The sequence below is a fragment of the Acidisoma sp. genome, from assembly GCF_965199065.1.
In the GTDB taxonomy this organism is placed as follows: Bacteria; Pseudomonadota; Alphaproteobacteria; order Acetobacterales; family Acetobacteraceae; genus Acidisoma.
In genome coordinates, this window is the sequence record NZ_CBDAQN010000001.1 from 742,305 (window position 1) to 854,697 (window position 112,393).

The following is a 112,393-nucleotide window of genomic DNA, read 5'->3' on the forward strand; positions in this document are numbered from 1 at the left end:
AGTTGGCGGGGATGTCACTGTCTTGCGGCGCCGCGCGTCCGGCTTCCAGCACCAGAACGCGCCGCCGGGGATCGGCGGAGAGGCGGTTCGCGAGCACGCAGCCCGCGCTGCCTCCGCCAACGATGATCGTGTCATAGGTCACGGCAAGCTCCTCCCAGGCGCATTCAGCCTGCGGCGAAGGCGCCGCGACGTTCATCGTCCCAATAGGCGGCGAGCAGGCTGGCAACGATAAAAAGGCCGAGCGCCCCGTAATAGACGATCGAGCACGGCAGGCCGAAGACGATGGGCGTGGGGCGGCCGAGCGCCCAATAGATGGGCGGGAAGAGCGCCAGAATGGCGTCGAGCGCGAACCAGATCGAAATGAAGGTCGACCGGGGACGGCTTGCGGGCAGCGGGGCGAGGGACATGATGCGGACTTTCCTCTGCTGATCAGGCGCGGCGCGGCTTCAGTGCGAGGGCGCCGATGGCGCTCGCGCTCGGCATGCGGCTGCTGGTCAGCGCGAAGAGGCCGCGGACCCTCTCCTGCTCCTGGGCGCCGCTCGGCAGCAGCACGGCGCAGGCGGCGTAGATGCCGGCATTGACGATCAGCGCGATGACGCCGGAGGTCAGGCCCCAGGCCCAGCCGATGCTGAGCGGGTAGATCGCCTGCAGGATGATGGCGAGGGCGAAGCCTGCCACCATGCCGAGGATGGCGCCGGTGGCGTTCCCGCGCCGCCAGAAGATGCCGAGATATTGCGGCACCGCGAGCTGGATGATGCCCTGGTAGGACAGGATCGCCAGCATGAAGAGATGGGGAATGCTGCGCGTGGCGAGTGCCGCCGAGATGACCGTGACGACCACCATGCCGATCTTGGCGACGATGACCGAGTTCCTGTGGTTCATGGGCCGATAGGCGCCGACGAGGTCGTTAGCGACCTGCGCCCCCGTCGCCTGCACGTTGCCGTCGACATTGCCCATCGTCGCCGCCAGCACGACGACGCCGGCGAGGCCGAGCAGCACCGGGCCGCCGGCCAGGCGGCAGACGGTGAACCACATCGCGTCCGGCGCTTTGGCGACCTCGGGCAGACCGGCGGCGAGGAGACCGAGAATGACGAGGGCGACGGACCAGACCAGTGAGAGCGGGGCGCCAAAGGCGCCGGCACGCTGCACGCTACGCACGCCGTTCGCGGTGTAGAGACGGATGAAGATGGCGGGCCAGCACCAGCCGCCGATGGCGCCCGAGAAGATGATGGCGAAGAGGTAAAGAGGCCCGATCCCGGCGCCGAGGCCGGGCACCGCGAGCTTGGCGGCAGGCAGGTGGCCGAGGCCCAGGCCACGGCCCCAGATGAGCCAGGCGATCAGGCCAAGGATGATGAAGACGCCACCGATGTAAGCGACGATGCCCTGCAGCATGTCCGAGATTATCACGCCGCGCATGCCCATGCGGATCGTCCAGAACTGGCGCACCACCATGATGAGGACGGCGATGAGAACCGCCGTGGTGGCACTCAGGGCGCCGTAGGACAGGGCCTGGAACATGTCGCCGAGACCCTTGAAGCCCAGGATAAGCCAGGGGATGCCCGAGACGATGCCGATGATCGCGCCGACCACCGAGACGCCGCGCGAGTTGTAGCGCAGTGCGAACAGGTCCGGCTGGGTCTTGAGATCGAAGAGCTTGCCCCAGACCCAGACACGCTCGGCCATCACGTACATGAGCACGACCGTGAGGAGGCTGTAGATCACCATGTAGAAGCCGATGACGCCGGAGCCTGCGGCAAGGCCGGTGAGGGCGAGGAAGATGCCGCCGGGCCACCAGGTGTTGAGGAAGGACATCGCCTGATACGTCCAGCCGAAGGACCGGTCGGCGACGGCATAATCGGTGAACGACTTGTCGGTCACATGGGCCCGTTGCAGCACCACGATCACGGCAATGCAGAAGAGCAGGATCAGGCCAAAGGTGATGATCACAGGCAGGCACTCCTGAACGGGGTGGCGGTCAGCGGGCTGATCTCAAAGGGCGGATGTCATCGGCTCAGCGGCTCCAGGCCGCACCAGTCGGCAATGGCGAGCGTCAGCGTGCGGGTCACGCGATGCAGGGAGGCGAGGCCGACGCTTTCGTCGATGCCATGGGCAAGGTCGCCATCCGGCCCGTAGCAGGTCACCTGCGTCTTGCCATGCAGCGCGTAGAAGCGCGCATCGGTGAGGGCGGTCGCGGTGTAGTGCGCAACGGGCTCGCCGACGAGTTGCCGATGCACCTCCTGGACGAGGCGCGCGATCGGCTGCTCCGGCGGCATCAGGCAGGCATCCGCCATGAAGCCGCGGAAGGCGACATCGAGCGTGATGCCGCCGAGGCGCGGATCGGCGGCCGCCTCCGTGACGATTGCGCGGATATCCTGCTCGACCTCGCGGCAGGAGCGCCCGAGCATGACGCCGACACGCATGCCGATGCGGGCGCGCGTCGGCACGGAGCTGTTCCATTCGCCGCCTTCGATGGTGCCGAAATTGACGTTGACCGGATGCGTCTCGTCGGCGAAGGCCGGATGCATCGCCGCCGGCTCGTTCATCCTTGCCTCGTAGCGACGGAAATGCTCGACGACGACGTATGCCGCGTCGATCGCGTTGATGCCGCTACTCATCTGCCGGACGTGCACAGGGCGCCCGGTGACGGTCACCCAGGCCCAGACGACGCCGACTTCCGCAACCCACAGGGCCTCGCGGCCGGGGCCGGGTTCAGGGATGATGACGCCCTCGGGCATCGGCAGCGCCTGCATGACGGCAAGCGCGCCGTTGCCCGTGCATTCCTCCTCGATCACCGCCGCCAACTGGAGTTCGGCGGCCGGCTGAACGCCCGCGAGCTTGAGGGCGGCCATCGCCGCCAGGACGGCTGCGTGACCGGCCTTCATGTCTCCCGAACCGCGGCCATAGAGCCGTCCGTCACGGATCGCGGGTTCAAAGGGAGGCGTGGTCCACAAGTCGGCTGCGCCCTCATGCACGACGTCCAGATGGCCCTGGAGCAGCAGGCTTTTTCCCCGGACCTCGCGCGGCCGATGCACCGCCGCGACGTTGCTGCGGCCAGCGTAGGAGATGAGCGGCGGCGAGAAGCCCGGATGGTCCCGAAGCGCCGCCTCATCGATGGCGATGAAGCGCGGCGCGAGCCCGAGCGTCTCGTACATCGCCGCCATTTCCTCGATGCAGGACTGTTCCTGTCCTAGCACGCTGCGGTGGCGGACGAGGCGAGAGGCAAGCTCGATGGCATGGTCTTTCAGACTGTCTGCCGCCTCAAGAAGCGCATGCGCCAGGCCGGGATCGTCAGTCGCGTATTCAGCCAATAGAGCGAGCCTTTGAAGGAGTGGTTACCGATTGTGCTAAAACGCTATAGGATCCGCGCCGGTAAGCAACTCCATTTTATTGAGCCCGTTTTTTGGGCACATGACTAAGGAACGCGCCGCTCCATCTGTTTCAACCGCGACAGCCTGAGGCATGACTTGGCGACCGGTGACGCGGCACCATATCCCTGACGACCGGCGCGACATTCATGATGCCACGCGTTCGCGATCCGGAGCGAGGAGATACGAGCGATGAGCGCGTCCTCTAATGCCCCCGCCGATCCGTCGAAGCAGCCGGTTCGAAGCGCCGAGCAAGACCAACCCCTGTCCGATTCCGTGGCTTACGGCAACGGACCGCAGGATTCCGTTGCCAACGCGACGGAAGCCGCGGCAGTGACCCGGCATCGGATCGAGCTTGGCGGCCGCGAGATTGCCTACACAGCGCGCGCCGGTCATCTCGTCACGGTCGATGCGAGCAGTTCCAAGCCTGACGCTACGTTCTTTTACGTGTCCTTCACCGCGGACACGTCCGACGTCATGAACCGCCCGGTGACCTTCTTCTACAATGGCGGCCCGGGCTCTTCGTCCGTCTATGTTCTGCTGGGATCCTTTGCCCCCATGCGGCTGAAGACGTCCCTCCCCAATTTCACGCCTCCGGCGCCCTATGAGATCGAGACGAACACCGACAGTCTCATCGACATCAGTGATCTGGTCTTCGTCAATCCCGTCGGCACCGGTTACTCGGCCGCCATCGCGCCGAAGGTCAACAAGGATTTCTGGGGGACCGACCAGGATGCGGCGTCGCTGAAGCAGTTCATCAAGCGCTACCTGACAGTCTATGACCGATGGAACTCGCCCAAGTTCCTCTATGGCGAATCCTACGGCACGGCGCGGACATGTGTCCTCGCCTACATGTTGCACGAGGACGGCGTCGACTTGAACGGCCTGACCATCCAGTCGTCGATTCTCGATTACGCGCAGGCGGGGAACCCGGTCGGACTGATGCCCACCTGGGCCGCCGACGCGTGGTATCACCACAAGACGACGGTGCAGCCAACGCCTCCCACGTTGCCGCCGTTTGCGGAACAGGCGATGGCGTTCGCCGGGACCCGGTATGCGGCGGCGTTGAAGCAGATGCCGCATCCCGATCCCGCAACGCTACAGCAGTTATCCGCAGACATCGGCATCGACACCGAGACGCTGCTGACCTGGAACCTGAATGTCGCCACCGCCAATCAGCAGGGCACATCGGAGTTCCTCGTCACGCTGCTGAAGGATCAAGGCCTGGCGCTCGGTTCCTACGACGGACGGGCGACCGGCATCGACACGGGCATCGCGGCGACCATCGATCCCATGTCGGGCAGCAACGATCCGACGATGACCGCGGTCAACGGCGCCTACACCGTGATGTGGAACAGTTACCTGAACGACGAGCTGAAATATACCTCGGTGTCCTCCTTCACCGATCTCAATGACCAGGCCTTTGCGAACTGGGATTTCCATCACACGGACCCGACGGATGCACAGAAGGGGATCGACGCCCAGGGCAACGTGATCCTCTACACGGCCGGCGACCTTGCCGCGACGATGAGCCTCAACGTCGATCTCAAGGTTCTCTCGGCCAACGGCTACTACGACTCTGTCACCCCTTTCTATCAGACGACGCGCGACCTCCAGGCAATGCCTCTGGATAATGCCGCGGTTCGGCAAAACCTCACGATCCGGTATTACCCGTCCGGGCATATGATCTACCTGGACGGCGGGTCCCGGACGGCCATCAAGGCGGACCTCGTGACGCTCTACAGAAGCGCTACATCCGACGCCCACGCGATGAGCCGCATCCGCATGCTCCAGCAGTCGACGCTGCAGGCCAAACCACAGGTCTAAATCCCCATACGACGTTGCTCGAACAACGCAACGGAACGGATGGCTCGAAGGGAATTCCATGATCCGACATCATCTGCAGGCCTTGGCGCCGAGCTTCGCGATGGAGCCGTCAGCCGAACGCGTGAGCGACATCACGGGCGCGGAGCCAATCAGGTTGACGATCGTTCTGAAGCCGCATCGCCATCTCGATCCGTTTGGAGCTCGTCTCAGCCGCGCGGAATTCGGCCGCCGCCATGGCACGCTGCAATCCGTCATCGACCGCGTGGCGCAATATGCGGGCGGCCACGGTCTGACCGTGACCCATGCGAGCGCATCCGAACATTGCGTTCGTCTCTCCGGAACCTACGCGCAGGCCCAAAGCGCCTTCGAGCCGGAGCAGATCGGCCGCTATCGCTGGGGGGTCCACGACCACATCTGCCGCTCCGGACATCTTCACGTGCCGCCCGATCTCGCGGAACATGTCGTGGCGGTCATGGGATTTGACCAGCGGCCGATTGCGCGGCCGCATTTCCGCATCCGCCCGCTGTCGACGCAGGCAGTCGTGTCCTATGACCCGACGCAGGTGGCGCAGAAATATGGCTTTCCGACCGATGTCACCGGCGCGAACGAGACGATTGCACTGATCGAGTTGGGCGGCGGCTACGACGCTTCGCAGATGTCCAGCTATTTCGCCGAGCACAACGTGCATCGGACCGGCACGCTCGAGGCCATCCAGATCGATGATGCGGTCACCGCGCCATCAGGCCAGCCGAACGGTCCCGATGGCGAGGTCCAGCTTGACATCGAAGTGGCGGGTGCCGTGGCGTCCGCTGCCAACATCGCTGTCTACATAGGCGGAAACACCAGCCGAGCCTTTTTGGACACTGTATCCGCGGCCGTGCACGATACGCAGCGCTCTCCGGGTATTCTGTCCATCAGCTGGGGCGGACCCGAGACCGGCTGGGCCGCGCAGGACCTCGATGCGATGGACCAGCTTTTCCAGACGGCGGCGTCGCTCGGCATCACGGTCTGCGCGGCGTCGGGGGATAGCGGCGCGACGGACGGCAGCCCGGATGGCAGCTTGACCGTCGATTTTCCTGCCTCAAGCCCGCATGTGCTCGGTTGCGGCGGCACCCGCCTGCCGCCTGAGGGTAGCGAGACCGCCTGGAACGACGGCGCGCAGGGTGGCGCCAGCGGCGGCGGCTATAGCAGCCATTTCCCGCGCCCGGACTGGCAGACCATCGGCTCGCAGACAGGCAGCGGCCAGACCGGTCGTGGCGTTCCGGACGTGGCGGGCGATGCCGATCCCGCGACCGGCTACACCGTCGCGATCGACGGCCAAACGACAACGGTTGGCGGCACAAGTGCGGTGGCTCCTCTCTGGGCCGCGCTCATTGCCTTGGCCAATCAATCGCTTCGGGCGAAGGTCGGGTTCGTCAATGCCGCTCTCTACGCGGCGCCCACGGCGTTCAACGACGTGACCAGCGGCAACAACAACGGCTACAGCGCCGGTCCTGGCTGGGACCCGGTGACCGGCCTCGGCACGCCGAAAGGCGAGGCAGTGCTGACGGCACTGAAGAGCCTCGCGGCGAGCGCCAGCGCCACATCCTGAGGCGCGTCCGCGCCGTTCGGTTCATGGCTCCATCAAACGCCGATGCTCAGCTTCGGTGAGGTCGTCGGCAGGATACATGCATTCGACGCGGATTTCCTGCGCCGTGATTGTTTGCGGCGTGCCGACTGTGGTGATCATCGAGAAGTAGTTGAGTGCCCGGCCGTTCCTGACGAAGCCGATGGGCGTCATCGGCAGGAGGGGGGTTGCGAACGGCATGGTTGGGCCTTTTTCTCCCCTGCCGTCGGGATAGCTGAGCAGCGCGTTGATGAGTTCCATCGTCTTTTCGTCGACGACCGACCCGACAGCCTCGCGATAGACTCGCGCCAGAAGGCTCTCCGAGACAGCCCTCCAGTCGGAGATAAAGGGCCGCATCCCGTCGGGATCGAACATCAGGTGCAGGAGATTTCGTGGGCTTGCCCGCGACGCCATGTCGATAAACTTGCCGAAGAACACCGGCGCCGCTTCATTCGTCATGATGACGTTCCAGTAGCGATCCATGACCACAGCGGGGAACGGTTCATGCTGGCGCAAGAGACGCGTCAGCACCTTCACGATGCTGGCCATTTCCGGCGCATCCAGGGGAACCTCCCCGTGGACCGGCGCGTATCCAGCGGCGATCAGCAAGGTGTTGCGTTCTCGCAGAGGAACGTTGAGCCCGTCTGCGATGTCCATCAGTTTCTCCCGGCTGGGGGTGCTGCGCCCACTTTCGATGAAACTGATGTGCCTTTGAGAGACGCCGGTTTCGAGAGCGAGATCGAGTTGGCTTTTGCCGCGTGTCTCGCGCCATTGGCGCAGAAGCTTCCCGAGCCCGCTTTCCGGTCGCGCAGGATGGCGTTTGTCCAATGGCATCGTGCAGTTCCTCGGAATGATCTTGGGACCATCCTTTACTCCAGTCGCGCGCCAAGCCGATTACCTTGGAGGTAATTGAGGCTATTCCCGCGACTGCCTAAAGCGGTGATCGAACGAGGAAGCACCGGGCAACCGCCCTCGTCCCATTCGGCCACCTCTGCAGAAAGGCAGTGACATGACAACGTTTCCCGTTAACACGATCGACACCGCGCCGGACCGCTCGAAAGCCCCGCTGAAGCAGTTGCAGGCGAGCTTCGGCATGATCCCGAACATCCTGGGATCCATGTCGACATCTCCGGTTCTCATCAACAGCCTCGTTGGTCTGTTCCAGAATGTGCATGGCGGCAGTTTCTCCGAGGCCCAGATCCAGACGCTGCTTCTCACCAATGCCGTGACGAACGAGTGTTCCTGGGCCGTCGCATTTCACACAGCTTTGGGGCTGCAGGCGGGGCTCGATCCGGCGGATGTGCAAGCCATCCGCGAGCGGCGCCTGCCGAAGGACGAGAAGCTGGCCGCCCTGTCGGCGCTTGCGAGGTCGCTGATACAGAAGCGCGGCCACCTCCACGACGCGGATATCGACGCCTTCATCAACGCCGGGTTCGATCAGGAGCTTGCCCTTGAGGTGATTGCCGTGGTCGCGGCGTCCACGATCACAAACTACACGGGCAGCATGACGAAAACGCCGCTGGAGGAGACGTTTCGGAACCACGCCTGGAAGCCGTAGAGGCAGAACAGGCCTCACGGTCGCGCGAGGCCCGGCGTCGCCTTCGCAACTGCAGCACAGACCCGGCCCGCCGCTGCTTGTTCGTCTCCGCGCGGCGCGCCAAACTGACCTCAACAGCGGAGAGCACCCATGACGAAGCAGCTTCATCTTGGCGCCTTCATGCGCCCCGTCGGCATCCACACGGCCTGGTGGCGCTATCCGGGCGCCTTCCCAGACGCCAACTTCAACCTCAAGCACATCACCCGTTTCATCCAGACACTGGAGCGCGGCCGCTTCGACGCCTTCTTCATGGCCGACCACCTCGCCGTGCTCAACATGTCGATGGCGGCCCTCCGCCGGAGCGCGACGGTCACCTCGTTCGAGCCGCTGACCCTGCTCTCGGCGCTCGCCATGGTCACGGAGCGGATCGGCCTCGTCGCCACCGCCTCCACCACCTTCGACGAGCCGTATCATATTGCCCGCCGATTTGCGTCGCTCGACCATATCAGCGGCGGGCGGGCGGGCTGGAACATCGTCACCACGTCGAACCCCGATTCCGCGCTCAACTTCGGCCTGACCGAGATGGTGGACCACGACGAACGCTACCGCCGGGCGCGGGAGTTCTTCTCGGTCGTCACCGGCCTCTGGGACAGCTGGGCGGACGATGCCTGGCTACGCGACCAGGAATCGGGGATCTTCTTCGATCCCGCGAAGCTGCACGTGCTGGATCACAAGGGCGAGCACCTCTCCGTGCGCGGCCCGCTCAACATCGCCCGGCCCGTTCAGGGTTGGCCGGTCATCGTCCAGGCCGGCGCCTCCGAGGCCGGTCGCCAGCTCGCCGCCGAAACCGCCGAAGTGATCTTCGGCAGCAGCCGCACCATGGAGGACGCGCAGCGCTTCTATGCGGATGTGAAGGGGCGGTTGAAGGCAATCGGCCGCTCGCCCGACAGCCTCAAAATCCTGCCCGGCGTGCTCGTGGTGGTCGGGCGCACGCAGGCGGAGGCGCGGGATAGGATCGCGCTGCTCGACAGCCTCGTCCATCCCGACAGCGGCGTGCCCAACCTCTCCATGCGTCTCGGCGTCGATGCCTCGGCTTTCGATCTGGACGGCCCGCTGCCCGAGATCCCCCAAAGCAACGCAAGCCAGAGCGGGCGCGACGCCCTGGTGGCGCTGGCGCGGCGGGACAATCTCACGGTGCGGCAGCTTGCCCAGATCTGCGGCGGCTACGGCGGGCTCCAGTTCGTCGGCACGCCGGGTGAGATCGCGGACAAGATGCAGGCCTGGCTGGAAGGTGATGCCTGTGACGGCTTCAACGTCATGTTCCACACCGTGCCTGAGGGGCTCGATGATTTTGTCGATCTTGTCGTGCCGGAGTTGCAGCGGCGCGGCATCTTCCGCCGCGAGTATGAGGGAACGACGTTGCGCGACCACCTTGGTCTGGCGCGGCCGCCAAACCGTTTCTTCCAGGAGCAGGCGCGGGACGCGGCGGAGTAGGGAGAACGCGGTTCTTTTTGAGAAAAAGAACCAAAAACTTTTGGCCGTTTAAGGAGCGGGGCTGGTGTGGATCTGGTGGATGGCGTTGATGCGCGCCTCGATCTCCGGCGTGATCCGGACCTCTTCCGAAGCCAGTGCCACCTCAAGTTGCGGGATGCTCGTGGCGCCGATGATGTTGGAGGTCACGAACGGCCGCGTCGTCACGAAGGCCAGCGCCAGCGTCGCCGGGTCCATGTCCAGCTCCCGCGCGAGGGCGAGGTATTTGTCGATCGCCTCCGCGACACCCGGCTTCTCGTAGCGCTGTCCGCGCTCGAAAAGCGTTGTGCGAGCACCGGCGGGTCTCGCCCCTCCCTGGTACTTGCCGGTGAGATAGCCCTGGCCGAGCGGCGAGTAGGCCAGCAGTCCGACCTGCTCGCGCATCGCGATTTCCGCGAGCCCGGTCTCGAATGTCCGGCTGATCAGGTTGTAGACGTTCTGGATCGAGACGACGCGCGGCCCCCGGCCGGCCTCGGCCGCCTGAACGAAGCGCATCGTGCCCCAGGCGGTCTCGTTCGAGAGGCCCACGTGACGGATCTTGCCGGCGGTCACGAGGTCCTGCAGCGCGCCGAGCGTCTCCTCGATCGGCACCTCGTCGGCCGGTTCATGGGCGCGGTAGACCGTCCCTCCGGAGCCGAACAGGTCCATCGGACGGTCCGGCCAGTGGAGCTGATAGAGGTCGATGTAGTCGGTCTGCAGCCGCTTCAGCGACTGCTCGATGGCATAGTTGATGTTGGCGCGGTCGAGGCGGCTGCCGCGGCCGTCGGGCCGGATCCAGGCGGAGGTGCCGCGTCCTGACACCTTCGAGGCAAGAATGACACGGTCCCGCGTGCCGCGCGATTTGAACCAGCTGCCGATGATGCGTTCGGTCGAGCCTTGGGTCTCGGCTTTTGGCGGGATCGAATACATCTCGGCCGTGTCGAAAAAGTTGATGCCGCGATCGAGCGCCATGTCCATCTGGGCATGGCCTTCGGCCTCTGTGTTCTGCTGGCCCCAGGTCATCGTGCCGAGGCAGATGGCGGAGACGCGGATGTCGGTTCGTCCAAGCGGGCGGTATTCGGCCAAGAGCGATATCCTCGGGAAGGGAAGGTGAGATAAGGGAAACGTGGGGCAGGAGATTGACGCCACCTTCTGCCATCAAAAGCCGCTTGCGTGAAGCTCACCTCCCCGGATGCCATGCCGGACGCGCATGACACAGGGGGGAAGGGCGAGAGCTTCACTGTTGATTAGGCTTCAGCCGCTATTCTCTCCGACGACGTTGCGCGCCCTGCGTGCGCCAGATCAGAACGTCCGTCGGAGTTCGAGAATGCGCTTCTTTGACAATTTGCGAATTCGCAACAAGACGATCGTGAGTTTCGCGGTTGTGCTCGTATTGGCGGTGGGGCTTGGCCTCTACGCGATTTACCGGCTGCAGTTCCTTGGCGCTCAGGTCCACAACGTCGAACAGAACGTTCTCTCTTTCCCGGATCTCGCTGAGATGAACGGCGACCTCAGCCGCCTGCAATCCCTGGCCCTGAAGAACATCGCGCTGGGGCCGGACAGCGCGTCCCAGATCACCGCCGAGCAGACTGCGGTCCGGAACTCATACGAGATCCACTGGAACAAGTATCGTCCGACGATGGACCCCGGCGTTGAAACCGCAGACGGCAACCAGTTCAATGCTGCCTTCGCCCAGATGGGCGTCGATGCCGGCCGCATCGTGCAGGACGTCTCCGCCAACAACGACGCCGACGCTAAAACCATCGTCGCCGGCGACATGGCCGCGCAGTACGGCCTGTTCCACACCGGCATCAGCGCGGATCTCGACTACCAGCTGCAACAGGCGAAGCAATTCGCCGACGCCGCGAATGACGCCGAGAAATCGAGCTGGCGCGGCATTCTCGTCGTCCTTGGCGTCATGCTCGCGGTGATCGTTGTCATCATCTGGCTGATGGTCAAGGCGATCGCCGAGCCGGTCGCCAGCATGACCGAGGCAATGCGCCGGCTTGCCGGGCGGGACACGGATGTTCAAATCCCGGGCGTGGGGCGGCGCGATGAAGTCGGCGCCATGGCGGGCACCGTGCAGGTGTTCAAGGACAATGCGATCGAGCGCGTGCGGCTGGAAGCCGAGGCTGCCGAGTTCCAGAAGAACCTCGATCGCAGGCTGAAGGAGATGGAGGCTGCTTTCGAGGCCGCCGGGAAAGCTCAGAAGGACGTGGTCGACGGGCTCAAATCCGGCCTCTCGGAGCTTGCCGCCGGTGATCTGACGGCGCGGCTCTCGCTGCCTGTCGCGCAGGAGTACGAGTCCCTCAAGACGGACTTCAACTCGGCGATGAGTTCGCTGCAGGCGACCATGGAGGGGATTGCGAGCAACACCCAAGCCGTCAAAGCCGGTGCCTCCGAGATCACCAAGGCTTCCGACGATCTCGCCCGCCGCACCGAGCAGCAGGCTGCGAGCCTGGAGCAGACGGCGGCCGCGCTGGAAGAGATCACCGCCACCGTCAACAAGACGGCGGAAGGCGCCAAGAACGCCCGCGATGTTGTCAGTGTCGCGCGTCAGGATGCCGAGGCCTCGGGCAGGGTCGTCAGCGAGACGGTGAAGGCGATGGGCGGGATCGAGACCTCGTCCCGCGAAATCGGCAACATCATCGGCGTCATCGACGAGATCGCATTCCAGACCAACTTGCTGGCCTTGAACGCCGGTGTCGAGGCGGCGCGCGCGGGAGAGGCCGGCCGCGGCTTTGCCGTGGTGGCGACGGAGGTCCGCGCTCTGGCGCAACGCTCCGCCGATGCGGCTAAGGAGATCAAGATGCTGATTTCCGGCTCCAGCACCCAGGTCGAGACGGGGGTGAAGCTGGTGGCCGATACCGGCGAGGCCCTGTCGCGCATCGTCGAGCAGGTTGGGCGCCTGAACACGCTGGTCATGGACATCGCCGCCTCCGCGCAGGAGCAGGCGACGGCGCTCGGCCAGGTGAACAGCGCAGTCAGCGCGATGGACCAGACCACGCAACAGAACGCCGCCATGGTCGAGGAGAGTACGGCTGCGAGCCATGGGTTGGCAGCCGAGGCGGAAGAACTCTCCCGTCTCGTGGGGCAATTCTCCATCGGTCATGGGCGTCAGGCGGCGCCGGCTGGCGGCTACGCCTCGGCGCGCAGGCCCGCGGACCAGGATCGCCCGTCCGGCCGGGGCGCGAGCCTTCGGCCTGCGCATGCGTTGACCGCCTGACGAAGGGGATCGCGAGTGAACTAGGCGCCCCAGACCGGAGGCGTTACAGCCGCCGTCTGCTCGACGATCCGCGCATACGCCTCCGGCCGGCGATGCTCGGCGAAGTTGAAGATCGTCGTGCGCCCCAGCCTGCACATGTCGAGGTCGCAATCGGCGGTGACCAGCTCGTCGTCCCAGCTTGTCGCCATCGCCATGATCTCCCCCTGCGGATTGACGATGATCGAGTGTCCGAACAACTCGTGCCCGTCCTCCACGCCCGCCTTGGCGGTCGCGACGGCGAAGGTCGCGTTCTGGTAGCAGCCCGCCTGGATCGACAGATGGCTGTGGAATACCCGCAGGTGATGCGCCTCGAACCCCGACTTCTCCTGGTTCAGGCTCGGAGTGTTGTAGCCGAGCATGACGAGTTCCACGCTCTGCAATCCGAGCACGCGCCACGCCTCGGGCCAGCGGCGGTCGTTGCAGATCATCATGCCCATGTTCAGCCCGTCCAACGCCCCCATCGGCGCGCGGATGACCGGGAAACCGAGATTGCCCACCTCGAAATACAGCTTTTCGAGATGCTGCACGTTCCGCTCGGGCTTGAAGTCGGCATGCCCCGGCAAATGCACCTTCCGGTATTTCAGCAGAATCTCGCCCGAAGGCGCCACCAGGATCGCCGTGTTGAAATGCCGCCGGCGCACGGTCCCGGTTTCGTCCGGCTCGTGGGCGATCTCGGCGTAGCCCAGGTGAAAACCGATCCCGTAGCGGCGAGCGGCCTCGAACAGCGGGGCCGTTTCGTTCGAAGGCATCGCCGCCTCGAACCAATGATCCGCCTCATCCCGATTTTCATGGAAGTGGCGCGGAAAGAAGGTTGTGAGCGCAAGCTCCGGAAACACCACGAGCTGCACGCCGCGCTGATGGGCGCGCTCCATCAGGCGGACCATGCGCGCGACCGCCACGTCGCGGCCCTCGGCCTTCTGGATCGGTCCGAGCTGTGCCGCGGCCACCGTCAACAGACGTGTCATGCTCTGTCTCCCGCATTGTGCCGGCTGCGCATCAGCGGCTGGATGCGCGTGCCGAAGTTCTCCATCCCCTCGACGAAGTCGTCGAAGGTCATCATCACGCCCTGCACGCCGGGCACAGTCGCCATCTCGTCCAGCATTGCCGCGACATGGGCGAAGGAGCCGATGAGCACGCCCTGGTTCGTCGGCAGCTGCTCGAGCCCCATGGTGCGCCGCTTGTTCGGCTGGGCGAAGGGGTCGGTACTCGGATCGTCGCTCGCCTGCGCATCGCGCCATGCCAGGGCCTCCATGTCGGTGCCGGCCTTGTAGTGCTCCCACTTGGCCATCGCCGCCTCGTCCGTCTCGTCGGCAATGATCATGGTCAGGATGAGCGCGCCGCACGAACGTCCGGCTTCGCGCGCGGCCTCCACCAGCCGCGCCACGGATGGGCCGACCGCCGTCGGCTGGTTGACACCGAAACTGGAGCAGAAATTGTAGTCGGCGTGTTGCGCGGCATACCGGGTGCCGGCGTCGCTTTGACCGGCGCAGATGATCTCGATGGGCTTCGTCGGCAGCGGGCTGCAGCGGCAGTCATCCATCTGGAAGAAGTCGCCCTTGAAGTCGGAGTGACCCGTCGCCCACAGCTCCTTCATGATGGTGACGTATTCGGTGCAGTATTCGTAGCGCCGCTTGTAGTGCTCGCTTCCCGGCCACAATCCCATCTGTGCATACTCCGCGCGCTGCCAGCCCGAGACGATGTTGATGCCGAACCGCCCGTGGGAGATGCTGTCGATCGTCACCGCCATGCGCGCCGCGATCGGTGGCGGCAGCGTCAGCACCGCGCAGGTCGCGAACAGCTTGATCCGCGTCGTGACCGCAGCGAGCCCCGCCATGAGCGTGAAGGATTCGAGGTTGTGGTCCCAGTACTCGGAGGGGCCACCGAAGCCGTGCAGCTTGATCATGGACAGGGCGAAGTCGAACCCGAACCGCTCCGCCTTCTCGACGATCGTGCGGTTCAGGTCGAAGCTCGGCATGTATTGCGGCGACGTGGTCGAGATCAGCCAGCCGTTGTTGCCGATGGGAATGAAGACGCCAAGCTGCATGATCCGCCTCTCGAAGCTTTAACACGAGCGGTGACCATGCAATCGGCGCGCCGCGTCAGACGGCTTCGGAGAGACCTTCCGCCCGCAGCTCCAGCGTCATGGCCTCGAGCGCGCGGGTGACGCCGTCGAGCACGAGGTCGATCTCCTCGGTGGTGATGATGAGCGGCGGGCTGAAGGCGAGGCCATCGCCCGGCAGAGGCCGCCCGATGATGCCGAAACTCTCCATCATCTTCGCCGTGCGCGCCGCGATCTTCCGCCCAAAATCGAAATTGCGGTGGGTTGTGCGGTCCTCTACGAGTTCGAGCGCGGCGATCAGCCCGGTGCCGCGCACTTCGCCGACCAGCGGATGATCCGTGAAGCGCCGCCGCAGCTCGCTCTGCAGATGCGCGCCGACCTCATGCACATGGCCGAGCATATCGGTCTCGTCGTAGATCTTGAGCGTCTCGACGGCGACGGCGGCCGCGACCGGGTGGCCGGAATAGGTGAAGCCGTGGCCGAAGGTGCCGATGGCGTGGGTCTCGTCGGCGATGACCTCGAACACCTTTGCGTTCACCATCACGGCGCTGATCGGCAGGTAGGCGGCCGAGAGCGCCTTGGCGCAGGTCAGGATGTCGGGGCGGACCTCCATCGTCTGGCTGCCCCAGTAGTTGCCGGTACGGCCGAAGCCGCAGATGACCTCGTCCGCCACCAGCAGGATGTCGTAGCGGTCGAGCACCGCCTGGATCTTGGGGAAGTAGCCCGAGGGCGGGATGATGACGCCGCCCGCACCCATGATGGGCTCGGCGAACATGGCGGCGATGGTCTCGGGTCCCTCGGCGAGGATGAGGCGCTCCAACTCATCGGCGCAGCGGGTTGCGAACTCCTCCTCCGTCTCGCCCGGCAGGGCGCCATGGTAAAAATGCGGCGTCATCGTATGCAGGAAGCCCGGCAGCGGCAGATCGAAGGATTTGTGGTTGTAGGGCAGGCCGGTCAGCGATGCCGAGGCAATCGTGATCCCGTGATAGCCCTTGATGCGCCCGATCATCTTCTTCTTGGCGTGCAGGCCGCGGGCGTTGTTGTAGTACCAGATCATCTTGATCGCGCTGTCGTTCGCCTCCGACCCGGAGTTGGCGAAGAACACCTTGCTCATCGGCACCGGCGCGCGCTCCAGCAGCATCTCGGCAAGCGTAATCATCGGCTCATGCGATTTGGAAGCGAAGGCGTGATAGAACGGCAGCGCCCGCATCTGCGTCTCGGCGGCCTTCACGAGGCGCTCGTTGCTGAAGCCCAGCGAGGCGCACCAGAGCCCGGCCACGACATCGATATAGGTGTTCCCGGCATCGTCGGTGACACGCACGCCATTGCCCCGGCTGATCACCACGGGGCCGTTCTCAGCATGGGCGCGCTGGTCGGTGTAGGGGTGGAAGACGCTCGCGATGTCGCGGGCGGCGGCTGAGTTCAGTCGAGCAGGCGGGGTCATGATCGGTGATCTCCAGGAAATATGTCCCATGATGAGCGTCTGCTTGAGTGGGGGGAAGAGGGGGTGCAGTCTCGTCTTCCATGGACACCCAATTAAACGACCCCTTCTCCAGCGGCCGGCCGAACCTTTTCCCCAACCGTGACATCGCGCCCAGGCTGTTCGCGGCGCTGCACGCCATGAGCTTCGACGGCATCGGCATCACCCGCGCCGCCTATGGCCCGAAGGAGAGCGAGGCCCATGCCCTCGTCCGCGCGGAGGCAGAGCGGCTTGGGCTCGCGGTCGAGACCGACCACGCGGGCAACCTGTCGATGACGCTGAAGGGCGCTGACCCTGAGTTGCCGCGGCTCATGCTCGGCAGCCACCTGGACAGTGTGCGCTCGGGCGGGAACTACGACGGCGCGGCAGGTGTGCTGGCGGGGCTTTCGGTCGTGGCCGGGTTGGTGCAGGCGGGCTTCCGCCCGGCGCGGGACATCACGGTCATCGCCGTTCGCGCGGAAGAGACGGGAAGCTGGTTCCCGGTGAGCTACGCGGGCAGCCGGGCGGCGCTGGGCCGCCTGCCGCCCGAGGCGCTCGACGTGCCGCGCATGGACGACGGGCGGACGCTCGCCGAGCACATGCGCGAGGAGGGCTTCGACCCCGACGCCGTCCGCGCCGGCCGGGCTGGCATCGACCCCGCAACCGTCGCCGCCTTCGTCGAGTTGCATATCGAGCAGGGGCCGGTGCTCGATGAGCAGGCGGTGCCGCTCGGCATCGTCACCGGCATTCCGGGCTCGCGGCGGTATCGGGCGGCGCGGGTGTTCGGTGAATACAACCATTCCGGCGCGACCCCCCGGCGGCTGCGGCGCGATGCCGGGCTGGCGGCGGCGGAACTCGCCTACCGGCTCGACGCCGAATGGGCGCGGCTGGAGGCCGAGGGTCACACGCTCGTCTGCACCTTCTGTGTGCTGGCGACGGCCCCCGAGGCCGGCTTCACGATGATCCCGGGCGAGGCGCGGTTCGAACTCGACATGCGAAGCGAGAACCGCGCGAGCGTCGATCTGCTGCATGAGGCGCTGATGCGGCTGGTGGCGGAGATCGAGGCAAGCCGTGGCGTCCGCTTCGACCTCGGCGCAGAGAGCGGCAGCCTGTCGAGCCGGATGGACGAGAGGCTGCAGGCGGAGATGGCGACGGCGGCCGAGGCGGCGGGCGTGCCGCACCTCGCGATGCTGTCAGGGGGCGGGCATGATGCGGCGGCGTTCGCCCAGGCGGGCATTCCGGCATCGCTGCTGTTCGTCCGCAACCAGTTCGGCAGCCACAATCCGCGTGAGGCGATGCGGATGGAGGATTTCGACGCTGCCTGCGCCGTCATCAGCCGCTGGGTCGTGGCACGGGCCGGCAATGATGGTGCTTAGGCCGCGCCGGCGCTACCGCCCTTAACGAAAGCGTGGTTTCCCCCCACATGTGCGGGAACGGGAGACAGGCGATGAGAACACCGAACGCTTTCTGGTCCAGTACGTCATCCAAGGCCGGCTCGGAGGCCATCAGCGGCGAGGTGCTGCCGGCAAGCGCGCCTGCCGACTTGGGGGCCGACCTTGGCAATGCCTGCGCCGGTCTCGCTCCGGCGGACCTCGAGAAGATGCGCGAGGCCGCTCATATTCTGGTGGCCGAGCGGGGGTTGGCGTTCCGGCTGGGCAGCTTCGTCGGCGACCAGACCGAGGGGTTCGTCAACGGCGCTGGCCGGTTCCTCATGAACAACAGCGCCTTCAGTGCCCGCAAGCTCGTCGAGATGAGCCTGTCGGCGCTCTATGAGGCGGCGACGCGCGGGATGGACACGGTGGCGCTCGCCGAGGAGGTGGCCGCGACGTCCGCCGGCCGCCGGCACAAGCTGATCAGCACCCTCAGCGGGGCCGCGACCGGCTTCATGGGCGCGCCGGGCATGATCGTCGACATTCCCCTCACCACGGGGCTGATGCTGCGCTCGATCGCGGGCATCGCGCGGAGCTACGGCGAGGACCCGACGACGCCGGAAGGCCGCCGCGCCTGCCTCGAGGTATTCGCGCTCAGCGAGCACCGCGACGGGCCGGACGGTCAGGCCGGGTATTGGGCAGCGCGCGCGGCGCTCAGCCGCCTGGCCATCGACGGCTTCGTGCGCCGCGTCGCGACGATCCTGGGCGTCGCGTTTTCGCAGAAGCTTATGGCGCGTGCGATCCCGGTTGTGGGGGCGGTCGCCGGCGGATCGCTGAACTACGCGTTCATGGACTACTACCAGCAGATGGCGCGGGTGCACTTCACCTTGCGCGAGGTCGAGCGGCGCTATGACCCCGAGCAGGTGCGTGCCTGCATGGACCGGCTGACCGAGCAGGCGCGAGCGGCATCCAAACGCCGCCCGCGCAACGCCCCTGCCGATCCGCTTCGTCTCCCGTCGTTCCCGAGCGAGGCGATCTAGCAACCGCCCGGAGCCTTCGCGTCTTTTCACAGACGCGAGCAGACGCGCCGACTCAGCTTCCAGTCGTGAGGTGGCAGAGCGATTGCATCACCTCGCGCGGTGAATCTCTCAACGGAAAGTCGCGGCGCATGGATCTCGGTTTGGCGGGTCGTAAGGTTCTGGTCACCGGCGGCACGAAAGGCATCGGACGTGCCATCGCGGACCTGTTCGTGGCGGAGGGCGCGGCGGTCGCCATCTGCGCCCGCAACACCGCCGAGGTGGCGCAAACCGTGGAGGCGCTTGGCCAAGGCTGCTTCGGCCAGGCTCTGGACGTGGCCGACCCGCAGGCGGTGACCGCCTGGGTGGCCGCCTCAGCCGAGGCGCTCGGCGGCATCGACATCGTCGTCCCCAATGTCAGCGCCCTCGCCGTGCAGCGGGATGCCGCCGCCTGGAAGGCCGGGTTCGAAACCGACATCATGGGCACCGTCAACGTCGTCGACGCGGCCATGCCGTGGCTCGAGCGGTCAGACGCTGCCTCCATCGTCATCATCTCCAGCGTCTCGGGGCGGGAGATCGATTTTGCCTCAGGCCCCTACGGCGCTTTCAAGGCGGCGCTCATCCATTACGCGCAGGGTCTCGCCTTCCATAACGCCGGCCGCGGCATCCGGGCGAACAGCGTCTCGCCCGGCAATACCTATTTCCCCGGCGGCGTCTGGGAAAACGTGGAGAAGAATCTGCCCGACCTGTTCGCCCAGGCGATGGCGCTCAACCCGACCGGGCGGATGGGCAAGCCCGAGGAGATGGCCCGCGCCGTCGTCTTCCTCGCCAGCCCCGCGGCAAGCTTCATCACCGGCACCAACCTCGTGGTCGATGGCGCGCTGACGCGGGGCGTTCAGTTCTAACCCCAGCGTTCAGGTCCCGCTGTCGGACGGCAGCACGCGCACCGTCCACTGCAGCTCCCGCTGGGTGCCCGGCGGCAGCAGCATCATGCCGGGCTTCTCCATCAGGTCGCCGGCATAGCCTTCCGGGCTCGCATAGCCATGCCAGGGCTCGATGCACAGGAAGTCGCCGCCCGTGGGCTTGGACCACACGCCGAGCTGCTCGAAGCCTTCCCACGACACCTCGATCACCGGCGTGTCCTGGCCCGAGAACCGCGCCGACCGGCTCGACAGCGTGGTGAAGACCAGCGCGTCCTCCGCAAACAGCTCCGGCGTCAGTTGGAGCACCCGGTCCACCACCGGCGACGTATGTACGGCCGCCGTCAGCAACCCGCCGGAGACGCCATGGATCGGCGCGGTCTCGCTGCGGGCAAAGCGCAACTCGTGGTCGTGTTTTTCGACGCCGGGCAGGATCGGCCAGACAAAGCCAGGATGCGCGCCGAGCGAGGCGGGCAGCACGCCCTCGCCTGGGTTCGACACGGTGTAGCGGACCGTCAGACCGTCCGGTTCCAGCTGATAGGCGATTTCGAGCCGGAACGGGTAGGGGTAGCTGGTGTGGGTCTGGGGGTCGTCCTCCAGCCGCAGGACGCAGGAGGTTTCGGTCCGCGCGACCCAGGTGAAGCGGCGGTCGCGGGCGAAGCCATGCTGGCTGAGGCGGTAGGTCTGGCCCTCATGGGTGTAGCTGTCGTTGCTCAGGCGGCCGACGATGGGAAACAGCACCGGGGAATGGCGCGGCCATTCCGGGCCCGCCTGCCACAGGAACTCATGGCCATCCTCGCCCTGGAGCGAGCACAGCTCCGCGCCTTGGGCGAGCACCACCGCGGTGATCCACGTGTTCGTCATGGTGTGGCGGTCGCCGCCCGCGCTTGCCTGGATGTCGCTCATGCTGCTCTCCTGCTTTCGGTGTAGGATCGCCTGTGCTGCTCTTCCGGGCAACGTGCGACCGCCATTTGTATCCGGACTTTCCCCGTTCGTGCCAGAAAGCGGCCAGCCACAATGGCGAAAGGAGACCTGATGATCGATCTGCGCGAATGGTTCGCGGAGCACCACGTGACGGAGGTGGAGTGCCTGGTGCCCGATATCACCGGCATTCCTCGCGGCAAGATCACTCCGGCGCAGAAATTCCTCGATGGCGGAGCGCTGCGCCTGCCTGAGGCGATCTTCATCCAGTCCGTGACCGGCGAATATCCGCCGGACGAGGAGGATCGGCTGACCGACCCCGCCATCATCGACATCACGCTCAAGGCCGACGCGAGTACAGTCCGGCTGGTTCCCTGGGCGCGGGAGCCGACGGCGCAGATCATCCACGACTGCCACTACAAGAACGGCACGCCGGTGCCGATGGCGCCGCGCCAGGTGCTCCAGAAGGTGCTTGCCCTCTACGCCGAAAAAGGCTGGGAGCCGATCCTCGCCCCCGAACTCGAATTCTACCTCGTCGGACGCAACACCGACCCCGACTATCCGCTGTCGCCGCCTGTCGGGCGCTCGGGGCGTCAGGAGACCGGGCGGCAATCATACTCCGTCGACGCCGTCAACGAGTTCGATCCGCTCTTCGAGGAGATGTATGACTTCTGCGAGGTGCAGGAACTCGACCTCGACACCCTCATCCACGAGGAGGGCGCCGGTCAGGTGGAGATCAACTTCCTGCATGGCGAGCCGCTCAGCCGCGCCGATCAGGTGTTCCTGTTCAAGCGCACGGTGCGGGAGGTCGCGTTGCGGCACGACATCTACGCCACCTTCATGGCCAAGCCGATGAGCCGCGAGCCCGGCAGCGCCATGCACGTCCACCAGAGCATCGTCGACCCGGAGACCAAGCAGAACCTGTTCGCGGGCGAGGACGGCCGCGCGAGCAAGCTCTTCCGCAACTATCTTGGCGGCCTGCAGAAATACACGCCGGCGGTGATGCCGATCCTGGCGCCGAACGTGAATTCGTACCGCCGGCTGTCGCGCCACTCGAACGCGCCCATCAACCTCGAATGGGGCTACGACAATCGCACCTGCGGCCTTCGGGTGCCCTACGGCGCGCCCGCCGCGATGCGGGTCGAGAACCGCGTGCCCGGCGCCGACGCCAACCCCTACCTCGCCTTCGCCGCGACGCTCGCCTGCGGCTATCTCGGCATGGTGGAGGAGCTGGAGCCGACGATCCCCTTCGAGGGCTCGGCCTATTCCATGCCCTATGCGCTGCCGCGGGAGATCAGCCACGCGCTCGATGTCATGGAGCAGTGCGAACCCATGAAGGAGATTTTGGGGCCGAAGATGATCGAGGTCCTCGTGGCGGTGAAGAAGCTCGAATACGAGACCTACCTCCACGTCATCAGCTCCTGGGAACGCGAGCACCTCCTGCTGAACGTATGAACGGGCCGGTCAGAAGCGGGGCGGCACCCAGCTACTACGAGGCGACCCGCGCCGTCTCCCTCGCCACCACGCCGCTCGACGGGGACATCGTGGTCGATGTCGCGATCATCGGCGGCGGCATCACGGGATGCTCGGCGGCGCTCGATCTCGCGGGATCGGGCCTTCGGGTCGCGTTGCTCGAAGCGCAGGACATCGGCTGGGGCGCTTCCGGTCGCAACGGCGGGCAGGTATTGCCCGGCTACGCCATCGCCCAGACCAGTCTCAAGCGGCTGGTCGGGCCTGAGGATGCGCGGCAGCTCTGGGACATGTCGATGGAGGCGGTGGCGCTGGTCGAGCAGCGCGTCACCGACTACGCCATCCCGGCCGACTACCACAAAGGCTACCTCTACGCCGCCATCCGCCCGCGTCACGAGCGTGCGCTCGAGGAAGAAGCGGCGGAACTGACGAGCCTCGGTCTGGCTGGCGCCGAAGTGCTGCGCGGGGCGGCGATCCAGGCGCATGTCGCGAGCCCGCGCTACCGGGCGATCATGACCGAGCCTTTCTCGGCGCATCTGCATCCGCTGAACTACACGCTGGGGCTCGCGCGCGCGGCGCAGGCGGCGGGCGCGCATCTCTTTTCCAAGACGCCGGTGACGGCGATCGAGCAGGGGACGGTGCTCCGGTTGAAGACCCCGCGCGGCACCGTCTCCGCCGGCACTCTGCTGCTGTCCGGCGGCGCCTATCTGGGCAGGCTCTGGCCCGAGGTTGCAGGCTACGTGATGCCGGTCGGCACCTACATCGTCGCGACCGAGCCGCGCCCCGACATCCCGGCGCTGCTGCCGCTCAACGAGGCGGCGTCCGACCTGAACTTCGTCCTCGACTACTACCGGCGGTCGGCCGACGACCGGCTGCTGTTCGGCGGCCGGGTTTCCTACTCCTCGGTGCCGCCGCCGCGGCTGGCGCAGGCGATGTTGGCGCGGGCCCGCGCCGTCTTCCCGCAACTGGCGAATGCGCGGGCAGACTTCACCTGGGGCGGCCTCGTCGACATCACCCGCCACCGCGCGCCGCAGTTCGGGCGGTTGGCGCCGAACATCCTCATGGCCCAGGGCTTCTCGGGACACGGCGTGGCCCTCGCAGGTCTTGCCGGGCGGGTTCTGGCCGAAGCGGCGCGCGGGCAGGCCGGGCGGTTCGACGTTTTCGCCCGCATCCCCCAGGCGCGCTTCCCGGGAGGACGCGCCTTCCGCGTGCCGGCGCTGCTGCTGGCGACAAGCTATTTCCGCCTGCGCGACTTGCTCTGACGCCGGTTCGGCATGAGCTTTGCAGTGTCATGTGGCTGTAGCAATCGGCGCGCGGAGCGGGAGCGATCATGAAATACATCGGACTGCTGGCCATCATCCCCTTCATCGGCATGTTCATCGGTCCAATTTTCAACAACAGCTCCACGCCCTTCATCCTGGGGATGCCTTTCATCCTCGGCTGGATCGTCGTCTGGATGCTGATTGCCTCCGGCACCATGGCGCTGATCTACTGGCTCGATCCCGTCCGGCTCTCGGGCGATCCGGACGGAGACGGCCGATGAGCATCGCCCTCATCCTCATCGCGCTCTCCGCCGTTCTGGCGCTCGTCCTCGGGATGTCCGCGCGGCGCGGGCACGCGATGAAGCTGGAGGAATGGACCGTCGGCGGCCGCGGCTTCGGTGCTGTCCTCGTCTTTCTGCTGCTGGCGGGCGAGATCTACACGACCTTCACCTTCCTCGGCGCGTCCGGCTACGCCTACGGTCTCGGCGCACCCGCCTACTACATTCTCGCCTACGGCACGCTCGCCTACATGATCTCCTATTTCATGTTGCCGCCGATCTGGTCTTACGCGCGCCGGCTGCACCTCGTCACCCAGCCGGATTACTTCGCTGCGAAATTCGCGAGCCCCGCACTGGGCGTTTTGGTGGCGCTGGTGGGCGTCGTCGCGCTCATCCCCTACCTCGTTCTGCAATTCACCGGCCTCGGCATCATCGTGCAGGTCGCGAGCTATGGGGCGATCCCGAAGAGCATCTCGGTCGTTCTCGGAGCAGCGGTCGTTTCGTTGTATGTCATCGTCTCGGGCATACGCGGCTCCGCCTGGACCGCCGTCGTCAAGGACGTTCTCATCATCCTCGTCGCGGTTTTCCTCGGGCTCTATCTGCCGCTGCACTACCAGGGCGGCATCACCGCGATGTTCAAGGCGCTTGACCACGCAAAACCGGGTTTTCTCGCCTTCGCCTCGACCGGCAAAAGCCTCTCCTGGTTCGTCTCCACTGTGCTACTGACCGCGCTCGGTTTCTTCATGTGGCCGCAATCCTTTGCCGCCGCCTATACCGCGCGCCATGCCGACGTGTTCCGCAAGAATGCAATCGTGCTGCCGCTGTATCAGCTCGTGCTGCTGTTCATCTTCTTCGTGGGCTTCTCGGCGGTGCTCGTCGTGCCCGGGCTGAAGGGCTCAGCCAGCAACATGGCGCTGCTGAAGGTCTCCGTCGCCGCGTTTCCGCCCATCGTCGTCGGCATCATCGGCGCGACCGGCGTGCTGACGGCGCTCGTGCCCGGTTCGCTCATCATGATGACGGCATCGACGCTCTTCGCGCGCAACCTCGTGGCCGTGATGCGGCCCGGCCAGAGTGACGACACAACCGCGCTGATCGCGAAGATTCTCGTGCCGGTCGTCGGCGTCATCGGCGCGTATTTCGCGATTTCCGGCAGCTCGACGATCGTCGCTCTGCTGCTGATGGGCTACAGCTTCGTGACCCAGCTTTTCCCGTCGCTCATCTGCAGCCTGTTGCCGCGCAACCCAGCGACCAAGGAGGGTGCGATCGCCGGCATTCTCGTCGGTGTCGGCACCGTCATCTACTTCACGCTGACAAACGCGACGATCGGCAAGCTGCTGCCGGGCGCGCCGGAGGTCGTGCGGGATCTGAATGTCGGCACGGCGGCGCTGGTGCTGAACATAATAGCACTGATTATCGTGAGTGCGGTCACCAGCTCGCGGCGTGCCGCCGTCGCCGCCGAGTGACGGGCTCGCGCGCGTTTACCCGCCGTATTGGCTGAGCGTCGCCCGCAGCGGATTGGCGCCGGGGTTGTTGGCCATCATCTGCACCACGATCTGCGGGCCGTTGAAGGGCTGGCCATAGTAGGCAACGTCCGAATCCGTGTCGGGCGAGAGCACCGATCCTTCGATCGAAACGCCCGCATAGAGCCCCCGGGTGCGCGAGAAGGTCACGATATCCGCCCGCAGCGCCGTGGTGGTGGCACCGCCCACTCCGGCGCCGACGGTCGCGAATGCCAGGCTGGCGTCGCCGCCGATCTTGAAGTGATTCCGCATGACGGCGTTCAGCGCATGGTCGTTCATGATCATGATCAGGACCTCGGCGTCCTGGATGCCGGCCTGGGCTCCGATGCTGCCGCTGCCGATCGTCATGAAGGCGGGATCGGACCAGGAGCCCGCCGCCGCCCGCGCCATGAGCACGCAGTTGCCGCCCGAGCCGCCGAGGATAAATCCGGCCTTGAAGACCTGCGGGCAGATGATGACCGCCCGCGAACTCCGCAGGGTGTCGACCACGTCCTTCGATTGCGTGCTGTTGAGGATTTCCTGCAACGCGAGGGTCGACCGGTCGACCACATCCTGCTGTGCGCCTGAGCCGGGACCGCCCATCGTGCAGCCACTGGCGAGCGGCGCCAGCGCCACAAGACAGGCCGCCAGGACGGTGTTCTTGAACGTCATGAGGCAATCCTTCTCGAGACTCGCAGACGCTTGGTCGTCTGTCTGCCTAGCCCGGAGCCATGTCAAAACCAAGACCGTCGAAAGACGCCTCTCAGAAAGCGGGCACGCCCTCGACCGTCTCATTCGCCGAGACGACGCGCCATGATGCGCCGCGGCGCTCGATGCGCGTCAGCGAGATGTTGCCGACGGTCAGCCGCAGAGCCTGCTCCCCACCCAGCTGGAGCACGTGAGCCACGGCCGCGCGAATGACCCCGCCATGGCAGACGACGACGACATCCTCACCCTCATACGTGTCCGAGAGCCGCTCCATGGCCGAGCCCACGCGCAGGATCACGTCGTCGAAGCTCTCCCCATCCTCGGGCCGCTCGGCATGCGAGGTGGGCCAGAAGTCATGCGCGGGCAATCTGAGCCTCTCCGCGAGCCGCGCGCCGGGCGTGCCTTGCAGGCTGCCGAAGGACTGCTCGATGAGGTCTGGCTCCACCGTCAGTGGTGCCTCCGGGTAGCCGGCGGCGAAGATCGCCTGCGCGGTCCGGAGCGTGCGGGAGAGGGGCGTCACCAGCCACACCGCCGGGCGCGGCAGCCTCCGGCCAAGGGCCGCATAGGCGTCCGTCTGGGCCGCCATCGTGTCCTCGCAGATGCCGACATCCTGCGTGCCGTACAGGAACTTGCGGGCCTCCGGGTCGACGAGGGCGTGACGGATCAGCCAGAAGCGGGTGGTCTCGACGGGCATTGCAGGTCCTGACGATTATTCGCCGATGGTGATGAGGGCGCCGCGAACGCGGGCGGCGCGGAACTGGCTCGCGAACAGCAGCCCCGCGGCGGTCAGCCAGACGGCGTTCAGGCCGATCGCCCACAGCATCTCCCCCCAGGCGACATGCCCATGGAGGAGTGCCGCGCGCATGCCCTGGAACACATGCGTCGCCGGGATCGCGAGCGACACCGGCTGCAGCCAGCCCGGCAGCGCCGAGACCGGATAGAAGACGGCCGACAGCGGCGTGAGGCCGAACAGCAGCGACCAGGCGAGCGCCTCGGCCCCCGCGCCATGGCGGAGGATGAGCGAAACGACGCCCAGCGCCACCGCCCAGCCCATGATCATGAGGTTGGCGAAGAACAGCACGATCACCGGGCCGAGCACGAAGAGGTTGAACGCGTAAAGCAGGTAGGCGACGAGGATCGCCGGCAGGATGCCGGCCACCACCCTGAGCGTCGCCACGCCGATCAGCCCCAGGATGAGTTCCCAGGGCCGCAGCGGGCTGATGAAGACATGGGCGAGGTTGCGCGACCAGATCTCCTCGAGGAAGCTGATGGCGACGCCCATCTGGCTGCGGATGGCGACTTCCCACAGCAGCACCCCGGCGAGCAGCGCCGTCGCCGCCACCATGATGCCGACGGCATGCTGGCCGGCCACCGCGCGGCTGGTGATGAAGCTCGCGGTGAAGCCCCAGATGCACATCTGCAGGATCGGCCAGTAGGCAAGCTCCACCATGCGCGGCCAGGACCGTCGATAGAGGCAGAGGTGCCGGTAGATCAGCCCATAGATGCGGCGTGCCGATTGGGCGATCACTGCGTGGTCTCCGCCGGTTGCGGCGTCTCTGCCCCTTGCCCGCGGCCTCGGGCGATGTCGAGGAAGACATCCTCCATCGTGTCGCGGTCGTAGCGCGCGAGAAGCGCCTCGGGGCTGCCTTCATCCACGATCCGGCCGCGCCGGAGCATCAGGATATGGTCGCAGAGCCTTTCCACTTCGGCCATGTTGTGCGAGGCGAGCAGCATCGAGCATCCCGAAGAGACGCGATACCGCTCGAGCCAGCTGCGGACCATATCCCCGGTGTCCGGGTCGAGGCTCGCGGTCGGCTCGTCCAGCAGCAGCAGTTCGGGCCGGTTGATGAGGGACTTGGCCAGCGCGACGCGCGTCTTCTGCCCTGCCGAAAGCTCGCCCGCCGCTCGGTCGAGGAAGTCGCCGAGGCTCAGTTCCTCGGTCAGTTCGGCGATGCGGCGATCGGTGTTCCGCACATTGTAGAGGTGGCCATAGACGCGCAGGTTCTCGCGCACCGAGAGGCGCCCGGGCAGGGCGATGTAGGGCGAGGAGAAGTTCATCCGCGCCAGCGCCCGGTAGCGGTCGCGCGCCATGTCGTGGCCGAGGATCTCGATGCGGCCGGACGTCGGCACCAGGATGGCGAGCAGCATGGCGATGGTCGTGGACTTGCCGGCGCCGTTGCCGCCGAGCAGCCCGACGGTCTGTCCGGCGCGCACCTGGAAGCTGATGCCATCGACCGCCAGGGTGGTTCCATATCGCTTGGTCAGGGCTTCTACGCGGATCGCTTCCATGGCCGTTCCTCTGCCGCCGCGCGTCTCGCCTGTCGAGCCCCGTTCGATGATTGAAGCCTCGCGGATTTAGCGGCGGCGGGACCTTGGCGGACTAGTCGACTCGCCAAACATCCCTTAGGTGGACGGAATGACCGCTCTGCTACCGAGATGAGGCTGGCCTTCCAGCCTGCGCCTGGCTTCCTCCCGCCTGACCTCCGCATTTACGCGATCGGGGACGTCCACGGCTGCGTCGCCGCCCATGCCGCAATCCTCGACCAGATAGCGGAGGATTACGAGGCGCGGCCCGTGGCTGAGGCGGTGGTGATCCACCTGGGGGATCTGATTGATCGCGGCCCCGACAGCGCCGCCGTTCTCGCGCGTGTGGCGCTGGGTCCGCCTATCTCCGGCGAACTCATCAACCTGCGCGGCAATCACGAGGAGTTGTGTCTCGATGCGCTGCAGAAAGGCGGCGAGCCGAGCCGGATCTGGCGCCGCAATGGGGGCGAGACCTGCCTTGCTGACTGGGGCGTGCCGAAGAAGGCGCCTGCCTCGGAATGGTCCGATTTCGTGCCTCCGGCGCAGATGATGGTCCTGCAGGAGGAGCGGCTGAGCTACCGCAGGGGCGGGTACTTCTTTGCCCATGCGGGCATCCGTCCGGGCGTGCCGCTGGCGGATCAGGATGGGCATGACCTCGTCTGGATCCGGCAGCCGTTCCTATCCTGGCCCGATCGGCTGGAGGCCGTGGTCGTTCACGGGCACACGCCCAAGGACGAGGTCGCCGTGCGCGTCAACCGGATCGGGATCGATACCGGAGCGGTTTACGGCGGGCGGCTGACGGCAGTGGTTTTGGAGGAGGACCGGATGGCCTTCATCCAGGCGGCGGGGCCGAAGCGACCCCGGAAGTAGCCCGAGGGCCGCATCCTGCCGCTCATCAAAACGGCTCCATGCGGTCGCGGTTCTCGATCACCAGAACATCGTGGTTTCCGGCCCATCCGCGCTCATTGTAGCCAAGAACGCGAACACCCTCGACGCGGCCCGCCATCGCGATCACGGCCGACGCCTGGCACAGGGACACGCCGTAGTCGTCGGGGCCAGGGTAGCGGGCGTAGCCCCATCCCGTCGTGTAGTAGCCCTTGAGGATCTCCTGCCACTCGTCTTGCCCGATCATCGCGCCATACTTGCGTTGAACCTCCTTGCTCCAATTGCCGTGGACGGTCGCCACCAGCACACCGCGCGGCGACAGCCTCCGGCACAGATGGCGCAGCCAGGTTTCGGCACGCGCCTGATCCACATGCGTGAACAGCGATCCAATCCAGATCAGATCGTAATTGTCTCCAATCGCCACCTGCGACAAGTCCGGTTGCGAATAGATGGCCTCGCCGCGGAACTGCGCCGCGCAGAAGTCGGCGCCGTCGGTGTCGATGTCGGCGAACGCAATCTCCGCCCGGGGAAACGCCGCGCGGAGATGCCGGCCGACGCGCCCGTGACCGCAGGGAAGATCGAGGATGCGGGGCACCTCGTTGAGCGAGGACAGTGCGAGCGCCCTGAGAATGGCGCGGATGCCGTCAAGGCCGACGCTGTAGTACCAGTCCGGCCCCGTATTGTACATGTGGTCTTTCGGCGAAACGATCTTGTCGATCTCGGCCTTCATGTAGGCGTCTTCGATAGCGGCGACACGCGCGTATCTCATCCGACCGTCTCTCCTGAGCCGGGCCCAGCATAGGAAGATCCGGCCGATCCGTCACCAGAACGTTCTGGCCTACGGCAGACGTGCCAGCCGCTCCTCCAGCAGGGCATAGAATCCTGCGTCGTCGACGTCGCGGATGAACAGCGCGTTCGGCGCCCGCGTGGTCACGCGCCAGAAGTCCGCCACCGACATGCCCATGGTCAGCGGGCTCATCGTCTCGATCTCGACATTGATGTGCCGTCCGCTGAACAGTTCCGGGCGGATGAGGTAGGCCGTCACGCAGGGGTCGTGTAGCGGCGCGCCCTCGGAGCCGTATTTGGCGAGGTCGAACCGCTCTGAGAAGCTGAGCATGGCGACCACCGCGGCCGCCGCCCGGTTCGGGATCGCGCGCAGCCGGTCGAGCCGTTCGGGCGTCGTCAGCACGCGGTGCGTCACGTCCAGCGGCTTCATGACGATAGGCACGCCGCTGCGGAACACGATGTCGGCGGCATGAGGGTCGACATAGAAGTTGAACTCGGCGGTCGGCGTGATGTTTCCGCCCTCGAAATAGCCGCCGCCCATGAGCACGATCTCGCGGATGCGCGTCGCGATGTCCGGCGCCTTGATCAGGGCCATGCCGATGTTGGTGAGCGGCCCCAGGGCGCAGAGGGTGATCGTGCCCGCCGGTTCGGCGCGCAGTTTGTCGACGAGAAAGTCGACCCCGTGCTGTTCATACAGCGGCATCGTCGGTTCCGGCAGGGCCGGCCCGTTCAGGCCGGTGGCGCCGTGGACGTGTTCGGCCGTCACCAGGGGCCGCGCGGCCATCGGCCCAGGGCACCCGGCGTAGACCGGAATGTCGGGCCGCCCGGCTAGCTCGCAAATCTTGCGGGCGTTGGTGGCGGTCAGCGCCAGCGGCACGTTGCCGGCGACGGCCACGATGGCCTCGACAGTCACCTCCTCGGGCGAGGCGAGCGCCAGCAGGATGGCGATGGCGTCGTCCTGGCCGGGGTCGGTGTCGATGATGATGCGTCTGGTCATGATAAAGCGCCTGGTTGCCTAAGTTTCTATCCGTCTCTCATCTCGATCGAACTGAGCGGCACGCCGCCGCGCAGCCGAGCGCTGATCCATATGCCGAGGACGGTGGCGAGGTAAGGCAGCATGAGCACGAAGTCTCGCGGCGCTCGCTCCCCGAAGACCAGTTGCGCCTTGATGCCCATGTATTCGACGAGGGCGAAGAACAGGACGGCGAAGGTGGCGCCGACGGGGTGCGCCGCGCCGAAGATGACGGCGGCGAAGGCCATGAAGCCGCGCCCTGCCGTCATGCCCACGCTGAAGATCTGCAGGCCACCGAGCGACAGCTCAGCGCCTCCCAGCCCTGCCAGCACGCCGCCGAGCAGCAGTGCGATCAGGCGCATACGGGCGGGATTTGCGCCGACGCTGCGGGCGGCGAACGGATGCTCGCCGCAAGCCGATAGACGCAGCCCGAAGCGGGTTCGCCGCAGCAGCACCCAGAGCGCGCCCACGACGAAAGGCATCGCGACGATGAGCACGTCGAGCAGGCCGAACTTGCCGAAGGCCGGGCCGAGCGTGGGGATGCCGGCCGGGGCGGTGACGGCGCCTTCGCTGCCATAGATCGCCTGCACCGCGAGGTCCGTCCCGCCCAGCCCGAGTCCCGTGAGGCCGAGCCCGGCAATGATCGGGTTGGCGCGCAGTTTCTCGATGACCAGCCAGAGCAGCGCGGAGAGGATGACGGAGAATACCACGGCGCCCGCGAGCCCCGCCGCGACCGATCCGGTCTGCTCCGTCAGCACCACGCCCGCGCAGGCGCCGGTGATCATCAGCCCCTCGAGGCCGAGGTTCCAGATGCCGGCGCGCTGAGCCAGCACGCCCGCCATCGCGACATAGATCATCGGCGCCGCAGTTCGCAGGATCGCGACGATGAGGTCGATCATCGGCCCGCTCTACGCCAGGGCAGTCGTGTGGGCCATGCGCGGGAGGTGATGAACAGCGCGATGGCGGCGTTGACCATGTCGATGGCGGCCGAGGGCAGGCCGGCGATCACCGGCAGATAGAGGCTGGCCGACGCCAGACCGCCGAAGAACAAGGCGACAATCACGCTGCCGCTGACCGAGAGGTTGGCGACGAGGGCGACGAGCACGGCGGTGAAGCCATGCGCCGGGGAAAAGCCGCTGACGAGGCGGCCGTCTGGGCCCAGCACCTCCATGGCGCCAGCGAGCCCTGCCGTGCCGCCGCTCAGCATGAAGGCGCCGAGGCCGAGGCGCGAGAGGCGTGCCCCCTGCCACGTCACCATCACGGGATTGCGCCCGGCGAGGCCGCCGAGCACGCCAAAAGCGGTGCGGTTGACCAGCACCCAGACAAGCACGCCGACCGCCACCGTGAGGCCGAGGATGATGGGCGAGACGCCGGTGTCCGTGCTGATGCGGACGCCCATCGGCACGGGTCGGCTCGCGGAGACCTGACCGCTTCCTGATGGATCCTTGAGGGGTCCGCTCGTCACCCAGACCAGCAGCAATCCGGCGATGAAATTGCCCATGAGCGTCGTGATGACCTCGTCGGTGCCAGAGCGGATGCGGAGCCAGCCCGGCCAGAAGGCCCAGAGCGCGCCGAAAAGGATGCCCAGAATGATGGCCGCAACCATCACCAACACATCAGGAACGCCTCGTAAGGCCGCGACCGCCACCGCCGCGCCGATGCCGCCGAGGTAGAACTGTCCTTGGGTCCCGACGTTGAAGTAGCCGCAGCGGAAGGCGATGACGACGCCGGTCGCCGAGACGAATAGCGGGCAGGCCCAGCGCAGGTCATGAACCAGCGCGCCGTCTGAGAGGAACGCGCCGTCGATGATGGCGCTGAACATGTCGGGCGCGGAGAAGCCAGCGGCCTCGAAGATCGCGCCGCACAGCACGAGCGCCAGAGCCACGAAGGCAACTGCACGCCCGACGGTCAGCAGTCGCGCCCGCATCAGTGGGCACCGACCATCGCGGCGCCGACGCCAGCCAGGTCGTAGGGCGGCACGAATTGCCCGGAGACGCGGCCACCCTGCAGCACGATCACCCGGTCGCTGATGTCGAACAGTTCGTCGAGGTCGGACGAGATGAGGATGAGCCCGAGCCCCCGCGCGCGGGCCTCCCGCATCGCCTGCCAGACGAAGGCGGTCGCGCCGAGATCGAGCCCCCGCGTCGGCTGCGCCAGCACGATCAGCCGCGCCTCGGCGTCGATCTCCCGCGCGAGAATGACCTTCTGAGCGTTGCCGCCGGAAAGGGATCGCGCCGGGTTGTCGACGCTGCCGAAGCGCACGTCCCAGGTGTTGAAGGCCGCCTCCGCCTCGCGCCGCAGGGCGCGGGGATCGATCAGGCTCAGCGCCGGGCGGGCCAGCAGCGCGCGTGCGGCAAAGTTTTCCCAAAGCGGGCTCGACAGGCTCAGCCCCTCGGTATTGCGCTCGAAGGGGATGATGCGAAGGCCAAGCCGGCGTCGCTCGGCAAGCGACAGGCCGGTGATGTCGGCGCCGTCGAGGGTCACCGAGCCTTGCGCCAGCGGCACCAGACCGGCCAGGACCTCCACCATGGGTCTCTGCCCGTTGCCCTCGACGCCGGCGATGCCCACGATTTCACCGGCGCCCACTTCGACGTCGATGCCTGTGAGGCTCTGTCCGTCGATGCCGGGTCGCGTCGAAATCCCGCTGAGGCCAGCCACCGTCCGCGCGGTCGTGGCATGGGCGTGGCGCATCCCGTGAGGCATGGCCGTGCCTACAAGGGCGCCGAGATCCTCATCCTGCCGCGCGATCGCCGGTGCCGCGCCGATGATGGAGCGCGCCAGCCGGTCGGCGGTGACGCTCGCGGCCTCTTCGGGGCCCTCGACGAGCCGGCCGCCGCGCAGCACCGTGACCGTGTCGGCGACCGCCAGCACCTCGCGGATCTTGTGCAGGATGATGAGGATGGTGACGCCGCTGTCCCGCAGCCGCCGCAGACGCGCGAACAGCGCCTCGGCGGCCCCTGGCGCCAGCACCGCCGTCGGCTCGTCGAGGATGAGGATGCGCGCTTGTCCGGCGAGCGCCCGGGCGATCTCCACCGCCTGCTGCGTCTCGACCGGCAGATCCCGGATGCGGGCGGAGGGTTTCGCCTCCACGCCCAGCGCCTGGAGATGCGAGGCCCAGCGCTTCTGGAGCCCGCCGCGTGTGTAGAGCGCGCCCGCGCGCCCGGTGAGGCCGAACTCCATGGCCTCGGCGATGGTGAAGGACGGCGGCAGCGCGAAGCTCTGATGCACGAGTTCCACGCCCGCCGCCCGGGCCGCAGCGACATGGCCCCCCGCGAGGGCCGTGCCGCCGATGGTGATGCTGCCATCCGCAGGTGTGATGAGCCCGGCACAGGCGCGGGCGAAGCTCGTCTTGCCGGCGCCGTTCTGGCCGCAGACGGCGTGGATGCGCGATGCCTCGAGCGATAGCGTGACATCCGCAAGCGCGGTGAAGTCGCCGAAGCGGATCGTCAGGCCGTCGCAGGCGAGGGCCGCCGCCGCCACGCCCGCCTCAGAGCTGCGTGTTGAACGGGACCTTCAGCATTCCTTTGATGATTGCCTGTTTGGCAGCGTCCACGGAAGGCCAGGCGGCTTTGGCACGTGTCACGTAAGCCGGCGGCCCATCCGCCATGAACAGCGGCGAGGGGACGAAATCGATGATGCCGTCGGCCAGGGTGCTCACGTAATGACCGCCTGTGAAGTGGCCGGAGAGCGCGTTCGTGACCTGGTCCGAGAGCGACTGGCCGAAGTTCACCAGAACCGAGGAGGCGACTGTCTTCGGCCCCAGCTTGAACTGCGTGCGAAAGACCGCGCTGACCACGCGGTTGCTGCCTTCGCCTGCCGCGCGGATGACGCCCGCATCCGTCGCCGCGCCGTCCGTCTGGATGAAGTCGATGCCGGTGCCGAACAGCTGGTTGGCGATCTCGCGGCCCTTGGTGGGGTCCTGGAACGATCCCGCAAAGGCGCCCTTGACGGTGACCGATGAGGACACCGTGGCGGCGCCCGCCTTCATCGCATTGAGGTCGGCGTTGAGGCCCGGAAGGCTCATGCCGCCGACATAGCCGAGCCTCCGGCTCTGGGTGATCTTCGCGCCGAACAGCCCGGCCAGGAACATGCCGTAATGGGCCTGGTATTCTACGGTGCGGACGTTGGGCATCGGCGGCCTGAACGGGTCGGCGTAGAGCTGGATGAATTTCGTGTTCGGATACCCTGGCGCGACAGCCTTGATCGGGTCCGCCATCTCGTTGAACGTGGTGACGATGATCCCGGCCCCAGCCCCGGCGAGGGTGCTGAGGATCGACTGGTAGGTCGATGGATCGGCGGCATAGATGGTGCGGATCGGGAAATGATCCGCCTTCCCCAGCGCCTTGAGATGCACGATCATGTCGTCGATGGGGCCGTTGTCGCCCGCCGCCTGGGTGTGCACCAAGGCAACCAGCTTGCCCGCCGCCAAGGCCGATCCGCCGAGCACGGGAAGCGCCGCGGCTCCCGCTCCGAGCGCCAGCGCCCCTCTGCGCGTCAGGTGGCCTGGCAATGCGGCGGCCCGTCTGCGGTCGGTCATCGTCTGCTCCCGGAATCGTTAACCGAGCCTACGAGCGGGCCTCGGCGACCGTCAATGAGCCTGCAGCGCCGCCTGGTGTCCGGGTTTCAGCCATGGCTCCAGCTCTTGCGCGGTGAGCGGCCGCGAGAACAGGAATCCCTGCACGGAATCGCAGCCGCAGTCGGAGACGATGCCGAGTTCCTCGTGCGTCTCCACGCCCTCCGCGACAACCGGCAGTTTCAGGACATGCGCGAGCTGAACCATGGTCGCAAGCAGGCTGATGCCGGCCTCGCCCTCCTTCGCCTGATCGAGAAAGCTGCGGTCGAGCTTCACCGAGGTCAGGGGCAGCCGCGGCAGCTGGGTGAGCGACGAGTAGCCGACGCCGAAGTCATCCATCGCGATCTTGAAGCCCGCATCCCGCGCGAGCCGGAGAGACTGCAGCGCGCGATCGTCGGCAAAGCTGCCTTCTGTCACTTCCAGGCAGAAGTTGCTGCACTCCAGGCCATGGCGGCCGATCAGCGCGCCCAGGCTTCCCGCTACGTCCGACCGGGCGAGTTCGAGCGGCGAGACGTTGAGGTTGATCATCGGCGGCCGGCCGGGAGCGACGTCCCGCCAGCGAGCGGCCTGCATCACGGCCATTTCACGCAGCTTGCAGCCAAGGCCCAGGAACATGCCGGAGCTCTCCGCGATGCCGACGAAGCGCGCCGGGGGGACTATGTCGCCCCTCGGATGCCGCCAGCGCGCCAGCGCCTCCACGGCCACCAGCCGGCGGTCCCGCAGGCTGATGATCGGCTGATAGACCAGGAACAGCTCCGAGTTGCTGCTGAAGGCGCTGTGCAGATCCTGCTCCAGTCCGGCCCGTTCGATGCGAGCCTCGTGCATGGCGCTGACGAAAGGCACGGCCTGATTGCCGCCCTGGGTCTTGGCAATGTGCATGGCCTCGTCGGCTGCGTGCCGGAGGTCGCGGATGCCCTCGATGGGACCATGGGCCACGCCGACGCTGGCGGTGACGTGGATCTGGCGGCCATCTTCCATGGGGAAGGGCACCGCCATGATCTCGACCACCGCCTGGGCCATACGTTTCGCGGCCGCGAGCCCGATCCCCGTGCCGAAAACGGCGAAATCATCTCCGCCGGCACGTGCCACGCAATGCGGCTCGGCCAGATTGGCAAGCCGCTTGGCCGCCTGCACGAGCAGGCTGTCGCCCGCGGCCGTGCCGAGGGCATTGTTCACGGACCGGAAGCGGTCGATGTCGATCATGATGATGGCAGCATCGGCGGCTGAGTGCCCTTCGACTGCGAGCATCTCATCCACCTGACTGCGGGTCAGCAACCCCGTGAGGCTGTCTCTGGCGTGATCCGGTCGTGCGCCCTCGGCCGCTTTGCGTTCTCTGTCGAGAGTGTCGAAGCGCTGGGCGAGGACGAGGCCGACGGTCCAGATCCAAATGAGCATGAGGACCGCCTCGCCGATCATCAGAATGCCACCATGCGATCCGCCAAAGCGGGCGAGAAGCCCGCCGATGAGCAGGATGCCGAAGGTGGCGGCGCCCATGCCGTGGCGGATGAGCCTCTGGCTGAGGCGACGGGCAGGGCCTCGACCCCCGGCAGGCGAGCGGAGAAAGCCCGACCCGGCGGTCGTCGCCATCATGGACAGCGCGATCGCGGAGCCGGCCAGGCCGGTGAACAAGGCCATCGGGCGGTCGAACGGCGGCAGCATGGCCGCGTAACCGAGTAGCGTCACCAGGAAACCGGCGCTGGCTCCGGCAAGCAGAATTTGGCCCGTCCTGACCCACGGGTGTTGCAGGAGCCCTACGCCGGCCGCGAGCAGGAAAAGGCTGCCGACGGAAGCGACGCCGAAGACCGACGGCCCTGGGGCTGCCTGTGGCGGGAGCGCCGGCCGGGGGAAAGGCAGAAGGCTCTCGATGACGTGGGGCGCGAAGTGGGACGTGCCGAGCCGCGCCAGGAGGAGGAGGAACGCCAGTCCGATGGCAGACTGCCCGGCGAGACGCCAGGGGAGCCTCGATCCGGATGTCGCGAGGGCGGCGAGGCCCAGGAGAAGTATGCAGGCGGCCAACATGGGATCACTCCCCGCGGGGCTCTCCATGATGGCGTGCCTGCCGCGGATGCTTGCATCGCCGTAGTCGGCGAGCAGCGCGAGTCCAAGGACGATGCCCAAACCCGCGCCGAAGAAGTGCGTGTACTTTGCCGGACGCGGCAGGCCGATCGCGGAACCATTGGGGACGGTTCGGCCTCGGGGGCTCATATGTCCGTTTCTCCCTGGCAGGGAAGTATCGCGGCAGCAGGGGTTCGATACGGTTCGATAGGGTCTCCGGGCCCTTGGGCTTCGTGCAGGGCCCCAGGTTATCCTCACCTGTGCCGGAGGTGTCGTGCCCCATTTAGGGCTTGCGATTGTGGAACCTGGATCGTGCGCGGCACCATGACGATCAACCCGTTACCTTTCCTTGTTCTGCCGGGAAGGACGCTCCCCGGATATCGTCTCGATAACGTATGATTGATCGATCCTTCAGATCAGGCCCTCCTGGCGCAGGCTGACCCATCGCGCGTTGCCGATGATGATATGGTCGTGGAGCAGCACCGACAGCGGTTCGGCCGCGCTACGGATGGCGCGCGTCATCTGGATGTCCTGCTGCGAGGGCGTCGGGTCGCCGCTCGGGTGGTTGTGCACCAGAATGACGGCCGTCGCGTTCAGTTCCAGCGCCCGGCGCACCAGCTCCCGCGGGTAGACCGGCGTTGCGTTGACGGTTCCGCGGCCTTGCGCCTCGTCCGCGATCAGCCGGTTGCGCGTGTCGAGGTAGAGCACGCGGAAATGCTCGATCCGCTCGCGCGCCAGCACCGCGGTGAGATACTCCATGAGACGTTGCCACGTCGAAAGGATGGGCTGGTCGATCACCTCGGCTCGCATCAGCCGCAACGCCGCTGCCTGGATGGTCTTCAGCGCCGCGATGCCCGCTTCGCCGAGGCCTTCGATTTCCCGCAGTTCATGCGGTGTCGCCGCGATGCAACCGGCGAAGCTGCGAAAACGGGCGAGGAGCGCCCGCGCGATCGGTTTCGTATCCCGGCGGGGGAGCGCCAGGAACAACGTCATCTCAAGCACTTCGTGATCGGCAAGCGCGTCAGGCCCTGCCTTCAGCAGCCGGGCCCGCATACGGGAGCGATGGCCCTCGGCGCCGGGCACCGCGGGAGCGCCAGCTCCCTTCATCTCCGACATGGCAGGGGGCGCCGGATCGAAGAGCCCTTGCGCGTCGGCGAGGTGAGGGTGCTTTGCCACGGCGCCTAATCTCGCACGGGCCCGGTCCAGAGGGAACACCGTTGCGAAAAAGTATTGAAATTCAGGTCAGGCGGGATCGTCATCCTTCACGTAGGAGGCGAGGCCATTGCCCCTGATGGACGCCGCCGGCTACTCTGCGTCGGCTGCTACCTCCGCATCAGCCTTGCCGCCGCAGGGGCGAAGTAGGTCAGCACGCCGTTGCAGCCGGCGCGCTTGAAGGCCATCAGGCTCTCCATCATCGCGCGCTCTTCGTCGAGCCAGCCGTTGCGGGCCGCCGCCATGATCATCGCGTATTCGCCCGACACCTGATAGGCGAACAGCGGCACCTCGAAGCGCTCATGCACGCGGCGGATGATGTCGAGATACGGCATCCCCGGCTTGACCATGATCATGTCGGCGCCCTCGGCGATGTCCATGCCGACCTCGCGCAGCGCCTCGTCCGAGTTCGCCGGGTCCATCTGGTAGGTCTTCTTGTCGCCCTTCAGCGAGCCGGCGTTGCCGAGCGCATCCCGGAACGGCCCATAGAAGGCGCTCGCATACTTGGCGGCGTAGCTCATGATCTTGGTATGGATGAGCCCGGCGCTGTCGAGCGCCTCGCGGATCACGCCGACGCGCCCGTCCATCATGTCCGAGGGCGCGATCACGTCGATGCCGGCCTCCGCCTGCACCACCGCCTGCCGCGCCAGAACCTCCAGCGTCTCGTCGTTGGCGACGTAGCCCTGCCGGATGACGCCGTCATGGCCGTGGTCGGTATAGGGGTCGAGCGCCACGTCCCCGACCAGCCCGAGGTCGGGAAACTCGGCCTTCAGCAGGCGCGCCGCCGAGCAGACGAGGTTCTTCGGGTTGGTCGCCTCCGTGCCCTCGGCGTTCTTGCGCTCCTGGAGCGTCGCCGGGAAGAAGGCGACGGCGGGGATGCCGAGCCGGATGGCGGGTTCGACATGGGCGAGCAGCCCATCGAGCGTCACGCGCACGACGCCCGGCATGGAACTCACCTCGGTCGGCTCGCCCGAACCTTCCCGCAGGAAGATCGGCCAGATGAGATCGTCGACGGAGAGGGTGTTTTCGGCGACGAGCCGCCGGGTCCAGCCGTCGCGGCGGTTGCGGCGGAGACGGGTTTGGGGGAAGCGGCTGTCGGTCATGAGCAAGAACCTCTTGGAAGTCTGGCGTTGTCTTTAAGCGCTAATCCCCATCATGACAGGCAACCCAGCCTTGGGAAGGCAGACGTTCACCAGCGGATCAAGGCCATGTTAAGGGAGTCGCCAGGCCAATTCGCGCATCCTCCGACCGGACCATCCCGCGGCTGAGAGTTGTCCAACCAGGAACCGTGCCATGAACGAGCAGTCGCCCGCCGTCAGTCTTGAGCGCTTCTTCACGGCCTCCGTCGAGGAGACCGACCCGGAACTCGCCGCCGCCCTCAAGCGCGAACTGGGACGGCAGCAGGACGGCATCGAGCTTATCGCGAGCGAGAACATCGTCTCGCGCGCCGTGCTGGACGCCCAGGGGTCGGTCCTGACCAATAAATACGCCGAGGGTTATCCGGGTCGCCGCTACTATGGCGGTTGCGCCGCCGTCGACGTCGCGGAGCAGCTCGCGATCGACCGCGCCTGCAAGATCTTCGGCTGCACCTTCGCCAACGTGCAGCCCCATTCGGGCGCCCAGGCCAATCAGGGCGTCATGCTGGCGCTGTTGAAGCCCGGCGACACCTTCCTCGGCATGAGCCTCGCCGCCGGCGGCCATCTCAGCCACGGCGCCGCCCCGAACCTCTCCGGCAAGTGGTTCCGCGCCGTCCAGTACGGCGTTCGCCAGGATGACGGGTTGCTCGACTACGAGGAGCTGGAGGAGAAGGCGCGGGCCGAGCGCCCGAAGCTCATCATCGCGGGCGGTTCGGCCTATCCCCGCGTCATCGACTTCGCCCGCATCCGGAAGGTCGCGGACGAGGTCGGCGCGATCTTCATGGTCGACATGGCGCATTTCGCCGGGCTGGTGGCGGCGGGCGTCTATCCGAGCCCGCTGCCGCACGCTCATGTCGTGACGACCACGACCCACAAGACGCTGCGCGGGCCGCGCGGCGGGATGATCCTCAGCAACGACCCCGATCTCGGCAAGCGCATCAACTCGGCGATGTTTCCCGGCCTTCAGGGCGGCCCGCTGATGCATGTGATCGCCGCCAAGGCCGTCGCCTTCGGGGAGGCGCTGCGCCCCGAGTTCCGCACCTACCAGAAGCAGGTGGTCGCCAATGCGCGGGTGCTCGCCGAGACGCTCGTCGCGCGCGGCTTCGACATCGTGACGGGCGGCACGGACAGCCATCTGCTGCTGGTCGATCTGCGGCCGAAGCGCGTCACCGGCAAGCTGGCGGAGGCGAGCCTCGAGCGCGCCCACATGACGGCGAACAAGAACGCCATCCCCTTCGATCCCGAGAAGCCGGCGATCACCTCCGGCATCCGGCTCGGCACGCCGGCGGCGACCACGCGCGGCTTCGGCGAGGCGGAGTTCCGCGAAGTGGGCGAGATGATCGACGAGGTGCTGACGGGCCTGTCGGGCTCCAACGACGGCAGCAACGCGCTGGTCGAGGATGCGGTGGGCCGCCGCGTCCAGGCGCTTTGCGCGCGTTTCCCGATCTACCCGAACTGAGGGTTGCCGGCGGATGCGCTGCCCGTTCTGCGGCCACGACGACGCGCAGGTGAAGGATAGCCGGCCCAGCGAGGATGGGACGTCGATCCGCAGGCGTCGCTTCTGCGGCGCGTGCAGCCAGCGCTTCACGACGATCGAGCGCGTTCAGCTGCGCGAACTGGTGGTCGTGAAGTCCGACAACCGCCGCGTGCCGTTCGACCGCGACAAGCTGGCGCGCTCCATCCGCATCGCGCTCCGCAAGCGGCCGGTGCAGGAGGAGCGGATCGACCGCATCGTCAACAGCATCGTGCGGAAGCTGGAGTCCAGCGGCGAGAGCGACATCGTCAGCAAGCAGATCGGCGAGCTGGTGATGGAGACGCTGAAGGAAGTGGACGACGTGGCCTATGTCCGCTTCGCCAGCGTCTACCGCAACTTCCGCGAGGCGAAGGATTTCGAGCAGTTCCTCGGGCAGCTGGGCGAGCGCGTCGAGCCCGAACCCACTTAGGCAGAGAGAGTTTTCTGGTTCTCTCGAAAAGAACCGCTTTCCTGCTTCCTGAAAGGCCAAGCATGTTCACAGGCATCATCTCGGGCGTTGGCACCCTTTCCGAGGTCCGGCCGGTCGGCGAGGGCACCGACATGCGGCTACGCATCGCCGTGCCGCAGGACCGTGACGTTTGGGCTGGTTTGCCGGGCGTGATCCTCGGCGCCTCGATCTCCTGTTCCGGCTGTTGCCTCACCGTCGTCGAGATGGATGGCGCGTCCTTCGCGGTCGATGTCTCGGCGGAGACGCTGTCGAAGACGACGCTCGGCCGTTGGCAGCCCGGCCGCCGGATCAATCTGGAGCGTCCGCTGAAGATGGGCGACGAACTCGGGGGGCACATCGTTTCCGGCCACGTCGACGGGCTGGGCGAAGTGCTCACCTCGACGCCCGAAAACGGCTCCACCCGCTGGACCTTCCGGGTGCCGCCGGCGATCGCGCGTTTCATCGCCGCGAAGGGCAGCGTCGCCGTCGATGGAGTGTCCTTGACGGTGAACGAGGTTGAGGGCGATGTGTTCGGCGTGAACATCATTCCCCACACCTCCGAGGCGACGACGTTCGGCGCGCTGGCCGTGGGCGACCCGGTCAATCTGGAGATCGACATGCTGGCGCGTTATGTCGCACGGCTGACGGAGCGCGGCCTGTGACGATGATCAACACTCATTCCCTGAGCGAATACATCTCCCCCGCCTCGGAGATCATCGAGGAAGCGCGGGCGGGCCGGATGTTCATCCTCGTCGACGACGAGGACCGCGAGAACGAGGGCGACCTCGTCATCCCGGCGCAGTTCGCGACGACGGAGGCGATCAACTTCATGGCCCGCTATGCGCGCGGGCTGATCTGCCTCGCCATGACGCGGCAGCGGGTGGAGCAGCTCGGCCTGTCGCTGATGAGCGCCCACAACCGCTCGCGCCATTCGTCCGCCTTCACCGTCTCGATCGAGGCGCGGCACGGCATCAGCACGGGCATCTCGGCCGCCGACCGGGCGCGGACCGTGGCGGTCGCCATCAACTCCGAGAACCCGCGCGACGAGATCGCGACGCCGGGCCACGTCTTCCCGCTGGCGGCGCGTGACGGCGGATCGCTGGTGCGCGCCGGTCATACCGAGGCGGCGGTCGACATCTCGCGTCTCGCCGGGCTCAACCCCTCGGGCGTCATCTGCGAGGTCATGAACGAGGACGGGACGATGGCCCGTCTGCCGGAGCTGGCCGCCTTCTCCCAGCGGCACAATCTCAAGCTCGGCACGATCGCGGACCTCATCCAGCACCGCCGGCGGACGGAAAAGCTCGTGCGCCGGTCCTACGAGAGCTGGACGGGCGATCTGGAGGGCGGCGACTGGGCGGTGAAGGTGTTCGAGGATGCGCTGACCGGCACCGAGCATCTGGCCCTGGTGAAGGGCGATCTGACAGCCCCCGGCGCCAGCCTCGTCCGCGTCCACAGTGTCGATCCGGTCACCGATCTGCTGGGCAGCGGCCGGCAGGCCCTGGCCGCCTCGTCCCGCATCATCGCGGCCGCGGGGCGAGGGGTGATCGTGCTGTTGCGGGACACGCAGCCGGGCGCGGTTGCCCGCAAGCTCGGGCTGAGCGAGGCCGAGCGGGTGGAGGACCACGTGTTGCGTCATTACGGCATCGGTGCGCAGATCCTCATCGACCTAGGGGTGCGTGACATGATCCTACTCACCAACCATCCGCGCAGCCTCATCGCGCTGGAGGGCTTCGGCCTCAACATCGTCGATCAGCAGCCGTTCGAGGATAAGGCGCGCACGGACGTGGGGCCTGTGGCATGAGCACCGCCGACGCCGCCCCGATCGATGTGCCGAAGCTTAAAGGTGCGCCGCCCTCAGTTCTCATCATTACTGCGCCCTATTACCGGCAGGTGGTGGACGGCATGGTCAAGGGCGCCCGCGCGGTGCTGGACCGGGCCGCAGCCAAGTACGAGATCGTCCAGGTCGCCGGCGCCTATGAGTTGCCGCAAGCCTTGGGCATCGCCGCGGCCAGCAACCGGGCCTATGACGGCTTCGTCGTGATCGGCTGCGTCATCAAAGGCGAGACCGACCATTACGACTTCATCTGCAACTCGGCGATGAACGGCATCATGCGCGTGGCGCTGGACTACAAGCTGTGCCTGGGCACGGCGCTGCTGACGGTGGACACGCTCGGTCAGGCGGTCGACCGCGCCGGCGGCGAGCACAACAAGGGAGCCGAGGCGGCAGCCGCGATGCTCAAGCAGATCGTGCTTCTCCGCCATCTGGGACCTAGCTGATGGCGGCGCAGCCTTCCGTTCCGAAACCGATGAAACCGCAGACCCGTCCGCGTACGGGCGCGCGCGTGGCGGCGGTGCAGGCGCTGTTTCAAAGTGAGCAGGCCGACGACAGCGGCGAGACGGTCATCGACCAGTTCACCCGTCACCGCCTCGGCGCGGTGCCGGATGCGGGTGGCTTCGAGGAGGGGCGCGTGCCGGATGCGCATGTGCCGCTGTTCGCCAGCATCGTTCGCGCGGCCGTGCGGGACCAGGACCAGATCGACGCCCTGATCGCCGAGAGCCTGCCCGCGGACTGGCCCTTCGACCGGCTCGACCCGGTTCTCCGGGCGCTTCTGCGGGCGGGAGCGGCCGAGCTTCGCATGGAGAACGGGCCGCCGATCCGGGTGGTCATCAACGAATACCTCGACGTGGCGCACGGCTTCTTCACCGGCGACGAGCCGCGCATGGTCAATGGCATGCTGGACGCACTGGCCCGTCGGGCCCGGCCGGCTGAGTTCGGCGCCTCACCCGCGGAACATGTCTGAGCCTGCTGGGGCTGCGGAGTCCGCGCTGCCATCCGAATTCGGTCTGATCGGCCGCCATTTCCGGCCTCTTGCGGGACCGGGTGCCCTCGACCTCGAAGACGATGCGGCTGTCCTCGTTCCGCCTCCCGGCCGGGAGCTGGTCATGGCGGCGGATGCCATGGTCGCAGGGGTGCATTATCTGCCGGATGACCCCGCCGACGGGGTCGCCCGCAAGCTGCTGCGGGTGAACCTTTCGGACCTGGCGGCCATGGGTGCCACGCCCCTCGGCTATCTGCTGACGGTGTCAGCGCCCACGGACACGCCGGACGCATGGTTCGCGGCCTTTGCCAGAGGGCTCGCGGCGGATCAGGCGATCTTCGACGTGACGCTCCTCGGTGGGGATACGACAAGCACGCCCGGTCCTGTGACGCTGTCGCTCACCATCATCGGTCATGTGGCGCCCGGTGCCGCCGTCCGGCGTCGGGGCGCGAAGGCCGGCGACGAGGTCTGGGTCACCGGCACGATCGGCGACGGTGCGCTAGGCCTCGCCGCGTCGCTCGGCAAGCTGGATGACCCCAGCGGCTATCTCCGGGCCAGATACTGCGTGCCGAGCCCCCGGCTGGGACTGCCGCTGACGGGCCGCGCCTCGGCCGCCATCGACGTGTCCGATGGGCTGCTGCAGGACCTCGGGCACCTCTGCCGGCTGGCTGGCTGCGGCGCGGAGATCGAGGCCGGGCTGGTGCCGCTGTCGGACGCCGCCCGCGCCGCCGGCCCGGCATGGCTCGCGGATTGCCTCGGCGGCGGCGACGACTACGAGCTGTTGCTGGCGGTGCCGGAGGGCAGGGGCGAGGCTCTCGCGGCAGCCTGCGCGACGCTCGGCGTGCCGCTGACGCGCATCGGGCGGTTCACGGAGGGGCCGATGGCGGTGCGCGTGATCGATGCCGCGCACGAGACGGTCACTGTCGCGCGCCACGGCTGGAGCCACTTCTAGCTCCGCTGCCGTGCCGCGCCCGTCACGCAGAGCGCCGGCGTCCCAAGTGTCCTGGACGCAACGCTACAACCCTGGACCGCCCGCGCTCAAGCCGCCGCCGCCCTGATTGCCACCGGTATCGGAAGCGCCGCTGAACCGGCCGACATTGCCGAATAGCTGCTGCAGCACCGAAACCGAAGCGCCCGGCGTCGCTGTCGCGCCCGGCGCCATGCTGACGGCGCGGCCATCGGCCTTGTCGTACACCTTGACCGAGCGCAGCACGCCGGTGCCGTCGAAATTCAGCACCACGACACGTTGCCGCAGTACGCCCGGCAATCGCCCGACACGCGGCCGGGTGATCTGGCTGATATAGATCCAGCTATTGTCGTCGAAGGTTTCATGGGCCGTCGGTGATCCCAGCAAGGCGGAGGCGTCGGCCGTTGTGGTGACGCCGGGCGTCAGTTGCTTGAGGCTCTCGATGTCGATCGGGTCACCGCGGGTGGTGGATTGAGCCTGGAAGAAGCTGCACCCGGCCAGGGGCATCCCGCCCAGCAGAACGACGACGGCGACGGCATGCCGGAACCCGGTCCGGCGTTTCGGCCAGGCAGTCTTGAACATGCGGCTCATTCCTCCGTCACTCCTCCGCCAGCCTTCACCGCCAGCCTTCACCGCCAATCTTTACCGCCGTCACGTGGTAGCCAGGGCGAGTTGTCGTACGAGGGCGACAGGCGCGGAAGCCCCGGCGGCCCCGATCGGCCGTCAGGCGAGAGGGCGCTGGGTGTCATGCTCCCGATCCGGTGTCAACTCGCCGCGAGCGTCGCGCCGATGGCCCTGTTCCAGGTGAGCGGCGCGGTCGATGGCGGATTTCTGCCATCCGCCGCGTCCGCGCCCGTGTAATCGGGCGGCACGGCATGATATGCTCATAAACCATGCGAAATATCCCGTCCGTAGAGCCCAGCCGATGACCCCCGAATTTTCCCGCCTGCTTCCCGTCGCCCAGATCGGCATGACGGAAGCCTCCCGCAGCATAGAGGCGACGCCCGAGGAATGCGCCCTGGTGGCGGCGCGGCTGGGCCTGTCGGGCCTCACCGCCTTCACCGCCACGTTCCGCATCGCGCGGCAGGCGGGCGGCGACGAGTATCTCGCCCAGGGCCGCATCCACGCCCGCGCCCTGCGCACCTGCGTCGTCTCGCTTGAAGACTTCACCGAGCGGTCGGACCTCTCCTTCACGATCCGCTTCGTGACCGAGGAGGCCAGCGAGGACGAGGCTCTGGAAGCGCCCTACGATTATGAGGATGGCCCGGACGAGGTTCTGTACGATAACGATACGCTCGACCTGGGCGAGGCGGCGGTGCAGGAATATGCGCTGTCGTTGAACCCCTACCCGCGCAAGCCGGGTGCCAAAATGCCGGATTTGGGCCAGGAAGGCACCGGCGCCTTCGATGTCCTTCGTAACTTGACCCGGCGGAACTAACCCCGACCGGGCGCGGCACATGCAAGGGTTGTGATACGAGGAGGCCGGTCGGGCCTGCCGCCGCTTGCCGCTTGTGGGCCGCTCTGGTAAGTGCCGCGCCTCACGCCACCAGGATAAGCTGGCCCGATCATATCGATCGAGGGTCACGTAACGCGAAAGGGGTTCCGGCGATGGCCGTTCCCAAAAGAAAGACGTCGCCCTCCCGCCGGGGAATGCGCCGTAGCCACCATGCGATCCAGAGCGAAAGCTTTGCCGAGTGCGGCAACTGCGGGGAGCTGAAGCGCCCGCATCATGTCTGCAGCCACTGCGGTCACTATGACGGCCGCGAAGTGGTCGGCGCCGGCAAGGCGCTCAAGGGCGCGGTCCGGGCCTAAACGGCCCCACCGGCATCAGCAACCCCGCCAGAGATGACGGAAGCCGCCAGCTCGGCGCCATCTGGCTCGGCGCCCTTCGCCTTGGCTGTCGATGCCATGGGTGGGGACGATGCCCCGGCCATGGTCGTTGCCGGCCTCGCGCTCGCGGCTGAGCGCCATCCCGGCGCGCGCTTCTTGCTGGCCGGCGAGGAAGCGACGCTGAAGCCCTTGCTCGCGGCCTATCCGCGGGCGCGCGCCGTCTGCACCATCCGGCAGGCGAACGAAATCGTGTCGGGCGACATGAAGCCCACGGTCGCGCTGCGTCTGCGCTCGTCCTCCATGCGCGTCGCCGTCGACGCGGTGGCGAACGGGGAGGCAATGGGCCTCGTCTCCGCGGGCAACACGGGCGCCCTGATGGCGCTCGCCAAAATCGTCATCAAGACGTTGCCCGGCATCGACCGTCCGGCGATGGCTGCGACGGTGCCTTCGGCGCGCGGCGACGTGGTTATGCTCGACCTCGGCGCCAACGTCGTCTGCGACAGCCGCAACCTCGTCGAGTTCGCCGTGATGGGCGAGATGTTCGCCCGCACGGTGCTCGGCATCCCGGAACCGACCATCGGGCTGCTCAACGTCGGTTCGGAGGAGGGCAAGGGCGACGACCGTCTGCGCCGGGCCGCCGACGTGCTGCGCGCCAGCCATATCGGGGCGCGCTTCCAGGGGTTCGTCGAGGGGCATGACATTGCCGCCGGCACCACGGACGTGATCGTCACCGACGGCTTCACCGGCAATGTCGCGCTGAAAACCGGCGAGGGCGCGCTCAAGCTGATGGGCGGCCTGTTGCGCCAGGTCTTCACCAGCAGCCTTTCCGCCAAGATTGCCTATCTGCTGGCGCGGACCGGCCTGGATCGCTTGCGCGAGTGGCTCGATCCGCGGCGCTACAACGGTGCCGTGATGGTCGGGCTGAACAGCGTCGTCGTGAAATCCCACGGCGGGACGGACGCACTGGGCTTCGCTCATGCCGTTGATGTTGCGATGAACATGGTGACGCATGGCTTCACCGCCGGCATCGCCGAGGGCCTCGCGAAGCTCGCGGAGCATGAAAGTCTTGCGGCTCTTGCCGCGGCCGACGCCGTCGAGGCTGAGGCGCCCGCCGGCGATGCACCCGAGGCCAGCGTCCGCCTCGCGGCGGCCAAGTAAGCCGTGGCTCTCGCCCATCCTTCTGCCCCGAGGCGCTCGTTGATTGCCGGTGCCGGCGGCTATCTGCCCGGGCGTCTGGTGACCAATGCCGACCTTGCGGCGACACTCGACACATCCGATGCCTGGATCCGGGAGCGGACCGGCATCCGCCAGCGGTATCGCGTCGGTCCGGAAGACACCACCACCTCGATGGCGGTGGCCGCCTCCTGGCGGGCGCTCGCAATGGCCGGGGCGACACCCGCCGATGTCGATCTCATCATCGTCGGCACCAGTACGCCCGATCAGGCGTTTCCCTCGGTCGCCGTGCGGGTTCAGGGACTGCTCGGCATCGAGAGTGGTTTCGGCTTCGACGTGGGCGCCGCCTGCGCCGGTTTCGTCTACGCCCTGTCCCTCGCGGACGAACTCATCCGCGCCGGCCGGGCGAGGGGCGCGCTGGTCATCGGGTCTGAATCCTTCTCCCGCATTATCGACTACACGGATCGCGGCACCTGCGTGCTGTTCGGAGACGGCGCCGGAGCGGTCTTCCTGAAGGCCGCCGAAGGTGATGGCGGGCCGGCAGACGAGGGCGGCATCCTCTCGACGCACCTCCATGCTCAGGGCAGCCTCGGCGACATTCTGTTCGTCGACGGCGCCGTTGGCGTGTTGGACAGTGCCGGCAGTCCATTACCGGGCAAGCTGCGCATGAACGGGCGGGAGGTGTTCCGCCATGCCGTGCAGCGGCTGTCCGAGAGCGTGGACGAGGCGCTGGCCGCCAACGCCCTCAGCCGCGCCGATGTCGATTGGCTGGTGCCGCACCAGGCGAACATCCGCATCATCGACGCCATGGGGCGCAAGCTCGGCCTGCCCCCGGAGCGCGTGGTCATCACGGTCGACCGTCACGCCAACACTTCGGCGGCCTCGATCCCTCTGGCGCTCGCCGAGGCAATGGAGGATGGCCGGATCGGGCGCGGCCATCTGGTCCTCATGGAGGCGCTCGGCGGCGGCCTCGTCTGGGGTTCGGCGCTCGTCCGGATGTAACGGCCGCTCTCCGGCTTCCCGTCGCTTCGCCTCCAGGCACTTCGCCCCGTATCAAACGTCGCGCGGCCAATGCTTTGATGGTGAACGATTTCGTTGACTCGGCGGACAGTGATGCTACCGTTGCGCCATGAGTACAGTCACTCGTGCCCAGCTGGCTGAGACGATCTATGCACAGGTTGGCCTGTCGCGGAATGAGTCCGCCGACCTGCTCGAAGCCGTGCTGGAACGCGTCTCGGCAGCCTTGGAAGCAGGCGAATCCGTTAAAATCAGTGGGTTCGGAACCTTTTCTGTGAGACAGAAGGGCCGGCGGATCGGGCGCAACCCCAAGACGGGTGTTGAGGTGCCAATCCTGCCGAGGCGTGTTCTCGTCTTCCGGCCGAGCCAGGTTCTTAAAGGCACCGTGAACGGTGAAGTCGTCGATGATGACGGTGAGGACTCATGAGCGCGATACCGCTGCCTCGGGACGATGACGACCAGACGGCCAGGGTAAAGGCCAAGAAGGCGCCGACTGCCTTTCGTACGATCAGCGAGGTAGCGGACGATCTTCATATTCCGCAACATGTGCTGCGCTTCTGGGAGACGAAGTTCACCCAGGTGAAGCCGCTCAAGCGGGGCGGCGGGCGGCGCTATTACCGGCCTGACGACATCACGCTGCTGCGCCGGATTTCGCATCTCCTCTACACGCAGGGATACACCATCAAGGGCGTCCAAAGGCTGCTGCGCGAGGGTGGCGGACGGCTGGCGGATGACATTCCGCCACCGTTGGTCGATGAGCGTGACACGGAAGCCGAGCGTGAGGTCGAAAGCTTCAAGCTGGTCGAGAGAGAGCGGGCGCAGCCTGATCTGCCGGTGGAGCCACCGGTGGCGACGCGGCTGCCCCTCCGGTTCATTCCGCGCCCGACCGCCGTGCCGCCCGCGCCGAACCCTGCCGAGCTAGAGGCGGAGAACCTCCGGCAGGTGATGATGGAGATGCTGGCGCGGCTCGAGGAGTTGCGGGTGCTGGTCGCCAGCCGGATTTAAATCACCCGGCTGGTTCCCGTCACGCTATCCCGCCATCAACGCATCGACCTCCGCCCGTTTCGGCATCCCGGCGCCCGCACCAGCCCGCGTCACCTTCAGCCCGGCGACGGCGCAGGCAAAACCAATGGCGTCCTCCAGGGTTCTGCCCTCGGACAGGGCGACCGCGATGGCGCCGTTGAAGCTATCGCCGGCACCGGTCGTATCCACCACAGGCCCGGCTCGGACAGCCGCGACAGTCACGGTCCGTCCGTTCTGGCGCAGCAGTGCGCCCGCCGCACCCATCGTGACCACGACCGCCCCGGCGCCGCGCGCGATGAGGGCGTCGGCGGCGCGCTCTGCCTCCTCCGGCGTTCCCACCGGCAAGCCGGAGAGCATCGCGGCCTCGGTCTCGTTCGGCGTCAGGATGTCGACCAAGCCCAGCAACTCGTCGCTGAGCGGGAAAGCCGGTGCGGGGTTGAGGATGGTGGTGACGCCGCGCCGGCGCGCCTCGGTCAGGCCGTGGACGACCAGAGGCAGCGGCACCTCCAACTGGGTGAGGAACACCGCCGAACGCCCGATCGCGTCGCCCGCCAGGTCGATCTCGGCGAGGCTGAGCATGGCGGCGGCGCCCGGCACGACGATGATGGCGTTCTCGCCGATACGCTCGTCGATGAGGATGGCGGCGGCGCCCGTGGGGGCATCGGTGCTCTCGAACAGGAAGCCGGTGCCGACGCCTTCCATCTCGTAGATGCCGCGCGCCATGGCGCCGAACTCGTCCCGCCCGATCTTGGCGAGGAACTGCACGGGCGCCTCAAGGCGGGCGATGGCGATGGCCTGGTTCGAGCCCTTGCCGCCCGGCCCGATGCGGAAGCCGGTTCCGAGCACCGTCTCGGTCCAGGCCGGAAGTTTCGGCGTGAGGAAGGTGAGGTCGGCGGCAAAGATGCCCATGACGACGATCATCGGCCGCGCCTCAACCCAGCGCCTGGGCGGCCTTGAGGACCTCGGCGGCGTGCGCCGGGACCGACACCTTTCGCCAAACCTTTGCGATCTTGCCCGTCTTGTCGATGAGGAAGGTGGTGCGCTCGATCCCCATGTACTTCTTGCCGTACATGGATTTTTCCGCCCAGCAGCCGTAGCGCTCGGTCACGTCCGTCGTCTCGTCCGAGGCGAGCGGAAAGGTCAGGTTGTATTTCGCGGCAAACTTCTCGATCGGCTTCATCGGGTCCTTGGAGACGCCGATGACATCGAGGCCGAGATGGCCGAGCTGGGGCAGCGCCTCCTGGAAGGCGCAGGCCTCCTTGGTGCAGCCGGGTGTGTCGGCCTTGGGATAGAAGTAGAGCAGGAAGGGCTTGCCGGCGTAGTCCGCCAGCCGGACGGTGCGGCCGCCAGAGGCCGGCATCTCGAAATCCGGAGCCGGTTCACCCTCGTTCACGCTCATTGTGCTGCTCCTTTTTGCGGTCTCGGCTGCATCTCGGCTGCCGCCGGATCACCGATATGCCGGATGAAGATGCTGCGAACCAGTGCCGCCGTTCGGTCGATGCGTGCGCGGAGGCCGGCCATGGTCGCCTCTCCGGTGGCGGCGAGCACGATCCGGGCCGAGGCCTCCGCCGTGTCCGGGGCGATCGCCGGCCCCACGGTCAGCCGCTGCATGCTCTGGATCGTCCGCCACAGATGGTCGGCCTCGATCAGCGCCGCCCCATCCTCGGGCAGCAGCACACCGAGATCGACCAGATTGTGGAGCGCGATACGGGTCGTGGTGCTCCGGAGATCGGGCCGCTCGGCGCAGTGGATGAGTTGCAGGACCTGGGTGACGAACTCCACCTCCATCTGGCCGCCCGGCCGCAGCTTCACGTCCCACGGTCCGTGCGCGGGGAGGTCGCGCAGCAGACGGCGCCGCATCTCCAGCGCATCCTGTCGCATCACCTCCGGGACACGCCGCGGGCGCAGCGCCTCGCTCAGCGCCGCCTCCACCAGCGGGCGGAACTGATCGACGCCGGCCACGACGCGGGCGCGGGTCAGCGCCATCTGCTCCCAGGTCCAGGCGCGGTCGGCGTGGTAGGCACGGAAGGCGCCAAGGCTCACCGCCACCGGCCCCTGGTTGCCCGAGGGCCGCAGTCGCATGTCGACGCGGTAAAGTGGCCCTTCGACGCCCTGGGCCGTCAATGCGCCGGTAAAGGCAGTGACCAGGCGGCCGATCCACTGGCTCGGGGCGAGCGGCTTCGGTCCCTGGCTTTCCTCCGCCTCCTCCGGCCGGTCGTAGATCAGCATGAGATCGAGGTCCGAGCCGGGCATCATCTCCCGTCCGCCGCCCTTGCCGAGGAGCACGATGGCGAAGGCGATCCCCCTCAGCCAGCCGTAGCGGTCGGTGTGGCTGGCCACGACCGCGCCGAGGATCGTCGACAGCGCCGCATCGGCGAGGGCGGTGCGCGCGAGGCCGGCGGCGTCCACGTCCAGACGGCCTTCCAGCTGAGCCACGCCGATGCGGAAATGCTCCTCGCTGACGAAGTGGCGGGTCAGCGCGATGGTGTCCTCCAGCGTCATCGCATCGACCAGCTGGCGGCGCAGCATGCGGGCGGGGTCGGCCCGCACCTCCTCGGATCCCAGCAGCCCTTCGAGCGCGCCGGGATGTCCCGCGAGATGATCCGAAAGCCCGGGCGCCGCGCCGAGCAGCACGGCGATGCGGTCGATCAGCGCCGGATTGCGCTGGAACAGCGACAGCAGCTGGATGCCGGCGGGGAGACGCGCGATGAAATGGTCGAAGCGTGCAAAGGACTGGTCGGGCTGCGGCTGGCTGGCGATCGCCTCGAGGATGCGCGGCAGCAGCCCCTCGAGCAACGCCCTTGCCCGCTCGGATCGCAGCGCGCGCGGCCGGCCTGCCATCCAGCGCCGGATGATCTCGACGACACGAATGGGATCGGTGAAGCCGAGGTCGGCGAGACGGGTGACGGTCTTGTCCGGCGGCGGCGCGCCGAGGGTGCCGACCTCGAGATCGTCGAGATCGTTTCCGGCTTCGAAGAAGCTGTCATAGAGCGCCTGCACGGCGAGAAGGTGCGACAGCAGGGTGTCGGCGAAGGCGCGGGGGCTTTCATAACCCATGAAGGTCGCGAGCGCGGCAAAGCTCTCGGTGGTTGCCGGCAGGGCGTGGGTCTGACGGTCCGCCACCATCTGCACCCGGTGCTCGACCTGGCGCAGGAACCGGTAGGCGCGGGTGAGGGTGGCGGCGGTATCGCTCGACATATGGCCGAGCCGGGTCAGCAGCCGCAGCGCCGGCAAGGTGGCGCCGACGCGCAGGATAGGTTCCCGCCCACCCCAGACAAGTTGTTGCGACTGAGCAAGGAACTCGATCTCCCGGATGCCGCCGCGGCCGATCTTGAGGTCATGCGCGAGCAGCCGGATGACGGGGTCGGCGCCGCCGGGAATCGGCCCGCCGCGATGCGCGTCGATCCGGCGCTTCATGGCGTGGATGTCGGCGATAGCCGCGAAATCGAGGTGACGCCGCCAGACGAAGGGCCGCAGCGCGTCGAGCAGGCTCGCGCCAAGACCAAGGTCGCCCGCGACGGGCCGCGCCTTGATGAGCGCCAGACGCTCCCAGTTGCGGCCGACCGTTTCGTAGTAGGTCAGCGCCGTCTGCACGGAGACGGCGAGGGGCATCGCGGCCGGGTCGGGCCGCAGTCGGAGGTCGACGCGGAAGACGTAGCTGCCGCCCTCGCGGGCTTCCATCAGCTTGACCAGATCCCTGGCTAGCCGCGTGTAGATCGCGCCTATAGTCTCTGCCGGAAACGCAACGGCCGCCGGGTCATAGAAGACGATGAGGTCGATATCGCTCGAATAGTTCAGCTCCCGGCCGCCGAGCTTGCCGAGCGCCAGGATGATAAGTCCACTGCCCTGCACCGGGTCGCTATCCGGGTTCGACAGGGCGATGGCGCCGCGCGCATGGGCCGCCAGCAGCAGGTGGCGGAGGCCGAGTTGCAGTGTCATCTCGGCGAGGCGCGACAGCGCGCCGGTGACGCGGGAGAGCGGCAGGACGCCGCCGATGTCCCCGAGCGCGACCGCCAGCGCCACCTGGCGCTTCGCCTCGCGCATCGCGGCGCCGACCCGCGCGCCGGACGTGCGGGGATCGGTTTGCACAAGGCGCGCGAAGGCATGGTCGATGCCGGCGCCGGCGCCGTCCGTCGCGACACGGAGCAGCGTCTCCGGCTCGCGCAAGGCGAGGTCGGAGAGGTAGCCGCTATTGCCGCCGACGGCGCGCAGCATCGCCAGCGGGGCAGGCTGGAACGCACTGCCGAACGGCGCGGCCGCCACTTCGAACCGCTCCAGAAACCGGTCGGCCGCGTCCGCGTCCGCGGGCTCGGGCCAGCGGAAGGGCGGGGCCTGTGGATTGTCTGCATCCGTCATGCGGAACGAGGCTGGGCATGAGCGACCGCAACGGTCAAGGGTTGGGTCAGGAGTGGACCCGGGAGTGGGGTGAGGACCGGAAACGGGACCTCGAATATGATCGATCGTGGGAAGTGCGCCCGCAGCGGCGCGGCGGGCGCTGGTGGCGCTGGCCGGGCACGGCGCTCATCCTGCTCGTCGAGGCGATCCTGTTCATCGTGGTCATCGGCGGCACGGCGCTCGCCTGGCGGGCGGCGCAGGGGCCGGTCAACCTGTCGCTTTTGCTGCCCAAGATAGGGCGGGCGATCGCGCTGGCGGCACCCCAGCTCGACGTGTCGATCGGCCAGCTCGCCGTTGCCTGGAAGGGCTTCACCCAGGGGCCTGACCAACCGGTGCAGGTTACGGCGTCGGCTATCCGCGTGGACGAGCCGGGCGCCCAGCGAACAGTCGCCATAGCCCGGTTGAGCCTCGATCTTTCGGCCGCCTGGGCGGTGCGCGGGGTTCTGGCGCCGCGCAGCGTGACGCTGGTGGAGCCATCGCTCACGCAGCGGCGCTGGTCGGCACTGCCGCCGCAAGGCCCGCAGCCGCTGGTAGGGCGGCCGATCTCGGCGCACGACATGATCACGGTGCTCGAGCGGCCGCCTGAGACCGACCGCCATCTGGTGAAGGTAAGGCCGGCCTCGCTCTCCGAGCTGACGCGGGTCACGATCCTCGGCGGACAGATACTGGTGGAGCCCGCGGCCGCCACGCCGGACGGAAAATCACTCCACGGGTTCAACATCGCGGGCGTCGTCACCCGCGGAGCCGCGGGTGGGCTCTCCGGCCGAGTTTCGGGGAATGTCTCGGTGATCGCGAGCGGGCAGCCGGCGCCGACCGAGCCGCCGGCTGTGGCCGGCACTCCGGCGGTTTCGGCGACTGTGACGCTCGGCACCACCGGGATCGCCCGTGTTCTGGCGCAGGCCCGTGTCGATGACCCGGCGGCGCTGGTGGCCGCCATCGCGCCGCCCCAGAACGGCCCGAACGGCATACCCATCCCGTCGATGCCGTTGCGGCTGACGGCGGATGTCACCACCGCGCCCGACCTCACCGTCACCGCGCTGAAGGCGACCGTCACCGGAACCCAGGGCAACGTGCTCGTAGATGGCGCACGTATCCCGGTCAGCGGCCTCGTGCTCGGGGTGACCGGCGACCGAGATCATCTTGCGGTGGACCCCGGCTCTCATGTCGCGTTCGGCGCGGTCAGCGCGCAGCCGCCACCGACGCTGGCCCTCGGCGGCAGCGCCCAGCTCTCCAAAAGCGGCGTGACGGCTGAGGTCACCCTCGGCATCGATCACGTGGCGAGCGACGATCTGCCGGCCTACTGGCCGCCTGACGTGGCGCCCGGCGCCCGCAAGTGGATCAGCGCCCAGGTGCATGACGGGCTGCTGCATGACGGCGCCTTCCAGATCGGCCTCAGCAGCGGCCCGAATTTCGCGAACCTGGGCGTCGGTTCGGCGAGTGGCGCCGTGCAGGCGAACGGCCTCACCGTGATCTGGCTACCGCCGCTGCCGCCGATGACGGCGGTGCAGGGGTCGATCGCGCTGCTCGGGCCGGATGCCGTCGGCGTCACCGTGACCGGCGCGAGCCAGGGCGATCTTCGCGTCGGCCAGAGCACGATGGTGATCACCGGGCTCTCGGCGCCGGAGCAGATCGGCGCGATCACGGTCAATGTCGCAGGTCCGGTGGCGACGGTGCTCACCCTCCTCAACCAGCCGCGGCTGCATCTGCTGAAAAGCGTGCCGGTGCCGCTGAAGGCGACGAGCGGCACGATCGCCACCAACGTCGCGCTGACCCTGCCCCTCGATGCGAAGGTGACCCTCGCCCAGATCCAGGCGAAGGTTCACGCCGACATCGAGAACCTCGCTCTGCAGAACCTGGCGCTCGGCCGCAGCCTGACGGGCGGCCAGTTCACCATCGACGCCGACACCAATGCCCTAAAGCTGACGGGCGCCGCGGCTCTGGCGTCCATCCCTATGCAGCTGACGCTCGACGCGGATCTTACGGCCGGGCCGCCGACGCAGGTGATCGCCAATGTCGCGCTGACCGCGACCGCCGACCAGGTGGCGCTGGCCAAGGCCGGCATCCCGACCGCCGGCGTTTTGAAGGGCCCCGCTCAGTTTGCCCTCGCACTGAAAGCGACCCGGGGGGGACGAACCGATATCAACGCCAAGATCACGCTGCCGGAGGCCAATCTCCAGGTGGCGCCGATAAGCTGGTCCGGAGGCGCCGGCCAGGCGACCGCCACCGCTCATGTCGCCCTCCAGGGCTCGCAGATCGTGGCGCTCGACAGCATCAAGCTCCAGGCGCCGGACGCCGCGCTGAAGGTCCACAGTGTCTTCGCGGAGGGGCGGCTATCGACCTTGTTCGTCGACAGGCTTCTGCTCGGGCGCACCGATCTGCATGGTAGCCTGGGCTTCCCCGCGCATACGGGCGACCCTTACGTGGTCGATGTGGCGGGGCCGGCGCTCGATTTGTCGAAAGTCTGGGGTGGCGGCGTCAAACCGCAGCCGAGCGTGGCGCCGGCGAACCAAGCGCTCTCGACGATTTCCTCCAAGGCAGAGTTTCAGGCGCATCCGCCGTGGCGGGCACAGGTCGCGCTCGACCGCATCCTGTTCGGGACGCTGCCGAATGGCGGCTCCCGCGAACTCGACCATGTCAGCGGTCTCGTCGTGAACAACGGCGTGGTGGTGCAGAGCGCGCAGGTCGCCTTCATGGTCGAGCCTTCGCGCAGCCAGGCGCATCTCAGCATCGTGCCGGATGGGAATGGCAGCCGCAGCGTGACGCTGACGAGCGGTGACTTCGGTGGCCTGCTGAAGGCGACGAACGCCTATGACCTGGTAAGCGGCGGGGTATTGCGGATCGACGGCACCTATGACGACCGCGTGCCGAACCATCCGCTGAGCGGCACCTGCGAGATGGACAGCTTCACGCTTGGGGACGCGCCGACTGCCGCCCGCGTTCTGGCGGCGATGACGCTCTACGGCGTCGTGGATCTTCTACACGGCAAGGGGCTGTTCTTCCGCAAGCTGATCATGCCGTTCCACCTGGCGGATCAGCGGCTGCAGTTGACGCAGGCGCGGGCCTACAGCTCGTCCCTGGGTCTGACGGCACATGGCTCGATCGACCTGCCGCATAACCGCTTCGACATCCTGGGCACGATCGTCCCGGCCTATTTCTTCAATTCGCTGCTCGGGAACATCCCGCTGATCGGCAAATATTTCAGCCCGGAAAAGGGCGGCGGCGTGTTCGCGGCGAAATACGAGTTGGTCGGACCCATCGATAACCCGCAGGTCCACGTCTATCCGTCGTCGCTCATCACCCCGGGCTTCCTGCGCGGCGTGTTCGGACATTGAGCGCGCAGAACCATCGGGCACGCAGAACCATTGGGCGGCTTCCCCTAAGATTGCGCCTGCCAGGGCTGCGGTACACGGCGCGTCATGAGAAAGCCCGGCTCGACCTCGGAGAAGCCGTATCGGCGGTAGAACTCATGGGCGTCCCTGGTGGCGAGCACCCAGGTTCTGACGGCGGAGAAGCAGGGTTCGGCGAGCACCGTCTCGACCATCCAGCGGGCAAGATGGCGGCCGCGGAACGCTTCCAGCACGAAGACATCCAGAAGATAGCCGATCGCCACGTGATCGGTGAGGACGCGCATGTAGCCGATCTGCCTGAGCGGCTCGCCGTGCTCGGCAAGGTAGAGGCCGAAGGGATGCGAATGGCGGGCCGCGCTCTCCACCGTCTCGCGCGGAATGCCGGGCGCCCAGTAGGCGTTTTTCAGGAAACCGTGGATCACGTCGAAGTCGAGGCGCGCCCTGTCGTCCGATAGCTCATAGGCGTCGCGGCAGGCGAGCATGGTCAGGCCGGGTCCACCATCTCGCCGATGACGACGACCGGCGTCAGGTTCGTGAAATTCGGGACGTCTCCGAAGACAGGGCCGCCTTCGGCCGCCACGGCGTCGCGGAACTGCTGGGCCGTGTCGAATTCGAGGTTGGCGATGATGCCGAACTTCGCGTCGCCGCCGGACTGGTCACTGACGCCTCTCAAGACCCGCCAGCTGCGGAGCCCGAAAGGTTTGAACTTCTCCTCGACCAGCGGCATGTGCTTGGCCATGTAATAGGCGAGATCGAATGTCGAACCTGCCGTCGTCTCGTAGAGCACGGTGATGGTGGTCGCCATGTCAGCCTCCGGAATTACGTCCGAACAGAATGCAGAGCGGGCGCGAGGATGACAATGCCCGGCCGAACAGCGCGTCTTCGACGGCGGCCGTCCGCGCTTCTCGTCCTGGGCGGCATCATGTCAGTTCGACCAAGTCTGCGGTCGCTCGTTGCCGCACGGCGGGCCAGCCGTCATCATGGGCTCGTGAAAACATCTGATCAGCGAGACCCGGGTGCGATGCACGCCTTTCCCAACCTGACCGTCGTCGACCACCCTCTGGTGCAGCACAAGCTCACCCTGATGCGCAGGCGGGAGAAATCCACCAAGGAGTTCCGCCTCCTGCTGCGCGAAACCAGCCTGCTGCTCGGCTACGAGGTGATGCGCGACATGCCCCTGCAGATGGTGCCGATCGAGACGCCACTGGAACCCATGATGGCGCCCCTGCTTTCCGGCAAGAAGCTGTGTTTCGTCTCCGTGCTCCGCGCCGGCGGCGGGCTGCTGGAGGGTCTGTTGGACCTCGTGCCCTCGGCCCGTGTCGGCCATGTCGGCCTTTACCGGGACGCGATCAGCAAGCGGCCGGTGGAATATTTCACCAAGCTGCCGGAGGAGATGGAGGACCGGCTGGTGATCGTCGTCGATCCGATGCTCGCCACCGGCAACTCGGCGGTCGCGGCGGTCGACGTGGTCAAGCGGGCGGGCGCCAACCATGTCCGCTTCGTCTCGCTCCTCAGCGCGCCGGAAGGCGTGCAGGTCATGCTCGACGCCCATCCCGACGTGCCGATCTTCACCGGCGCCCTCGACCGGGAACTGGACGAACACGCGTATATCCGGCCCGGGTTGGGCGACGCCGGGGACCGGCTGTTCGGCACGAAATAGGGAACATTCCGCTGCCCTTGCCTTCCGGGACGCACGGTTTTACGCCCTCGTCAACGACATCCCCCGGAAGGAACCGTCATGTCCGCCATTGCCGATATCGTCGCCCGCCAGATCCTCGACAGCCGCGGCAACCCGACCGTGGAGGTGGATGTCTTCCTGGAAACCGGCGCCATGGGCCGCGCCGCCGTGCCGTCCGGCGCCTCCACCGGCGCCCATGAGGCGGTCGAGCTGCGCGACGGCGACCGCGCCCGCTTCGGCGGCAAAGGCGTGTTGCAGGCGGTCGCCAATATCGAGGGCGAGATCTTCGAGGCGATCGGCGGCATGGACGCCAGCGAGCAGGTCAAGATCGACAACCTCCTGATCGACCTCGACGGCACGCCGAACAAGCGCCGGCTCGGCGCCAACGCGACGCTCGCCGTGTCGCTCGCGATCGCCAAGGCGTCGGCCATCGACTACGACATGCCCCTGTACCGTTACCTCGGCGGCGTCGATGCCCGCACCCTGCCGGTGCCGATGATGAACATCATCAATGGTGGCCAGCATGCCGACAACCCGATCGACATCCAGGAATTCATGATCATGCCGGTCGGCGCGGCGAGCATTGCCGACGCCGTGCGCACCGGCTCCGAGATTTTCCAGACGCTGAAGAAGGCGCTGCACGACGCCGGCCACAACACCAACGTCGGCGACGAGGGCGGGTTCGCGCCCAATATCGGCTCGGCCGAGGCGGCGCTCGATTTCATCTCGATGGCCTGCGAGAAGGCCGGCTACCGCCCGGGCGAGGACGTGATGTTCGCGCTCGATGCCGCCTCCACGGAGTTCTACGCCGACGGCGTCTACAAGATGGAAGGCGAGGGCAAGACCTTCGATAGCGCCGGCATGGTCGGCTATCTCGAGGCGCTGGTCTCCCGCTATCCGATCCTCTCGATCGAGGATGGCCTCGCGGAGGACGACTGGGAAGGCTGGAAGCTGCTGACCGAGCGCCTTGGCTCGAAGGTTCAACTGGTCGGCGACGATCTGTTTGTGACCAACCCCGAGCGTCTGCGGCGCGGCATCGCCGAGAAGACCGGCAACTCCATCCTGGTGAAGGTCAACCAGATCGGCACGCTGACGGAGACGCTCGAGGCGGTCGAGATCGCTCATCGCGCCGGCTTCACCAGCGTCATCAGCCATCGTTCGGGCGAAACCGAGGACGCAACCATCGCCGACCTCGCGGTCGCCACCAATGCCGGGCAGATCAAGACCGGCAGCCTGGCGCGGACTGACCGGGTGGCGAAGTACAACCAGCTCATCCGCATCGAGGCGGCGCTGGGCTCGACGGCGCGCTACGCGGGCCGCACGATCCTGCGGGGGAGTTAATCAAGCGGTTCTTTTTGAGAAAAAGAACCAAAACTCTCGTCTCTACGAGGCGGCGCGGACAAGCGTCGCCGTCTTGCTGCCGAGACGCGCCCGCTGGTCGAAGAACAGCGCCTGACTGATGACCGACTTCACCACCTCGTGCTGGAATGGCTTGGTGATGAGGAAGGTCGGCTCCGGCCGCTCCCCGGTCAGCAGCCGCTGCGGATAGGCCGTGATGAAGACCACCGGGACTTCGGCGCCCGCGAGGATGTCGCTCACCGCGTCCAGGCCCGAACTGCCGTCGGCCAGCTGAATGTCGGCCATGATCAGCCCCGGCGTGGTCTTCCTGGAAAGCGCCATCGCCTCCGTCCGCGTCCGCGCGACGCCGACGACATGATGCCCCAGCTCCTCGACCAGCGCCTCCAGATCCATCGAGATGATGGTTTCGTCCTCGATGATGAGCACGTCGGCGTGCAACTGGGTCGCGATCTCGCGCTCGGCCTCGTCGATGAGATCGCGGACACTCGAGACCGGGCGGTCGACCAGCTTGGCGATCACGTCCGAGGAAAAGCCCTCAACGGTGTGCAGCAGGAAGCAGACGCGCGGCAGCGGCGTGATCTGCTCGATGTCGTGCTGGTCGGCAGGGGTAGCGTCGGCCAGAACCGGGTCGTGATGACGGCGATTGGCCGGAACCGACCCCCAGATCGTCAGCAGCACCTTGTACAGCGCGGCGTTGAGGTCGAGGTCGGTGGCGAGGGCGCCCGGCTCGACTGCGATCGCCTCGAGCGCGGCCGTCGCGTAGGTGTCTCCGGCAGTTTGGCTGCCTGTGAGCGCCCGCGCGAACCGACGGAGGTAGGGAAGGTGGGCAGCGATCTGGTTCGTGTTGTGCATCTGCTTCATCCGTAGAAGGCCGGTGATCGGGGCGAGCGGGTAAGCGCCCTCTGTCGACCGGAACCGAGAGGGGGAGTACCCGCCCCTGGCGGGATCATCAAGACGGTCGTGGCAGCATTTGGCGTCCTCGGGAACCAGTCCCTTCGCGGTTAAGTAAAGCCCAGGTGAACGACAACACCCTGGCAGTTTTAGTTCTACCGCACGATATCAGCATAATCGCTATCGGTCATGAGACCAGAATTAAGCGATGTCGCGAAAGGTCTTGTGAAACATGCATGTTACGCGATTGCTGGAGTAGACGAGGCAGTGAGCGGCAGGCAGCACCAGACCGAGATTAACCTCGACGACCGCGAAACGCTGGTGCGGGAGCTTCACCATCGGGTGAAGAACAACCTGCAAATTATCGTGAGCCTCATGAATGTTCAGAAGCGGATGCTGCCGCCGGAGCGTCGCAACGAGATCCGGTTTCTGGAAGAACATGTCCAGGCGATCGCTGCGGCCTATCGGGTCGTTTACGCCTCGGGCGAGATGATCAAGGTGTCCATCGACGAGCTGATCCGCGAGGTCGTCTCAGGCCTGGTGGAAGTTGCCGGCGGCAAGTCGGACGGCGTGGAGACCGCCGACTGCAAGGCGCACATGATGATCAACCTCGACCAGGCGATCACGCTGGGGCTCTACCTCGCGGTGACGTTGCCGCCGATGCTCGACGCGGCAAATGCGGCAGGTGGGCGGGTCCGGCTCTCCACCCGGCTGGAGGACTCTCACGTTTGTCTGGAAATCGCGGGAGCGGTACCCGTCGACGCACTTTTCGACGCGTTGCGCGAGCGCCTCATCGAAGGGCACCTCAGGCAACTGGGCGCGCAACGGCTCCTTAACGTGCCAGCTACTGAACTCCACATCAGTTTGCCCACGTTCGAGTTAGTCTGAAGCCCAGCGCGAACGGCGTCATCGAGCTCTTTAGTAGCGTCGATTTGCACGAAAGTGTGCCTGCCGTTAAACCGCAGCCTTAAGGCCGGGTTCTCGCTCCACCTTACTGATCCTTAGGAACGAGGCCGAAAGGGCAGATGGCACCCAAGCGCCTTTTTGGCGTTAACCATAATTTCTCTTAGGCCAAAGTATAAAATCATCTGGCGAAAAGAGTGCGAGTTCCCAGCGAGGGCGCTGTAACGAACGCAGTTTCGTTGCTAGAGACGTTTCGTGGCTAAGGCTTGGCCATCATTGAGCGAGCGCCGATGACGCGGTTTTTGTTATGAGCAATGCGACCAGCACGCTTGGGATTGTCGTCGGTTTATCGGCGGAGGCCCGGCTTCTCAACGACTCCGGTTGCGTCGTGGCGGTCGGGGGTGGAACACCTCTCGGTGCTCGCCGCATGGCCCAGAAGCTGGTGGCAGACGGTGTTACCGCACTGATCAGCTTCGGTTTCGCAGGTGGGTTGGATCCCGCCTGGTGCCCTGGAACATTGATCGTCCCTGACGCCGTGCTCTTCAACGGACGGCTGTTCGACTGCAATGAGCGTCTGCGCGCCCCGTTAACGGGAGAGCGCATCCGATGTCTGTTGGCCGGGGATGCCGTGGTCGCTCTTGCCGAGGAGAAGCAGCGGCTTTGGCGAACTACGGGCGCTGGAGCGGTCGACCTGGAAAGTGGGGAGGTGGCGGAGGTGGCGGAAACCGCTGGCATTCCATTCGCCGTGCTCCGCGCGGTTCTCGACCCCGCGGGGCGGGATCTGCCGAGCGCCGCAACTTCAGCCTTGGATCAATACGGACGTGTCGCGGTTCTGAAGATGGCTGGCATCCTCGCCCGGCATCCTGTCCAGATCATCGGCCTGATCGCATTGGCCCGGGACGCATCCCGGGCCCGGAAAGCGTTAGTCGGCAGTGCCGAAGGCCTCCGGCGACTTGCTGCGGGTGACGCGAACCTTCGGGGGCTCAGCCCTTAGGGTTTCCATCTTCTCCTCGACGTGCCGGCTGAACACGTATTCAGCCGGGCGCTGGTGATCGAGGGGGATCTCCGCCGCCATCGCGCCCTCCGTCTTCGGGCCAGTGATCGCGGTCTTGATCATCTTGATGGGGTGGCGAACCGCCTCCATCACCGCCGTCGCCTCATAACCGGAGTGGACCATGCAGTCCGCGCACTTCTCGTAGTTGCCGGTGCCGTATTTGTCCCAGTCCGTGCTCGACATGAGTTCCGCGAACGTCTTGGTGTAGCCTTCGCCCAGCAGGTAGCAGGGGCGCTGCCAGCCGAAGACGTTCCGCGTGGGCTTGCCCCAGGGCGTGCAATGAAACTGCTGGTTGCCGGCCAGGAAGTCGAGGAACAGCGCCGACTGATTGAACTTCCACTTGCGGCCCTTCCCGTACCGGAAGATGCCGCGGAAAAGCTCCTTGGTCTTCTGCCGGTTGAGGAAGTGCGCCTGATCGGGCGCCCGCTCGTAGGCATAGCCCGGCGAAATCATCACGCCGTCGATGCCGAGGCCCATCGCGTCGTCGATGAAGCGGCCGACACGCTCGGATTGCGCGCCGTCGAACAGTGTCGTGTTGATACAGAGCCGGAAGCCGCGGGCCTTGGCCTCCTTGATCGCCTTGGTAGCGACCTCATACGTGCCTTCCTGGCTCACCGCCTGGTCGTGCATTTCGCGATCGCCGTCGAGGTGGATGTCCCAGGCGAAGTTCTTGTGCGGCTTGTAGAGGTCCATCTTCTTCTCGAGCAGCAAAGCATTGGTGCAGAGGTAGATGAACTTGCCGCGCTTCAGCAGACCCTCGACGATCTGCGGCATCTCCTTGTGGAGCAGCGGCTCGCCGCCGGCGATCGCGACCACAGGCGCACCGCACTCGTCGGCGGCCTCCATGCATTCCTCGTAGGAGAGGCGCTGGTTGAGGATCGGCGCCGGGTAGTCGATCTTGCCGCAGCCGTTGCAGGCGAGATTGCAGCGAAACAACGGCTCGAGCATGAGCACGAGCGGGTAGCGCTTCCGCCCGATGAGGTGCTGCTTGACGACGTATGCGCCGACCCGGATCGCTTGGTTGAGTGGAACACCCATAATTTCGTCAGCCTCTCAGTTAGGCAGTATCCGCCACGTCGGGCGCCAGAGGTAGTTAGGCTACGTCCGCCACTTCGGGCGGAAGCCGGAAACGCACGTCCTCGGGAACCCCGGCCATCAGCCCGACCTCGACATCGCCGAAGCGGCGCAACCCGTCGAGCACGCCTTGTACCAGCACTTCCGGCGCTGAAGCCCCCGCGGTTACGCCGACGGTGCCGACGCCCGCAAACCACTCCGGCTGCAAACCCGCTTCGTCATCGATGAGGTAGGACGGGCAGCCAAGTTCCTCGCCGAGTTCACGCAGACGGTTCGAGTTCGAGCTGTTGCGCGACCCAACCACAAGCAGCACGTCGACCTGCTGTGCCAGATCCCGGACGGCCTGCTGCCTGTTCTGCGTCGCATAACAGATATCGCGCACATCCGGTCCCTGGATGGTCGGGAACCGTTCCTGCAGCGCCTGGATGATGCCGCGGGTGTCGTCCACCGAGAGCGTCGTCTGCGTCACGTAGGCAAGCTTGTCGCCATCCCGGACGGCAAGCGTCCCGACATCCTCGGCCGTCTGCACAAGATGCACCTTGGCCGGTATCTGGCCGATCGTGCCCTCGACCTCGGCGTGGCCAGCGTGGCCGATGAGAACGATCTCGCGGTCCTGCGAGGCGTAGCGGCGGCCCTCGGCATGCACCTTGGCGACGAGAGGGCAGGTGGCGTCGATGACCGGGAGCCCGAGGCTCACCGCCTCGTCCTGTACCTTCTTGGCGACGCCATGAGCGCTGAATACCGTGATCGCGCCCTCGGGCACCTCATCCAGTTCGTCGACGAACACGGCGCCGCGCTGGCGCAAATCCTCCACGACATGACGGTTGTGCACAATCTCATGCCGGACGTAGATCGGTGGGCCGTATTTGATGAGAGCCCGCTCGACGATGTCGATCGCGCGGACGACGCCGGCACAGAACCCGCGCGGCTGGGCCAGGAGGACTCGCATGATCTTTGGTCTTCTCCGTCTCTGCAGGCCAGCGACAGCCGGGCATCTACCACCCAGCATCTAATACCATGGCATAAGCAATTGACAAAACATGGGCAAGTTTTCGCTGCACTGCACGCGCAGGCATGGTTGCGGCAGGGTGGAGCCCCCATGGCAGACTTGTTTTCGGACGGCCCTGCGTTACAAACGCGACCTCGGTTGCGTCATACCGGTAGGCACGACGCCGTGAGGCGGGTGATTTCGTGCAGCTCAAGCCCCAAACTCCACAGAGTTCCGGCGGCCTCGGCAGGGTGGCATAGGCTGCGGGACGACGTGCGACTGGTACCTACGCGACAGGTTTGGGACGGCTTCGAGGCCGGAAGGTGCAGGATGAAGCTTTCGAGGCGCGTGCTTGTAGCGGCAATTGGGGCTGCATTCGTGATACCGCGCCTGGTTCATGTCGAGGTGGCCGAGGCTCAGGCCGCCTCCCCGACGGCGCCGATCGTCGCGCTCAACGATGCCTTGATCGCCATGATGAAGGCAGGCGACTCGACCCCGTTCGTCAAGCGGTACGATATGCTGGCGCCGGCGATCGACCAGGGCTTCGACCTGACCCGTATCATTGCGGTTTCAGTGGGGTCCTATTGGAGCAGCCTTCCGCTGGCTCAGCAGCAGAAGCTTCAGCAAGTGTTCCGCAGCTTCACCATTGCCAACTATGTTTCGAATTTTCGTAATTACGCGGGGGAGGTGGCGACTGTCGCGCCGTTGACCCGAGCGGTCGGCGCGCAGAGGGTTGTCACCAGCACGATCACGAAGCCTGCGGGCGACGCGGTGCGAATCGACTATGTCATGGAACGGACCGGGCGCGGCTGGCAGGTTCAGGACATCCTGCTGGACGGCACGATCAGCCGGGTTGCCGTGCAACGGTCGGACTTCAGCTCGCTGTTGTCGCAAGGCAACGCGACGCAGCTGATCGACAGCCTGGAGCAAAAAGTCTCGACTTTGTCCGGCGGCGCGATCAACACCTAATCCAGCCCAAGAAAGCGAGCAGCCGCGTTGACCCTCATAGCCGACGCGACAGCTTGTTTCGCAGGCGCCGGTCTCGTTCAGGCGGGTGTCGGCGTGCATGCGCTCAAGCGGTTCAACCGCCAGCCCCGGCCCCAACTGGTGGAGCGGCCACCCGTCAGCATCCTCAAGCCGCTGAAGGGCGACGAGCCGCTGCTGGAGGCGGCGCTTGCCTCTTTTTGTACGCAATCCTATCCGGACTACCAGTTGATCTTCGGCGTCCAGGATCGGAACGACCCGGCCATTGCGGTCGTGGAACGTCTTCGGTTGCTGTTTCCGCGTCTCGACATCGCCATGGTCATCGACGAAACGCGCCATGGCGGCAACGGCAAGGTGGCCAATCTCATCAACATGTGGCCGGCGGCCAAGCACGAAATCATCGTGCTCGCGGACTCGGATGTGCACGTGACCCCGCATTTCCTGGAACGCATCGTGGCGGCGCTGGAGGCCCCCGAAGTGGGAGCTGTCACCGCCCTTTATGCGGGATTCGCCGCTGGACAGAGCATCGCGGGGCGGTTCGGCGCGGCGCAGATCAATCACATCTTCCTGCCCGGCGTGCTGCTCGGGCGGATGCTGGGCCGGCAGGACTGCCTTGGCGCGGCCCTCGCGCTGCGACGGTCGACCCTTGTCCGTATCGGCGGATTGCCCGCGCTGCTGCCTCATCTGGCGGACGACGCGGCGCTCGGGCGATTGGTCCGGCGCCTCGGGCTGCGTGTGGCGCTGGCGCCGAGCCTGGTGGTGACGACTGTGTCGGAGGAGACGCTGCCTGCTCTCTTTGGGCATGAACTGCGCTGGGCGCGGACCATCCGCGCGCTGGAACCCCTGACCTACTCCACGTCGCTCCTTCAGTATCCGCTGTTCTGGGGATTGATGACGGTTCTGGGCGCGGACCACCGCCTTTGGGCGCTCGGTTTCTTTGCCGTCGTCTGGGCGGTGCGGGCGATCGAGGCACGGGCGATGGCGAAGCTACTGGAACGCGGTGCCTTTTCGGGTTGGCTGTTTCCCCTCCGCGAGCTGTTTTCGATCGTTGTTCTGCTGGCAAGCTACCTTGGCAACCGGGTCGTGTGGCGTGGCAGCAGCATGGCGGCCGTGACAACCGCGCGGGAGAGGCGGCCCTGGCTGCGGAGGCGCCTTGGCAAGACGATCAGTTTGAGCAAAAAGATCAACCTGGGCAAGAAGTTAAGCTTGGACAAGACGTCCGGCTAAGACACCGCGCTTTCGCAGGCGGGTGAGTGAAGCGGGCCGTCCTTCTCGGAGTATCAGTCAGTCATGATGAAGACACTTTTTCTGCAACCGCCCTCCTTCGACGGGTTCGACGGCGGCGCCGGCTCGCGCTACCAGGCGCGGCGCGAGATAAAGTCCTTCTGGTATCCGACATGGCTCGCCCAGCCTGCGGCGCTCGTCCCGGGTAGCCGGCTGATCGACGCGCCGCCCGCGCGCATGGGCATGGCGCCGATCCTGGAGGATGTGAAGAACCGCGATCTGGTGGTCATCCATACCTCGACGCCTTCCTTCGCCAATGACGTGCGCGTCGCGACCGAGCTTAAGGCGGCGAACCCGGCCGTGAAGATCGGCTTCGTCGGCGCGAAAGTGGCAGTGCAGCCGACCGAGAGCCTGAACGGCGGCCCGGCCATCGACTTCGTCGCCCGCAACGAGTTCGACTTCACGATCAAGGAGATCGCCGAGGGCCGGGATTGGGCCGATGTCGACGGCATCTCCTACCGCGACGCCAACGGCGTCATCGTCCACAACAAGGACCGCGCGGTGCTGGAGGACATGGACCAGTTGCCGTTCGTCACCGATGTCTACCGGCGCGACCTCCGCATCGAGGACTACTTCATCGGCTATCTGATGCACCCGTATATTTCGCTCTACACGGGCCGTGGCTGCAAATCCCGCTGTACCTTCTGCTTGTGGCCGCAGACGGTCGGAGGCCACCGCTACCGTGTGCGCAGCCCCGAGCACGTGGCGGAGGAAATCCGGCAGGCCAAGGCGGCTTTCCCGCAGGTCCGCGAGTTCTTTTTCGACGACGATACCTTCACCGACAACCTGCCCCGGGCCGAGGCGATCGCCCGGGAGCTGGGCAAGCTCGGCGTCACCTGGTCCTGCAACGCCAAGGCGAACGTGCCGCGCAAGACGCTCGAGGTCCTGAAGGCAAACGGCCTGCGGCTGTTGCTGGTGGGCTACGAGAGCGGCAACCAGCAGATCCTCCACAATATCAAGAAGGGAATGCTGGTTTCAGTCGCCGAGCAATTCACCAAGGATTGCCACGAGCTGGGCATCAAGATCCACGGGACGTTCATCCTCGGCCTGCCCGGCGAGACCCGCGAGACGATCCAGGAGACGATCAAGTTCGCCACCCGGATCAACCCGCATACCATCCAGGTCTCGCTCGCCGCGCCCTATCCCGGCACCGCGCTCTATAAGCAGGCGCTGGAGAACGGCTGGCTCGACATCAAGCATGCCGAACTCATCGACGAGAGCGGCATCCAGATCGCGCCGCTGAACTACGATCACCTCAGCCACACCGAGATTTTCGACAACGTCGAGACCTTCTACCGGGCGTTCTATTTCAGGGCGCCGAAGATCGCCTCGATCGTGGGCGAGATGCTGGGCAGCCGGCAGATGATGGTGCGGCGCCTGCGCGAAGGCGTGGAGTTCTTCCAGTTCCTGCGGGAGCGGAACAAGGTCGCCGCCTGACCATCCGTTGAGGCGGCCGTTGAGGCAGGCTGTTGAGGCGGGCGATCTTCTCGGCCGATGATTTCGGCCTGTCGGTCGCGGTCAACGAGGGCATCGAGCGCGCTCATCGGGAAGGCATCCTCTCGACCGCCAGCCTGATGGTGGCGGGAGACGCCGCGGCAGACGCTGTCCGCCGGGCGCGTGCGATGCCCGGCCTCCGGGTCGGGCTGCATCTTGTGGCGATCGAGGGGCCAGCCGTGCTTCCGGCCACGGACATCGCCCTGTTGCTCGATGGCGACGGCCTGTTCCCTTCGGACCAGCTCGGCCTGGGGTTGCGGTATGCCTTCAGCCGCACCACGCGCCGGCAGCTGGCGAAGGAGGTCGCGGCGCAATATCGCGCGTTCGCCGCCACCGGGCTGCCGCTGGACCACGCCAACGCTCACAAGCATATGCATCTCCACCCGACCGTGGGCCGGTTGCTCATCGAGACCGGTATCGAGCACAAACTTCGCGCAGTGCGGATACCGGCCGAGCCTGTGACGGTGATGACGCGGCTGGGCGTCAGCCAAGGCCCTGGCGCGCGCTTGCCTTCCTCGGCTGGACGCAGATGCTGCGGATGCAGGCGCGGCGGGCAGGCCTGCTCACGAACGACCATGCGTTCGGCATTGCCTGGAGCGGCGGCATGACCGCGGACCGGCTTCTGCGGCTATTGCCGGCGCTGCCGCAGGGCCTCAGCGAGATCTACTTTCACCCGGCGGCGCGGCGCGACCCGCTGCTCGACCGGCTCATGCCGGCCTACGATCATGAGGGTGAGATGGCGGCGTTGCTCAGCCCGGCAGTGGCCGCGGCGCTTCGCGATCAGCGGGTGGAGGCGACGACCTATGCCGCGCTCAGTGCGGCGCGGGGCACGGCCAGATAGGCGAGGCCCGCCGCAATCGCGAAGATGAGCATGGTGCCGACCACGGCGGACAGGCCAAAGCGCGCGAACAGCAGCGAGACGAGCGTGCTGGCGACTGTGGCGCACAGCATCTGGAAAGACGCCAGCACGCCGCTCGCGACACCGGCGATCTCCGGGATCGGCTCGAGTGTGCCGTGGCTCGCGTTGGGCGCGATTATGCCGAAGCTGAAGGTCACCAGAAAGAACAGAGGAACCAGCACCGGCAGCCTTACCGGCCCCGACAGGGCCAGAAGCGTGAGCAAGACCGTCACCGCGATCATGCCGGCGAGGCCGGTGGGAAGCATCGGCAGCCGGTGAGTTCTCCTCGTGCTCAGCCAGCCGTTCAGCGTCGCGCCGAAGACGATGCCGAGGGCGGTGCAGGCGAAGAGCAGACCGTATTCCGTGGGGCTCGCTCGATAGAGGGTGATCACGACGAGGGACGAGCCGGAGATGTAGGCGAAGGCGCTGCCGAAGCTCAGCCCGTAGATCAGGAAATGCCCGACGCAGGACCGGTTGCCGAGCAGGCGACGGTAGCCCGCAACAAGGCTGCCCCTTGGTCCGATGGTCTGGCGGTCGCGTGATTCCCGGTAGCCGAACAGGCTCGCGAAGACGACCAGAAAGCCGATGGCGGCCAAGGTGCCGTAGATCGCGCGCCAGCCGGCGAAGGTGAGGATCAGCGCGCCGACGGTGGGCGAAATCACGGGCGCGGTGTTGAGGACGACGGTCACCATCGAGAGGCGAGTACGTGCGGGCGCGCCCGAAAAGAGGTCGCGGACGATCGCGAAGGCCATGGTTATGCCCGCACCTGCGCCGGCGCCCTCCAGCAGCCGGGCGATCAGCAACGTGGCGATCGATGGCGCGAGGGCACAGAGCAAAGAGGCGACGGCGAAGGCCGAGAGGCCGCCAACCAGCACGGGTTTGCGCCCGTAACGGTCCGACACCGGCCCATAGATCAGCGGCGTCGCGGTGAAGCCGGCCATGAAGAGGCTGATCGTCAATCCGCTCATGCCCGCGCTGGTGTGCAGCGAGCCCGCGATCGTCCCGAGAGCGGGCAGGCCGAGATCCGTGGCGAAGGGCGGCATGGCCGACATCGCCCCCAGCAGGAGGACGAAGGCGGCGGACTGAGGCGGTATGCGCATACGGCTGACGATGTCCCATCTTCCCGCGTTCCAAGTAGCACAGGGCGGCATGCCGCGTTGACATGCTCCCCGCGCGGCTTAAAGGTCCGGCCGCTTTCGTGGATGGAGAACGGAATGACGACGGCGAGACTGGCCGGCCACCCTCTGGCTGACGTGATCGATGCGCTGTGGGATCGTCGGACAGAGATTTCCGCCACTACCCGAGGGCCGGACCGCGAAGCCGTTGACGAGGCGCTGGCGCTTTTGGAGCAGGGCGCGCTGAGGGTCGCGGAGCCCACCGGCTCCGGCTGGCAGGTCAACCAGTGGCTCAAGAAGGCTGTGCTGCTGTCGTTCCGACTGTATGACAGTGCGCCCATGGCGGGCGCCGGCGGCGCACCTGTTTTCGACAAGGTGCCGATGAAGTTCGAGGGCTGGGGCGAAAACCGCTTCGCCGACGCCGGCTTCCGGGCCGTCCCGGGCGCGGTCGTCCGTCGCTCGGCGTTCATCGGCCGCAACGTCGTGCTCATGCCAAGCTTCGTGAACGTCGGCGCCTATGTCGGCGAGGGCACCATGATCGACACCTGGTCGACGGTCGGCAGCTGCGCCCAGGTCGGGCGGAACTGCCATATCAGCGGCGGCGTGGGACTGGGCGGCGTGCTGGAGCCGCTGCAGGCCAATCCTGTCGTGATCGAGGACGACTGCTTCGTCGGCGCCCGCTCGGAAGTCGCCGAGGGCTTCATCGTCGAGCGCGGCGCGGTGATCTCCATGGGGGTGTTCCTCGGCGCCTCGACCAAGGTCATCGACCGGGCGACGGGCGAGATCACCTATGGGCGCGTGCCGGCCTATTCCGTCGTTGTGCCCGGCACGCTGCCCGGCCGCCCGCTGCCGGACGGCTCGCCGGGCCCGTCGCTCGCCTGCGCCGTGATCGTCAAGCGGGTCGATGCGCGGACGCGGGAAAAAACCTCGGTGAATGAATTGCTGCGGACGTGACGGGCGCCGAGGGCCTTGCCGATCCTGTGCCCCTGGCGCAGCGGCTCATCCGCTGCGCTTCGGTCACCCCCGCCGACGACGGCGCCCAGGATGTGCTGGCCGAGGCCCTGGAGGCGTTGGGCTTTACCATCCACCGTCTGCCATTCGGCGAGACCGAGAACATTTACGCGCGGTTAGGTAGCGACGCGCCACACTTCTGTTTCGCGGGACACACCGATGTGGTGCCGCCGGGCGAGGGATGGCGCCATGAACCGTTCGGCGGCGTGGTCGAGGGCGGCGTCCTCTATGGCCGCGGCGCCTGCGACATGAAGGCTGCCATCGCCGCATTCGTGGCCGGCGTCGCCCAGGCACAGGCGGGCGGAAGCCTTCCGGGCTCGGTGTCCATGCTCATTACCGGCGACGAGGAGGGCTCGGCGCGGGACGGCACCGTGCGGGTCGTCGACTGGATGCGCGAGCATGGCGAGGTGCCTGATTTCTGCGTCGTCGGGGAGCCGACGAACCCCACCCGCCTCGGCGAGATCATCAAGATCGGCCGCCGGGGGAGCCTCAGCGCCACCATGACCGTGCAGGGCGTGCAGGGGCATGTCGCCTATCCGCATCTGGCCGATAATCCGGTGCACCGGATGCTGGCCCTGCTTCATGCGCTGACGACGCACCGGCTGGACGAGGGGAGCCGCTGGTTCCAGCGTTCCAGCCTGCAGGTGACGAGCATCGATGTCGGCAACACGGCCACCAACCTCATTCCGGCTCAGGCGCGGGCGACGCTGAACATCCGCTACAACGACGCCCATGACGCCGCGTCGCTGGAAGGCTGGATCGCGGACCTCGCCCATGAACATGCGCCCGGCGTCGCGATCGACTTTCACCGCTCGGGCGACAGTTTCCTGACCGAGCCGGGCCCGGCGGTCAGCGCCCTGGCGGAAACCATCGCCGACGTGTTCGGGATGGAGCCAAAGCTCGATACCGGCGGCGGCACTTCGGATGCGCGCTTCATCACCAAGCTCTGCCCGGTGGCGGAGTTCGGCCTGGTCGGGGCAACGATGCACAAGGTCGACGAGCAAACCTCGGTCGAGGAACTGCGGGCGCTCGCCGGCGCCTATGCCGCGATCCTCGCGCGCTTCGCAAAGGGCCTTCCGCCATGATGCGCCCGAGCCTGAAGCCACGCGCGGGGAAGCAGAACATCCTGCGCGGCATCGTGCTGCTCTGCCGTGGCAGGGCGGCGGGATTTGCCGAGCTGGGGACGGGACCGGAGGCGTTTCTGTCGAGCCTCGCGCCCCTGATCGCCTTCCCTCTGGTCGGCTGCGTGCTGATGATCGCTCAGGGCAAGACCGAAGACGGCGTCGCCGATTTCCTGGCGACGCTCATCGCGTTGCTAGCGCCTCCTGTGATCTCGCAGGCCATCGCCCGGCGCTGGGGGCGGGAGGACCAGTGGTTCCGGTTCGCGACCGCACTCAACTGGTGCCAGTGGGCGCTGCCTTTGCTGGCCGCCGTCCTGGTGCTCGCCGCGGGGTTCATGGTGCAGGCGGGCGTGTCGCTGCGCGTCAGCGTGGTCCTGCTGTGCTGCGTCCTGCTCGCCTACGCCTTCTGGCTGCAGTGGTTCCTGGCGCGGCGAGGGCTCGAATTGACCGGCCTGCGATCGGCGGCATTCGTCCTGCTGGTCAACCTCGGCACGCTCATCCTCGTCGCGGTGCCGCAGGTCCTCGAATTGGTGACGCAGTCCCTCGCGGCCCACAAGGGATGAGCGGGCGCTTTGCCGACGGGCTTCGGCTGATGGGCCGCGAAATCGTCGCGGACGCTCGCGCCATCGCGCAGCTTACCTTCGGTCGCGCCGACGGCATCCGAGCCTTCACGAACGACGTGGGCGCCACGCGGCGAAGTTTCGTGACGGCAATCTTCTCGCTGCCGATCTTCGTGATGTTCCATGTGCTGGACTGGTTGGCGGGCGTCGGCCCGATCGATCCGCCGCACGTCATGGTGCTGGACCTGCTGACATTCCCGATCAGCTGGGCGGGCTTCGCCCTCGTCTCTCTGCCACTCGTGCGGGTGCTGAAGGCCGAGGCGCAATGGCCGCGCTACATCAGCGCGTGGAATTGGAGCAACTTCGCCCAGTACGTGCTTCTGTTCGTCACGTCCGTGCCGGCGGTCTTGCACGTCCCGCCGATTGCCTCCGAAACCTGCGCTCTCGTCGGCTACGGCTGGGCGCTCTGGCTCGAGTGGTTCGTGACGCGCCTCGTGTTGAACGTGTCGCCAACAGGCGCCGCCCTGCTGGTCGCGGTGGATGTCGGGTTCAGCGCCATCGTATCGTTGGTGACGCTGGTCCCCTGGCAGAGCGTCTCTCTCGGGTAGTTCAGCTCCAGTCGCTGTTGCCGCCGCCGCTGTCGTCCCAGCCGCCGCCGCTGTTGTCGTCGGGCGCCGACGTGTCCTGCCAGCCGCTGTTATCGGCGCCACCTCCCGCGCCCTGATCGGGAACGGTCTGCCAGCCGCTGTTGTCGGCCATACCCTGATCCGGCACGCCCTGATCCGCCGGCATGTTGTTCCAGCCGCTCTGGTCCAAGCCGCCACCGACCTGATCGGTGCCGAATGTGCCGGCGCCGATCGACTGCGCGCCGCGGTCGGTGAAGAGCCCCTCGATCGCGTTGAAGGCGAGCATGCCGCCGGCTACACCCGCCGCCGTCGTCAGCGCCGAGCCGAGGAAGCCGCTGCCGCCACGCTGCGCCATCATGCCCTGTTGGCCATACCCGGCGGGTGCGGCGCCGAACCCTGGCTGCTGCTGGGCATAACCAGGCCCCGGCTGCTGCTGATAGGGCTGGGAGTAGGGGGCCTGGCCCGGCTGCGGCTGTCCTTGCTGGTTGCCGCCAAACAGCCGGCTGAAGAAGCCGCTGGGCTGACCGGGTTGGCCGCCGGGCTGTCCCTGCGCCTGATGAGCCGCCGCTAGCTGCTGCTCGAGCGCCTGGATGTGCTGAGCCGCGCCTTGCAGCGCCTGCTCCTGGCCGAAAGCCAGCTGCGTGATGCGGTAGCGTGCCTCGGGATACTGTTGAAACAGCGTCGCCAGATGCTGATCCGCCTCAGGATCGACCGGCGGCCGGGGCGCCGTTGTCGTGGCGGGCACCGAGCCCGCCGCCGGGCTGCCGGCGACCCGCTGCACGAAGCGGCTGATGATGTCGCGTTCCTCGGGGGTCATGGGAATGTCCTGTTCGGGGTTTAGCCTTGGCAGGAGAGTTGGTGCCAGCCCCCTGCCTTGTCTATCGTATGCGTATCATCTTAACGAAAAGACAGTAGGGATTTAGGCGCGTCTCAGCCCAAGGCGTGGCCACTCGATAGCCGGACAACGATCCATCACGACCGCAATGCCTGCGGCGCGGGCCGCATCCGCAGCCTCCTTGTTGACGACGCCGAGCTGCATCCAGACGACGCGCGCCCCGAGGCGGATGGCGTCCGCGACCACCGGCCCGACCTGCTCCGGGGCTCGAAAGATATCGACGATCTCAAGCGGAGCCGCCTCGTCGAGCGTGCCGACCACGGTCTGCCCATGGACAGACTGTCCGGCGAGGCCGGGATTGACCGGCGTCACGCTGAAGCCGTGGCGGAGGAGGAAGCCCATGACGCCATGCGACGGGCGCTCCGGTTTGGCGGAGGCGCCGACGAGCGCCACGCGCGTATACCGGGTCAGGATCGAGCGGATATCGGCGTCGGTTCCCGCAACCGCGCCGGGCATCCCACTGACTGAACTCATCGTGCTAACTCCCTCGGGGGCAAGGGGAATGTGCACCTTTTGCTTGCTCCATCATAGTTGGTTGTAGCCATATTAGTCCTTGCTCAAATCTTTTCGTTTCGCCACAGTGAAGTTGCCGGAGCGAGTGCCATCTGGTCATTATTTCGGCAGCCAAGTTTAGGGAGACGTCAGCCGCGGCGACATCGTGTCGTCGTTAGGCATCGGCCGTAAGACGGCCGGCATGAGCAGAGGCTGTATGTCGACAGCCTCTGCTCATGAGAAACTTTCCCTCCCTCATCACCTGATCGCCACCACGCTTCACCGTCATGCGGACGCGATGTTCGGCGCGACGAGCACTTCGCCGCCCGCGTAAATCGACCGCTGCGCCGGTGTGGTATCTGGATACCACACGGTAAAAGCCTTGACCTGGGCGGACGTGAGCGCTCATAAGCCGCGCACTCTACTGCAAGCGGCCATGGGCCGCGCATTCACTACCTAAGGAACCGAGTTCGGATGAAGACGACCCTCTCGCTGAAGCCCTCAGAGGCTCAGAAGAACTGGGTGCTCATTGATGCGGAAGGTTTGGTGCTCGGCCGTCTTGCGGTCGTGATCGCCCAGCGTCTGCGCGGCAAGCACAAGCCCCAGTTCACCCCGCATGTCGACTGCGGCGACGCCGTCATCGTGGTCAACGCCCGCAAGGTTCGCGTGACCGGCAAGAAGGCGGAGCAGGCGCTGTTCCACTACCATACCGGCTATGCCGGCGGGATCAAAAGCCGCAGCATCGCCCAGCGGCTGAACAGCTCGCGGCCGGAGCAGGTCGTCGAGAAAGCGGTGGAGCGCATGATCACGCGCGGCCCGCTGCAGCGGGCGCAGATGCGCCACCTCTACGTCTATCCGGATATGGAGCATCCGCATGGCGGCCAGCAGCCCGCGACACTCGATGTCGGCGCCATGAACGCCAAGAACCGGAGGGTCTGACCATGTCCGACACCCAGACCAGAACGCTCGCCGATCTAGCCCAGGCGCCCATTGCGACCAGCACCGACGCGGCCCCGATCCGGGTCGAGCCGAAGCGCGACGAGTTCGGCCGCTCCTACGCCACCGGCCGCCGCAAGGACGCGGTCGCCCGCGTCTGGATCAAGCCGGGCCGCGGCGACATCTCCGTCAACGGCAAGAAGGCGGCGCAGTATTTCGCCCGTCCCGTGCTCCGCATGCTCATCACGCAGCCCTTCCTGGTCGCCGACCGCTACAACCAGTTCGACGTGGTCTGCACGGTCAACGGCGGCGGTCTCTCCGGACAGGCGGGCGCCGTGCGCCATGGCATCAGCCGCGCGCTCACCTACTACGAGCCCGACCTGCGCGGCATCCTCAAGGTGGCGGGCTTCCTCACCCGCGACAGCCGCACCGTCGAGCGCAAGAAGTATGGCCGCGCCAAGGCCCGCCGCAGCTTCCAGTTCAGCAAGCGCTAAGCGGACACTATGCCGGCGCCATCTCCCTCCGGAGCGTCCGCGTTCAAGGGCGGCATGGTGCCGGCGATCTTCATCGACGGCGAGGCCGGGACGACCGGCCTTGGCATCCGCCAGCGGCTGGCGGGCTTCGACACGCTGAGCCTGCTCAGTATCGCGCCCGCCGACCGGAAGGACCCCGCGGCGCGGCAGGCGCTGATGGAGCAGGCGGATCTCGTGATCCTTTGCCTGCCGGACGAAGCGGCGCGGGAGGCCGTGGCACTCGCCGACGCGCTCGGACCCGATGCGCCGCGTGTGCTCGACGCCAGCAGCGCCCACCGGACGGCCCCGGGCTGGGTTTTCGGGTTTCCTGAGCTGGCGCCTGGCCAGGCGGCGGCGATCGCTTCGGCGCGCCATGTCTCGAACCCCGGCTGCTACGCCACGGGCGCCATCGCGCTGCTGCGCCCCCTCGTCGATGCCGGTTTCATCCCGAGAGACTACCCGCTGAGCATCAATGCCGTGAGCGGCTACAGCGGCGGTGGCCGCAGCATGATCGAGGGCCATGAGACGCAGGGCGGTCCGCCGTTCGAACTCTACGCGCTCGGCCTGGAGCACAAGCACGTCCCGGAGATCGAGCGTCACGCAGGGCTCACGCGCCGGCCGATCTTCGTGCCCTCCGTGGGTCACTTCCGGCAGGGGATGCTGGTCTCTGTGCCGCTGCATCTCGACGATCTGCCGCGTCGTGCAGACGGAGAGCGGCCATCGGGCGCCGAGATCGCCGCCGCGCTCGCCGAGCATTACGCGCAGACGCCAGACATCGAGGTTTCGGCCGAGCCTCTCGCCCGGCTGGAGCCCGAGGGGCTCAATGACAGCGACCGCATGAGCCTGCACGTGTTCACCAACGAGGCGTCGCGGCAGGCTGTGCTGGTGGCGCGGCTGGACAACCTCGGCAAGGGCGCCTCGGGGGCCGCGGTGCAGAACCTCCGCCTCATGCTAGCGCTCACCTCTTGAGCGTGACCGGCGGCGGCATCCTTCCCTTCGAGGGCCGTCTGCCGCGGATAGACCCTGGCGCCTGGGTGGCGCCGACAGCCGTTGTCATCGGCGATGTGGAGATCGGGCCAGGGTCCGGCGTCTGGTATCACTGCGTCCTGCGTGGGGACACGAACTTCATCCGTATCGGCGCGCGGACGAATATCCAGGACGGCTCGATCCTGCACGTGAACCGCAAAACCTTCGCCTGCATCCTCGGCGACGATGTCACCGTGGGCCATGCGGCGATCGTCCATGCCTGCACTATCGAGGACGGCGGCTTCGTCGGCATGGGCGCGACGGTGCTCGATGGCGCGGTGATCGAGGCGGGGGGCGTGCTTGGCGCGGGCGGCTTGCTGCCATCCGGCAAGCGCATCGGCCGCAACGAACTCTGGATGGGCTCGCCGGCGCGGTTCCAGCGGGTGCTCGGCGACGAAGAGCGAGCCGGCTTTGCCGCAACCACCGCGCATTATGTGGAACTGGCCCAGCGTCACCGGGCTTCACTCCGATGATGCGGAAGCTCCCCGCGGCCTAAGCTTCTTCAACATATTTGGAGGCGGTCACGCAGCGGCATCCAAACGGCTGCTGCACGAGTAGAGTGACCGGAGTTTGGGGCAAATCATGAGAAATTTAGCAGTTCTGCTTGGCGCGGCCGCCCTGGCGATGCTGGCCGGCTGCTCGAGCGACATCTATCGCCTGCCGAGCACAGCGGTCATGCCGGCGGGCGCGCTCAATACCAACGGCGACATCGATGTGCGCTCGCTCGATGTCGCGTCCTATGGCTTCGGCCATACCGGCGAGATGAAGGGTAATCCCGCACTGGCGGCCAGCACCGTCGCTGCGCTGGACTACATGGGCGGGCAACTCAACACGTCGCCGCGCTGGGTGTACATGCCCGGCCTCTTCCGCCTGCAGATGCTGCAGTCACGGGACATCATTCGCGGCACTCTTGGCATCAGCCCGGAGGTTCCCTCTCAAGAAGTCGTCGACACGATGCTGGCGCTGTCGGCCGCTTATTCGTCCGGAAATCAGGCTCAGGTGAACAAGCTGCTCGGGTCGCCGATCTTCTCGGTGCCGCCCGATCAGGCGGCCGAGCGGCTCGCCGACATTCCCTATTCGGCACTCGTGAACAACGCGACGAGTAATGCCGAAGCTTACTCTTTGCAGTATGACCTGCCGGGTAACTGACGGCCGCCGCGCTTGAGCTTTTGAATGCCTTGCCGCACATCCAGGCTCCGTTATACAGCGCAGCATGGACCTGAAAGAGCATATCCGATCGATCCCGGACTTCCCGAGTTCCGGGATACTTTTCTACGACATCTCGACGCTGCTGCGGGATGCCGATGCATTTCAGGTGGCGATGAGCCGGATGGCGCAGGCGATCCGCGACTATCGGCCTGATTTCCTTGCCGGCATCGAAAGCCGCGGTTTCCTGTTCGCGGCCCCGCTGGCGCTCAAACTCGGCTGCGGCTTCGTGATGCTCCGCAAGCCCGGCAAATTGCCCGGAGCTGTTGTGGGTCTGGACTACACGCTGGAGTATCGGTCCGACCGGATCGAGGTTCAGGCGGATGCCATTCCCGCGGGCGCACGCGTCGTCGTGGTCGACGACCTGCTGGCCACCGGCGGAACATTGGCTGCCAGCATACGTCTCCTTCGAATGCTGGGGGCGGAAGTGCCCGCCGCCGCAACCTTGATCGAGCTGACGTTCCTGGGTGGGCGGAAGCTTCTGGACGTGCCGGTCGAAGCGCTTCTCCAATACGACGCCTGAGGCCGGGCCTGGGGTAGGCACACATGGCGGGACACGGACTGGCTCGTCGCGCTCTCCTGGCGCTTCCGGCTATGGCGGTTCCAGCGATATCGCCGCGAGCGGCGAGTGCCCAATCAGCGGTCTCTCCGTTTCCGGCGAACGTCACGCTGCTGAGTAGCGGGCCGTCGCACGGCTACATCGCGGGGTGGGCGAAGCTGCTCGGCCCCCATCTGCTGGACGGTCTTCCCCCCGACGTCGCCGTGACCTTCACGGCCATGGGCGGACCGGACGGTGTGACGGTCTGCAACGCCTTCGGCAGCCGGTTGGACCCGGACGGCACCACGCTCATGTTCGCGCCTGGAGCGGCGCTGGTCGCCTGGCTCGAAGGCGATAGCCGCGCCAAATACGACCCCGGGCGCTGGATAGCGGCGCTGGTCGGCGCGACGCCGGCGGTCCTGGTCGGCCGCGCCCCGCTTTCCCGGCACGCCTCTCGGCCGTGGCGACTTGCGGCGTCCAACCCGATCGGGCCGGAACTCGCAGCCTTCCTGGCCCTTGATCTTCTCGGACTGCCCGCTGAGCCGGTCTACGGCCTAACCGATCCCGAAAGCCTCGCCGAGGGTCTGCGCCGCCGGTCCTTCGACCTCGCCTTCCTGAGCGGCCCCAGGTTGCGCACTACTCTCGCCAAGGCGCGAGCCGCCGGAGCAAGAGCACTGTTCTCGACAGGCGCGCAGGGCTGTGACGGCGCCCTGGCGCGTGATCCGCTGTTGCCGGGGGTGCCAAGTTTCCTTGAAGCCGCCGCAAATCTACGGATCGATGTTCCCACGGACGACCGCCTCGCGGGATACGAGGCGGCGGCAGCGGCGGCGGCGGTTTGCTTCGCTGCGGTTCTGCCGGATCTGGTGTCGCCATCGACACTCGCGCAGTGGCGTCGGGGAGCTGACTTGACTGGCGACAGCCTGTCTGTCGCGGCCGTCGCCGTCCCCCAGGGGGTGAGGCTCGTTACCGGGATTTGCGCCGGAAGATTTCTTATCCAGACAAGCCGATCGGCCGCCGCCCTCGACAGCCTGCGGCTGACGATGCTGTCCCGCTACGGGTGGCGGCCCAGCTAAGCCGCTGGACATTCTCAGGGGCTGCCAGCCGCTACGGCAAAGGTGTTGATTGTCGGGCCGGCGTTCGTCGCGTCAGGCGGTTTTGCTGGGCTCCACTGTCTCAGCCTTGCGGCCTTTGCGACCCTTCTTGGCCTTTGGTGTCGAGGCCCACTCGCCCTGATCGGCAAACCGATCTGGGAACTCGCCGAGGTTCTGCTGAATTTCCGCCTCTTCGACATTGGTCGGCGCGGTCGGATCGATGCCTGCGGCAATCGGGTTCTCGATCTGGCCGGTGAGGCCGCTATCCTCCATGCCGACCAGTTCGGCTGCGCGCTCCCAGAACTCGACCGCTCGGCCCTCCGGTTGCCCTTCGGTTTCCCACAGATGGTAAGCGCGTTGGCGAATGCGCTCCTCGCGCGCGGCATCGAACTTCAGGGGATTGTCGGCCATGTCTCGTCTCCTCACTGTGGGGCTGACGCGCCGTCGCGGCGAGCCGCCCCCCGTCTCATGGAGATGGAGCGTTACCCTCTAACCGTCAATTCGCTCAAGCTTCCCTCATGGCGCTGCGGAGCCTTGCCGCCAGCGGACAGTCGCTCCGAATAAGGTACGGTCATACGCAAGAATCGCTTTTATCGCCGGCTTCGCTGTCCCATTGTTATGCAAATGAAGCCTCTCATCGGTATCTCCTGCTGCCAGAAGCTGTTCGGCCGCTTCTCGATGCTCAACCATGCCGTATCGGACACTTATGTCCGTGCAGTGGGCGAGGTTGTCGGCGGGATCCCGGTGCTGATTCCGGCAAACGGCTCGCACTCCGACGTGGGCGCGCTGCTGGACAGGCTGGACGGCGTCATTCTCACCGGCAGCCCCTCCAACGTGGAGCCGGCGCTATACGGCGGCGATCCGCACCCGCCGGAAACGCTGGAAGACCGCTTCCGGGACGCGGTGACGCTGCCGCTTATCCGCGTCGCGATCCGGCAGGGCGTGCCGCTGCTGGGGATTTGCCGCGGCTTTCAGGAAATGAACGTGGCGCTCGGCGGCAGTCTGCATCAGCGCCTGCAGGACCTGCCAGGCCGGATAGACCACTCCACGCCGATGCAGCATCTGGCGAAGGTTCGGCAGGGAAAGGCGCATAGCTTGCGCGTGGTGCCGGGAAGCTGGCTGCATCGCGTCGCCCGGGCGCGGGAGATCGCGGTGAACTCCCTTCACAACCAGGGTGTCGACAGGCTGGCCTCCAGCCTTGTGGCGGAGGGATATGCGCCGGACGGCACGATAGAGGCCTTTCGCGTCACCCAGTGCCCGGGCTTTGCCGTGGGCGTTCAGTGGCATCCCGAATACGACATGGACACGGACGAGGTGTCCCGCCGCATCCTGCTGTCCTTCCGGGACGCCGTCGCCGAATATCGCAACGCCGGCCAGGGGCTTTCCAGTTCGGCCGACTGAGGCCCGGGGTTTCAGATGGTGCTGAGCGGCGCGCCGAGCAGCGACGCCACAACATGTGCGTGACCGTCGCGGCTGACGAGCACCACGCCATCCCCGGCGTTGATCACGGTATCCGGCGGTGGCCGGTTGATGCCCTGGTCGTGCGGCCGGTCGACGCCGACAATGAAGAAGCTGCCGGCCGCCCGATGCTCGATCTCGGCGACCGTCTCGCCGGCGCATGGGCTGTCGGGCGAAACCGGGTGGGTGAACAGGTTCAGCCCGATCTCGAGCAACTGCCGCTGGAAGGCGCGCATGCGGTCGGTGCCTTGGAGGAATTTTTCGCTCTCCCGGAACAGGATCATCTGCGCGATCCGCTCGGCCCCGATGTGCGTCGGCATGACGACCCGGTTGGCCCCGGCCTGGAGGAGCTTCCGCTCGGTGGAGGCGACTTCGCCGCGTGCGATGATCTCGAGCGAGGCGTTGAGGCTGCGCGCACTCAGCGTGATGAAGACGTTGGCCGCGTCGTCCGGCAGCACGGTCGCGAGCACCCGGGCCCGGGCGATGCCCGCGATCTGCAGCGTGTTCTCGTCCGTGGCGTCCGCCTGGATGCAGAGGTAGCCGGCCTCGCGGGCCTCGGCGAAGCGGCGGTCGCTGCGTTCCAGGATGATGAACGGGGCCTGGCCGGCGGTAAGTTCCTGCGCGAGCATGATGCCGATGCGCCCGAAGCCGCAGATGATGACGTGATCGGTCAGCCCGTCGATGTCGTTCTTCATGCGCCTCGTGCCGAACAGCTGCTGGAACTGGGTGATGGTGATAAACTGGACCAAGGCGCCGGTGAGGAAGATCATGCCGGTGCAGCCGAGGATGATGAGCATCATCGTATTGGCGCGGAGGAAGGGCGTGTGGATCGCCCGAACCTCGTCGTAGCCGACAGTGTAGATGGTCAGAACGACCATGTAGAGGGCATCGCCGACCGGCCAGCCGGCCGACACGTAGCCGATGGTCGCGAGCAGGCAGATAAAGAGGACGAAAACCCCGCCGAGGATCAGATTGCGGAGCGGGGATGCCAGGAGCCGATCGGCCCAGTCATGGAAGACCAAGACCTGTCCGCGGCGTCTACGAGGTGGCCGTCGTCCGCTCATCGGGCTTCCGCACCTGTTCCAGCCCTTGTGCCGTCAGGGCGCGCTCCAGGTCCAGTATGAAGAGCGATTGCTGAGAAAGGGCCATCCTCTATGAGCGCTCCGGCGACAGAGTGGCTGCTGGTCATCGACATGCAGACGGCCTTCGCCGATGCGCCGAGCGCCTGGGCGGCGCCCGGCTTCTACACCGTTCTGCCGCGGATCGAGCGGCTGGTAGCGGCATACCAAGGCCGAGTCGTGCTGACCCGCTACGTGCCGCCGGCACTACTGACCGGCGCCTGGGTCGACTACTACGCGGCCTTCCCATCCCTTCTGCTGCCCGAGACCGATCCAGCGTGGGACCTCAAGCTGACGCCCGCGGCGGGAACGCCTGTCGAGACCCGCGCCACCTTCGGCAAGTGGGACAGGCGGATGGCCGCGCTCGCCGGGCCGGGCACGACCTTGGCCGTCTGTGGCGTGGCGACGGAATGCTGCGTGCTCGGAACCGTGCTGGCGGCCGTCGACGACGGGCGGAACGTGCGGGTCGTCGGTGACGCCTGCGCCGGAGGGACCGAGGCCGCGCATGAGCAGGCGATCGCCCTGCTGCGTGGATTTTCGCCGCTGGTTACAGTGGTCTTAACCGAAACACTGCTATAACCCGCAAGCGGACTTTCGTTCTTACTAAGTAACGGTCAATCCACCTCGCGGGGTGAAGCAGGTTTTTTATCACGAATGTTGACAGCAAGGGTTCAAACGAGACAGCTACGGGAACATGTCCGTCACATTGCCGCTGCTTCACGACAGAACGCTCGCCGTTGTCGGATATGACATCGGCGCGGCTTCCGCCGTTGGCTGGCGACCACGGTCTGCGCGGATTGCAGATCAGCTTGACGTGTTCTTGAAGTCGCGCTTTTGCGGAATGTTCTCTATTTTCAAAAATGAGTGAAATGGCGTGAGATCGACGATGAGAGACCTGATCAGGCGGGTAGGGCGTGCCGGGCGGCCGTTCATGCTCCTGCCCATCCTGCTGCTTTCCGGCTGCAACTGGGATGTACTCGACCCGCAAGGAGCGATCGGCAGTTCCGAGAAGACACTTCTGATCACATCCGTCCTGCTCATGCTGCTGATCGTGGTCCCGGTGATCGTGCTGACGCTGGCGGTCGCCTATCATTTTCGGGCGACCAACACGAAGGCGACGTATCGCCCGGATTTCAATCACTCCCTCCCCATCGAGATCGTCATCTGGGTGATCCCGTGCCTCATCATCCTCGTGCTGGGCATCATCACCTGGGACAGCACGCACACGCTCGACCCGTATCGGCGGATCGCCGCGGGTGACCGTAAGCCGGTCAACGTCGAGGTCGTGGCGCTCGATTGGAAGTGGCTGTTCATCTACCCGGACCTGCACATCGCCACGGTCAACGAGCTGGCGATGCCGGTTGGAACGCCCGTCTCCTTCAACATCACCTCCCAGACGGTGATGAACTCGTTCTTCATCCCGCAGCTCGGCAGCCAGATCTACGCGATGGCAGGCATGCAGACGCGACTGCATCTAATGGCCAATCATCCGGGTCATTACCGGGGAATATCAGCGAATTTCAGCGGGGACGGTTTTTCTGGCATGCACTTCGACGCCATCGCCATGGATCAGGCCGGGTTTGATGCCTGGGTTCAGAAGGCCCGCCAATCGGGCGCGACCTTGGACGACGGCGCAATGGCGAAGCTCGAACAGGCCAGCCAGGACGTGCCGGTTAGCTATTACGGATCAGTGACAGGCGATCCATTCGGAGATCTCGTATCGTCGTTTATGGGCAAGGCTATGAGTATGCAGGAAGCGACGCATCCATCCACTCATCCCGCCAGCGGGTCAGGGATGGCCGGCATGAATATGAAGGATTGATCAGATGCTAGGAAACCTGACCCTCGCGGCGATCCCTCTCGACAACCCCATCGAGATGGGGGCCGTCGTGTTCATGGGCATCGTCGTCCTGATCGTGATGGGCTTCATCACCCGCTACAAGCTCTGGGGCTACCTCTGGCGGGAATGGATCACCTCGGTCGACCACAAGAAGATCGGGATCATGTACATCATCCTGGCGCTGGTGATGCTGATCCGTGGCTTCATCGACGCCATCATGATGCGTACCCAGCTGGCCTTCGCCTATGGCAAGCATCACGGTTACCTGCCGCCGCCGCATTATGACCAGATCTTCACGGCGCACGGCGTCATCATGATCTTCTTCATGGCCATGCCGTTCATGATCGGCCTCATGAACGTAGCCGTGCCGTTGCAGATCGGCGCCCGCGACGTGGCCTTCCCGTTCCTGAACTCGATCAGCTTCTGGCTGACTGCGGTCGGCATGGCGCTGGTCAACCTGTCGCTCGCGATCGGCGAGTTCGCCAAGACCGGCTGGCTCGCCTATCCGCCGCTCTCGGAGCTGCACTTCAGCCCGGGCGTGGGCGTCGACTACTACATCTGGGCGCTCCAGATATCCGGTATCGGCACCTTGCTCACCGGCGTGAACTTCTTTGTCACCATCCTGAAGATGCGCGCGCCCGGCATGACGATGATGCGGATGCCGGTCTTCGTCTGGACCATCCTCTGCACCGCCGTGCTCATCATGGCGGCCTTCCCGATCCTGACCGGCACGCTCGCGCTGCTGACGCTCGACCGCTACCTCGACTTCCACTTCTTCACGGATGACGGCGGCGGCAATCAGATGATGTACGTGAACCTCATCTGGGCCTGGGGGCATCCGGAGGTCTACATCCTCATCCTGCCCGCGTTCGGCGTCTTCTCGGAGGTCGTTTCGACCTACTCGGGCAAGCGGCTCTTCGCCTACACCTCGATGGTCTACGCGACGCTCGCGATCACCGGGCTCTCCTTCGTCGTCTGGCTCCACCACTTCTTCACGATGGGGTCTGGCGCCGACGTGAACGCCTTCTTCGGCATCACGACGATGATCATCGCCATTCCAACGGGCGTGAAGATCTTCAACTGGCTCTTCACCATGTATGGCGGGCGCGTCCGCTACGACGTGCCGATGCTCTACACCGTCGGCTTCATGGTAACCTTCACCATCGGCGGCATGACCGGCGTCATGCTCGCGGTGCCGGGCATCGACTACGTGCTCCACAACAGCCTGTTCCTGATCGCGCACTTCCATAACGTGATCATCGGCGGCGTGCTGTTCGGCTACCTCGCCGGGTTCAACTACTGGTTCCCGAAGATGGCCGGCTTCCACCTCAACGAGAAGCTGGGCAAGCGCGCCTTCTGGTTCTGGATCACCGGCTTCTATGTCGCCTTCATGCCGCTCTATGCCCTCGGCCTGATGGGCGCGACGCGCCGCATGGAGCATTACGACAACGTCGCCTGGGCGCCGTACATGTGGGTGGCCGCCTTTGGTGCGATCCTCATCATGATCGGCATCGCCCACCAGGTCATGCAGATCGTCGTCAGCATCCGCGATCGCGAGATGAACCGCGACCTCACGGGCGATCCGTGGCAGGGCCGCACCCTGGAGTGGGCCACGTCCTCGCCGCCGCCGTTCTACAACTTCGCAACCCTGCCCGAGGTCAACCACGCCGAGCCGCTGTGGGATGCGAAGCAGCGCGGCACAATCGACCGGCAGGCCCGCGACCACTACGAGGACATCCACATGCCGCGGAACACGGGGGCCGGCTTCATCATCGCCGTGTTCTCGGGCTTCTTCGGCTTCGCGATGATCTGGCACATCTGGTGGCTCGCGATCGTCGGCGTCATCGGCATGGCGCTGACCCTCATCATCCGGACCTGCAACGACGACATCGACTACTACGTGCCGGGCGAGGAAGTGGCGAGCATCGAGAAGGCTCACTTCCTGCAGCTCTCCGCCGCCGAGATGGAGAAGCAGCATGCGGACTGAGTCGGTCCACCACGCGCACGACCACGCGCAGGAGGCGACGGCCAATAAGGTCTTCGGCTTCTGGCTCTACCTGATGACCGACTGCATCCTGTTCGCGACCGTTTTCGCGGCGTTCGCGGTCGGGCGCGACCAGTTCAACGGCGGACCGACGGGGAAAGACCTCTTCGACCTCAACGGCGTCATCTATGAAACCAGCTGCCTGTTGATCAGCAGTGTCACCTATGGCTTCGCGATGCTGGGTGCCTACCGCAACAGCAGGCAGCAGGTATTGCTGTGGCTGGGCATCACCTTCCTGTTCGGCCTGGGCTTCATCGGGCTCGAGGTGAAGGAGTTCATCCACCTCGTCTCCGAGGGTGACGGGCCGAGCCGCAGCACCTTCCTGTCGTCGTTCTTCACGCTGGTTGGCACCCACGGGTGCCACGTGACGGCGGGCCTGATCTGGATGGGCGTGCTGATGTTCCAGATCGGAGTGATGGGGAAGGAGCTGACGCCGGCCTATATGAGCCGGCTCACCTGCCTCAGCCTGTTCTGGCACTTCCTCGACATCGTCTGGATCTGCGTCTTTACGATCGTTTACCTGATGGGGGTGACCTGATGGAGATCAGCAAGGTTCACGGGGATCACGGGCATGAATACGGCCCGGTGACCCCGGCCGGCGCCGGCCATGGCACGCTGAAGGACTATGCGATCGGCTTCATCCTCTCCGTCATCCTGACGGCGGCTGCCTTTGCAATTGTCATGTCCCACGTCATGGCGCCAGAGCCGACCGTCTTCACCATTGCGGGTCTCGCGGCGGTGCAGGTGATGGTCCATCTGGTGTGCTTCCTGCATCTCAGCTCGGCCTCGGCCCAGCGGTGGAATGTCACCGCCATGGCCTTTGCGGTCGTCGTGGTCGTCGTGCTGATCGTGGGCTCGCTTTGGATCATGCACAACATGTCCGACCATATGGCGGGTGGCGAGAACAAGCTGCCGCCGCTCCAGCTGCAGCCCTGAGACAACTCCCATCCCGGGTTGTTGCCGATGCGGTAACAACCCGGGGACTGGCGGCGAGCGAACACCTTGAGGTCGCTCGGATCGCATTCAGCCCGGACACGGGGATCGGCGCCCTTCGAGCCGCGCGTTGCAGGATCATCGCCCGCGTCATATCGTGAGTGACCGCGCATCCGGGATCAACCTGTGAGCCAGATCGAAACCAATGCCGCCATCGAAGCGGTCATGGCGGACTACGCAGCCGCAGTATTGGCCAAGGAGCCCGCCCGGCTCACCTCGCTGTATGCCCCGGATGTTCGCGTGTTCGACGCCTTTGGCGTGTGGAGCTTTGAGGGCCGGGAAGCCTGGGCCCGCAACCTGGAAGATTGGCTCGGCTCGATTGGCGACGGGTCCGTGCAAGTCCAATTTCAGGCCGTTCGCATCGTGGCCCACGCTGAAACGGGGTGGCTGAGCGCCCTCATCACCTATAGCGCCCTGGACGCTGCGGGACACGTGCTTCGTTCGATGCAGAACCGGCTAACCTGGCTGCTGATGAGGAACGCGGAACGGTGGGTCATAGCCCACGAGCACACCTCGATGCCGGTGGATTTCGAGAGCAAGAAAGCCATCCTGCGCCGCGATTGACGGGCGCATGAGGAACGTCGGCTAGGCAACCCGCTCCGTGGCCCGCATGTCGGCATTGCCGATGAACACTGACAGGAAGGCGGCGGCTACCCCCAGCATCCCCGCCAACAGAAAGGCGGGCAGGTAGGTGCCCTCGACGGTGCGGGAAAGGCCCGCGAGGAAGGCGGCGCTCGCCGCACCCAGCTGATGCCCGGCGACGATCCAGCCGAAGATGACCGGCACTCGCGCATCCCCGAACGCCTCGGTCGCCAGCCTGAGTGTCGGCGGCACGGTGGCGATCCAGTCGAGCCCGAAAAAGACCGCGAAGGCCGAGAGCCCATAGAGGCCGAACCCCGAGTAGGGGAGGTAGATCAGGGACAGGCCGCGCACCCCGTAATAGATGAACAGCAGCTTGCGGGAGTCGAAGCGGTCGGTGAGCCAGCCCGAGAGGGTCGTGCCGATGAGGTCGAAGACGCCCATCATGGCGAGCAGGCCGGCGGCGTGGGTTTCGGGGATGCCGTGGTCGGCGCAAAGGGCGATCAAATGCGTGCCGACCAGCCCATTGGTGGTAAAGCCGCAGATGTAGAAGCTGGCGAAGAGCAGCCAGAAGGTGCGGCTGCGGACGCCGATCATCAGCCCGCCGATGGCGTTGCCGATGAACGAGGTGGGCGGCGGCAGGGGCGGCGGCGCGCCGGGCGGTGCGCCCCAGGGGCGAAGCCCGATCGAGGACGGACGCTCGGGCAGCAGAACCGCGACGAGCGGCAGCATGAGCGCGGCGGCGCAGGCGATCGTCAGCACCACGGGCCGCCATCCGGCCGAGGTCGCGATGACCGACAGCACGGGCGTGAAGATCAGCGTGCCGGTGGCGGTGCTCGCGGTGAGCAACCCCATGGCAAGCCCGCGGTTGGTGGTGAACCAGCGCGTCGCGATGATGGCGCCGAGCACGTTGGCGAGGCAGCCGGTGCCGAGGCCTGAGATCACGCCCCAGGTCAGGACGAGCTGCCAGGGCTGGGTCATGAACATGCTGGAGGCGGTCGCCGCCGAGACCATGGCGAGCGCGATCAGCATGACCCGGCGAACGCCGAAGCGCTGGATGAGCGCGGCGGCGAATGGCCCGACCAGGCCGTAGAGGAAGATGCCGATGGCGGCTGCCATGGCGATGGTGGCGCGGCTCCAGCCGAAGTCATCCTGCCAGGGGATCATGAGCACGCCGACGGCGCCGCGCACCCCCGCCGATACCAGGAGCACGGCGAAGACGGTCCCGAGTGCCACAAAGGCGTAACGGGCCCCGAACGGCCGGGTTCGGATGGGGCGGATTGTCGTGTCGCTCATCATGAAGTTCTACGGCGAGGTCGCTCCATTATGAAAGCCGCGCGCCCCGCATTACGCTGATGTCCGAGGGCAGGGGTCTGGCGGCCGCCGCGTCTGCCCCCACCTGCCGGGCAAGCAACCACGCAATGATTGCGTGCGGCACAGGATGAGGATGACAGACAATGGCCGAGACCAGACAGCCCAGTCCGGAGGAAGTGGCGGACATCGGGCGACGCCACGGCATCAGCGAGGAGGCGTCCTATGCCCTCTATCATGCCGTGAAGCGCGGCGGTGGCGGCTTCGCCCAGTTCAACCACCCGGACCTCGGAGGCATGGGTCAGTGGTCGCGCGGCGGCATGACGCAGATTGCCGACATGTTCAACGACGATCTGAAGGCGCGGGTTACCGCGGCCTGCGAGGAGATGTCGCTGCGCGTTCCGGGCGAGGGCGCAACAGGGCTCGATTCGGGGCAAGCTCAGCAGCACCAGGTGTTCGGCTCGGATGACGCGAATTCGGATCGGGCGCCGATGACCTCAGGCTGGACCGACTGGTGGCCGGAAGGCCTCGGAGCACCGGCTTCGTCCGGCGCTCAAGACAACATGCGCTACGCCTGTTTCCCCGACCTCCACCGCCTCGCGATCGAGCGGGACGGGAAGCTGACGATCTACGACACCGGCCACTACCGGCTGACGGGCTTCAGCCAGCAGCAGAGCACGAGCCAGGACCTCGTCTTCTCAGGGCCGGACGGCACGGTCCGCACCGATAGTTTCCGCGTCGTCTGACGAGCAACCGCACTTCAGCAGTTTTGCCGGGCGCGGCGTCATTCCTGTCGGACCTGCAGGCGCTATAGTGGAGGGATGACGCGCGCCGCAGGCCGACCATGACCGATCAGGCCGAGACGCCGCGCCTCGTCGCGCGAGCGGCCTCGATCCAGATCGTGGCGACCGTCGTGTTTACGTTCGTCGGCTATCTGGTCGTAGGCATGCCGCTCGGCGTGTTGCCGCCGTTCGTCCACAGCACGCTGCATTACAGCTCGGTCCTCGCGGGCCTCTCCGTGAGCTTCCAGTATCTGGCGACCTTCGTGACCCGCGCGCCGGTTGGGCGCATGACGGACACGGTCGGACCCAAGCAGATGGTGATCTTCGGCCTGTCGAGTTGCGCGATGAGCGGCGTCTTCACGACGGCGGGCGGGCTCGCCTCCGGCCATCCCGGCATCAGCATCGCTCTTCTTCTTATCGGACGGCTGTTCCTCGGCGCGGGTGAGAGCGGCGTCGGCACCGGGGCGATCGCCTGGGCCATCGGCAGGGTCGGGCCGCTGCACAGCGCGCGGATCATTTCCTGGAACGGTGTGGCGACCTTCGCCGGCATCGCGATCGGGGCGCCCTTGGGCGTGACGATCGAAAGCCTGTGGGGCTTCTGGTTCATCGGCTGTGCGATGGTGGCGGCGGCCCTCCTGGTGCTTCCGTTCGCCGCCTTCGGGCCGGTGACACGGCCGGTGCGCGGCACGCAGATCCCGATGCGCCGCGTCTTCGGCCGTGTGCTGCCCCACGGCATGGCTCTGGCCCTTGGCTCGCTGGGCTTCGGAACCATCGTCTCCTTCATCACGCTGTTCTTCGGCAGTCGCCATTGGGGGCATGCGGCCATCGCGCTCAGCGCGTTCGGCGGCTTCTTCATCCTCTCGCGGCTGATTTTCGTCGCCAGCATTACCCGCCAGGGCGGATTGCGGGTCGCCTTCGTCTCCTTCGTGGGCGAGGCCTGCGGACTGCTGCTTCTGGGCCTCGCACCTACGCCCCTCCTGGCGATCGTGGGCGCCGCGATCACCGGGTTCGGCTTCGCGCTGGTGTTCCCGGCGCTCGGCGTCGAGGCCTTCCAGCGCGTGCCGAGCAGCAGCCGGGGCGCGGCCCTCGGCGTCTTCTCGGTGTTCCTGGACGTGGCCCTCGGGGCGACAGGACCACTCGCGGGGCTCCTGGTCGGCGTCTCCGGCTACACCTCGATATTCCTGATCGCCGCAGTGGCGGCGCTCGCAGGCGGAGGCATCACGGTGGCGCTCGGCGCGCGCCCGGCACGGCCGAGTGTCTGACTACGAGTCTGCCATGTGGATATCGGCTGCGGCCGGCTTGCCACCGGCAATGCTGAACGCCGTGTTGACGACCGCGATGTGCGTGAACGCCTGCGGGAAATTGCCAAGTTGCCGCTTGAGCTGCGGCGAGTATTCCTCCGCCAGCAAGCCGAGATCGTTCGCGAGCCCCAGCAATCGCTCGAACAACGCGCTCGCCTCGGACAGGCGTCCCTGGAAGGCGAAGTTGTCCGCCAGCCAGAAACTGCAGGCCAGGAACATGCCTTCGCCGGGCGGCAGTCCATCCGTGCTGGCCTCGGTGTTGTAGCGCTGCACGAGCCCGTCGACGACGAGGGACTTCTCGATGGCCTTGACGGTGCCGATGACCTTCGGGTCGTTCGCATCCAAAAAGCCGGTCCGCGGAATGAGCAACAGGCTCGCATCCAGCTGATCGCCGTCATAAACCTGGGTGAAGCTGTTGAGCTTGGTGTTGAAGCCCCGCTCCATGACCTCCGAATGAACCGCCTCGCGGTTGGCGCGCCACTTGTCGAGAGGCGCATCGAAGCCATGGGTCTCGGCATCGTTGATGCACCGGTCGAGCGCGCTCCAGGCCATGATCTTGGAGAACACGAACGGCTGCGGACCGGCCCGGGTTTCCCAGATGCCGTCGTCGTTCGCCCGCCAGATATCGCAGAGGTGGTCGGCCAGCGCCTTCTGCAGCCCCCAGCCGTCCGGCTCGTCGCCCAGGCCGAGGCGCCGGCCTTCTGAGAGAACGGTCATGACCTCGCCGTAGACATCGAGCTGCACCTGCTCGGACGCCGCATTGCCGATCCGTACCGGCTTGGAGCCCTCGTAGCCGTCGAGCCAGGGCACCTCCCACTCGTCGAGCCGCCGCTCGCCCGCGATGCCATACATGATCTGGATCTGGTCCGGCATGCCGGCGACGGCCCGCATGAGCCAATCCCGCCAAGCTTTCGCCTCGCCCATGTAGCCGGCCCGGAGCAGCGCGCCCAGCGTGAGCGTCGCGTCGCGCAGCCAACAGTACCGGTAATCCCAGTTGCGGCTGCTGCCGATCTCCTCCGGCAAGGAGGTCGTTGCCGCCGCCACGATGCCGCCGGTGGGCGCGTAGGTCATTGCCTTCAGCGTAATGAGGGAACGGCGCACGGCGTCCGTCCACTTGCCTTCGTACGTCGAGGACTTGGACCAGTCCTCCCAGAAGTCGACGGTTTCCTGAAGAATGCGGTCCTGATCGGGCTTCTCGGGCAGATCGAGATGAGACTCGTTGTGCACGAGGGTGAAAATCTGGCGGGTGCCCGGGCTCACGCTGAAGGATGCCGTCGAGGCCATATGCTCGCCGATCAGCGGGACCGTCGAGAAGATCGTCACGCGGTCCGGACCGCAGATGGCCTGGAGCCCGTGCTGGTCGCCCAACCCGATGACCCATGGGATGGAGCTGCCGTAGTCGAAGCGAATGGTCAGGTCCAGCCGAAGGTCGACGGTGCCGGACAGGCCCTCCGCGATACGGACGATCGTGTTGTTGGTCTCGCCGATCGGCATGAAGTCGGTGACGCGCGCCCGGCCCGTCTTGGTTTCGATGATCGTATCGATGATGACGCTGCCGTCGCGGTACGAGCGGGTGACGCGCGCCTCGGGGTCCGGAGAGCCGAGGCGCCAGCGGCCATTGTCCCGGTTGCCGACGAGAGCGGCGAAGCAGGCGGCGCTGTCGAAGCGCGGCAGGCACAACCATTCGATGGCGCCGTCCCGGCTCACGAGCGCGCAGGTGCGGCAGTTGCCGATGAGGCCGTAATCCTCGATCCTCAGGCGCGTGCCATGATTGTCAACCGTGCTATCCATTCCAGCCGTCTCCCGCATCAAAAGCCGGAGGCACCGGAACGGTCGACCTCAGCGCGGCCTAAATGTTGGCCGGGGACGGAGAAGTTAAAGCCCCGCTTCGATCCCGTTCTAACTCTCGCACGACTTAAGGTGCAGACGAGTGGCGAGGCTGCGGGCGAAGCGGCAGCAAGTCATCTGTCATGAGGGTCCGCCTTGACCGCCGCCCGGCAAGCACCCTCTTTTGCAGCTACAGCAATCAAGGAGGCCAGCATGAGCGGCCGATCGACGCCCATCCGCCTCGTCGTCAGCGACGTGGACGGCACGCTGGTCCGTCACGACAAGACGCTGCACCCGGAGACCATCAAGGCGGCGCGGGAACTGCGCGAGGCCGGGATCACGCTTTGCCTCGCCAGCAGCCGGCCGCCGCGCGGGATGGAGATGTACCTGGAGCCGCTCGGCATCACCACGCCCCATGCCGGTTTCAACGGCGGCCAGATCGTCGCGTCCGACAACAAGACGATCCTGGACGAACTGGTGATCCCCGAGGATGCAGCCAAACAAGCGGTAGAGCACATGACGGCGGCCGGGCTCGACGTCTGGCTCTTCGCCGGCAGCGGCTGGTACGTGAGGTCCAGCGACGGCCCCTATGTCGCCCATGAGGCGGAGGTGACGCGCAACACCTTCACCGTGGTCGACGACTTCGCGCCCTACCTCGGCAAGACCAACAAGATCATGGCGTCGAGCAAGACCTTCGATCTCGTGGGACAGGTGGAGAGCGAACTGCAGGGGCTGCTCGGCGCGGTCGCCTCGGTCAACCGCTCCTCGCCCTACTATTGCGACGTGACCAACGTCGACGCGAACAAGGGCCACGCGGCGCTGGCGCTGGCGAAGATCGCCGGCGTGCCGCCCGAGGCGATGGCCTGCCTCGGCGACATGAACGTCGACGTGCCGATGCTGAAGGTCGCTGGCCTCTCGATCGCGATGGGCAACGCCGCCGAGTCTGTGAAGGCGGCGGCGATGGTGATCACGGGCAGCAACGACGATTCCGGCTGGGCGGATGCAATCCGCGCCCACGTGCTGCCGAAAGCGCCCTGAAGCGGCTGCGCCTTGCCGCCCGCGAACTGAGGCGCATGTTCTAGCGGTTGCACAGCAAGGAGGCGTCACCCATGCGCGCCGTTGGTTACAAGACAGCCGGCCCCGTCGATCACCCGGGGTCTCTGCACGATGTCGAACTGCCGGACCCGACGGCGACGGGCCGGGATCTGCTGGTCGAGATCCGCGCGGTCTCGGTCAACCCTGTCGACACGAAGGTTCGCCAGCGGAGCGGCGCCGAGGATGGCCGCTGGAAAGTGCTGGGCTATGACGCCGCGGGTGTCGTCACCGCCGTGGGGCCGGAAGCCAGCCTGTTCAAACCGGGTGACGCCGTCTTCTATGCCGGAGCCATCGAGCGGCAGGGCACGAACGCGGAGTTCCACCTGGTGGATGAGCGGATCGTTGGCCGCAAGCCGGCGTCGCTCAACTGGGCGGAGGCGGCTGCGCTGCCGCTGACGGCCATCACCGCCTGGGAGGCGCTGTTCGATCGCCTCGACGTGCGGCACGCCGTGCCGGGGACGTCACCGTCGGTGCTGATCATCGGCGGCGCGGGCGGCGTCGGCTCCATCGCGATCCAGCTGGCACGGAAACTCACCGATCTTGCCGTCATCGCGACTGCATCACGGCCAGAGACCGAGCGCTGGGTTCATGAGATGGGCGCGCATCATGTCGTGGATCATCGCAAGCCGCTGGGGGACGAGGTGGCGGCGCTCGGGATCGGCGCGCCCGGCTTCGTGTTCTCGACGACGCAGACGGATGTGCATCTGAAGGAAATCGCCGGCCTCATCGCGCCCCAGGGCCGCTTCGCGCTGATCGACGATCCGGCGGTGCTCGACGTGAACCCGTTCAAGCGCAAGAGCGTGTCGACGCACTGGGAGTTCATGTTCACCCGCTCGATGTTCCAGACAGCGGATATCGCCGAGCAAGGGGCGTTGCTGAACGAGGTGGCGCGGCTGGTGGACGCAGGGACGCTCCGCACCACCCTCGGCGAGCATTACGGGGCTATCGACGCCGAGAACCTGAAGCGGGCGCACCTGACGATCGAGAGCGGGAAGGCCATCGGGAAGATCGTGCTGGAGGGATTCGGCTGAGCGGCCGCCGCTAGCCCTTTGCGCGGGACCGCAGGCTGCGCGGCCCGGCGGACTCGGGCTTGAAGCGCGCCTTACGCGCGGCGTAGTCGGGGCGGTCGCCCTCGCTGCGCGCCGGCCGGGCGCGGGCGAAGTCGCCGCGCGGGCGGAAGGTTTCGGTCGGCGGCCCATCGGCCTGCTCGATCCGGATCTCGTTCTCGGCCGCATCCCGCAGCGCCGTCATGAAACCTTCGGAGGCCGCCTCGGTAATCTGGAACCGCGTCTCGTGCTCGGTGATGCGGATCGCGCCCACATCCCGCTTCGTCACATCGCCGAGGCGGCAGATCAGCGGCAGCAGCCACTTGGGGTCGGCCTTGTTCTTGCGGCCGACGCTGGTCTTGAACCAGACCATCGGCTGGCCCTCGGTGTCGTAGATGGCCGCCGGCCTGTCCCGCCGTTCGGCGCGCGCCGCGTAATCCTTCGGGCCGCGTTCGGATGAGCCGCGTTCGGCGGGAACGAATGACGGAGTGGCCGAGGGCTCTTCGATGCCAGCGCGGGCGCCCGAAATCTCCACTGGCGCCGGCACCGACTGGCGGCGGAGGCGGATGAAGGCGGCGGCCAGCGCCTCGGCGCCGTAGCGCTCCGCCATCGTGTAGGCGAGCGCCGCATCTTCGTCCGAAGGCGGCACCGATAGGAAGGGATCGTCGAGCAGCCGCGCGCGATCCTGGGCGCGAATCTCTTCGGCGGAAGGCGCGGTGCTCCAGCGTGCGGCGATGCCGGCGGAGGCGAGCAGCTGCTCGGCCCGGCGGCGGCGCGAATGCGGCACCATCAGCACACAGATGCCCTTGCGGCCGGCGCGCCCGGTGCGGCCGGACCGGTGCAGCAGCGTCTCCTTGTTGGTCGGCAGATCGGCATGGATGACGAGGCCGAGGTCGGGCAGGTCGAGGCCGCGCGCGGCCACGTCCGTCGCGACGCAGACGCGCGCACGCCCGTCCCGGACCGCCTGCAGCGCGTTGTTGCGCTCCTGCTGCGACAGCTCGCCTGACAGGGCGACGGCGGTGAACCCGCGCGCGAGGAGGGCATCCGTCATGACGCGCACGCCATCGCGCCGGGCGCAGAAAATGAGGGCCGGCTCGTCGATCAGCCGCAGCGTGTTGACCGTCGCCGCCTCGACCATGTTGGGGTCGATCCGCATGCCGCGATACTCGATGTCCTGGTGCGGCTGGCTGCGGTCGACCGTGTCGATGCGGAGCGCGTTGCGCTGGAAACGCCGCGCCAGCATGGCGATCTCGCGCGCAATCGTGGCGGAGAACAGCAGGGTCCGGCGCTCGGCCGGCGCCGCATCCAGGATGAACTCCAGCTCGTCCCGGAAGCCGAGGTCGAGCATCTCGTCGGCCTCATCGAGCACGACGACGCGCAAGGCGGAGGGATCGAGCTGCCGGCGCTCCAGATGGTCCTTGAGCCGCCCCGGAGTGCCGACGACGATGTGCGCGCCGCGCGACAAGGCGCGGGCTTCGCTGCGGGCATCCATCCCGCCGACGCACGAGACGACTCGGCCGCCGGCTTCGCCGTAGAGCCAGGTCAGCTCGCCATGCACCTGCTGCGCGAGTTCGCGCGTCGGCGCGATGATCAGCGCGAGCGGCGGGCCGGCGTGGGGCAGATCGGTTGCGCCGGCGAACAGGGTGTCGGCGAAGGCGAGGCCGTATCCGACCGTCTTGCCGGAACCGGTTTGAGCGGAGACCAAAAGATCACGACCCGGCTCGGCCGCGAGAATCTCCGCCTGAACAGCGGTGGGTTCTGCATAGCCGCGCGTGTCGAGCGCCCGCGCCAAGGCGGGTTGAAGTGTCGGAAATGGCATAGTGAGTGGGAGATCCGAAGGGATGTGAAGGGGCTCCATACCGCATCCATCCCCGGATTCGCGAGCAGTTCCGGGGCAGGGGAGGCGTGCATGCGGCGAAAGCGCCGGAAGCTCCCGGAGCCAAGCCTTCTCCGAGAGCAGCGCATACCCCCTGATCTACCGGAGTTTCCTGAGCGAGAAGCTTAGCCGGACCCATCGTACGGCGCACTTCTCCCGTTTCCGATCAGCAGGGCTTGGCGTGGCACTGGCAAAAGGATTACGAGATTGATCATGTTCATACCCTGGGTCCGTTTATCCTTGGGAGCGCGGTGATGTCCGCATCATTGGCCCCTCCGCCCGCCGCCACAGCCGGGCAACCGTCCGCCTTGGCACCTGACGTATCCGGCCTGTCCTTCGAGGAGGCTCTTGCCGAGCTCGAGAAGATCGTGCGCGGTCTGGAAAGTGGTCAGCAGAAGCTGGAGGAGGCGATCACCGCCTTCGAGCGTGGCAGCGCCCTTCGCCGGCATTGCGAGGCCAAACTCGCCGAGGCCGAAACTCGGATTCAAGCCATTGTCGAACGGGCGGACGGCTCGCTCGGCACACGGTCGATCGAGTGAACGAGATTGAACGGAACAGGACGGTCATGAAGGTAGTCGTGAGCGAGCATCCGGCGACGCTTGCCGACGCAATGAAGAAGCGGGCGCAGGAGGTCGAGCATGCGCTGGATGTCCTGCTCCCGCTGCCCGACGGGCAGGAGAAGCGCCTGATCGAGGCGATGCGCTATGCCGTGCTCGGCGGCGGCAAGCGTCTGCGGGGCTTCCTGGTCATGGAAGTGGCCCATTTATTTGCCGTGGCGCCCGCCTGCGCCGCACGGGTCGCGGCCTCGGTCGAGATGCTGCACGCCTACTCGCTGGTGCATGACGACCTGCCGGCGATGGACGACGACGATCTCCGCCGCGGTCAGCCCTCCTGCCACCGCGCCTTCGACGAGGCGACCGCCATCCTGGCCGGCGACGCGCTGCTCACGCGCGCCTTCGAGGTGCTGGTGGATGGCGACACTCATTCCGACGCCCTGGCGCGCTGCGAGCTGGTGGCGGCGCTGGGCGCGGCGGCCGGCGCGCGCGGCATGGTTGGCGGCCAGATGATCGACATGCTGTCCGAAGGCGCGGAGCTGTCCGCACCCGAGGTCACACGGCTGCAGGCGCTCAAGACGGGGCGGCTCATCCAGTTTAGTGCGGAGGCGGGGGCGATCCTCGGTCGGGCCGCGCCGCAGCAGCGCCACCATATTGCCGCTTTCGGCCGTGATCTTGGCGCTGCCTTCCAGATTGCGGACGATATTCTGGATGCGGAAGGCGATGTTGAGGAGATCGGCAAGACCGCCGGCAAGGACGCCGCCGCCGGTAAAGCCACCATGGTCTCCATCATGGGTCTGGAGCAGGCCCGGGCTCATGCCAATATGTTGGCAAGCCAAGCGGCCCAGTATCTGGTCAGTTTCGGCGATCGCGCTGCCAATCTCGTGGCGCTGACGGATTTCGTGGTTTCGAGACGGAGCTAGAATTGCCCATGCCCCCGCATACCCCGCTGCTCGACCGCGTCCGTATCCCCTCCGACCTTCGCAACTTCTCAGGCGAGCAGCTTGCCCAGGTCGCCGAGGAACTGCGCGCCGAGGTCGTCGATACCGTCTCGGTCACCGGCGGCCATCTTGGCGCGGCGCTCGGCGTGATCGAGCTGACGGTCGCGATCCATGCCGTTTTCGACACGCCGCACGACCGGCTGATCTGGGATGTAGGCCATCAGGCCTATCCTCACAAAATCTTGACCGGCCGCCGTGACCGCATCCGCACGCTCCGCCAGCCGGGCGGGCTCTCCGGCTTCACCCGCCGCAGCGAGAGCGAATACGACCCGTTCGGCGCGGCCCACTCCTCGACCTCGATCTCCGCCGGTCTCGGCATGGCGGTCGCCCGCGACCTCAAGGGCGAGGACGACGAGCAGCAGATCATCTGCGTCATCGGCGACGGCGCCATGAGCGCAGGCATGGCCTACGAGGCGATGAACAACGCCGGCTCGATGAAGAGCCGCCTCGTCGTCATCCTCAACGACAACGACATGTCGATCGCGCCGCCGGTGGGCGCGATGAGCGCGTATTTGTCGCGGCTGATCTCGTCACGGTCGTTTCTCAATCTGCGCGATCTCGCGGCGAAGATGGCGAAGCGCTTCCCGCGCTCGATCGAGCGGACGGCCAAGCGCGCCGAGGAGTATGCCCGCGGCATCCTGACCGGCGGCACCTTGTTCGAGGAGTTGGGCTTCTACTATGTCGGCCCGATTGACGGGCACAACATGGACCACCTGCTGCCGGTGCTCCGCAATCTGCGCGACCATGAGGAAGGCGGCCCGGTGCTGCTGCATGTCGTGACGCAGAAGGGCAAGGGCTACGCGCCAGCAGAGGCCAGCGCCGACAAGTACCACGGCGTGACGCGGTTCAACGTCATCACCGGCGAGCTGGCGAAGGCGCCGCCGGGTCCGCCGAGCTACACGAAGGTCTTCGCCAATGCGTTGATCGCCGAGGCCGATGCCGACAAACGCGTCGTCGCCGTGACCGCCGCCATGCCGACAGGCACCGGGCTCGACAGCTTCGGCAAGAAGTTCCCCGAGCGCACCTTCGACGTGGGCATCGCCGAGCAGCATGCCGTGACTTTCGCCGCCGGCATGGCGGCCGAGGGCATGAAGCCGTTCGTGGCGATCTACTCCACCTTCCTGCAGCGCGCCTACGATCAGGTGGTGCATGACGTGGCGATCCAGTCGCTGCCCGTGCGGTTCGCCATGGACCGCGCCGGCATGGTCGGCGCCGACGGTCATACCCACGCGGGCGTCTATGACCTCTGCTTCATGGGGTGCCTGCCGGGCATGGTGCTGATGGCGCCGTCCGACGAACTCGAACTCATGCACATGGTGGCGACCGCCGCCGTCATCGACGACCGGCCGAGCGCCGTCCGCTACCCGCGCGGAGAGGGCCTCGGTCTCGATTTGCCGAAACGCGGGACGGTGCTGGAGATCGGCCGTGGCCGGGTGGTGCGGGAAGGGTCGAAGGTCGCCATCCTGGCGCTCGGGCCACGCCTGCAGGAGGCGCTGAAGGCCGCCGACGAACTGGCCGCGCGGGGCCTTAGCACGACGGTCGCCGACATGCGCTTCGCCAAGCCGCTCGACACCAAGCTCATTACGCAGATCGCCAATCACCATGAAGTCGTCATCACGATCGAGGACAACGTCTCTGGCGGTTTCGGCTCTGCCGTGATGCATTACATGGCGCTGTCCGGTTTGCTGGATGGCGGTGTGAAGGTGCGCCCAATGACAATCCCCGACCGGCTGATCGACCACAACACGCCCATGGGACAGTCGATCGATGCGGGGCTGACGGCGAAGGACATCGTCACGACCGCACTGCGGGCGCTCGGGATCGCGGCGAGCTCCGGCGCCGCGGTCCGGGCCTGATGTCCGCGACGATCTCCGACAAAACCCGGCAGTTCAGGAACGCCCTCGGCTCTTTCGCGACCGGCGTCACCATCATCACCACCCGGTCGCCAGAGGGCGCCGATATCGGCGTGACGGCGAACAGCTTCAACTCCGTTTCGCTCGATCCGCCGATGGTTCTGTGGAGCCTCGCGAAGACCTCGACCAGCTTCGACGCCTTCATGAAGGCTGAGAACTTCGCAGTGCATATCCTGGCGATGGACCAGGAGGGTCTTTCGGGGCGCTTTGCCCGCTCCAGCCCCGACAAGTTCGCGGGCCTGACGGTGGAGCGCGGACCGGGCTCGATACCGCTCCTCAGCGGCTGCGCCGCCCGCTTCCTGTGCCGCACCGCCTACCGGCACGAGGGCGGCGACCACATCATCCTGGTCGGCGAGGTCGATGAGTTCGACCATGACGGTCACGCCCCGCTGGCCTTTCATGGCGGGCGCTACGGCATGTTCATCAAGAACGACGCGCCGGTACCCGCGGCCGATGACGCGCCGCGCGCTCTGCTCGCGGATCTCCTCGCCTCCGCGGAGGAAGGCTTGGCGCGCAGGCTCGACGCCGATGTCGCGGCCTTCGGTCTCGCGCCGCACGAGTTCGACCTCTTGCGTCTTCTCGTCGCCGGGCCGCGCAGCCTGGAAGAGCTGGAGGAGATGGCGGGCCCCTCGGGCGAGACAGAGACTGTGGTGCTCGTGGACGATCTGGCGGCGCGGGGCCTTGTGTCTCCGCCGACCAACGGCACGGTGGTGATCGCGACGGCCGGTCACGACGCGGTGGCTGCGGTCACGGCGCAGATCGAAAAGACCGAGGCGTCGGCGCTCGAAGGGCTCACTGCCCACGAGGCCAGTCTGCTGCGCCGGTTGCTGACGCGCGTGGTGCGGACGCTCGACGCTTAGGCGTGGAGATGCCTCGAGTTCAGTTAGCCGATAGCTGAAGGTTGAGCGCGTTTCTCGCATTGTCCCGTTCCGGTCCCAGAAGCGCGGCAAAAGGCACGGGCGCGGCAGGCGTTGCGGTTATGGTCAGAGCACGTGGGTTGGCGATGAAGGCCGCGATCTGCTGTCCGGCATCCGGCTGACCCGGCACCAGCGCGGCGGCGGCGAAGGAACCCGCCAGCTTCGCCTCGTCCGTGATGTCGTCGGGTGTTTTCGAGGCGGCCCGAGCCTGCATCGCGATGATGCGCTGAACGAGCGTATCGTTGGTGAAGCGAATCTTGAAAGGGCCCAGCCCGATGCCGCCGAGAGCGGCGAGCGCGGAGCCGGTCTGCGAGAGGTCCTGCGGCACGTCCGTGAACTTCGCGGAGAGGCTGAGGCTTCCCAGACCCTGCGCGGTCAGGACCATCGGGGCGAGATCGGCTGTCCCTCGGGCGGTGTCGTAGCTGCCCGCCTCATCCAGGTCGAGCACCAGCTGATTAACGCCGAGCGCGCCGAGGCCCTGCGCCAGTTCGGGGTTGCTCTGGGCCGGGATGGCAAGCCCGCGCAACCGGGCCTTGAAGTGCGTCGGCGCGCTGCCCGTCGTCGACTGATCGGCGGATTCGAGCGTGATGGTCTGACCCGTGGGGGGTGTGACCGCGACCTTGTCGAGGGCGAAGCTGCCGAGATGCACCTCACCTTGGCGTGCGGCTGCGACAAGCTCCTTGCGCGAGACGGCGGCGGTGTCGTGCAGCAACTTCGTGGCGTTAAACCCGGTCAGCTGGAAATGCCCCACCGTGATCTGCGACGGGCCATCGCCGGTCAGGGCCAGGCCGTCCAGCGAGGCCTGGGCCAGCGCGCCGTCGGCATAACCGGAGAGGGAGAGCGCGCTCAGCGCGCCGGATAGTTTCGTCCGGTCGTCATGATAGCGGAGGCCAGTGAGCGCGGCGGCGCCGACCGAGATGGCTGCCGCGGCATCCCGCGCGAAGGCCTGGCTCTTCACGTAGGCCGAGGTCGGCGCAGCGGCGAACGGCCGCGCGGCGAAACCATCGAGCGTCAGGCTGTCGATGGTGGCCGACCCGTCGTCGCCCTGGCTTCGGAAGCCCATGATCTCGGCGCGGCCGATGAGAGGCCGAGGCGCGGTCCGCTCCGGCTGGTCCTTGGTGTAGCGCCCGGTATCGAAGACGGCATCGAGCCCGTCGAGATCGACCGCATGGGCGGCTGCCGTGGCGATGCGGTTGCCACGCATGTCGGCGAACCCGCGCGCGCTTGCCTGCCTGACCTGGCCGCCGCCGTAGTCGGCGATGGAGAAAGCGGCGAGCGTCGCGCCCTCATCGTCAGCGATGTTTGAAACCGTGATCGAGCCGGCCGAGAGGAGCGTGCCGTTGCGGGGCGTCACGAGCCAATTCGGCGTGCCCTGCGGCGGCGGCACGCCGGGCGCGAGGACGGCAATGTTCTGGCCGTCGGCGAGGCCCACGGTCAGGCTGCGGCTGCCGCGCCAGATCGTGGTGCCGACGAGATGCACGGATGAAGCTCTGAGGGGGTCCGCGAGGGTGCCGGAGCCCGCGATGTGATGGAGGGTCGCGTTCTGGATGGCGAAAGACGGATGCCCGTTGCGCGTGATCGAGAGCCCCGCGACCCGCAGCGTCTGCGTGAAGGCGTTGAAGCTCATCGTGTCGTAACGGCTGACCGACCCCGGCGGCAGGTTGGCGAGAGCCGCATTAAGAGATGCACGCGCCTGATGCTGCGCAAAAACCTGATAGCCGCCCGCGATGGCGGCCACGACGACGATCAGCACCGGAATGGCGAGTTTAGTCTTCGTTGATCGAGGCAAGAGAGGCTTCCTTCCAGGACCGGTCATGAACTGGCAGGTTCTTCTCCGCTGGCATGGAGTGCCGCGCAAGAGGCGGGAACGTGATCTCGGCTGGCGGCTGTGCTGAACCGCATCGGCCTAATGTGACCTGTCAACGGCGGAAGGCAGGATGGATGACGATATCGCAGGCAGGCCAGGGCGGCGCCGTCCGGATCGGCATATCCGGCTGGACCTATGCACCCTGGCGAGGCGCGTTCTACCCGTCGGGGTTGAAGCAGAAGGACGAGCTGCCCTTCGCCTCGCGGCAGGTCAGTTCCATCGAGATCAACGGCACCTTCTATCGGCAGCAGGCCCCGAAGAGCTTCGCCAACTGGGCAGCCGAGGTGCCGGACGACTTCGTCTTCTCCATCAAAGGACCGCGCTTCATCACCCATATCCGGCGCCTGCGCGAGATCGAGGGTCCGCTCGCCAATTTCATGGCCTGCGGGCTGCTCAACCTCGGGGCCAAGCTCGGCCCGATCCTGTGGCAGTTTCCGCCGAACTTCCCGCTCGACCTCGACCGCTTCGCGCAGTTTCTCGGCTGTCTGCCGAAGGACACGGCAGCCGCCGCGGCGCTGGCGGAGCGGCATGATGGCTGGCTGAAGGACAAGGCGGCGACCGGGATCGACGAGAACCGTCCGCTGCGCCACGCCATCGAGATCAGGCACGAGAGCTACCGCGACGCGGCCTTCGTCGAGTTGCTGCGGGCGCATGGGGTGGCGCTGGTCTGCGCCGATACCGTCGAGTGGCCGCGGCTGATGGATGTGACCGCCGAGTTCCTCTACCTGCGGCTCCACGGCTCCGAGGCGCTGTATGCCAGCGGCTACGACGATGCGGCTCTGGACAACTGGGCGCGCCGGATACGCGCCTGGACGGCGGGCGGCGAACCCGCGGATGCGGAGCGCGTCGGCGGCAAGGCCGTGGCCCGGAAGCGCCGCGACGTGTTCGCCTATTTCGACAACGACCTCAAGGTGCGGGCGCCGGCCGATGCCCGCGGGCTGATGAAGAGGCTCGGCCTGCCGGCGGCCGGTGCCGCGGAACCGCCACGAACGTTTGCCGTCAAAGGTCGGCCGGCTTCGGAATGATCTGCGCCGGCAAGAAGGTTCAGATCGTCGTGGCGCCCTGCACCGGATTGCCAAGCTCGTCGGTCGGCACAAGCTGCTGGTTGAAGGCCGAGAAGTAGGCGGCCCATTCCGGCTGGCCCAGATCGACGAGCACCGCGCCGTCCTGCCAGACATCGTTGTGATCGTTGTGGTCGTCGTCCGGCCGATGGATGAACTCGCCGGTCGAGCCCTGGTTCATGTGGGTGTCGTGGATGCCGTCGCCGGTGTCGTAGAAGCGGCCGAAGACATAGACATCGTGGCCGCTGTCCAGGGCGTTCTGCAGCAGGCGCTTCAGCGAGGCGACTGGCTCCGGAGCCTCGCTGCCGTCCATCACGTCGCTGTCGCGCCAGTTGCCCGTATTGGCGAGGAGATCGCTGCGAACGTAGTCCAGCGCGGGAAGGCGGTCCGTGCCGGTCAGCGTCGTCGCCCCGGCCGATGCGCCTCGGAGGGTTCCGATGACCGGATGGCGGAAGTCGAAGGCGAGCTTGTACTTCAGCAGGTCGTCGGAGTCGTTCGTGCCGACGTTGATCGCGACATCCCAGGGCGCACCCTCGACCTGCAGGCTGATATGCAGGTGATATTGCGTCTCGTGCCGCCGGTGCGACGCCGTCAGTCTGGGGCTCGAGGCAAGTTTTGCCCGGACAAATCCGTAGGGCAGCGTCATGGCGGCAGACCTTTCAACGTGGCCGCGCATCGATCCACGCATCCGGCCTTGCTGTCACAACACAATGGCCGGAGGGCTCTCAGACCACCCCTATGACGCGGCGTTGCCTTGGGGCGGCGGGCGGACGATGCTCGGACGGATCGAACCGGGGATGCTCCATGCTGACGGCCGTGACGCAATGGCTCTGCCTGATCCCCACGACGTTCGCCGTGCTCATCGCCGTCTTCGGCTCGGGTGCGGTGGCGGTCGTAGGGCTGCTCATCTTCCATGCCACGGTTCCGCACAAGCTGCGGAGCCTGCACAACGATCTCGCAGGCTTCGTGCTCGCCATCGTCGGCGTGATCTATGCCGTGCTGCTGGCGTTCATCGCCGTCGCCGTCTGGCAGAACTACACGAACGTCGACGATCTGGTGCAGATGGAGGCGAACCTGGTAGGCGACCTTTACCAGGACACGATCGGCCTGCCGCCGCCCGTTGCCCAGCAGTTGCGGCAAGACCTGTTCGATTACACCGAGACCGTCGTGCACAAGGAATGGCCGCACATGATGGCGGCACTGCCCGCGCATCTGAAGGGCTGGCGGACCCTCGGCGATTTCCACCTGACGCTTGTCCAGCTGAAACCGCCGGATCCGCCGACGCTCGCGGTGCAGACGCAGATGCTGGAGACGCTCGACAAGCTTTACGATGTGCGGCGCGGTCGATTCCACGCCGCGAGTTCCGGGCTGCCGGCGATCGTGTGGTGGAACCTGATCGTGGGGGCGTTCCTTCTGATTGTGTTCAGCTACCTTTTCGGCGCGCCAAGGCTTGCGATGCATGCGGCGATGGTAGGGATGCTGGGCGCCTCGATCGGGCTGGTGCTGATGCTGATCGTTTTGCTGAACAATCCGTTTCTCGGACAAAGCCACGTCTCGGTGGAGCCGTTCCAGGCGCTGACCATGGCGGTGGAGATGATGGCGTTTCCGATGGCGCCGAAATAAGCCTCAGGCGCGGGCGGGGGGCCGCCGGGCTGCAAGGGTGAGGGCGGTCGCCGCCAGCAGGCTCCCGCCCATGAACAGGTAGGACGCGCCGTTGCCGCCCGTGATGCCGTTCAGATAGCCGACGAGGTAGGTGCCGAGGAAGGAGCCCAAGGCGCCGCAGCTATTGATCAAGGCAATCGCGCCGCCGGCCACGTTGCGGGGGATAAGCTCGGTGATCCAGGCGAAGAACGGCCCGTAGGGCGCGTACATGGCCCCCGCCGAGACCACGAGCGCCGCGTAGGACAGCCAGAAGTGGGCGGTGCCAAGCCGGTAGGAGGCATAGAAGGCGATCGCCGCGATCAGCATGAAGGGCCAGATGACGCCGCGCCGGATGCGGGTGCGGTCCGAGACGAAGGACACCGCCAGCATGAGCAGCACCGCGGCGAGGTAGGGACCGGCGGAAAGCCAGCCGACGCCGACAAGGCCGATCCTCGAACCACCCTTCAGGATCGACGGCAGCCAGAGGATGAAGCCGTACACGCCGATGCTCCAGAACAGGTATTGCAGCGCCAGGAGGATCACGGACGGCGTCATGAAGGCCGCGCGGTAGGACCGCACCGGGGCGATGCCGGTCTGCTCCGCCGCGAGTTGCCGCTCGATCGCCTGGGCGTCGGAGGGTTCGAGCCATTTGGCGGTGGCGGGCGTGTCGTCGATGAGCCTCCACCAGACCACGGCCCAGAGGATCGAAGGGACGCCCTCGACGATGAACAGCCCGCGCCAGCCGAGACTGTGGGCGAGATACCCGGAGACGACCGACATCCAGAGCACGGTCACCGGATTGCCGAGGATGAGAATGGTGTTGGCCTTCGACCGCTCGGCCGCCGAGAACCAGTGCGACAGCAGGATGAGCAGGGCGGGCAGGACGGCGCTCTCGACGATGCCGAGGGCGAAGCGGTCGACGAAGAGCAAGGGCAGGCTGCGGATGAGGCCGGTGCCGGCGGCAAGCAGGCCCCAGGCGATCATGCTGACGAAGATCAGGCGCTTCGCGCTGCGGCGTTCCGCGTAGGCGGCGCCGGGTATCTGGAACAGGAAGTAGCCGAGGAAGAAGAGGGCGCCGAGCAGGGAGACCGCGTTGGGCCCGATGTGGAGGTCGTGAGCGAGACCCGCCGCCGCGCCGAAGCCGTAGTTGGCGCGATCCACATAGGCGAAGCTGTAGGTGATGAAGATTGCGGGCAACAGACGCCACCAGCGGCGGCTCGGCAGTCTGGGAGGCAGGCGAAGCGTCTGATCGGGCACAGCGGTCTCCCAGGCGGCGGCTCGCGACGAGCGGGCTTGGGCAAGGATGGCCACCGCGTCGGGCGATGTAAAGTTGGCGGGGACGATGCGTCGTGAGTAGCCGCCCCAGGCGATCGTTGCAGGCTCGGGGCGCGTCCCTGGATATCCTATCGCCACGGTTTCGGCTGACCGATCGTCAACGGCGATGGCCAGGGACTTCGCCTTCGGCTACCTTGAGCCTCACAGGGAGGCGCCACCCGTGATAACCCTCTACTCGTATCCAGAGCTTTTCGGCGTGGCCGACAACAACGGGTACGGACTGAAGGTTTTCGCCTTCCTAAGGCTGGCCGGAATGCCGTTTGCCCATCGACACGTGTTCGACGCCTCGGCTGCACCACGAAAGCAACTTCCTTACATCGTCGACGATGACGAGACGATCGGCGACAGCGAAACCATTATCGCGCATCTGATCGCCAAGCATCGTCTGGCGCTCGATGATGGGTTGACCGCCGCGCAGCGCGATATGCGTCATCTGGTCACGCGCCTGCTCGACGATCTTTATTGGGTCATGTCCTACTCCCGCTGGAAGGACGATGCCTTCTGGCCCTCGTTCCGGGATGCGCTGCTCCGCGAGCACCCAAGCCTCACCGAAGAGGGCCTGCGGAAGGCCCAGGACTTCAACGCCCAGCGCTACTACTACCAAGGGATCGGCCGCTACGAGCCGGAGGCCGCCTATGCGCGCGGCACCGCCGACCTGCAGGTCTTGGCGAACCTCCTGTCAGCAAGCGACTACGTGTTCGGGAACAGCCCCACCAGCGTCGACGCGGCCATCTACGGCTTCATTGCCAACATTCTCTTCTACCCGATCGACACGCCGCTCAGGCAGTTCGTCGTGGCCCATCCCGATCTCGTCCGCCATTGCACTGTCATGCATGCCGCCGTCGGATCCACGGCCCGGCCTGGATGACGCATCGGACTGCCCGCGCGCCGGTCAGTGAGGTGGCGCCCGATCCGCCCGGCCGAGTTGGTCGCGCTCCAGATGACAGCGGATGGCGTGGTCGCCCTCGCGCTGGATGAGCGCCGGCTCCTGCTCCTCGCAGATCGCCCCGATCTTGCGCGGGCAGCGCGTGTGGAAGACGCAACCCGAGGGCGGCTTCATGGCGCTTGGGATCTCGCCCTTGAGGCGCAGCGAACTGCCCGCTTCTTCCGACGCCGAGGCCGCCATGAGGCTCTCCGTGTAGGGGTGATGCGGCCCCAGGAACACGGCCTCGGCAGGACCGATCTCCATCAGCCGCCCCAGATACAGCACCGCGATGCGGTCGGAGATGTACCGCACCACCCGCAGGTCATGCGAGACGAACAGGTAGCTGACGCCCTGCTCGGCCTGGAGGTCGGCGAGCAGGTTGAGGATCGCCGCCTGCACCGAGACATCGAGCGCCGAGGTCGGCTCGTCGCAGACCACGATGCGCGGGTCTCCGGCGAAGGCGCGCGCGATCGCCACGCGCTGCTTCAACCCGCCGGAAAGCTGGCGTGGCCGCATCGGCAGGTAGCGCTCTGCGAGCCGGATATGGCTCATCAACCCGCTGAGCTTCTCAGCCAGCGCCGAACCACGGTAGCCGCCGAGCTTTCGCATCGGCCGGCTGATGATGCTCCGGATCGTCTGGCTGCGGTTGAGCGCGGCATCGGGGTTCTGGAAGACGATCTGCAACGCCTCCAGCTCCGCCGGCTGCCGTTTGGTGGCGACGGAGGCCAGGCTCTGCCCGTTGAGCTCGATCACCCCGTCGGGGTCGGGCGCGGTGAGGCCCAGCAGCAGCTTCGCCAGCGTCGTCTTGCCGCTACCGGACTCGCCGACGAGGCCAAGCGTTTCGCCAGGCCAGATCTCCAGCGAGATGTCGCGGAGGGCGTAGATTGGCGCGGCGGGCGAGCCGAAGGTCTTGCCGACGCCGGCCGCGCGGATCACCGGGCGGAAGGCGGGCGTCTTGACCCGGTCCGTCAACGGGGCGGGAGGCGTCGAGCGCGGCAGGCTCGGCGCCTGCTCGTGGAAGTGGCACCGGCTCAGCCGTCCGGCGGAAATCGGGATGAGCGGCGGTTCCTCGGCGCGGCAGATGTCCTGGGCGAGGCCGCAGCGGTCGGCGAACACGCAGCCCCGCAAGCCGGCGAGCGACATCGGGAGAAAACCGGGGATCGTGTCGAGCCGGGTCTTGTGCTTGGAGAGCCCCGCCTGCGGCAGGCAACGGAGCAAGCCGACCGTGTACGGGTGGCGGGGGCTCGCGAATACCTCCCGCGTCGGGCCTTCCTCCACCAGCGTTCCCGCGTAGAGCACGCCGACCCGCGCGCACATGCGGCTGATGACGGCGAGGTTGTGGCCGATGAACAGCACCGAACTGCCCATCTCGGCGCGAAGACCCTCGATGAGGTCGAGCACCTCGGCCTCCACCGTGGCGTCGAGCGCCGTCGTCGGCTCGTCGAGGATCAGCAGCGTGGGGTCGACGGCCAGCGCCATCGCGATCACCACGCGCTGGAGCATCCCGCCTGATAGCTGGTGCGGATAGCGGGCCATGACCCGCCCGGCATCGACGATGCGGACGCGCTGAAGCATGGCCTCGGCGCGGTCGTGGCGCTCGGAGGCGG

Annotated in this window: 107 protein-coding genes and 1 pseudogene (2 of these 108 only partly in view); 64 read left to right on the forward strand and 44 right to left on the reverse strand. The window is 66.7% G+C overall.

Translation table 11 applies throughout. From position 1 onward, the window contains the following. The 4 genes in view from ACOEQ1_RS03485 to ACOEQ1_RS03500 are tightly spaced (at most 56 nt apart) and all read right to left on the reverse strand, a layout consistent with a single transcriptional unit that may run on beyond the window. Positions 1–142, reverse strand: partial view of a GMC family oxidoreductase gene (locus ACOEQ1_RS03485; RefSeq protein WP_419757832.1) — the beginning only. 1,469 nt of this gene lie to the left of the window's left edge; the window shows 142 of its 1,611 coding nt (coding positions 1–142); the start codon lies at positions 140–142; the stop codon falls past the left edge of the window. A 22-nt stretch (positions 143–164) separates the two neighbouring features. Beyond that, on the reverse strand, positions 165–407 hold the full coding sequence (locus ACOEQ1_RS03490; RefSeq protein ID WP_419757833.1) for a hypothetical protein: 243 nt from the start codon (positions 405–407) through the stop codon (positions 165–167). Positions 408–429: 22 nt separating this feature from the next. Next, complete coding sequence (locus tag ACOEQ1_RS03495; RefSeq protein WP_419757834.1) at positions 430–1,947, reverse strand: sodium:solute symporter family protein; 1,518 nt, start codon at positions 1,945–1,947, stop codon at positions 430–432. Positions 1,948–2,003: 56 nt separating this feature from the next. Beyond that, positions 2,004–3,308 (reverse strand): ArgE/DapE family deacylase, encoded by a 1,305-nt coding sequence (locus tag ACOEQ1_RS03500; protein ID WP_419757835.1) that lies wholly within the window; start codon positions 3,306–3,308, stop codon positions 2,004–2,006. A gap of 249 nt (positions 3,309–3,557) precedes the next feature. Between ACOEQ1_RS03500 and ACOEQ1_RS03505 the strand changes: the two genes are divergently transcribed. Next, on the forward strand, positions 3,558–5,192 hold the full coding sequence (locus tag ACOEQ1_RS03505; RefSeq protein ID WP_419757836.1) for a S10 family peptidase: 1,635 nt from the start codon (positions 3,558–3,560) through the stop codon (positions 5,190–5,192). Positions 5,193–5,250: 58 nt separating this feature from the next. Beyond that, on the forward strand, positions 5,251–6,783 hold the full coding sequence (locus ACOEQ1_RS03510; RefSeq protein ID WP_419757837.1) for a S53 family peptidase: 1,533 nt from the start codon (positions 5,251–5,253) through the stop codon (positions 6,781–6,783). Between the two features lie 21 nt (positions 6,784–6,804). Here the strand turns inward: ACOEQ1_RS03510 and ACOEQ1_RS03515 are convergent, their stop codons facing one another. Continuing rightward, positions 6,805–7,626, reverse strand: coding sequence for a helix-turn-helix domain-containing protein (locus ACOEQ1_RS03515; protein ID WP_419757838.1), 822 nt, complete (start codon positions 7,624–7,626; stop codon positions 6,805–6,807). Positions 7,627–7,807: 181 nt separating this feature from the next. On the opposite strand from ACOEQ1_RS03515, the gene ACOEQ1_RS03520 reads away from it, so the two are divergent. Together ACOEQ1_RS03520 and ACOEQ1_RS03525 are read left to right on the forward strand one after the other, a co-directional pair. Then, on the forward strand, positions 7,808–8,356 hold the full coding sequence (locus ACOEQ1_RS03520) for a carboxymuconolactone decarboxylase family protein (RefSeq protein ID WP_419757839.1): 549 nt from the start codon (positions 7,808–7,810) through the stop codon (positions 8,354–8,356). Positions 8,357–8,485: 129 nt separating this feature from the next. Beyond that, entirely contained in the window at positions 8,486–9,829 is a 1,344-nt protein-coding gene (locus ACOEQ1_RS03525) for an LLM class flavin-dependent oxidoreductase (protein ID WP_419757840.1), read from the forward strand. 48 nt (positions 9,830–9,877) lie between these two features. On the opposite strand, the gene ACOEQ1_RS03530 is transcribed toward ACOEQ1_RS03525, so the two are convergent. After that, positions 9,878–10,930, reverse strand: a complete 1,053-nt coding sequence (locus tag ACOEQ1_RS03530) for an aldo/keto reductase (protein ID WP_419757841.1) — start codon at positions 10,928–10,930, stop codon at positions 9,878–9,880. Between the two features lie 241 nt (positions 10,931–11,171). Here ACOEQ1_RS03530 and ACOEQ1_RS03535 point away from each other — a divergent pair, with 241 nt between their 5' ends. Beyond that, positions 11,172–13,070, forward strand: a complete 1,899-nt coding sequence (locus ACOEQ1_RS03535; RefSeq protein ID WP_419757842.1) for a HAMP domain-containing methyl-accepting chemotaxis protein — start codon at positions 11,172–11,174, stop codon at positions 13,068–13,070. 20 nt (positions 13,071–13,090) lie between these two features. On the opposite strand, the gene ACOEQ1_RS03540 is transcribed toward ACOEQ1_RS03535, so the two are convergent. The 3 genes from ACOEQ1_RS03540 to ACOEQ1_RS03550 are packed head-to-tail and all read right to left on the reverse strand — an operon-like array spanning position 13,091 to position 16,612. Further along, positions 13,091–14,074 (reverse strand): N-carbamoyl-D-amino-acid hydrolase, encoded by a 984-nt coding sequence (locus tag ACOEQ1_RS03540; protein WP_419757843.1) that lies wholly within the window; start codon positions 14,072–14,074, stop codon positions 13,091–13,093. After that, on the reverse strand, positions 14,071–15,153 hold the full coding sequence (rutA, locus tag ACOEQ1_RS03545; RefSeq protein ID WP_419757844.1) for a pyrimidine utilization protein A: 1,083 nt from the start codon (positions 15,151–15,153) through the stop codon (positions 14,071–14,073). Before rutA ends, ACOEQ1_RS03540 begins: the two co-directional genes overlap by 4 nt. A 55-nt stretch (positions 15,154–15,208) precedes the next feature. Beyond that, positions 15,209–16,612 (reverse strand): aspartate aminotransferase family protein, encoded by a 1,404-nt coding sequence (locus ACOEQ1_RS03550; protein ID WP_419757845.1) that lies wholly within the window; start codon positions 16,610–16,612, stop codon positions 15,209–15,211. An 80-nt stretch (positions 16,613–16,692) separates the two neighbouring features. On the opposite strand from ACOEQ1_RS03550, the gene ACOEQ1_RS03555 reads away from it, so the two are divergent. From ACOEQ1_RS03555 to ACOEQ1_RS03565, 3 genes are all read left to right on the forward strand, one after another. Beyond that, on the forward strand, positions 16,693–18,003 hold the full coding sequence (locus ACOEQ1_RS03555; RefSeq protein ID WP_419757846.1) for a hydantoinase/carbamoylase family amidase: 1,311 nt from the start codon (positions 16,693–16,695) through the stop codon (positions 18,001–18,003). A 71-nt stretch (positions 18,004–18,074) separates the two neighbouring features. Beyond that, entirely contained in the window at positions 18,075–19,037 is a 963-nt protein-coding gene (locus tag ACOEQ1_RS03560) for an EcsC family protein (RefSeq protein ID WP_419757847.1), read from the forward strand. Between the two features lie 128 nt (positions 19,038–19,165). Further along, positions 19,166–19,918, forward strand: a complete 753-nt coding sequence (locus ACOEQ1_RS03565; protein ID WP_419757848.1) for an SDR family NAD(P)-dependent oxidoreductase — start codon at positions 19,166–19,168, stop codon at positions 19,916–19,918. 9 nt (positions 19,919–19,927) lie between these two features. Here the strand turns inward: ACOEQ1_RS03565 and ACOEQ1_RS03570 are convergent, their stop codons facing one another. Beyond that, on the reverse strand, positions 19,928–20,839 hold the full coding sequence (locus tag ACOEQ1_RS03570; RefSeq protein WP_419757849.1) for an aldose 1-epimerase family protein: 912 nt from the start codon (positions 20,837–20,839) through the stop codon (positions 19,928–19,930). 129 nt (positions 20,840–20,968) lie between these two features. Here ACOEQ1_RS03570 and ACOEQ1_RS03575 point away from each other — a divergent pair, with 129 nt between their 5' ends. The 4 genes from ACOEQ1_RS03575 (at position 20,969) to ACOEQ1_RS03590 (ending at position 25,327) form a co-directional block, all read left to right on the forward strand. Further along, positions 20,969–22,309, forward strand: a complete 1,341-nt coding sequence (locus ACOEQ1_RS03575; protein ID WP_419757850.1) for a glutamine synthetase family protein — start codon at positions 20,969–20,971, stop codon at positions 22,307–22,309. Then, positions 22,306–23,586 carry an NAD(P)/FAD-dependent oxidoreductase gene (locus ACOEQ1_RS03580; RefSeq protein WP_419757851.1) on the forward strand — a complete coding sequence of 427 codons (1,281 nt, stop codon included), beginning with the start codon at positions 22,306–22,308 and terminating at the stop codon, positions 23,584–23,586. The genes ACOEQ1_RS03575 and ACOEQ1_RS03580 overlap by 4 nt, the downstream gene beginning before the upstream one ends. Before the next feature lie 68 nt (positions 23,587–23,654). Next, entirely contained in the window at positions 23,655–23,867 is a 213-nt protein-coding gene (locus ACOEQ1_RS03585; protein WP_419757852.1) for a DUF3311 domain-containing protein, read from the forward strand. Beyond that, positions 23,864–25,327 carry a sodium:solute symporter family protein gene (locus ACOEQ1_RS03590; RefSeq protein ID WP_419757853.1) on the forward strand — a complete coding sequence of 488 codons (1,464 nt, stop codon included), beginning with the start codon at positions 23,864–23,866 and terminating at the stop codon, positions 25,325–25,327. The genes ACOEQ1_RS03585 and ACOEQ1_RS03590 overlap by 4 nt, the downstream gene beginning before the upstream one ends. 15 nt (positions 25,328–25,342) lie before the next feature. On the opposite strand, the gene ACOEQ1_RS03595 is transcribed toward ACOEQ1_RS03590, so the two are convergent. From ACOEQ1_RS03595 to ACOEQ1_RS03610, 4 genes are all read right to left on the reverse strand, one after another. Continuing rightward, a complete protein-coding gene (locus ACOEQ1_RS03595) occupies positions 25,343–26,035 on the reverse strand; it encodes a lipid-binding SYLF domain-containing protein (RefSeq protein ID WP_419757854.1) in 693 nt (230 codons plus the stop codon). Positions 26,036–26,126: 91 nt separating this feature from the next. Further along, positions 26,127–26,765: a histidine phosphatase family protein gene (locus ACOEQ1_RS03600; RefSeq protein ID WP_419757855.1), complete on the reverse strand. Its 639-nt coding sequence runs from the start codon at positions 26,763–26,765 to the stop codon at positions 26,127–26,129. A gap of 15 nt (positions 26,766–26,780) precedes the next feature. Next, positions 26,781–27,599: an ABC transporter permease gene (locus ACOEQ1_RS03605; protein ID WP_419757856.1), complete on the reverse strand. Its 819-nt coding sequence runs from the start codon at positions 27,597–27,599 to the stop codon at positions 26,781–26,783. After that, positions 27,596–28,360: an ABC transporter ATP-binding protein gene (locus ACOEQ1_RS03610; protein WP_419757857.1), complete on the reverse strand. Its 765-nt coding sequence runs from the start codon at positions 28,358–28,360 to the stop codon at positions 27,596–27,598. The genes ACOEQ1_RS03605 and ACOEQ1_RS03610 overlap by 4 nt, the downstream gene beginning before the upstream one ends. A 147-nt stretch (positions 28,361–28,507) precedes the next feature. Between ACOEQ1_RS03610 and ACOEQ1_RS03615 the strand changes: the two genes are divergently transcribed. Continuing rightward, positions 28,508–29,245, forward strand: a complete 738-nt coding sequence (locus ACOEQ1_RS03615; protein ID WP_419757858.1) for a metallophosphoesterase family protein — start codon at positions 28,508–28,510, stop codon at positions 29,243–29,245. Between the two features lie 25 nt (positions 29,246–29,270). Here the strand turns inward: ACOEQ1_RS03615 and ACOEQ1_RS03620 are convergent, their stop codons facing one another. From ACOEQ1_RS03620 to hemB, 9 genes are all read right to left on the reverse strand, one after another. Then, positions 29,271–30,029 carry a class I SAM-dependent methyltransferase gene (locus tag ACOEQ1_RS03620; protein WP_419757859.1) on the reverse strand — a complete coding sequence of 253 codons (759 nt, stop codon included), beginning with the start codon at positions 30,027–30,029 and terminating at the stop codon, positions 29,271–29,273. A 69-nt stretch (positions 30,030–30,098) separates the two neighbouring features. After that, positions 30,099–31,043, reverse strand: a complete 945-nt coding sequence (locus ACOEQ1_RS03625; RefSeq protein WP_419757860.1) for a nucleoside hydrolase — start codon at positions 31,041–31,043, stop codon at positions 30,099–30,101. Positions 31,044–31,069: 26 nt separating this feature from the next. After that, positions 31,070–31,957, reverse strand: coding sequence for an ABC transporter permease (locus tag ACOEQ1_RS03630; protein ID WP_419757861.1), 888 nt, complete (start codon positions 31,955–31,957; stop codon positions 31,070–31,072). Beyond that, entirely contained in the window at positions 31,954–32,985 is a 1,032-nt protein-coding gene (locus ACOEQ1_RS03635; RefSeq protein ID WP_419757862.1) for an ABC transporter permease, read from the reverse strand. Before ACOEQ1_RS03635 ends, ACOEQ1_RS03630 begins: the two co-directional genes overlap by 4 nt. Further along, complete coding sequence (locus ACOEQ1_RS03640; protein ID WP_419757863.1) at positions 32,985–34,538, reverse strand: ABC transporter ATP-binding protein; 1,554 nt, start codon at positions 34,536–34,538, stop codon at positions 32,985–32,987. The genes ACOEQ1_RS03635 and ACOEQ1_RS03640 overlap by 1 nt, the downstream gene beginning before the upstream one ends. A gap of 7 nt (positions 34,539–34,545) precedes the next feature. Further along, the gene (locus tag ACOEQ1_RS03645) at positions 34,546–35,595 is read right to left on the reverse strand and encodes a BMP family ABC transporter substrate-binding protein (RefSeq protein ID WP_419757864.1); all 1,050 of its coding nucleotides are present in this window, start codon (positions 35,593–35,595) and stop codon (positions 34,546–34,548) included. Between the two features lie 51 nt (positions 35,596–35,646). Then, on the reverse strand, positions 35,647–37,836 hold the full coding sequence (locus tag ACOEQ1_RS03650; RefSeq protein WP_419757865.1) for a putative bifunctional diguanylate cyclase/phosphodiesterase: 2,190 nt from the start codon (positions 37,834–37,836) through the stop codon (positions 35,647–35,649). Between the two features lie 261 nt (positions 37,837–38,097). After that, positions 38,098–38,802 (reverse strand): RadC family protein, encoded by a 705-nt coding sequence (gene radC, locus ACOEQ1_RS03655; RefSeq protein WP_419758632.1) that lies wholly within the window; start codon positions 38,800–38,802, stop codon positions 38,098–38,100. Between the two features lie 206 nt (positions 38,803–39,008). Then, positions 39,009–40,001, reverse strand: a complete 993-nt coding sequence (gene hemB / locus ACOEQ1_RS03660; RefSeq protein ID WP_419757866.1) for a porphobilinogen synthase — start codon at positions 39,999–40,001, stop codon at positions 39,009–39,011. A 190-nt stretch (positions 40,002–40,191) separates the two neighbouring features. Between hemB and glyA the strand changes: the two genes are divergently transcribed. The 7 genes from glyA to thiL all read left to right on the forward strand — a co-directional run bounded on the left by glyA (position 40,192) and on the right by thiL (position 45,766). Further along, the gene (gene glyA / locus ACOEQ1_RS03665; RefSeq protein WP_419757867.1) at positions 40,192–41,493 is read left to right on the forward strand and encodes a serine hydroxymethyltransferase; all 1,302 of its coding nucleotides are present in this window, start codon (positions 40,192–40,194) and stop codon (positions 41,491–41,493) included. 13 nt (positions 41,494–41,506) lie between these two features. Next, positions 41,507–41,977: a transcriptional regulator NrdR gene (gene nrdR, locus ACOEQ1_RS03670; protein WP_419757868.1), complete on the forward strand. Its 471-nt coding sequence runs from the start codon at positions 41,507–41,509 to the stop codon at positions 41,975–41,977. 62 nt (positions 41,978–42,039) lie between these two features. Continuing rightward, positions 42,040–42,657, forward strand: a complete 618-nt coding sequence (locus ACOEQ1_RS03675) for a riboflavin synthase (RefSeq protein WP_419757869.1) — start codon at positions 42,040–42,042, stop codon at positions 42,655–42,657. A 2-nt stretch (positions 42,658–42,659) separates the two neighbouring features. Next, complete coding sequence (gene ribB / locus ACOEQ1_RS03680; RefSeq protein ID WP_419758633.1) at positions 42,660–43,796, forward strand: 3,4-dihydroxy-2-butanone-4-phosphate synthase; 1,137 nt, start codon at positions 42,660–42,662, stop codon at positions 43,794–43,796. After that, positions 43,793–44,272 carry a 6,7-dimethyl-8-ribityllumazine synthase gene (gene ribH, locus ACOEQ1_RS03685; RefSeq protein ID WP_419757870.1) on the forward strand — a complete coding sequence of 160 codons (480 nt, stop codon included), beginning with the start codon at positions 43,793–43,795 and terminating at the stop codon, positions 44,270–44,272. The genes ribB and ribH overlap by 4 nt, the downstream gene beginning before the upstream one ends. Next, positions 44,272–44,796, forward strand: a complete 525-nt coding sequence (gene nusB / locus ACOEQ1_RS03690; RefSeq protein WP_419757871.1) for a transcription antitermination factor NusB — start codon at positions 44,272–44,274, stop codon at positions 44,794–44,796. Before ribH ends, nusB begins: the two co-directional genes overlap by 1 nt. After that, entirely contained in the window at positions 44,789–45,766 is a 978-nt protein-coding gene (gene thiL / locus ACOEQ1_RS03695) for a thiamine-phosphate kinase (RefSeq protein WP_419757872.1), read from the forward strand. Before nusB ends, thiL begins: the two co-directional genes overlap by 8 nt. 63 nt (positions 45,767–45,829) lie before the next feature. On the opposite strand, the gene ACOEQ1_RS03700 is transcribed toward thiL, so the two are convergent. After that, positions 45,830–46,372 (reverse strand): outer membrane protein assembly factor BamE, encoded by a 543-nt coding sequence (locus ACOEQ1_RS03700; protein WP_419757873.1) that lies wholly within the window; start codon positions 46,370–46,372, stop codon positions 45,830–45,832. A 334-nt stretch (positions 46,373–46,706) separates the two neighbouring features. On the opposite strand from ACOEQ1_RS03700, the gene ACOEQ1_RS03705 reads away from it, so the two are divergent. The 6 genes from ACOEQ1_RS03705 to ACOEQ1_RS03730 all read left to right on the forward strand — a co-directional run bounded on the left by ACOEQ1_RS03705 (position 46,707) and on the right by ACOEQ1_RS03730 (position 50,806). After that, positions 46,707–47,219, forward strand: coding sequence for a YceD family protein (locus ACOEQ1_RS03705; RefSeq protein WP_419757874.1), 513 nt, complete (start codon positions 46,707–46,709; stop codon positions 47,217–47,219). A 170-nt stretch (positions 47,220–47,389) separates the two neighbouring features. Then, positions 47,390–47,593, forward strand: coding sequence for a 50S ribosomal protein L32 (gene rpmF, locus ACOEQ1_RS03710; RefSeq protein ID WP_419757875.1), 204 nt, complete (start codon positions 47,390–47,392; stop codon positions 47,591–47,593). Positions 47,594–47,626: 33 nt separating this feature from the next. Beyond that, positions 47,627–48,769, forward strand: coding sequence for a phosphate acyltransferase PlsX (gene plsX, locus ACOEQ1_RS03715; RefSeq protein ID WP_419757876.1), 1,143 nt, complete (start codon positions 47,627–47,629; stop codon positions 48,767–48,769). Positions 48,770–48,808: 39 nt separating this feature from the next. Then, a complete protein-coding gene (locus ACOEQ1_RS03720; protein WP_419757877.1) occupies positions 48,809–49,786 on the forward strand; it encodes a beta-ketoacyl-ACP synthase III in 978 nt (325 codons plus the stop codon). A 127-nt stretch (positions 49,787–49,913) separates the two neighbouring features. Beyond that, positions 49,914–50,228: an integration host factor subunit alpha gene (locus tag ACOEQ1_RS03725; protein ID WP_419757878.1), complete on the forward strand. Its 315-nt coding sequence runs from the start codon at positions 49,914–49,916 to the stop codon at positions 50,226–50,228. Further along, positions 50,225–50,806, forward strand: a complete 582-nt coding sequence (locus ACOEQ1_RS03730; protein WP_419757879.1) for a MerR family transcriptional regulator — start codon at positions 50,225–50,227, stop codon at positions 50,804–50,806. The genes ACOEQ1_RS03725 and ACOEQ1_RS03730 overlap by 4 nt, the downstream gene beginning before the upstream one ends. A 24-nt stretch (positions 50,807–50,830) precedes the next feature. On the opposite strand, the gene ACOEQ1_RS03735 is transcribed toward ACOEQ1_RS03730, so the two are convergent. The 3 genes from ACOEQ1_RS03735 to ACOEQ1_RS03745 are packed head-to-tail and all read right to left on the reverse strand — an operon-like array spanning position 50,831 to position 55,180. After that, positions 50,831–51,745, reverse strand: coding sequence for a ribokinase (locus ACOEQ1_RS03735; RefSeq protein ID WP_419757880.1), 915 nt, complete (start codon positions 51,743–51,745; stop codon positions 50,831–50,833). Between the two features lie 10 nt (positions 51,746–51,755). Further along, positions 51,756–52,223: a thioredoxin-dependent thiol peroxidase gene (gene bcp / locus ACOEQ1_RS03740; protein WP_419757881.1), complete on the reverse strand. Its 468-nt coding sequence runs from the start codon at positions 52,221–52,223 to the stop codon at positions 51,756–51,758. Next, positions 52,220–55,180 carry a bifunctional [glutamine synthetase] adenylyltransferase/[glutamine synthetase]-adenylyl-L-tyrosine phosphorylase gene (locus ACOEQ1_RS03745; protein ID WP_419757882.1) on the reverse strand — a complete coding sequence of 987 codons (2,961 nt, stop codon included), beginning with the start codon at positions 55,178–55,180 and terminating at the stop codon, positions 52,220–52,222. Before ACOEQ1_RS03745 ends, bcp begins: the two co-directional genes overlap by 4 nt. Positions 55,181–55,197: 17 nt before the next feature. Between ACOEQ1_RS03745 and ACOEQ1_RS03750 the strand changes: the two genes are divergently transcribed. After that, positions 55,198–58,551: a DUF3971 domain-containing protein gene (locus tag ACOEQ1_RS03750; RefSeq protein WP_419757883.1), complete on the forward strand. Its 3,354-nt coding sequence runs from the start codon at positions 55,198–55,200 to the stop codon at positions 58,549–58,551. Between the two features lie 44 nt (positions 58,552–58,595). On the opposite strand, the gene ACOEQ1_RS03755 is transcribed toward ACOEQ1_RS03750, so the two are convergent. Both ACOEQ1_RS03755 and ACOEQ1_RS03760 read right to left on the reverse strand, forming a co-directional pair. Continuing rightward, on the reverse strand, positions 58,596–59,048 hold the full coding sequence (locus ACOEQ1_RS03755) for a GNAT family N-acetyltransferase (protein WP_419757884.1): 453 nt from the start codon (positions 59,046–59,048) through the stop codon (positions 58,596–58,598). Positions 59,049–59,050: 2 nt separating this feature from the next. Further along, complete coding sequence (locus tag ACOEQ1_RS03760; protein ID WP_419757885.1) at positions 59,051–59,371, reverse strand: EthD family reductase; 321 nt, start codon at positions 59,369–59,371, stop codon at positions 59,051–59,053. A gap of 216 nt (positions 59,372–59,587) precedes the next feature. Between ACOEQ1_RS03760 and upp the strand changes: the two genes are divergently transcribed. Next, positions 59,588–60,226 carry a uracil phosphoribosyltransferase gene (gene upp, locus ACOEQ1_RS03765; RefSeq protein WP_419757886.1) on the forward strand — a complete coding sequence of 213 codons (639 nt, stop codon included), beginning with the start codon at positions 59,588–59,590 and terminating at the stop codon, positions 60,224–60,226. Between the two features lie 78 nt (positions 60,227–60,304). Next, a complete protein-coding gene (gene eno, locus ACOEQ1_RS03770; RefSeq protein ID WP_419757887.1) occupies positions 60,305–61,585 on the forward strand; it encodes a phosphopyruvate hydratase in 1,281 nt (426 codons plus the stop codon). 42 nt (positions 61,586–61,627) lie between these two features. On the opposite strand, the gene ACOEQ1_RS03775 is transcribed toward eno, so the two are convergent. After that, entirely contained in the window at positions 61,628–62,455 is an 828-nt protein-coding gene (locus ACOEQ1_RS03775; RefSeq protein WP_419757888.1) for a response regulator, read from the reverse strand. A 306-nt stretch (positions 62,456–62,761) separates the two neighbouring features. Here ACOEQ1_RS03775 and ACOEQ1_RS03780 point away from each other — a divergent pair, with 306 nt between their 5' ends. Both ACOEQ1_RS03780 and ACOEQ1_RS03785 read left to right on the forward strand, forming a co-directional pair. Beyond that, complete coding sequence (locus ACOEQ1_RS03780; protein ID WP_419757889.1) at positions 62,762–63,382, forward strand: histidine kinase dimerization/phosphoacceptor domain -containing protein; 621 nt, start codon at positions 62,762–62,764, stop codon at positions 63,380–63,382. A 322-nt stretch (positions 63,383–63,704) separates the two neighbouring features. Then, positions 63,705–64,391 carry a hypothetical protein gene (locus ACOEQ1_RS03785; protein WP_419757890.1) on the forward strand — a complete coding sequence of 229 codons (687 nt, stop codon included), beginning with the start codon at positions 63,705–63,707 and terminating at the stop codon, positions 64,389–64,391. Here the strand turns inward: ACOEQ1_RS03785 and hpnH are convergent. Both hpnH and ispH read right to left on the reverse strand, forming a co-directional pair. Continuing rightward, positions 64,320–65,489 carry an adenosyl-hopene transferase HpnH gene (gene hpnH / locus ACOEQ1_RS03790; RefSeq protein WP_419757891.1) on the reverse strand — a complete coding sequence of 390 codons (1,170 nt, stop codon included), beginning with the start codon at positions 65,487–65,489 and terminating at the stop codon, positions 64,320–64,322. The two genes, ACOEQ1_RS03785 and hpnH, sit on opposite strands and share 72 nt — an antisense overlap. A gap of 55 nt (positions 65,490–65,544) precedes the next feature. Further along, positions 65,545–66,474 (reverse strand): 4-hydroxy-3-methylbut-2-enyl diphosphate reductase, encoded by a 930-nt coding sequence (gene ispH / locus ACOEQ1_RS03795; RefSeq protein ID WP_419757892.1) that lies wholly within the window; start codon positions 66,472–66,474, stop codon positions 65,545–65,547. Between the two features lie 444 nt (positions 66,475–66,918). Here ispH and ACOEQ1_RS03800 point away from each other — a divergent pair, with 444 nt between their 5' ends. The 4 genes and pseudogenes from ACOEQ1_RS03800 to hpnK all read left to right on the forward strand — a co-directional run bounded on the left by ACOEQ1_RS03800 (position 66,919) and on the right by hpnK (position 71,116). After that, positions 66,919–67,482, forward strand: a complete 564-nt coding sequence (locus tag ACOEQ1_RS03800; RefSeq protein ID WP_419757893.1) for an ABC transporter substrate-binding protein — start codon at positions 66,919–66,921, stop codon at positions 67,480–67,482. Positions 67,483–67,509: 27 nt separating this feature from the next. Continuing rightward, positions 67,510–68,724: a bacteriohopanetetrol glucosamine biosynthesis glycosyltransferase HpnI gene (hpnI, locus tag ACOEQ1_RS03805; RefSeq protein WP_419757894.1), complete on the forward strand. Its 1,215-nt coding sequence runs from the start codon at positions 67,510–67,512 to the stop codon at positions 68,722–68,724. A 63-nt stretch (positions 68,725–68,787) separates the two neighbouring features. After that, entirely contained in the window at positions 68,788–70,218 is a 1,431-nt protein-coding gene (gene hpnJ, locus ACOEQ1_RS03810) for a hopanoid biosynthesis associated radical SAM protein HpnJ (protein WP_419757895.1), read from the forward strand. A gap of 32 nt (positions 70,219–70,250) precedes the next feature. Then, positions 70,251–71,116 (forward strand): annotated as a pseudogene (hpnK, locus tag ACOEQ1_RS03815) (hopanoid biosynthesis-associated protein HpnK). Here hpnK and ACOEQ1_RS03820 read toward each other — a convergent pair. Continuing rightward, the gene (locus ACOEQ1_RS03820) at positions 71,077–72,324 is read right to left on the reverse strand and encodes a multidrug effflux MFS transporter (protein WP_419757896.1); all 1,248 of its coding nucleotides are present in this window, start codon (positions 72,322–72,324) and stop codon (positions 71,077–71,079) included. The pseudogene hpnK and the gene ACOEQ1_RS03820 overlap by 40 nt on opposite strands. 63 nt (positions 72,325–72,387) lie before the next feature. Between ACOEQ1_RS03820 and dapD the strand changes: the two genes are divergently transcribed. The 4 genes from dapD to ACOEQ1_RS03840 are packed head-to-tail and all read left to right on the forward strand — an operon-like array spanning position 72,388 to position 75,588. Beyond that, positions 72,388–73,242 (forward strand): 2,3,4,5-tetrahydropyridine-2,6-dicarboxylate N-succinyltransferase, encoded by an 855-nt coding sequence (dapD, locus tag ACOEQ1_RS03825; RefSeq protein ID WP_419757897.1) that lies wholly within the window; start codon positions 72,388–72,390, stop codon positions 73,240–73,242. Further along, entirely contained in the window at positions 73,239–74,384 is a 1,146-nt protein-coding gene (dapE, locus tag ACOEQ1_RS03830) for a succinyl-diaminopimelate desuccinylase (protein WP_419757898.1), read from the forward strand. The genes dapD and dapE overlap by 4 nt, the downstream gene beginning before the upstream one ends. Further along, positions 74,381–74,983, forward strand: coding sequence for a hypothetical protein (locus ACOEQ1_RS03835; RefSeq protein ID WP_419757899.1), 603 nt, complete (start codon positions 74,381–74,383; stop codon positions 74,981–74,983). The genes dapE and ACOEQ1_RS03835 overlap by 4 nt, the downstream gene beginning before the upstream one ends. Further along, the gene (locus tag ACOEQ1_RS03840; RefSeq protein WP_419757900.1) at positions 74,980–75,588 is read left to right on the forward strand and encodes a hypothetical protein; all 609 of its coding nucleotides are present in this window, start codon (positions 74,980–74,982) and stop codon (positions 75,586–75,588) included. Before ACOEQ1_RS03835 ends, ACOEQ1_RS03840 begins: the two co-directional genes overlap by 4 nt. 1 nt (position 75,589) lies before the next feature. On the opposite strand, the gene ACOEQ1_RS03845 is transcribed toward ACOEQ1_RS03840, so the two are convergent. Continuing rightward, positions 75,590–76,423, reverse strand: coding sequence for a DUF2076 domain-containing protein (locus ACOEQ1_RS03845; RefSeq protein ID WP_419757901.1), 834 nt, complete (start codon positions 76,421–76,423; stop codon positions 75,590–75,592). Positions 76,424–76,525: 102 nt separating this feature from the next. Then, positions 76,526–76,975 (reverse strand): CoA-binding protein, encoded by a 450-nt coding sequence (locus tag ACOEQ1_RS03850; RefSeq protein ID WP_419757902.1) that lies wholly within the window; start codon positions 76,973–76,975, stop codon positions 76,526–76,528. A gap of 492 nt (positions 76,976–77,467) precedes the next feature. On the opposite strand from ACOEQ1_RS03850, the gene rplM reads away from it, so the two are divergent. From rplM to ACOEQ1_RS03885, 7 genes are all read left to right on the forward strand, one after another. Further along, complete coding sequence (gene rplM, locus ACOEQ1_RS03855; protein ID WP_419757903.1) at positions 77,468–77,932, forward strand: 50S ribosomal protein L13; 465 nt, start codon at positions 77,468–77,470, stop codon at positions 77,930–77,932. 2 nt (positions 77,933–77,934) lie between these two features. Next, entirely contained in the window at positions 77,935–78,423 is a 489-nt protein-coding gene (gene rpsI / locus ACOEQ1_RS03860) for a 30S ribosomal protein S9 (RefSeq protein WP_419757904.1), read from the forward strand. A gap of 54 nt (positions 78,424–78,477) precedes the next feature. Beyond that, a complete protein-coding gene (gene argC / locus ACOEQ1_RS03865) occupies positions 78,478–79,410 on the forward strand; it encodes an N-acetyl-gamma-glutamyl-phosphate reductase (protein WP_419758634.1) in 933 nt (310 codons plus the stop codon). Next, positions 79,407–79,940 (forward strand): gamma carbonic anhydrase family protein, encoded by a 534-nt coding sequence (locus tag ACOEQ1_RS03870; protein WP_419757905.1) that lies wholly within the window; start codon positions 79,407–79,409, stop codon positions 79,938–79,940. Before argC ends, ACOEQ1_RS03870 begins: the two co-directional genes overlap by 4 nt. Before the next feature lie 109 nt (positions 79,941–80,049). Beyond that, positions 80,050–80,616, forward strand: a complete 567-nt coding sequence (locus tag ACOEQ1_RS03875) for a hypothetical protein (RefSeq protein WP_419757906.1) — start codon at positions 80,050–80,052, stop codon at positions 80,614–80,616. A gap of 64 nt (positions 80,617–80,680) precedes the next feature. Continuing rightward, on the forward strand, positions 80,681–81,196 hold the full coding sequence (locus ACOEQ1_RS03880) for an adenine phosphoribosyltransferase (RefSeq protein WP_419757907.1): 516 nt from the start codon (positions 80,681–80,683) through the stop codon (positions 81,194–81,196). Positions 81,197–81,267: 71 nt separating this feature from the next. Further along, positions 81,268–82,284 (forward strand): hypothetical protein, encoded by a 1,017-nt coding sequence (locus tag ACOEQ1_RS03885; protein ID WP_419757908.1) that lies wholly within the window; start codon positions 81,268–81,270, stop codon positions 82,282–82,284. A gap of 72 nt (positions 82,285–82,356) precedes the next feature. Here ACOEQ1_RS03885 and ACOEQ1_RS03890 read toward each other — a convergent pair whose 3' ends face one another. Beyond that, positions 82,357–82,713, reverse strand: a complete 357-nt coding sequence (locus tag ACOEQ1_RS03890; protein WP_419757909.1) for a DUF2934 domain-containing protein — start codon at positions 82,711–82,713, stop codon at positions 82,357–82,359. Positions 82,714–82,926: 213 nt separating this feature from the next. Between ACOEQ1_RS03890 and ACOEQ1_RS03895 the strand changes: the two genes are divergently transcribed. After that, on the forward strand, positions 82,927–83,703 hold the full coding sequence (locus ACOEQ1_RS03895) for a gamma-glutamyl-gamma-aminobutyrate hydrolase family protein (protein WP_419757910.1): 777 nt from the start codon (positions 82,927–82,929) through the stop codon (positions 83,701–83,703). An 11-nt stretch (positions 83,704–83,714) separates the two neighbouring features. Here the strand turns inward: ACOEQ1_RS03895 and ACOEQ1_RS03900 are convergent, their stop codons facing one another. Next, complete coding sequence (locus ACOEQ1_RS03900; RefSeq protein WP_419757911.1) at positions 83,715–84,782, reverse strand: potassium channel family protein; 1,068 nt, start codon at positions 84,780–84,782, stop codon at positions 83,715–83,717. Positions 84,783–84,914: 132 nt separating this feature from the next. On the opposite strand from ACOEQ1_RS03900, the gene ACOEQ1_RS03905 reads away from it, so the two are divergent. The 6 genes from ACOEQ1_RS03905 (at position 84,915) to ACOEQ1_RS03930 (ending at position 90,319) form a co-directional block, all read left to right on the forward strand. Next, positions 84,915–85,457, forward strand: coding sequence for a cysteine hydrolase family protein (locus ACOEQ1_RS03905; protein WP_419757912.1), 543 nt, complete (start codon positions 84,915–84,917; stop codon positions 85,455–85,457). Between the two features lie 307 nt (positions 85,458–85,764). Next, positions 85,765–86,700 (forward strand): ubiquinol oxidase subunit II, encoded by a 936-nt coding sequence (gene cyoA, locus ACOEQ1_RS03910; protein WP_419757913.1) that lies wholly within the window; start codon positions 85,765–85,767, stop codon positions 86,698–86,700. Between the two features lie 4 nt (positions 86,701–86,704). Beyond that, positions 86,705–88,705 carry a cytochrome o ubiquinol oxidase subunit I gene (gene cyoB / locus ACOEQ1_RS03915; protein ID WP_419757914.1) on the forward strand — a complete coding sequence of 667 codons (2,001 nt, stop codon included), beginning with the start codon at positions 86,705–86,707 and terminating at the stop codon, positions 88,703–88,705. Then, positions 88,695–89,300 (forward strand): cytochrome o ubiquinol oxidase subunit III, encoded by a 606-nt coding sequence (cyoC, locus tag ACOEQ1_RS03920; protein ID WP_419757915.1) that lies wholly within the window; start codon positions 88,695–88,697, stop codon positions 89,298–89,300. The genes cyoB and cyoC overlap by 11 nt, the downstream gene beginning before the upstream one ends. Then, the gene (cyoD, locus tag ACOEQ1_RS03925; RefSeq protein ID WP_419757916.1) at positions 89,300–89,698 is read left to right on the forward strand and encodes a cytochrome o ubiquinol oxidase subunit IV; all 399 of its coding nucleotides are present in this window, start codon (positions 89,300–89,302) and stop codon (positions 89,696–89,698) included. Before cyoC ends, cyoD begins: the two co-directional genes overlap by 1 nt. A 183-nt stretch (positions 89,699–89,881) precedes the next feature. After that, positions 89,882–90,319 carry a YybH family protein gene (locus tag ACOEQ1_RS03930; protein WP_419757917.1) on the forward strand — a complete coding sequence of 146 codons (438 nt, stop codon included), beginning with the start codon at positions 89,882–89,884 and terminating at the stop codon, positions 90,317–90,319. A gap of 21 nt (positions 90,320–90,340) precedes the next feature. Here the strand turns inward: ACOEQ1_RS03930 and ACOEQ1_RS03935 are convergent, their stop codons facing one another. After that, positions 90,341–91,630 carry an MFS transporter gene (locus ACOEQ1_RS03935; protein WP_419757918.1) on the reverse strand — a complete coding sequence of 430 codons (1,290 nt, stop codon included), beginning with the start codon at positions 91,628–91,630 and terminating at the stop codon, positions 90,341–90,343. 161 nt (positions 91,631–91,791) lie between these two features. Here ACOEQ1_RS03935 and ACOEQ1_RS03940 point away from each other — a divergent pair, with 161 nt between their 5' ends. Continuing rightward, positions 91,792–92,391 carry a hypothetical protein gene (locus ACOEQ1_RS03940; RefSeq protein WP_419757919.1) on the forward strand — a complete coding sequence of 200 codons (600 nt, stop codon included), beginning with the start codon at positions 91,792–91,794 and terminating at the stop codon, positions 92,389–92,391. 98 nt (positions 92,392–92,489) lie between these two features. Beyond that, positions 92,490–93,689, forward strand: coding sequence for an MFS transporter (locus ACOEQ1_RS03945; protein WP_419757920.1), 1,200 nt, complete (start codon positions 92,490–92,492; stop codon positions 93,687–93,689). Here ACOEQ1_RS03945 and ACOEQ1_RS03950 read toward each other — a convergent pair whose 3' ends face one another. Beyond that, entirely contained in the window at positions 93,690–95,519 is a 1,830-nt protein-coding gene (locus tag ACOEQ1_RS03950; protein WP_419757921.1) for a glycoside hydrolase family 15 protein, read from the reverse strand. Between the two features lie 249 nt (positions 95,520–95,768). Here ACOEQ1_RS03950 and ACOEQ1_RS03955 point away from each other — a divergent pair, with 249 nt between their 5' ends. Together ACOEQ1_RS03955 and ACOEQ1_RS03960 are read left to right on the forward strand one after the other, a co-directional pair. Continuing rightward, entirely contained in the window at positions 95,769–96,593 is an 825-nt protein-coding gene (locus ACOEQ1_RS03955) for an HAD family hydrolase (protein WP_419757922.1), read from the forward strand. A gap of 71 nt (positions 96,594–96,664) precedes the next feature. Next, on the forward strand, positions 96,665–97,681 hold the full coding sequence (locus ACOEQ1_RS03960; protein ID WP_419757923.1) for a zinc-binding alcohol dehydrogenase family protein: 1,017 nt from the start codon (positions 96,665–96,667) through the stop codon (positions 97,679–97,681). A 10-nt stretch (positions 97,682–97,691) separates the two neighbouring features. Here the strand turns inward: ACOEQ1_RS03960 and ACOEQ1_RS03965 are convergent, their stop codons facing one another. After that, positions 97,692–99,515, reverse strand: coding sequence for a DEAD/DEAH box helicase (locus ACOEQ1_RS03965; RefSeq protein WP_419757924.1), 1,824 nt, complete (start codon positions 99,513–99,515; stop codon positions 97,692–97,694). Between the two features lie 311 nt (positions 99,516–99,826). Here ACOEQ1_RS03965 and ACOEQ1_RS03970 point away from each other — a divergent pair, with 311 nt between their 5' ends. The 4 genes from ACOEQ1_RS03970 to ACOEQ1_RS03985 are packed head-to-tail and all read left to right on the forward strand — an operon-like array spanning position 99,827 to position 103,900. Beyond that, positions 99,827–100,111: an exodeoxyribonuclease VII small subunit gene (locus ACOEQ1_RS03970; RefSeq protein ID WP_419757925.1), complete on the forward strand. Its 285-nt coding sequence runs from the start codon at positions 99,827–99,829 to the stop codon at positions 100,109–100,111. A 26-nt stretch (positions 100,112–100,137) separates the two neighbouring features. Next, a complete protein-coding gene (locus tag ACOEQ1_RS03975; RefSeq protein ID WP_419757926.1) occupies positions 100,138–101,049 on the forward strand; it encodes a polyprenyl synthetase family protein in 912 nt (303 codons plus the stop codon). Between the two features lie 8 nt (positions 101,050–101,057). After that, positions 101,058–102,983, forward strand: a complete 1,926-nt coding sequence (dxs, locus tag ACOEQ1_RS03980) for a 1-deoxy-D-xylulose-5-phosphate synthase (protein WP_419757927.1) — start codon at positions 101,058–101,060, stop codon at positions 102,981–102,983. Beyond that, entirely contained in the window at positions 102,983–103,900 is a 918-nt protein-coding gene (locus ACOEQ1_RS03985; protein WP_419757928.1) for a flavin reductase, read from the forward strand. Before dxs ends, ACOEQ1_RS03985 begins: the two co-directional genes overlap by 1 nt. A gap of 19 nt (positions 103,901–103,919) precedes the next feature. Here the strand turns inward: ACOEQ1_RS03985 and ACOEQ1_RS03990 are convergent, their stop codons facing one another. Beyond that, on the reverse strand, positions 103,920–105,746 hold the full coding sequence (locus ACOEQ1_RS03990; protein ID WP_419757929.1) for a hypothetical protein: 1,827 nt from the start codon (positions 105,744–105,746) through the stop codon (positions 103,920–103,922). Between the two features lie 152 nt (positions 105,747–105,898). On the opposite strand from ACOEQ1_RS03990, the gene ACOEQ1_RS03995 reads away from it, so the two are divergent. Further along, positions 105,899–106,849, forward strand: a complete 951-nt coding sequence (locus ACOEQ1_RS03995; RefSeq protein WP_419757930.1) for a DUF72 domain-containing protein — start codon at positions 105,899–105,901, stop codon at positions 106,847–106,849. A 19-nt stretch (positions 106,850–106,868) separates the two neighbouring features. On the opposite strand, the gene ACOEQ1_RS04000 is transcribed toward ACOEQ1_RS03995, so the two are convergent. Beyond that, on the reverse strand, positions 106,869–107,531 hold the full coding sequence (locus ACOEQ1_RS04000; protein ID WP_419757931.1) for a DUF2278 family protein: 663 nt from the start codon (positions 107,529–107,531) through the stop codon (positions 106,869–106,871). 158 nt (positions 107,532–107,689) lie between these two features. On the opposite strand from ACOEQ1_RS04000, the gene ACOEQ1_RS04005 reads away from it, so the two are divergent. Next, entirely contained in the window at positions 107,690–108,508 is an 819-nt protein-coding gene (locus ACOEQ1_RS04005; protein ID WP_419757932.1) for a hypothetical protein, read from the forward strand. A 3-nt stretch (positions 108,509–108,511) separates the two neighbouring features. Here ACOEQ1_RS04005 and ACOEQ1_RS04010 read toward each other — a convergent pair whose 3' ends face one another. Next, entirely contained in the window at positions 108,512–109,783 is a 1,272-nt protein-coding gene (locus tag ACOEQ1_RS04010) for an MFS transporter (protein WP_419757933.1), read from the reverse strand. 238 nt (positions 109,784–110,021) lie between these two features. Here ACOEQ1_RS04010 and ACOEQ1_RS04015 point away from each other — a divergent pair, with 238 nt between their 5' ends. Further along, the gene (locus tag ACOEQ1_RS04015) at positions 110,022–110,729 is read left to right on the forward strand and encodes a glutathione S-transferase C-terminal domain-containing protein (protein WP_419757934.1); all 708 of its coding nucleotides are present in this window, start codon (positions 110,022–110,024) and stop codon (positions 110,727–110,729) included. Between the two features lie 24 nt (positions 110,730–110,753). Here ACOEQ1_RS04015 and ACOEQ1_RS04020 read toward each other — a convergent pair whose 3' ends face one another. Beyond that, a protein-coding gene (locus tag ACOEQ1_RS04020) for an ABC transporter ATP-binding protein (RefSeq protein ID WP_419757935.1) crosses the window boundary here: on the reverse strand, positions 110,754–112,393 show its 3' portion. 400 nt of this gene lie beyond the right edge of the window; the window shows 1,640 of its 2,040 coding nt (coding positions 401–2,040); the start codon falls outside the window, past its right edge — the gene reads right to left on this strand; its stop codon occupies positions 110,754–110,756.

Coding starts and splice junctions, on each gene's coding strand:
- ACOEQ1_RS03490 (WP_419757833.1), bottom strand. CDS start 407: ATGTCCCTCGCCCCGCTGCCCGCAAGCCGTCCCCGGTCGACCTTCATT.
- ACOEQ1_RS03505 (WP_419757836.1), top strand. CDS start 3,558: ATGAGCGCGTCCTCTAATGCCCCCGCCGATCCGTCGAAGCAGCCGGTT.
- ACOEQ1_RS03510 (WP_419757837.1), top strand. CDS start 5,251: ATGATCCGACATCATCTGCAGGCCTTGGCGCCGAGCTTCGCGATGGAG.
- ACOEQ1_RS03520 (WP_419757839.1), top strand. CDS start 7,808: ATGACAACGTTTCCCGTTAACACGATCGACACCGCGCCGGACCGCTCG.
- ACOEQ1_RS03525 (WP_419757840.1), top strand. CDS start 8,486: ATGACGAAGCAGCTTCATCTTGGCGCCTTCATGCGCCCCGTCGGCATC.
- ACOEQ1_RS03535 (WP_419757842.1), top strand. CDS start 11,172: ATGCGCTTCTTTGACAATTTGCGAATTCGCAACAAGACGATCGTGAGT.
- ACOEQ1_RS03540 (WP_419757843.1), bottom strand. CDS start 14,074: ATGACACGTCTGTTGACGGTGGCCGCGGCACAGCTCGGACCGATCCAG.
- rutA (WP_419757844.1), bottom strand. CDS start 15,153: ATGCAGCTTGGCGTCTTCATTCCCATCGGCAACAACGGCTGGCTGATC.
- ACOEQ1_RS03550 (WP_419757845.1), bottom strand. CDS start 16,612: ATGACCCCGCCTGCTCGACTGAACTCAGCCGCCGCCCGCGACATCGCG.
- ACOEQ1_RS03555 (WP_419757846.1), top strand. CDS start 16,693: ATGGACACCCAATTAAACGACCCCTTCTCCAGCGGCCGGCCGAACCTT.
- ACOEQ1_RS03560 (WP_419757847.1), top strand. CDS start 18,075: ATGAGAACACCGAACGCTTTCTGGTCCAGTACGTCATCCAAGGCCGGC.
- ACOEQ1_RS03565 (WP_419757848.1), top strand. CDS start 19,166: ATGGATCTCGGTTTGGCGGGTCGTAAGGTTCTGGTCACCGGCGGCACG.
- ACOEQ1_RS03570 (WP_419757849.1), bottom strand. CDS start 20,839: ATGAGCGACATCCAGGCAAGCGCGGGCGGCGACCGCCACACCATGACG.
- ACOEQ1_RS03575 (WP_419757850.1), top strand. CDS start 20,969: ATGATCGATCTGCGCGAATGGTTCGCGGAGCACCACGTGACGGAGGTG.
- ACOEQ1_RS03580 (WP_419757851.1), top strand. CDS start 22,306: ATGAACGGGCCGGTCAGAAGCGGGGCGGCACCCAGCTACTACGAGGCG.
- ACOEQ1_RS03585 (WP_419757852.1), top strand. CDS start 23,655: ATGAAATACATCGGACTGCTGGCCATCATCCCCTTCATCGGCATGTTC.
- ACOEQ1_RS03590 (WP_419757853.1), top strand. CDS start 23,864: ATGAGCATCGCCCTCATCCTCATCGCGCTCTCCGCCGTTCTGGCGCTC.
- ACOEQ1_RS03595 (WP_419757854.1), bottom strand. CDS start 26,035: ATGACGTTCAAGAACACCGTCCTGGCGGCCTGTCTTGTGGCGCTGGCG.
- ACOEQ1_RS03600 (WP_419757855.1), bottom strand. CDS start 26,765: ATGCCCGTCGAGACCACCCGCTTCTGGCTGATCCGTCACGCCCTCGTC.
- ACOEQ1_RS03610 (WP_419757857.1), bottom strand. CDS start 28,360: ATGGAAGCGATCCGCGTAGAAGCCCTGACCAAGCGATATGGAACCACC.
- ACOEQ1_RS03615 (WP_419757858.1), top strand. CDS start 28,508: ATGAGGCTGGCCTTCCAGCCTGCGCCTGGCTTCCTCCCGCCTGACCTC.
- ACOEQ1_RS03620 (WP_419757859.1), bottom strand. CDS start 30,029: ATGAGATACGCGCGTGTCGCCGCTATCGAAGACGCCTACATGAAGGCC.
- ACOEQ1_RS03625 (WP_419757860.1), bottom strand. CDS start 31,043: ATGACCAGACGCATCATCATCGACACCGACCCCGGCCAGGACGACGCC.
- ACOEQ1_RS03630 (WP_419757861.1), bottom strand. CDS start 31,957: ATGATCGACCTCATCGTCGCGATCCTGCGAACTGCGGCGCCGATGATC.
- ACOEQ1_RS03635 (WP_419757862.1), bottom strand. CDS start 32,985: ATGCGGGCGCGACTGCTGACCGTCGGGCGTGCAGTTGCCTTCGTGGCT.
- ACOEQ1_RS03645 (WP_419757864.1), bottom strand. CDS start 35,595: ATGACCGACCGCAGACGGGCCGCCGCATTGCCAGGCCACCTGACGCGC.
- ACOEQ1_RS03650 (WP_419757865.1), bottom strand. CDS start 37,836: ATGAGCCCCCGAGGCCGAACCGTCCCCAATGGTTCCGCGATCGGCCTG.
- radC (WP_419758632.1), bottom strand. CDS start 38,802: ATGTCGGAGATGAAGGGAGCTGGCGCTCCCGCGGTGCCCGGCGCCGAG.
- hemB (WP_419757866.1), bottom strand. CDS start 40,001: ATGACCGACAGCCGCTTCCCCCAAACCCGTCTCCGCCGCAACCGCCGC.
- glyA (WP_419757867.1), top strand. CDS start 40,192: ATGAACGAGCAGTCGCCCGCCGTCAGTCTTGAGCGCTTCTTCACGGCC.
- nrdR (WP_419757868.1), top strand. CDS start 41,507: ATGCGCTGCCCGTTCTGCGGCCACGACGACGCGCAGGTGAAGGATAGC.
- ACOEQ1_RS03675 (WP_419757869.1), top strand. CDS start 42,040: ATGTTCACAGGCATCATCTCGGGCGTTGGCACCCTTTCCGAGGTCCGG.
- ribB (WP_419758633.1), top strand. CDS start 42,660: ATGATCAACACTCATTCCCTGAGCGAATACATCTCCCCCGCCTCGGAG.
- ribH (WP_419757870.1), top strand. CDS start 43,793: ATGAGCACCGCCGACGCCGCCCCGATCGATGTGCCGAAGCTTAAAGGT.
- nusB (WP_419757871.1), top strand. CDS start 44,272: ATGGCGGCGCAGCCTTCCGTTCCGAAACCGATGAAACCGCAGACCCGT.
- thiL (WP_419757872.1), top strand. CDS start 44,789: ATGTCTGAGCCTGCTGGGGCTGCGGAGTCCGCGCTGCCATCCGAATTC.
- ACOEQ1_RS03700 (WP_419757873.1), bottom strand. CDS start 46,372: ATGAGCCGCATGTTCAAGACTGCCTGGCCGAAACGCCGGACCGGGTTC.
- ACOEQ1_RS03705 (WP_419757874.1), top strand. CDS start 46,707: ATGACCCCCGAATTTTCCCGCCTGCTTCCCGTCGCCCAGATCGGCATG.
- rpmF (WP_419757875.1), top strand. CDS start 47,390: ATGGCCGTTCCCAAAAGAAAGACGTCGCCCTCCCGCCGGGGAATGCGC.
- plsX (WP_419757876.1), top strand. CDS start 47,627: ATGACGGAAGCCGCCAGCTCGGCGCCATCTGGCTCGGCGCCCTTCGCC.
- ACOEQ1_RS03725 (WP_419757878.1), top strand. CDS start 49,914: ATGAGTACAGTCACTCGTGCCCAGCTGGCTGAGACGATCTATGCACAG.
- ACOEQ1_RS03730 (WP_419757879.1), top strand. CDS start 50,225: ATGAGCGCGATACCGCTGCCTCGGGACGATGACGACCAGACGGCCAGG.
- ACOEQ1_RS03735 (WP_419757880.1), bottom strand. CDS start 51,745: ATGATCGTCGTCATGGGCATCTTTGCCGCCGACCTCACCTTCCTCACG.
- bcp (WP_419757881.1), bottom strand. CDS start 52,223: ATGAGCGTGAACGAGGGTGAACCGGCTCCGGATTTCGAGATGCCGGCC.
- ACOEQ1_RS03745 (WP_419757882.1), bottom strand. CDS start 55,180: ATGACGGATGCAGACAATCCACAGGCCCCGCCCTTCCGCTGGCCCGAG.
- ACOEQ1_RS03750 (WP_419757883.1), top strand. CDS start 55,198: ATGAGCGACCGCAACGGTCAAGGGTTGGGTCAGGAGTGGACCCGGGAG.
- ACOEQ1_RS03755 (WP_419757884.1), bottom strand. CDS start 59,048: ATGCTCGCCTGCCGCGACGCCTATGAGCTATCGGACGACAGGGCGCGC.
- ACOEQ1_RS03760 (WP_419757885.1), bottom strand. CDS start 59,371: ATGGCGACCACCATCACCGTGCTCTACGAGACGACGGCAGGTTCGACA.
- upp (WP_419757886.1), top strand. CDS start 59,588: ATGCACGCCTTTCCCAACCTGACCGTCGTCGACCACCCTCTGGTGCAG.
- eno (WP_419757887.1), top strand. CDS start 60,305: ATGTCCGCCATTGCCGATATCGTCGCCCGCCAGATCCTCGACAGCCGC.
- ACOEQ1_RS03775 (WP_419757888.1), bottom strand. CDS start 62,455: ATGCACAACACGAACCAGATCGCTGCCCACCTTCCCTACCTCCGTCGG.
- ACOEQ1_RS03785 (WP_419757890.1), top strand. CDS start 63,705: ATGAGCAATGCGACCAGCACGCTTGGGATTGTCGTCGGTTTATCGGCG.
- hpnH (WP_419757891.1), bottom strand. CDS start 65,489: ATGGGTGTTCCACTCAACCAAGCGATCCGGGTCGGCGCATACGTCGTC.
- ispH (WP_419757892.1), bottom strand. CDS start 66,474: ATGCGAGTCCTCCTGGCCCAGCCGCGCGGGTTCTGTGCCGGCGTCGTC.
- hpnJ (WP_419757895.1), top strand. CDS start 68,788: ATGATGAAGACACTTTTTCTGCAACCGCCCTCCTTCGACGGGTTCGAC.
- ACOEQ1_RS03820 (WP_419757896.1), bottom strand. CDS start 72,324: ATGCCGCCCTGTGCTACTTGGAACGCGGGAAGATGGGACATCGTCAGC.
- dapD (WP_419757897.1), top strand. CDS start 72,388: ATGACGACGGCGAGACTGGCCGGCCACCCTCTGGCTGACGTGATCGAT.
- ACOEQ1_RS03835 (WP_419757899.1), top strand. CDS start 74,381: ATGATGCGCCCGAGCCTGAAGCCACGCGCGGGGAAGCAGAACATCCTG.
- ACOEQ1_RS03840 (WP_419757900.1), top strand. CDS start 74,980: ATGAGCGGGCGCTTTGCCGACGGGCTTCGGCTGATGGGCCGCGAAATC.
- ACOEQ1_RS03845 (WP_419757901.1), bottom strand. CDS start 76,423: ATGACCCCCGAGGAACGCGACATCATCAGCCGCTTCGTGCAGCGGGTC.
- ACOEQ1_RS03850 (WP_419757902.1), bottom strand. CDS start 76,975: ATGAGTTCAGTCAGTGGGATGCCCGGCGCGGTTGCGGGAACCGACGCC.
- rplM (WP_419757903.1), top strand. CDS start 77,468: ATGAAGACGACCCTCTCGCTGAAGCCCTCAGAGGCTCAGAAGAACTGG.
- rpsI (WP_419757904.1), top strand. CDS start 77,935: ATGTCCGACACCCAGACCAGAACGCTCGCCGATCTAGCCCAGGCGCCC.
- argC (WP_419758634.1), top strand. CDS start 78,478: ATGGTGCCGGCGATCTTCATCGACGGCGAGGCCGGGACGACCGGCCTT.
- ACOEQ1_RS03875 (WP_419757906.1), top strand. CDS start 80,050: ATGAGAAATTTAGCAGTTCTGCTTGGCGCGGCCGCCCTGGCGATGCTG.
- ACOEQ1_RS03880 (WP_419757907.1), top strand. CDS start 80,681: ATGGACCTGAAAGAGCATATCCGATCGATCCCGGACTTCCCGAGTTCC.
- ACOEQ1_RS03885 (WP_419757908.1), top strand. CDS start 81,268: ATGGCGGTTCCAGCGATATCGCCGCGAGCGGCGAGTGCCCAATCAGCG.
- ACOEQ1_RS03890 (WP_419757909.1), bottom strand. CDS start 82,713: ATGGCCGACAATCCCCTGAAGTTCGATGCCGCGCGCGAGGAGCGCATT.
- ACOEQ1_RS03895 (WP_419757910.1), top strand. CDS start 82,927: ATGAAGCCTCTCATCGGTATCTCCTGCTGCCAGAAGCTGTTCGGCCGC.
- ACOEQ1_RS03905 (WP_419757912.1), top strand. CDS start 84,915: ATGAGCGCTCCGGCGACAGAGTGGCTGCTGGTCATCGACATGCAGACG.
- cyoA (WP_419757913.1), top strand. CDS start 85,765: ATGAGAGACCTGATCAGGCGGGTAGGGCGTGCCGGGCGGCCGTTCATG.
- cyoB (WP_419757914.1), top strand. CDS start 86,705: ATGCTAGGAAACCTGACCCTCGCGGCGATCCCTCTCGACAACCCCATC.
- cyoC (WP_419757915.1), top strand. CDS start 88,695: ATGCGGACTGAGTCGGTCCACCACGCGCACGACCACGCGCAGGAGGCG.
- cyoD (WP_419757916.1), top strand. CDS start 89,300: ATGGAGATCAGCAAGGTTCACGGGGATCACGGGCATGAATACGGCCCG.
- ACOEQ1_RS03935 (WP_419757918.1), bottom strand. CDS start 91,630: ATGAGCGACACGACAATCCGCCCCATCCGAACCCGGCCGTTCGGGGCC.
- ACOEQ1_RS03940 (WP_419757919.1), top strand. CDS start 91,792: ATGGCCGAGACCAGACAGCCCAGTCCGGAGGAAGTGGCGGACATCGGG.
- ACOEQ1_RS03945 (WP_419757920.1), top strand. CDS start 92,490: ATGACCGATCAGGCCGAGACGCCGCGCCTCGTCGCGCGAGCGGCCTCG.
- ACOEQ1_RS03950 (WP_419757921.1), bottom strand. CDS start 95,519: ATGGATAGCACGGTTGACAATCATGGCACGCGCCTGAGGATCGAGGAT.
- ACOEQ1_RS03955 (WP_419757922.1), top strand. CDS start 95,769: ATGAGCGGCCGATCGACGCCCATCCGCCTCGTCGTCAGCGACGTGGAC.
- ACOEQ1_RS03960 (WP_419757923.1), top strand. CDS start 96,665: ATGCGCGCCGTTGGTTACAAGACAGCCGGCCCCGTCGATCACCCGGGG.
- ACOEQ1_RS03965 (WP_419757924.1), bottom strand. CDS start 99,515: ATGCCATTTCCGACACTTCAACCCGCCTTGGCGCGGGCGCTCGACACG.
- ACOEQ1_RS03970 (WP_419757925.1), top strand. CDS start 99,827: ATGTCCGCATCATTGGCCCCTCCGCCCGCCGCCACAGCCGGGCAACCG.
- ACOEQ1_RS03975 (WP_419757926.1), top strand. CDS start 100,138: ATGAAGGTAGTCGTGAGCGAGCATCCGGCGACGCTTGCCGACGCAATG.
- dxs (WP_419757927.1), top strand. CDS start 101,058: ATGCCCCCGCATACCCCGCTGCTCGACCGCGTCCGTATCCCCTCCGAC.
- ACOEQ1_RS03985 (WP_419757928.1), top strand. CDS start 102,983: ATGTCCGCGACGATCTCCGACAAAACCCGGCAGTTCAGGAACGCCCTC.
- ACOEQ1_RS03995 (WP_419757930.1), top strand. CDS start 105,899: ATGACGATATCGCAGGCAGGCCAGGGCGGCGCCGTCCGGATCGGCATA.
- ACOEQ1_RS04000 (WP_419757931.1), bottom strand. CDS start 107,531: ATGACGCTGCCCTACGGATTTGTCCGGGCAAAACTTGCCTCGAGCCCC.
- ACOEQ1_RS04005 (WP_419757932.1), top strand. CDS start 107,690: ATGCTGACGGCCGTGACGCAATGGCTCTGCCTGATCCCCACGACGTTC.